The following is a 115343-nucleotide window of genomic DNA, read 5'->3' on the forward strand; positions in this document are numbered from 1 at the left end:
GGGCAAATTACGCATGTTTTTACTCACTTTTCTCTAAAACTCGATGTCTACTATACTGAAGATATTCATGAAATGAATTGTGAAAATGGTTGGTGGTGCAACATTCAACATCTTGCCAAAGAAGCGCTCCCTACTGTTATGAAAAAAGCCATTTCCGTAGCACTTCCCAATTCTTTCAAATTTAAATAACCTTGTTTATTCGTAAACATGTTTGCTAATGGAGACTTTTGTATCCCTAATGACCATTTCTTAATCTTTACAAAGAAAAATTTAAACACGTAGAATGTCTCATTTTTTCTATCAATGAGAATTAAGAAGGAATAGAAATCTTAGATTTAAATTTCAGGATCTGTCCTTTGTTCGCTTATGAAGAAGCAAGTCGGCACCATCGTTATATTTACCCACCCCCTACGACACCCTTGGCACTTGAAACGGTTCATAAGAGGTACTTTTAGTTCTTTCTTTAACAATTTTTATTCACACGCCAACCCCGCTTATGACATACAAGTAAGTAATTTTTATTGATTCAATATGAAACAGGTTTGAAATAAGAAAGTTTGACGACATTAGGGGAAAATTTAATATGAATAACGCTAAATTAACTTGATAAATCAATATATTTTACGCACTTTACAGATGTACGTATTACCTTAAAAAAGCACTTAATTTTTAACTTCTGAATGAGCCTTTTAATTCTGATATTTCATTTTTATAAGATTATATTGAAATTTTACTATTTTGGAACTAAAATCAGAACATAGAGTAGAAATTTCTCGTTTTAATTTTTTCTACAAGAAGCGTAAAAATACTCGCTTGCCGCTTACAAGCGAGGTGAGTGTTTCAATACAAAGCATCTAAGAAAAGCATAAAACGCGCTTACATCCATCCCAATCAAGATCAAGTATACATTGGTGGTTAATAGAATGAAGCGATCAGCTTAGTTCATAAAATACCCGTTTTTAACATTTGTGAACGTATGATCATTCTTAAATGATCTATGGACTTCAACCGTCCATTTTCCTCATAATACCAAAATGTCCAACCATTACAACTCTGCGAATCTTGAGCCTTTCTTCCCATTGCGTGAATTGAGCCCGCTTCACCACCATGCATAATCGTACCATCAGCTCTTACAATAGCTGATACTTGCTTCTTACGATCATAAAGAGCTTCTCCAGGATAGAGTAAACCTGCTTCAAGCAAACTGTTGAATGCTACTCGAGGTTCTGCTTTTTTTCTATCCAAAATCGCTAGTTCTGGTTGCGCTAAAGGTTGAACTGCCGCAATTCTTTCACATGCTGCATCGATGTAATCTTGCTCGCGTTCAATCCCAACAAAATCACGCCCTAAAAGCTTGGCAACAGCACCTGTTGTTCCCGAACCAAAAAACGGATCGAGAATAACATCACCAGGTTTACTAGAAGCCATAATAATACGCGCTAATAACGCTTGCGGTTTTTGTGTTGGATGTAATTTACGCCCTGAATCATCCTTTAAACGTTCAGCTCCAGTGCAGAGAGGGAAAAGCCAATCTGAACGCATTTGTAGATCTTCATTTGCCGCTTTTAAAGCATCATAATTAAATGTATACTTTTTATCTTTTTGATCTCGCACAGCCCAAATAAGTGTCTCATGAGCATTTTGAAAGCGTCGCCCTCGGAAATTAGGCATCGGATTATTTTTGCGCCAAATAATATCATTGAGCATCCAAAAACCTAAATCTTGTAATGCCGTACCAACTCGAAAAATATTATGGTAAGATCCGATAACCCAAAGCGTTCCATTAGGTTTTAACACACGACGACAAGCAAGCAACCACGCACGGGTAAAAGCATCATAAGCAGCAAAACTCTCAAACTGGTCCCATGCATCATCAACCGCATCAACAAGCGAATGATCTGGACGATATAAAGCACCATCCAATTGCAAATTATAGGGTGGATCCGCAAAAATCATATCAACGGAATGTTTTGGAAGTTTTTCTAAAACGGAAACACAATCTCCTTTAAAAATTTTATTGCGCCATGGCGTCTGAGAGGGATTACGAACGAAATCTTTTTGAAGCTGAATAACTGTCATGAAAAACCCAACAAAATGAACTGAATTTGCCCTATAATCAACCAAAATAGTTTATAGGCCCGCTTTACCAATCCATATTTACAAAATAGAGTAAACGTATCGTTAAAGTTCCGAAAAATTGATTATTCTTTTTTGTTTTTTTAAAGTAAAAAAACTTCCATATGAATGAATTTTTCTTTTTTCAATATACTGTTCCTCTATCTTTTATTGCGTAAAATGAATAAGAATCATTTTCAAAATATATTTTTATGAAATAAGGTTCTCTCAATGTCGTTTTCATGAAAATTGTTCATCTCGTAACATGTAAAGGAATATCTTATGCCTCAAATAGATCTTATTATTTTTGATTGTGACGGTGTTCTCGTCGACTCTGAATATCTTGCAGCAAAAATTGGATCTCAATTGCTCAAACAAACAGGATATGAAATCTCACCTGAAGAATTGAGCGAACGTTTTGCAGGGCTTATCTTTCGCGATATTCTTAAACAAGTTGAACAGGAAACAGAAAAACCAATTTCTGCTCATCTCATAGATCAAATGACTGATATTTTTCGTACACAAATAAAAACTGAATTACGTGCTCTTGATGATGTAAGAGAAGCAGTAGAAATTATTCAAACACGCTATCCCTACTGTATCTGCTCTAATGCAAAGAGCATCGATATAAAAGAGATGCTCACCACTGTTGGTCTCTATGAACTTTTTGAAGGTAAAATATTTTCTGCACCTGAAGTTGGAACAAAAAAAACCAAACCTGCCCCTGATGTTTTCCTTTTTGCCGCAAAACAATTACAAGTAGAGCCTCAAAACACTATCGTTATAGAAGATTCAATTCATGGTGTACATGCCGCCAAAGCAGCAGGAATGCGTGCCATCGGCTTTACGGGAGGATCACATAGCTATCTTGGCCACTCTAATGCACTTGCAGAAGCTGGTGCAGAAACGGTTATCGCAAAACATGCTCATTTAGGAGAAGTCTTAGAAGCCATGGCAGTATGGCGAGATTTATTATAAAAAAATCTCTTAAATATATCAGTTTATAAACTCTCGTAAGAGGTATTTTTGCCAAAATATCCTCTCCTTCTCACTCCTCCTCTTTTATAAGACCTTCAATAAATGTGTGATTCACAACCCAAATCAATTGCATCTCAATGCAAAGAAAAAAATATGGCACCTCATTGAACAACCATAAGTCAACTAACCATTGCACATGCTTAAAAAGAAGCAAAAAACAAGAATGTGAACTCTTAGAAATCAAAACCTGCTTATCTATCTCAAATCCGATATCCTACTCCCAATCTCAGCAGCCCATCCTGATAAATTATGAGATTTGTCAAAAAAGGAATATTACAACTCCTTACCGATAAGATGTGAAAATCGCTATGCCTCCTTCATCTGATCAAAGAAATCACATGCCATAGTAAAATTGTATGGTATGGGCGCCTTAATCATGGAGAAACATATTAAAATTCGTATAACCTATGGAACACAAGAGTTTGTTGAAAACAACAAAAGCACCCCTGCTGAGTTATAAGGGCTTATACTTCCTTAATCTAAATTTAGTAAACTTGTTAAACGTTTATTTATATTGCTGTTTAAACAATATTTTAACTGCATCAATAAGTCCTGCCTCTCTGAAATTACAAAAGATAAAGAAAAGACATCCTAACAAAAGGGTGTGATTACATAGGAAAATTCCATACCACGCAATTGATAAGCAATATATTGATTTACAACAATAAACTAGCATTATTTAAATTAAAAAAACAAATATCTTAAGAAGCTCTCATTTCAAATCTGGATATGTTGAATCAATGAAAAATAAGGAATTAAAATGCCTCTTAATGAATTATTTCAAGTGCCAAAGACTGTGTTGCAATACGAGGAACGCGCAAAATGTATGATGATGCCATTTTTCTCCTTTATAAACGTAAAGATGGTGATGCCCTATGACTTTTATATTATAGGGGGTTATCATTATACTGCCCCATACTATAAAAATCATAAGACATCATTATGAAATAGGCTTAAATTCCTTGAGAAAGGTCTCTTTAAAACAAGCGCGTAAATATGAAACATATAATAGTATTGGATGATGTAAAGAGATAACAGCAAGCTTCAAAATTTTTTGAGAGCACTTCATAGACTTTTTTAATAGGCAATGAAACCAAACCTTTTGGAAAACAATCCAACTTTTTAAAAATACTCTTTCTAAAAAACAAAAATATCTCTTCAGGTTGGATAGAAGAAAATGTTGAAAAATATTATCCCTTGCTGATCTTTCGGCACGCATAAATATGTCTGAATTGATATTCTTCTATACACTGTCTTGCACCGTGGTAATGCTGTTCACCTTAGTGAAAAAGATGAAAGATAATATCATTTATCTCTATCCAACTCACACTCTACTTCACACTATAAGAGAACTGTACATCTTTTAGGATCTATAACATAAAAGTAGATATAATTAAGCGAGGAGTAAGCAATAGCATTATGTCATCATGATATAATTAAACATAACTATTGAATAAACCATCTACAGAATACATATTCCATAATAATAACTATTTATAACACTCCTATAGCGAACAAAATTTATAGAACTTCCCTTAAGACATTAATTATTAAGAATATCTTCATCAACACATCACCATTTTCATATATTTTTATTACAAAATAGATAATAAAAATAGACTTTATAGATTTATTTCATAAAAATTTTAATCAATTGTATTGTATCTAAATGTATTAAAATAATATCAATTATATTCATTATATTATCTTATTAAGACTCATTAAAAATAATATTAAGATTTTTTATAATAAGATACGATATTTAGGTATTATTTTATATAATTATATCATAATGAAATATTTAAAATATATCTTACAATATTATAAAATATATTAATACTATATGACAATTATAAAATAACATATAGTAATACATATATAAACGCTAAAAAATATTTTTTGTAATTATTAGTGTTACTTTTTTACAATAATTTTTATAAAAACTATCGTTATATTTTTAATATGTGTTTTTAATATTGACTAAAAATACATAATGACATATGGTTGTTCTCTATAAAGTAAATTATGTACACATATTGTATATTTAATTGTATATCCAAATTAAAAATATTTGAGGTAAAGTTATGGTAAAAATATTTAAAAGTTATGTCTTAAGCATTTTTATAACAAGCGCTTTTTTTCTTTCACAAACCATAAATGTTAATGCAAACTATTTAAAAAAAGAGGCTCCAAAAGAAGAGTGTTCTGTTGTCCTAATGGAACAAGTAAAGAATGTGAAATCTGACGCAGTTTCTATGACTGCTTTCCATGTTCCATCTGTAAGTTATAGAACAGAAAATGGGACAACCTTTGAAGGAAAAGTTGAAAAGGTTGTTGAGCCTATGACTATAGGAATGGGACTATTGTTCGCTGGATATGCAATGAGTTTTATAGGATCGATAATAAGTTGGATAAAGGACATAGTATTGATGTTTAAATAATTCAATCTCGTCTATAACTCTAGAATAATAGCTTCATTATGAATCGATAATTCATTGCAAATGATTACATAATGAAGCTTATTTTTCCATGAAATATAAATGTTGTAGATTATATCCAAATATCCAAAATATAAATTTACGCATATATATTGAATAGTATAAAATATTTGAGGTAAATTATGATTAAATTGTTTAAAAATCATATGTTAAGTATTTTCATTATGTCTGCCTTTTCTCTTTCACAGATTATAAATGCGCATGCAGGCTATTTGCAAAATAATACTCATGGTGAGAATATTTTTGTTTCTGCAATAGAGCAAAAAAAACAAGATGCAGTCCATACCGTTTCTCTCTATAGCCCCTATCTAAATGGTGGAGTGGATAATGAAACTACTATTGAAGGAAAATTTGAAAAAATCGTTGAACCTCTTACACTCGGGACTTTTGGTATTGGGATGGCTCTTGGTTATGCATCAAGTACGGTAGGTATGTTTTTAGGATGGATAATCAGCAAAATAATATACTATTTTAAATCTCGTTAAAATTGAAATTTCATAAGCATAAGATCTTCTCATATAAAAGATAAACTGTAGATACATTCTGTTTTTATCTATTATTAATGATAAAAAAACTAATGAATTATCACATTAAGAATGAAGAAATCTTTAAATACTTCTGTTTCTCTCAATGGGCACTAATTCTGTCAATGTATCAATTTATCCTAAAACAACAGTAAAAGTATTGGAGGTAAATGATGATTAAAGTATTGAAAACTTACGTATTAAATATTTTTATAGCGGTCGCTTTTTTGCTTTCACAAGTTATAAATGTTCATGCCAATCATTTGAAAAATGATGCTCAATGGGAAGCTGTTTCTTTCATAGAGCAAGGGGAAACAAAAACGATCAATATAGCTGCTCTTTATGTACCGAGTTTCACTCATAAAACAAAAAGTGAATCTGCCATTGAGGGAAAATATGAAAAAGTATTTGAACCCATTACTCTAGGAGTTTTTTCTACAATGGGAGCTTTGGGGTTTGGATTTTTGACCGGATCTGTTATGTCCATATTTAGTGCGATAATCGGATGGGCAATAGGAAAAATTAAAGGCAAATAATTCAAAGCTGCTCAGTTATTTGTTCTATTTTTAATAAGGGTATTTTACAGCCTGCTTCACATCATTTGGCAGGCTGTTTTTATGCTTTCTATGGATAAACTTTAGGTTCCCATATGTATAGCACAAATATAATATCTATTAGTATACAAAATGATCAATTAAACTCAATAAAGATTATTTAAAATATCCATTTATGCACGAAATGTCATAAATTTACCTTATAAATCCTCCAGTATGAATCCCAAAATGTATCAGCTCAACATTCATTTTAGAAGATTTATTTTTCATAAAGTATAAAAGCATAAAATAACTATGAACAATTGAATTTTACAAAAAAGTTATTCAATAAATACTATTCTATATATTTGATTTCATTATTGAGGAAGGTACATAAGTGAAAACATGCTGTAAAATTTATAATAGAAAGAAATTTTTCGACTATAACAAATTTTCTGTGAAAATGTGACGTTTATATCTCAAAAATAAAAATGCTTAAAACTATTTCTTTTCATTATTGAGTTAAAAAGAAGAAAATAAACTTCTATCCATTTAATAATTTAAATATTATGAAAAACGTGAAATGAATAACTGCATCAATTTGCCAGAAATAAAAAAGGATAAGACTTATGAAATATATCAGCACGAGAGGTGAATCTCCTGCTTTAAGCTTTACGGAAACTATCATGACAGGGTTGGCGAGTGATGGTGGACTTTATCTTCCAGATAAATTTCCGCAATTATCATTTGATGCGTTACGAACACTTCGTGGACAATCCTATACAACAATTGCTAAAACTATTCTTTGGCCCTTTGTGAATAACGAGATCGAGTATACAGCCTTTGAAAATATGATCGCTGAATCTTATGCAACCTTTCACCATCCAGCAATCTGTCCATTACGACAAACTAAAGCAGATGAATTTATCCTTGAACTCTTTCACGGACCTACTTTAGCTTTTAAAGATGTCGCAATGCAGTTTCTTTCTCGGCTTATGGATTATATTTTGACTAAAAAAAATAGACGTGCAACGATTGTTGCTGCAACATCGGGTGATACAGGGGGTGCTGCAATACAAGCTTTTGCTGGAAAAGAACATTCAGATATTTTTATTTTATTTCCTAAAGGACGAGTCTCACCTGTTCAACAAAGGCAAATGACAACCAATCAAAGTATAAATGTTCATGCTATTGCTATTGAAGGAAATTTTGATGATTGCCAAGCTCTTGTTAAAGCAATGTTTAATGACCACAATTTTCGTAAAAAAACAGCGCTTTCAGGTGTTAATTCTATAAATTGGGCGCGTATCATGGCGCAAATTGTTTACTATTTTTCATCCGCACTTTCCTTAGGTGCGCCTGATAGAGCTGTTTCATTTACTGTTCCTACTGGAAATTTCGGTGATATTTTTGCAGGTTATGTCGCTGCTCGTATGGGATTACCCATTGCTCAACTGGTCATTGCAACGAACGATAATGACATCCTTGCACGTACATTGACCAGCGGTACTTACGAAACACAACCAATCGTCCATACAACATCACCTTCTATGGATATTCAAGTCTCGTCTAATTTTGAACGTTTACTCTTTGAAAGTAGCAATCGTGATCCAATGTGGATTCGCAATGCAATGGAAAATTTGAAAAAAATGGGGGTCTTTTCTCTTGATGAAAAACATCTCAAAAATATTCGTTCCCTATTTTCCGCTGGGACAAGCAACATGGATGAAACAGCACAAACAATTGATAGTGTCTATAAGGAAAGTGGCTATCTTATTGATCCACATACAGCTGTCGCCCTTAAAGTAGCGCGTGAAAACAAAAAACAGCATATTCCAATGATCGTCCTTGCCACGGCTCATCCAGCCAAATTTCCTGATACTCTCAAAAGTGCTTGTGGACTTCATGCCCCATGGCCCCCCCATCTCAATGATGTAATGGAATGCGAAGAACACTTTATAAGTCTTGCTAATGATGAAAAAATAGTAAAAAATTATATTTCTTTAAAATCGCGTGCATCTTATTAAAGTTAGCAGCATTAATTTAAATCAAGAATATTCTAATGCCCTTAACAATGAGGTATTTAGCTTTTTAATGGAGTTGTAAATACATGGATGTAGATATCTGTCGCCTAAATAATGGTTTGACTATCGCCACACATACAATGCAACAAATTGATAGTGTTGCACTCGGAATATGGGTTAAAGTGGGCTCACGCAATGAAACCTCCACACAGCATGGTATTGCCCATCTACTTGAGCATATGGCTTTTAAAGGAACCGAAAATCGTAGCGCTTTTCAAATTGCAACCGATATTGAAGATGTTGGCGGTGAAATTAATGCCACAACCAGTATTGAAACAACAGCTTACTTTGCACGTGTACTTAAAAGCGATATCCCGCTTGCTATCGATATTTTAGCCGATATTTTGATGCATTCAAAATTTGACGAAGATGAACTAGAACGAGAAAAACAAGTCATTTTTCAGGAAATTGGTGCTGCCCATGACACTCCTGATGATATTGTTTTTGATCACTTTACAGAAACAGCCTTTCGTCATCAATCCCTTGGTCGCTCTATTTTAGGAACATCTAAAACTATTCAATCATTTACCTCTGCTGATCTCCATGATTTTATCAATAAACAATATAGTGCAGATCGTATGATTGTCGTTGCAGCTGGAGCTGTAAAACACGAAAGTTTCTTGCGAGAAGTTGAAAGTCGTCTTGGTACTTTTCGCTCTCATTCAACCGCACCTCTTATTAATCTTGCAAATTATGTCGGCGGCGACTTTCGTGAGTATCGTGATTTAATGGATACACAAGTTATTCTAGGGTTTGAAGGGCGTGCTTATCACGCACGTGATTTTTATGCAGCCCAAATTCTTTCAATTATTCTTGGTGGTGGTATGTCCTCACGTCTTTTTCAAGAAGTAAGAGAGAAACGTGGATTATGCTATTCTATTTATGCTTTTCATTGGGGATTTTCAGATACTGGGCTTTTTGGTGTTCATGCAGCTACTGGACAAGAGGGGCTCAAAGAGCTCCTTCCTGTGATTCTTGATGAACTTTCCAAGGTCAGCAAAAATATTCACGCCAATGAACTTCAACGAGCACAAACACAATATCGCGCTAATCTTGTAATGTCACAGGAAAATCCCTCTAGTCAAGCACATCTCATTGCACGCCAAATACTCCTTTACGGTCGCCCCATTCCAATATCGGAAACAATTGAACGCCTCAATCTCATCACTCCTACAAGATTAACTGATTTAGCGCATCGTCTTTTTACAAATTCCACTCCAACACTAACCGCTGTAGGACCTGTAGGACCTCTCATGAATTTTGATGATTTAACGTCAACTCTTTCATACAAGCTAAAATAAAAAACTACTTTTCAAAGCAGCATCACAATAACATAAACATATTTTATCATAAAATTTACCACAAAAGCCCTCTTCATTAAATAAGTTTTGGAAATAGTGGGCAAAGAGGTGTACAAAACTACCCAATTCATACTTCATGTGATAAAGATTCTAATCAGTAAAGGTATATCCGTGAAATCTAGAAATTCATGGTTTAGCTTTGCCCTTTTAAAATATAAAACTCCATTCGCTTCAAGTTCCATTGAAGCAAGTGGGTATGTGGTTTATTTATATATAAAATCATATAACTTAAGAAAAAGTGATAACAATCTATTATGTAGATAAATTGTAAAAGGTGGGCGGTGTTTTTTCTCAAAAATCTAAATGAAAACTAAACATCCTAAAATATTGAGAGTCGGACATTGTGAAGAGTTTGCGTAAAATAATTGACATCATTTTCATTGTAATCGTTAGTTCTTTTGTCCATCTTACATCAGCACAAGCAATTGAACCAGTTAAAATTTCTTCTCAGGATGCTGCTCTTGATCTCTCAAAAGCAATTGAAATTCACCATACAAATAACTCTATTTTTCAAACAAGTACAGCGCCAGGACCAGATGGTATTGTGTGGCGTATTGAAGTGCAGGCAAAAAGTGAAAATTTTTCCGGAAATTGGGCCGTTTTTTCTCTTGCAAATCCAACAGATGAACAAGTTGATCGTCTCATCGTTGCTCCCCATTACCGTATGGCGCGTTCTGGATTTTTTTGGCCAGACCTTGGGTCAGCAAGAATTCAATCCATAACACCAAGCGAAGGTTTTTCTCTCGATCGTCAACCGAGTGCAAACTCTGATATCTTTCGTATTACCCTTAATCCTGGTGCTGTTGTTACATTTGTAGCCGAACTTAACTCTGCAAATCTACCGCAAATCTATTTATGGCAACCTGAAGCTTATAAAGATGCAATTAATTCTTATACGCTTTATCATGGTATTCTTCTTGGTATATCAGGTCTCTTAGCGCTTTTGTTAACTGTTCTCTTCGTCGTCCGTGGGACAGGACTATTTCCTGCAACAGCGGCTGTCGCTTGGGCAGTGCTTTTTTATATTGGTATTGACTTCAACTTTTTAAATAAATTCTTTGCAGTTACACTTACAACACAGCCAATCTGGCGTGCTGGTACAGAAGTAGCACTTGCCGCTACACTCTTCATTTTTCTTTTTACCTACCTCAGCCTTAATCGCTGGCATTATCATTTTAGTTATGGTGCTATCGCTTGGACCATTGCCCTTTGCAGTCTAGGAGCCTTTGCTATTTATGATCCAATCAGAGCCGCTGGAATTGCGCGTTTGTCTTTTGGTCTTACCGCTGTTCTTGGTATCATGTTAATCATCTATTTCTCAATCAGAAGCTATGACCGCGCAATTATGCTTATTCCAACATGGCTGCTCATTAGCTTTTGGTGTGTTGGAGCTTATGCCTGCATAGCAGGACATTTAAACAATGATATTATCCAGCCAGCATTAGCAGGGGGATTAGTGCTTATTGTTCTTCTCATTAGCTTTACTGTCTTGCAACAAACTTTTTCCAATGATGCTTTTCATGAAGGAATATTTTCCGACCTTGAACAACAAGTACTGGCAGCAAAGGGAGCTGGAAATATTATTTGGGATTGGAATATAGAGCGTGACCGCATTGTTGTCCATCCAAACATGGCAACCCTTTTTGGTACTGAAATTCATAATCTCAATGGACCTATGCGCAACTGGATTTCAGCCTTGCACCATGATGATCGTGAACGCTTTCAAGCCATATTGGATATCATTCTTAAAAATAAAAAAGGGCGCATTGATCAAATTTTTCGGCTTTCTTCTGGGGGGGGGTATTATCATTGGTTTTCTCTTCGCGCACGTCCAGCTATGCAAAAAGATGGAAAAATCACCCGTGTCATTGGAACTATTGTCAATATTACAAATCATAAAAAATCTGAAGAACGCTTATTGCATGATGCAATCCACGACAGCTTAACCGGACTTCCTAATCAACAAATTTTCTTTGATAGACTACAAAACTATACCTCTTTGGCTAAAGCAAATATCAAAATTAGACCAACCGTCTTTATGATTGATTTTGATAATTTTCGCCAAATTAATCGCAAATTAGGTATCGCTGTTGGAGATACTGTACTTCTTATAATCGCACGTCGTTTAAATCGTCTCATTAATTTTCAAGATACCTTATCGCGCCTTTCAGCAGACCGCTTTGCAATTATTTTACTCAGTGAAACTGAACCACAAAAAATTGCAGCATTTGCAGATCATTTGCACAAAACAATTTCCGCTCCTATTTCACTTTCAGAAAATAAAATAATCCTTTCAACATCTATCGGATTGGTTACATGGAGTGAAAGTCGATCAACTGCTAAAGATATTTTTAATGATAGTGAATTAGCAATGATTCGCGCAAAACAAATGGGTGGAAATCATATTGAACCTTTTCGTCCTAATTTTCGCACTCTGGGTCTCGAACATAATACTCTGGAAAAAGATATTCATTATGCCATAAGACGTAATGAGATGAAAATCCTTTACCATCCTATTCTGAATTTATCAGATGGACATATTATTGGTTTTGAAACAATTGTAGAATGGCATCATCCAACTTATGGAAATTTAAATGTCTCTGATTTCATAAAAATCGTAGAAAACGAACAAATTGTTATGGATTTGTCACAATTTATCATCGATAATGCCATTATCGATCTTATAAATGTACAAGAAAAATTTTCCCAACAATCTTTCTTTATTTCAATTAATTTACCAAGCGCAGAAATGCTTCATCCTCGTTTTATTAGTCAATTGCGTGCCGCTTTGCTTCGCCATCCGCTTCACAAAGGACGCTTAATGATTGAAATATCTGAATTTGTCTTAAGAAAAAATCCTGAACAATCAGCGCACTTTCTTGAACAAATTAAAATACTTGGAATGAATCTCGCACTCGATAATTTTGGAACAGGTTATTCGTCACTGACCTATCTTGTACGTTATCCATTTGATATGGTTAAACTTGATCGCTCACTTATCTCAATCGACTCTCTCAAGAAGAAACTTGTTCTCAAGTCTATCATTAATATGGCAACAGATCTTAACTTGCAAATTATCGCGGAAGGTGTAGAAAGTGAAAAAGAAGCGATCTTCCTCCGTCAAGAAGGCTGTAAATATGTTCAAAGCACACTTGTCACGAAACCAATTACCATAGAAGAATTAATCACTCTCGTTCAGAGCCATTTCCCTTATAAAATAAAAACATAAGGAATAGAATAACATGTAAAGTTAAAAAACTCAGAAAATAACAAAACTCTATGCATGTCCCATTTCAGAAGCAAGATAGGTTGGATTGATCCCCATGCGCGTTAAACTTTCGTCATACTTGCGACTTAAATCGCTTTCAAAAAGAAAACTAGGTGATGTAGAACTGATTAGCCAACCATTCGTAGAAATTTCAGCCTCAAGTTGTCCTGCTTTCCATCCAGCATAGCCTAATGCTACCAGTGCATGCTGCGGACCTTGTTCACAGCTAATCGCTTTTAATATATCAATTGTCGCAGTAAAACAGACCTTCTCTGCAATAAAAACAGTTTCTTCACAAGCATAATCATCTGAATGAAGGACAAAACCACGTGAAGGATCAACAGGACCACCATAGCGAACTGGAAACTTTTTTATCGGTTCAGAAAGACATTTTTTTTTGCCACTGTCTATTACTCCAAGGTGAAGCAAAAGCTCTGGAAAATCAATATGGTGTAATTGATTGAGAATAATGCCCATCGCACCAGCATCAGAATGCGCGCAAATATAAATAACAGAACGAATAAAGCGTTTGTCATTCATTCCAGGCATTGCTATGAGTAATTGACCACCCAAAAAGCCATTACACTGCTTCATTAATCTGTTATTCTCCATAATTTACATGATAAAAGTTTGTTCATTTAGTACACTAGGAAAATAAAACTCCAATGAAAAAAAGTCACATATTTACAAATTTACAAAATATCGCAACTTTCTTTTATAAAAAGCTTTTAGTTACTTTATGCTTAACATTCCTAGTTTTAAAATTACTTAACATTCCTGTAAATGCTCAAAAAGAACAAAAACTCCAGCTTTTCGCAACATCTTGGTATGAATCAGAGGGTGGTCGTATCCGATTAGCAATCACTGAACCTTCTCTTTCTGGAATAAGAGAAGGCATTATTGAAATTGTGCTTAAATCAGGATGGAAAACTTACTGGCGTAATCCAGGTAATTCTGGCATGGCACCATTTTTTAATTTCAATCAACACGTTTCTTATGAAATCTTTTATCCGACGCCACAGCTTTTTGAAACAGAAAATGATTGGTCATTAGGCTATAAAGATAAAGTGACATTGCCCTTCAATCTTTCTAGTTCAAGCAAAAATTTAAGTGGGGCTTTCACTCTTGGACTATGTAATAAAATCTGTCTTCCATTGACTATTAACTTTGATTTTTCGCCATCTGTTCTTAAAAACAAACATCTTCCCCTTTCCTTCTTAAAAAATGCCCAAAATTCTTTGCCTCGCATGATGCAGAATGCACTCAAAATAAGCGCCGAAAAAAATAACAATACTCTTCTTCTAAAAATAAAAAATAACGACAAAATCACTCCTTCCTCTCTCTTTTTAGATGGAGGAGAAATGCAAATTGGGGCAGCAAAAAAAGTCAGTGATAACGCGGAATATACGCTCTTTAGTGCTCCGCTCTATTTCGTACCAGAAAAAATAAACCAAAAAATTTTTTATACTGTTTCTTTTAAAGATCACGCCTTAAGTGGAACATTCATATTCCATACGCAGCCCCCCTCTCTTGCAACTCCGTGATAAAAGAAAAAGGCTCTCAAACAGCAATTATGCTGGAAAATGTCCATTGTCGCGATATTGAGTAATTGCTTTGCGAGCAAGTGCATCAGCGCGTTCATTTTCAGGATGTCCCGCATGCCCTTTTACCCAGTGCCACCTGACTGTATGACAAGAACAAACATCCTCAAGAGCTTGCCATAGCTCCATATTTTTCACAGGATTTTTTGATGCGGTGCGCCAATTATTCTTTTTCCAATCTTCAATCCACTTAGATATCCCATTACGTACATAAACTGAGTCTGTATAAAGGTCGACCAAACAGGGCTCTTTAAGCGCCTTTAATGCATAAATTGCCGCCATGAGTTCCATTTGATTGTTTGTCGTATGGACCTTACCGCCATAAAGCTCACGTTCATGACCATTCCAGCGTAAAATTGCTCCCCACCCTCCAATTCCAGGGTTCCCTGAGCAAGCACCATCTGTATAAATTTCAACGACTTTTTGTTGAGTTGCCATAAAATTTAAAAACCTAATTCACTTAGAGAATTTACATTACTGAAAAAACAAAGCTTGTGCCAATACTCCCATGGATCTTTCTTAATAACAAAGCTATTAGGCGGTGTATTAAACCAATCATAAAGGCGTGTGAGTAAGAAACGTAAAGACGCACCACGAGCTAATAAAACAATCTTGTCCAGTTCTAAAGGGATCAATGGTCTTATTTTTTGATAATTTTCCAATAACTTACGTGCTTTGGTAAGATTATAGGAATGATCAGGCTCAAAGCACCAAGCATTTAAACAAATCGCTAAATCATAAGCCCAAAAGTCATTACAAGCAAAATAGAAATCTATCATACCAGAAAGACGATGATTCACAAAAAAAACGTTATCATTAAATAAATCCGCATGAATAATGCCTGTTGGTAAATTTAATGGCCAGTTTTTTTGTAAAAAAACCAATTCCCACTCAATTTTTTGTCCAAATTCTTTTAATAATGCATCTTCTTTTGTTTGACAACGTTGCCACAATACCTGCCAATCCATAATAGAAAGAGTATTTTTACGACTGAGTGTAAAATCCTGTCCTGCTAAATGCAATTGTGCTAATCCCGTCCCCACTTCGCCACAATGATCTATATTGGGCTGGCGGATCCACTCTCCTTCCAGAAAAGTAATAATAGCAGCAGGACGTCCTGCTAGTTCACTGATCATCATGCCATCATTTTGAATAACGGGTTGAGGACAAGGAATTTCACGCTGTCCTAAATGCTGCATTAAGCTACAAAAAAAAGGTAAATCATCTTTTGAAATACGCTTTTCATAAAGTGTTAGAATAAATCGTCCTTGTGTTGTCTCCAACATAAAATTAGAATTTTCAATCCCTTCCTCTATACCTTGATAAGACAAAAGCGACCCTATTGCGTAACCTGTTAAAAACGCTTTTAAATCATTTGGATGAATATCTGTATAAACGGCCATTATTCTGCTTTCGTTTTAGACATGTCTGTATCTTGATGTTCATTTTTTGTACTATTTTCTTGACCATTAACAAAAGCCATATCTTGAGAGGTTAAAATAACATCACGTAATTCGCGACTCACTAAAAATTTTTCCGTTTCTACCACTGTTTCAGCCAATTCTATTGTGACATCATAACGCTCACGAAATGCTGAAATAATTTCATCAATAATAATTTCAGGAGCGGAAGCCCCTGCTGAAAGACTGACAACAGAAAGAGCTTTTAGGTTTTCAAAATTAATTTCATCAGCGCGCTGTACTAAAATAGCTTGTTGCGCACCAGACTTTTCAGCAACCTCGACTAAACGTCGCGAATTAGAAGAATTTGGTGCTCCAACAATCAAAAACAAATCACTCCCTTTTGCCGCTGCTTTAACCGCATCTTGTCGATTCGTTGTCGCATAGCAAATTGACTCAGCCGCTGGGGCTGCTAATGTAGGAAAACGTTGTTGTAATATATCGATAATTCCTGCAGTATCTTCAACAGAAAGCGTTGTTTGTGTCACAAATCCTAATTTATCTGGATCCCTTGGTTGATAATGCAAAGCATCTTCTATCGTTTCAATGAGCGTCACAGCCCCTTCTTCAAGCTGTCCCATCGTTCCTATCACCTCAGGATGACCAGCATGACCAATCAATATAACATGACGACCGTGACGTTGATGCCGTATCGCTTGTTTGTGAACTTTCGAGACCAACGGACATGTTGCATCAAGATAAAACAAATTATAGCGTTGTGCTTCTTTTGATACAGATTTTGGTACACCATGGGCAGAAAAAACAACCGGTTGAGTGCGATATTCTTCTGGAATCTCATCAAGTTCTTCAACAAAAACAGCTCCCCGTTGCTGCAATCCCTCAACTACATAGCGGTTATGTACAATTTCATGACGAACATACACTGGAACACCATATTTTTTTAATGCAAGAAGAACAATCTGGATAGCACGATCAACCCCTGCACAAAATCCACGTGGACCACAAAGACGTATCGTTAAAGGGGGAAGTCCAGACATAAATCATCCTTAATCTCTATAGCTTTAGTATCATAGTCAAACAACCTATCCTTATGCACGAATAATCAATGCAAAAAAACTAGCAATACCATCTTTTACATAAGAACATATTTTATAGTATCTTCTTGTAGGAAAGCTCTTTTAAAATTTGTTTTTTATATTTTCACGCTCCTAAAGAGCGATAAAATACCAAACAAGAGATTCAATCAAAAGAAACCCAAAGATAGCTGCCAAATAAAGTAATGAAAAGAAAAACAGTTTTTTTGCCATCAAAATAGTTTCATTATGTGTATCAGCTTTCCACAAACGATAGGCAAAGTAAACAAAGATAATGCTTAAAATTGTTGAAAAAATACCATAAAAAATTCTGCCAAGACCAGTAAAGAAAGGAGCAGCAGCGCATAATGCCATCAAAATAGTATAAAATAAAATCTGTTTTTTTGTTGAATATTCACCTCGTACATTAGGCATCATAGGAATACCTGCAGCCTCATAATCAAGAGATGAAAAGAGAGAAAGAGCCCAAAAATGAGGAGGAGTCCACATAAAAATGATTAAAAATAATAAAAAGCTATCAATACTCACTGTCCCTGTTGTCACAGCCCATCCAATCATTGGTGGAAAAGCTCCAGAAGCACCACCAATAACAATATTTTGGGGTGTGATACGCTTTAACCAAATTGTATAGATAACGACATAAAAGAAAATTGTAAAAGCAAGAAAAAACGCCGCAAACCAATTAATGAAGCTCCCCATAACCAATACCGAAAGCATAGAAAGAACCATACCAAAAATAAATGCCTTTCGGGGGCTTATTTTACCCGTAGGAATGGGGCGCTTTTGGGTCCGTTCCATCACGGCATCAATATCAGCATCATACCACATATTAAGTGCCCCCGCACCACCGCCACCAGCAGCAATACATAAAATTGCTAAAAAACCATACCATGGATTGATAGGAACAGGAGACACCACCAAACCAACCAAAGCCGTAAAGACCACAAGAGACATAACACGTGGCTTTAATAATGTGATATAATCACTAATAATGGATTTTGGTGGCGTTGACTTGCCATTCGCAACTGATAACTCTCCTGAAACTGACATGCCACTTAAAACCCTTTTCCATTTTTGTCATTCACAAATCAATATTATTTGGCAAATATTATCTAACATATGAGAATGACCAATTAAGACCAATCTATTTTTGAGAAAATGTGCGATAGCTCTGTTGTATGTACCCTCTAAAATAGATAGAAATATTTGCAACAAAAATATATTTTTTCAATCAACATTCTATCGTATATTACAAATGTATCATAAAAATGTATCCTACCAAACATCATAAAACCATGCTGAAAATTTATCTCTTACAAAATGCTCCTCGTTCTCATTTTCTTTTATTTCTAGCATATGGATTAATATATTTGGGTGAATACTAGTTTTGTGTTATAGTTTTTATATGGAGAATTCATTTTTTATGCAAATCTATGTATGATTGTGTATGTTGAATCGGATAGGATTTTCTGTGATATTTTATAGATTACTCAAAAAAACTTTTTTTATTAGTGCTGTTCTTTACACACTTTATAGTAGTGTTATCAATCATGCTTTTGCACAAACACCCTATGCGCAAAATGTCCCTGCTCCACAAACCTATGGTGCATGGACAAAAGTTTGTTCTCTACCACCAGGTACACCTAATATGCAGTGTGAAGTTGTACAAAACGTCCATACACAAGGTCGTCACGATATTACCCTCCGCGTTACCTTTTATAAACTTCCTCAAAAGCAAGGCGCTTTGATGCGTGTTTTTGTTCCGATTCGCGTTGAGTTACGTCCTGGTGTTGGCATTAAAATTGACGATAAAGATATGGGAAGAATGGAATATCGTCGTTGTCTTGGTGATAATTGTGTTGCTGAAGCTTTTCTGAAAGAAGACATATTACAACTCTTTTTAAAAGGAAAAATGGCAACCTATTTTATCTTCACAACCCCAGAGCAAGGAATTGGAGGTCTGGTTGACCTTCAGGGTCTTAGCGATGCCTATGCAACCTTACCAACATGAATAAAATCGACACACATTGGACAATTAAAATCTCATCGTATATTTTGAGAGCTCCTTAATTAGATCAATAAAAATCTTATCATCCCCATAACAATAGGATAATTCTTATGAAATCGCTGATTGATCATTTTGATATTGCTTCCTCTAAAGTGCAGTCTCTTGTACAGGAAACGCTTCATCATGCCGATGATGGCGAACTTTACCTTGAGTATACAGAAAGGGAAGCTCTTTTATTTGATAATGGACAGCTTAAAAACGGCTCTTTCCATCAAGATATGGGGTTTGGTCTGCGTGTCGTTGCTGGAGAAGCTACGGGATATGCACATTCTAATGAATTATCAGCTGCTGCACTCAAGCATGCTTGTGAAGCAGCTAAAGCTGTTACCTATAATAATCATGCTGGACCTTATAGCGTAGCACCTCAACAAACAAACAAGAGACTTTATCAACCGCATAATCCTCTTGATACTCCGTCATTTGAAGAAAAAAGTGCTCTTTTGCAAAAAATTGATGCCTATTTGCGTGCGAAAAATGATAAATTACATCAAGTGACTGTTTCTCTTTCCGGCTCGCTACAACATGTTGAAATTTTACGTGCAGATGGATATTTGGTTCGTGATATTCGTCCACTCGTACGACTTTCTATATCTGTGGTCGCCGCTGAAGGCAATCGACGTGAAAATGGTTTCTATGGATGTGGGGGGCGACAAACATTTAACCAATTTATTCGTGAAGAAAATTGGAAAGAAGCTGCGGATGAAGCCTTACGTATGGCTTTAACAAATTTAGAAGCAGAAGCAGCACCTGCAGGATCTTTTGATGTTGTCTTAGCCAATGGATGGCCTGGCGTTATGCTCCATGAAGCCGTAGGTCATGGTTTGGAAGGTGACTTTAACCGCAAAAAAACATCTGCTTTTGCTGGACTTTTAGGACAACAAGTTGCGGCAAAAGGTGTTACAGTTGTTGATGATGGAACAATTCCACAACGCCGTGGCTCTCTCACTGTCGATGATGAGGGAACCCCTTCAGGATATAATGTTCTCATTGAAGATGGAAAACTCGTTGGTTTTATGCAAGACAGGCTTAATGCACGGCTTATGGGGGGTAAATCAACTGGAAATGGACGGCGTGAATCTTATGCTTATGCACCAATGCCGCGAATGACCAATACAATCATGCTAGGAGGAGATAAAACACCTGAAGAAATCCTTTCTTCACTCAAACATGGTATCTATGCTGTTTCATTTGGTGGAGGACAAGTTGATATTACTTCCGGAAAATTCGTCTTTGAGTGTACTGAAGCATACCGAGTAGAAAATGGTAAAATTGGTGCACCAATTAAAGGTGCAACTCTTATTGGAAATGGACCGGATGCTATGAAACGTATCACAATGATTGGAAATGATAGTAAACTGGATAATGGTATTGGTATGTGCGGAAAAGCAGGACAAAACGTTCCTGTTGGTGTTGGACAACCTCATCTGCGGATTAATAATATGACAATCGGTGGAACTGCGTTGAAATAAGCTTGCTCATTCCTTCCCAATATTCAATATTGCCCCTTCTCGTTTATCAAGATGGTCTTGTGAAGGGTGAATTTTTGTTACAAACATTGATTTATAAAGATAATTGAGCGTTATTCATATTTAAATTAAAACCTTGAACACCGTAAGATTTTCTCATTTTGAATTTGTGTCTGTTGAATCAATTAAGATTATTCGTTTGTACGTTACAAGCGGAGGGGGAGATGCATGGAGTAAAACTGTACAAGAAAGAACTAAAAATACCTATAATGAACCATCTCAAGTACCAAGAGCTGTAGCTAATATTAGGAGGTGGCCAATATTACGATGGTGTTGGCTTGCTTAAATACACCTTCTTCATGATACGTTCGTCTTTTGTATGGAGTAGTGGAGCAACTATCTTTTATGTTTTATAATAAAAAAGTTTCAAATAAAAAAACTTCCTGTATTTCAGTGCTTTCATTCAATAAGAAAAGAAAAAGATTATTATTGTAGATAAATTTTAGAGAGATTTTATAATAATACTCAAATGAACTATGTCAAAAAAACTTTCAGGCTAAAGCTTCCAACTTTTCTTCTTTTTATTTTTGCTCAAAACAGCAACAACTTCGACATGTGGCGACCATAAAAATTGATCAATTGGTATGATTTTTTCTACTGTATACCCCCCTGCAACAAGAAAAGATAAATCACGAGCAAATGTAACGGGATTACACGAAATTGCCACAACACGTGATATTGTTGCCTTTGCCAGTTCATGTACTTGTTCCTCTGCTCCAGCGCGAGGAGGATCAAAAACAACGCTCTCAAAACACTCAAGTTCCTTTACAGAAAGTGGATGGCGAAAAAGATCACGTTTTTCACAAGTGACTGTTTTTAAACCAGTTGCAAAACGTGCTGCTGTATTTAGATTTCTTAATGCATCTTCATTATTTTCTACTGCATGAACATTCATCTTTTTTGCCATACGCAAGGCAAATGTTCCTACCCCTGAAAATAAATCAAGAGCATTCTTTGCTTTTTTTAAATGAGTCAAAATAATATCGCCCATTATATTTTCAGCTTCACAAGTTGCTTGAAGAAAACCACCAGAAGGAAATTCAACACGGACATCTCCAAAATAAACCAATGGTTTTTCTTGTTCAACCAAAACTTCTCCGTCAACAGATAAACGTATAATCCCATATGAAAGAGCAGCACTGATCATTTTCTGACGAACACGCTCATCGCGTATAACACAATCGCTTAAAGCGATATCTAAACCGTTTTCAACAGATGTTATCGTTATATGAAACCGTTTGGCATGATTGCTTACAAGAGCACAAAGTGACCTGATATCATCTAGTTTAGACATAATCTCTAAACGCGTCACTGGACATTCTTCAAAAGCTACAATCTCATGAGAGAGATAACGATTAAAACCAACTTTTTGCCCCTGTGGGGTCATGGATGCTGTTAACGTCATCCGACGTCGGCTATAGGGTTTACATTCTATTAAAGGCGCAACAACATTATTAAGTCCATACTTTTTAAGTGCATCAACAACTAATTGTCGTTTCCATACGCAATAAGCATCAGTATGCCAATGCTGAAGAGCACACCCTCCACATTCTCCAAAATGCTGACAAAGAGCATCAACACGTTCTGGTGATTTTTCTTTTAATGCTATACATGTTGCATATTTTCCATGAACAGTAATTTCAGCACACTCTCCCGGTAAAGTAAAAGGAACATAAATAAAACCGTGCGACGTCTTGGAAGTACCATAACCATTTGCTCCAATATAGTCGATTATCACATTATCGTTCACTCTTGTTTTTCTCCGAATAGTAAATATTCCACATTGCCATCACCACCTGTAATGGGTGAAGGAAGTAAACCTTTTGCACGCCACCCCGTTTGAGTATCTAACCAGATAAAAAGTGCCTCAGCGGTTTTTTTAGCACTTGATGGATTTAATATTCCTCCCTTTCCAAGGTGCTTACGACCAACCTCAAACTGAGGCTTTACCAATAAAACAGCTTGAGCACCCTTCTTGGCTAAAGATAAAACGGGAGGCAATGCAAGTTTAAGAGAAATAAAGCTGACGTCGGAAACGATAAGATCAATTTCCCTACCGCCTAAATGTTCCTGTTGAAAATCTCTAACATTTAAGCCTTCTAATAACGTTATAGCCCTGTTGCCCAATAAACGTGTATCAAATTGATGATGCCCAACATCAACCGCAATGACATGGGCCGCTCCACGCTCTAAGAGAACTTGAGTAAAACCACCTGTTGATGCCCCAACATCAATGGCTGTCACTTTATCTGTCATAATTGGAAATGCATCAAGTGCAGCAATCAATTTTAACGCGGCCCGAGAAACATATTTCTGCGCTGGATCACAAACGGTAATCTCTGCATCATCAAAAACGATTTGCCCAGCTTTAAAAACGATTTCTCCATTAACTTTAACAGTTTGGCGCATAATTGCATCACGTGCGCGTGAACGTGTCGTAAAAAAGTTTTTTTCAACTAAAAGAATATCGAGTCTTTTTCTGGAAGCCATCTCATACTCGAATTTTCTATCCTGTTCGAATCTCGCGTCCCAAAGCAGTAAAAACCGTGTTTAAAATACCCATAGCATCAAGTCCGACACGTGAAAGAACTTTTTCTGGTGAACCATGACTCAAATATTCATCAGGAAGTTTTAGTGTACGAACTTTCAAACCATGCTCTAAGAGCCCTTCTTGCGCTAAAAATTGTAATATGTGTGCTCCAAACCCACCAATTGCACCTTCTTCAATTGTCACCAAAACTTCATGCTCATGTGCCAAACGACGCATCAAATCCTTATCTAAAGGTTTTGCAAACCGTGCATCTGCAACTGTTGTAGATAATCCTTCAGCCTCCAACGCATCAGCAGCTTGCAACACTTCTGACATCCGCGTGCCAAAACAAACCAAAGCAATCCTATTTCCTTCACGCAGAACGCGCCCTTTTCCAATTTCTAACAACTCACCACGTTGCGGTAAATCTATACCAAGACCCTCACCACGTGGATAACGAAAAGAAATGGGACCCTGATCATAGGCTGCAGCTGTACGCACCATATGCATCAATTCAAGTTCATCAGAAGGTGCCATAACAACAAACTCAGGAAGAGTGGACAAAAAAACAATATCAAAACTTCCAGCATGTGTTGCACCATCTGCCCCCACAAAACCTGCTCGGTCAATAGCAAAACGTACCGGTAATTTTTGAATTGATACATCATGAATAATTTGATCATAAGCACGCTGTAAAAAAGTAGAATAAATTGCAACAAAAGGCTTATACCCTTCACAAGCAAGTCCTGCCGCAAAAGTTACGGCATGTTGCTCAGCAATACCAACATCAAACATTTTTTCAGGAAATTTTTCCGCAAAAGCATCAAGGCCTGTCCCTGTTGGCATCGCTGCTGTTATGCCCACAATCTTATCATCATGGCGCGCTTCTTCTGATAAAGCTTTAGAAAATACCTTGGTATAGGGTAGAATATTACTTGATACTTTAACCTGTTTTCCTGTCGTAACATCAAAACGATTAACACCATGATATTTATCAGAAGATGCTTCTGCAGGTGGATATCCCTTTCCCTTATGGGTTACGACATGCACCAAAACTGGACCATTAGGACATTCACGAATATTTTTTAAAACGGGTAATAAATGCCCTAAATTGTGCCCATCTATGGGGCCCACGTAATAAAAGCCAAGCTCATCAAATAACGTTCCCCCAACCAAAAAACTACGCGCAAATTCCTCTGAACGGCGTGCCTTATCCAAAAAAAACTTTGGCAATTTTTCGCTCAACATCTTTACACGTTCACGCAAATGACGATAAGCAGGACGAGAAACTAGTCGTGCAAGATGTGCACTCATAGCACCTGTAGGCGGTGCAATAGACATATCGTTATCATTAAGAACAACAATCAAGCGCGCATCCAAAGCACCAGCGTTATTCATTGCTTCATAAGCCATGCCCGCAGACATTGCACCGTCACCAATAACAGCGATAATATTGCGTCTTGTCTCTGCCTTCAAAGCACTCGCTACCGCCATGCCAAGCCCCGCCGAAATAGAAGTAGACGAATGGCCCGCTCCAAATGGATCATACATACTTTCTGAACGTTTTGTGAAACCTGATAATCCTCCCTCTTGACGTAATGTACGTATTTTTTCTCTACGCCCCGTTAAAATCTTATGTGGATAGGTTTGATGACCAACATCCCAAATAATCCTATCCTCTGGTGTATTAAAAACATAATGTAATGCAACAGTGAGCTCAACAACACCAAGTCCTGCCCCAAGATGACCACCTGTTACAGAAACCGCATCAATTGTTTCTGCCCGCAACTCATTAGCCAACTGTACCAAATCAGACTCAGGCAAAGCCCGCAAATCTTGCGGGAAACAAACACGGTCAAGCAATGGTGTTAAGATATGAGACAAAAAAACTCCCTCCTATTACCTTAACTCAAGAGAACGCAACGATAAAAATACATCTTCTCTACTCTTTTATTGACAGTTTTGCATCTTTTTTACTGAAAAATCTCTATTTGAGATGATTTATGATTTTTCTCATTTTTAACTTATTTTATAAAAAAGAAACCAATAAAATTTGCTTTCTATAAATAAGGTTATTGCACTGCTTAATCCCGCAATAAATATCCAAAAATAGTTTAATATTATTGAGCATCAAGTGGTTCTACTCCTTCTGGAGAACCTCCCTCTGAAAGTTGAATTTTTTCAACTTTAGCTTCAGCAACTTTCAAGAGTTTTTCACAATGTTTTTTAAGCGCTTCACCACGTTCATAAATATCTATGGATTGTTCCAAAGGCACATCGCCACGTTCCAAATTTTCAACAATAACTTCAAGTTGCTTCAGCGCTTGTTCAAAACTTAAGGTCGTAATATCCCCCTCTTGTATTTCTTTTTTCATATGAACCTCACAAAATATCTATTCTGGATATACGAATTCCAAAACCTTCTAAATCTACATAACGACGCTCTTTAGAAGCGTAAACAATAACAGAACTGATTCCTAAATGTTTCAAAATTTGTGACCCTAAACCAATTTGGCGCCATTCTTCTTCACGTTCAATTGCCTGTATATGGTTTTCTGAACCGTCTTTTGCCATTTCCTGAATGCTCATAGCTGATTTTTCATCAATACCAACTGATCCTTCACGTAAATAAACAAAAACACCCCGTTTTTCTTTTTCCATCATACGCTGCATGATAGCGGTAACATCTGACGCTTGACCAAAAACATCATTCATAATGTTTTCACGATGCAAACGCACAGGAATATTCTCACCATCACGAATATCACCAAAAACGATTGCAACATGCTGAACTGCTTCCCAAGGAAGTTGATAACTTTGCACAACAGCTGGGCCTATTGATGTTTCGATAGGCATTTCTCCAATATGCCTGATCAAGATTTCTTTACGCTGACGATAAGCGATTAAATCCGCAACCGTTATCATATGCAATCGATGTTCTTGTGCAAATTTTGTAACTCCATCTCCATGTTTAACACTGCCATCATCATTAACCAACTCACCAATAACACCAACTGGCGGTAAACCAGCTAATTTACATAAATCAACAGCCGCTTCCGTGTGACCTGAACGCATAAGAACACCCCCTTCATGCGCAATCAAAGGGAAAATATGTCCTGGACGAACAAAATCATCCGCGCTTGCATCTGAATTCGCAAGATTACGTACAGCTAATGTACGGTCATGCGCTGAAATCCCTGTTGTTATGCCGTGTTTAAAATCAACAGTAACAGTAAACTGAGTCCGATGTGCTGAATTATTATCTGGCACCATAGGAGCAAGATGAAACCGTTTTGCTTCTTCTTTTGGCATAGGTGCACAAACAATCCCTGTTGTGTGGCGAATGATGAATGCCATCTTTTCTTCTGTACAATGAACAGCAGCAACAGTTAAATCACCCTCATTTTCACGGTCATCATCATCTGTCACCACAACAATTTCACCGCGTTCAAAAGCTTTAAGTGCAGAAACAATTTTTTCTTCATCATACACCATTATTCACCTTTTCAATCACCCAACTTGACCGCGATGTCTTAGATAATGGTCAGCAATAGCACAAGCAACCATCGCTTCACCAACAGGAACAGCGCGAATCCCAACACATGGATCATGACGTCCCTTCGTTATAACATCTACATCATGACCATCAACATCAATAGAGCGACGAGGCGTTAAAATTGATGAAGTAGGCTTGACAGCAAAACGTGCAACAATTGGCTGTCCACTCGATATTCCCCCTAAAATACCACCAGCATGATTGGATAAAAAAAGTGGTTTTCCATCATTTCCCATCCGCATTTCATCGGCATTTTCTTCTCCCCTCATGCGGGCTGCCGCAAAACCATCCCCAATTTCAACTCCTTTTACTGCATTAATCGACATAAGGAAGGATGCAATATCTTGATCTAGTTTTGCGTAAATAGGTGCTCCTAAACCTGCCGGAACATTTTCTGCAATGATCTCAACAACAGCACCAACAGATGTCCCCTCTTTACGGAGTTTACTGATATAATCACTAAAAATGTGAACCATCTCTGTGTCAGGTGTAAAAAAAGGATTCTTATCAACCTCTGACCAATCCCAACGATCACGATTAATATTATGAGGACCAATTGCTATCACTGCTCCTCGAACCACCAAACCAGGAACAATTTTACGTGCAAATGCACCCGCTGCAACACGTGCTGCTGTCTCCCGTGCCGAAGAACGCCCTCCTCCTCGAAAATCACGAAGGCCATATTTAATATCATAAGTATAATCCGCGTGTCCTGGACGATATTGATGGGCAATCGAGCTATAATCCTTCGAACGCTGATCTGTATTTCTAATCAACAGAGAAATTGGTGTACCTGTTGTAACCAATGCCGTCCCATCGTCCTGAGCGATAGCTCCTGAAAGGATTTCTACTTGATCCAATTCGCGTCGCTGCGTTGTATATACGGATTGTCCTGGTCTCCGTTTATCAAGATAAGCTTGAACTTCTGCAAGAGTAAAAATAATTCCAGGCGGACAACCATCAATGACACAACCAAGAGCAGCACCATGACTTTCTCCCCATGTGGTTACACGAAACAAATGACCAAATGTATTATGCGACATGAAAAAAGATCCGTTTCTCTGTCAAATATATGCCAACGACAACATATGTTGAGTTATACACAAGACAGCTCTTTGTTCCAAAATACTCTCAGCCGCTTTTAATTTGGTCAAATTACCGCTGTTCAATAAAACCCTATAAACCAAACTTTATTCTTTAACGACAGAAATGTCTGGTGCATCAACTGCTTTCATACCTATGATATTATAACCCGAATCGACATGATGAACTTCACCAGTAACAGAACGAGACAAATCTGAAAGAAAATAAAGAGCAGAATCACCAACCTCTTCAATTGTTACTGTACGGCGTAATGGAGCATTATATTCATTCCATTTTAAAATATAACGGAAATCACCAATACCTGAAGCTGCTAACGTTTTAATCGGTCCAGCAGATATCGCATTAACACGAATATTTTTGGGACCTAAATCTACCGCTAAATACTTCACGCTCGCTTCAAGAGCTGCTTTAGCAACCCCCATTACATTATAATTGGGAACAACTTTTTCCGCACCATAATAGGTCAGTGTCAAGATTGAACCGCCATCCGGCATCAACTTTTCTGCACGCTTTGTTAGAGCTGTTAGGGAATAAACGGAAATATTCATGGTCATCATAAAATTTGATTCGCTGATATCAACATAACGACCACTTAATTCATCTTTATTAGAAAAACCAATAGCATGAACTAAAAAATCGAGTTTGCCCCATTTCTTCTCTATGGCTCTAAAGACTGAATCAATAGAAGCACTGTCAGAAACATCACAATGTCCACAAACAAATCCCTTTAATTCTTCAGCCAAAGGCTCAACACGCTTTTTCATGGCTTCACCCTGATAGGTGAAAGCAAGCTCTGCCCCTGCGCTACTCGCCGCTTTAGCAATCCCCCAAGCGATGGAGCGATTATTGGCCAACCCTAAAATTAAGCCACGCTTACCGTACAACAAACCATTACCCTTAGCCATTAGCACTGCCCCATTGTTACTTAAAATTAATATTATTCATTTGCCTATGACACAGGTCAACTTTTTCTTCAAGTAATTGGTTTAAAATCAAGCAAAAACTATGCCTTATATATAAATTTTTTAAAATTAATCTTTTTGCATTTGCAAAAACTGTTCTAGCGCAGCATTTTCACCTTCCGGCAACATAATACGAACATGCACATAAAGATCATCTCTTGTACCATTTTTTAAACGAAGTCCTTTTCCTTTCAACCGCAAAACGCGATCAGAACTTGACCAAGCAGGAATCGTTAAAACCACACGTCCCTCCAATGTCTCAACTTCTTCTTTTGCTCCCAAAACAGCATGTTTAAGAGAAACTGGTAAATCAAGATGAAGCGCCCTTCCTTCAACCCGAAAACGAGGATGTTTTTGAATCTGAATGGTTATCAATGCATCTCCTGCTTGCCCATGAGGAACCTCTTCTCCCTGACCTTTTAAACGAATAGTTTGCCCGTCTTCAATATAATCTGGAAGTTTAATTTTTAACTTTTTTCCATTAGGAAAAACGGCTTCCACCTTTTCTGCGCCAACCATCTGCTCTAATGTTATGGCAAGATTAGCACGAACATGTGCTCCTTGTTGAGAGCGATTATAGTGTGTGGAATTCGAAAAGCTACCGCCTCCCCCAAACAGATCGCGAAAAATATCACTCGCATCAAAACTTGCACCACCTGAAGAGGCAAAATCAAATCCTCTCGCTCTTCCTGAAAAAGGATTTTGTTTATTGTTAAAATTCTCACCAGCACCATAGGCTTGATAAAGCGGTTTTCCTTCCATATCAATTTCACCGCGGTCAAATTGTGCTTTTTTATCTTTATCACCTATAATTTCATAAGCTTGATTAATTTCAGCAAACTTTTCTTTAGCCTTTGCATCATCTTTATTGTGATCTGGATGATACTTCTTTGCTAATTTTCTAAATGCTGATTTAATCTCTTGCGATTTTGCGGTACGTGCCACACCCAGAATCGTGTAGGGATCACGCATATTGCCCTCTTTTCAATTTTTTCGTTTTCAAAATATCAACGGATATGTTTTCAATATCCCTCATAGCTTTATCAATCTATTCTAGAGAATAATTTCTTCTTTCTTTATATGTCTATCAATAAACTAAAATACCAGATAAAATGAGATATTTATTTAATATAGCTCATTATCGTCTATGCTAAAGACAAAAATAATGAAACCACTATAAAAATACACGATAGCATTGACTTTTTGAAAATAGGAAAAAATGCTACTTTACTTCGAGATGACAAAGTAAATAAGAAAATGCCTTACCCATGCTCGCTGACATTTGGAGACACTATGAGCGATAAAATACCAACAGATGATCATTTTATGCAAATGCAAAAACCTTTTGAACTTTTTGCAAAATGGCTTGAAGAGGCAACAATAAGCGAAATAAATGATCCGAATGCTATGGCGCTCGCAACAGTTGACGAAACAGGACTTCCTAATGTTCGTATGGTTCTCCTCAAAGACTACAGTCCTCAAGGCTTCGTCTTCTATACCAATTATGAAAGCTGTAAAGGACAAGAAATTTTAAAATCAATGAAGGCATCCTTAGGTTTTCATTGGAAATCGCTCCGTCGTCAGGTCAGAATTAGAGGCATTGTTGAAAAAGTAAGTCAACAGGAAGCCGATGCCTATTTCCAATCGCGACCACGTGGGAGTCGAATTGGGGCATGGGCATCTAAACAATCTCAACCATTAGACAATCGTTTTGTGCTCGAAAAAGCAATTGCTCAATATACTGCACGTTATGCAGTAGGCAATATTCCACGACCACCGTATTGGTCTGGTTTTCGTGTTAAACCCCTTTCTATAGAATTCTGGTGTGATCGCCCATTTCGTTTACATGATCGTCTGCTTTTTACGCGTGATTGTGTTGAACACAGCAATTGGAAAAAACAAAAACTTTATCCCTAATCCTTCAAGCTTTATCGTTATGAAGATTTTGTCTTCCTAAGGGTTCAATGACTATTTTCTATTTGCAAATTTCTAAAACAAAATGATTGGTTTCCATTCAATAGAAAAGTTTTATTTTCACTATAAAAGTTGGTTGATAATATCTCCTACTGCATTGCTTGAAGACAATAGATGAGCAACAAGCTTATTTAAGAGAAAACACGGTATTCAGCAAAAATTATGATTTTACTTTTGTAATTTCTGATAAGAGAAAGTGCACTTTCAATTAAAAAAGTTGTTCATTCCTCCTAAAGTCTATTTTTATTTCAATAAAATTTGAAAAAATCGTTATTTCAAACCAGAAAGATCTGGAATAAAACTAATCATAAAATACAAAAAACTTTGAACATGAAAAAATAATACACTTTAAAATTAATGAAAGTATCTTTGTATTTTCATTCCTCTCCTCATCATCAGAATATATGATTTTATCTAATTTGTTGTTAAGCTGTAGGATAAAACATCATCCATATACCACCACATACTAAACCAGCAAAAATCACAAGACCAATAAGCGAATTAGATTTGAAAAGCCTGAGGCATTGTGCACTGTCATCTATATCAATAACTTTAATTTGAATAAACATATGGATACTTGCCACAAAAATCCCCAAAAAACTAAGAACAGGGACTTCAGCTAAATAAAATGCTAAACTCACGAACAGTACAAAACCACCATACAAAAATACTAAAGCACGCTTGGTTTCTTTACCAAAGAGAAGTGCTGTAGAACGCACACCAACCGTAGCGTCATCTTCTTTATCTTGATGGGCGTAGATTGTATCATATCCTATGGTCCATAAAATTGATCCCACATAAAGCAAAATCGGTGACCAGCTTAAACTTCCAAAGACAACAGCCCACCCCATTAATGCCCCCCAATTAAATGCAACGCCTAAAAAAAACTGCGGCCAATATGTTACGCGTTTCATAAAAGGATAAAATGCAACAGCTATCAATGACGAAATACCTAGAAAAAAACTAAACCTATTAAATTGTGATAAAACGCCTAAACCAACCAAACATTGCACAAGTATAAAAACTCTTGCTTGAAACCGACTCACATGACCTGTCGGCAATGGGCGAGAACGTGTTCTTTCTACCTGAGAATCGATTTTATGGTCAATAAGATCATTCCAAGTACATCCTGCCCCTCGCATAGCGATGGATCCTAGAAAAAAAAGAAAAAGATACCAAACCCAATGAAGCAACATTGATGAAAGAGTATCATAATGCATTTCATAAGAGAGAAAAGCCATTGTTGTTGACCAAAAACAAGGCCACATCAACAATTGCCATCCAATAGGCCGATCCCAACGCGCCAATTGCGCATAAAACCATAAAGAACAGGGAAGTAAACTGTAGACCCATTGTTTGGAAGATGCATCCATAACCCGTCCTTGGCTATTATAGGACTGAACAGGTGCGATATTTTTATTTTTTTTCATCAAATGATTTACCTTTAGTCTTGCGATAGAGACATTTCATTCTTATGAGAAGGAGATGAAATTAATCATCTTCTATGAGAGGAGCAAGCAATGAATATTCTTCTTATTGGCTCAGGTGGACGAGAACATGCTTTAGCATGGAAAATAGCAGCATCACCACTGTTAACAAAGTTATATTGTGCTCCTGGAAATCCTGCAACAACAGAATTTGGTGAAAATATTAATTTAGACATTGATGATCACCCCCTTATTATTGATTTTTGTAAAGCACATTCTATTGATCTTGTGATTGTAGGACCAGAAGCACCATTGGTTGCAGGTATAACAGATTCTCTTAATAGCGCTAACATCTGTGTATTTGGTCCTACTCAAAAAGCTGCTCAACTAGAAGGTTCAAAAGCTTTTACAAAAGATTTATGTCATAAGAATAACATTCCTACAGCAAGTTACCAATGCTTTAATGATGCCGCTAGAGCCAAAGCTTACATTCATCAACAAGGTGTTCCCATTGTTATTAAAGCTGATGGCTTAGCTGCCGGCAAAGGTGTCGTGGTTGCAACAACTATAGAAGAAGCATTTAACGCTGTTGATGCCTGCTTCAAAAGTGCATTTGGGGATGCAGGAAACAAAATTGTTGTAGAATCTTTTCTGGAAGGTGAAGAAGCAAGCTTCTTCTGCCTTTGTGATGGTAAAGTTGCTCTTCCCTTTGGATCTGCTCAAGATCATAAGCGTGTAGGAGATGGAGATACTGGAGCAAATACCGGTGGTATGGGTGCTTATTCACCAGCACCCATCATGACCCAAGAAATAGTGTATCGTACCCTTAAAGAAATTGTTGAACCAGCTTTAAAAAGCATGAACGAAATGGGCGCCCCCTTTAGAGGTATTCTCTTCGTCGGCTTGATGATAACGCAAAAAGGACCCGAATTAATTGAATTTAACGTACGATTCGGGGATCCTGAATGTCAAGTTTTAATGATGCGCCTTAAAGATGATATTCTACCAATTTTTCTTGCCGCAGCTCAAGGAAATCTTGAAAATAAACCTCTTCAGTGGTCTGAAAAGACTGCTCTCACCGTTGTTATGGCTGCTAATGGTTATCCAGACTCTCCCCAAAAAGGAACTGTTATTCGTAACGTTGATAAAGTAGATACTCTTCCCGATGTGAAAGTTTTTCAAGCTGGTACAGCATTACGAAATGGACAACTCATTGCAAATGGTGGACGTGTTCTCAATATAACAGCAACAGGAAAAACGATTACGCAAGCACAAAAACGTGCTTATGAAGCCGTTGATTATATTGTTTGGCCAGAGGGTTTTGTTCGTCGCGATATCGGATGGCGAGCTATTGCGCGAGAAAATTAAATCCTTTGACTATTCTTTTTTACGATTTGATGATTTCACGTAAGAGCATGACACACAAATTTTCTCACTGTTTTACGTTGACCATAATTTTGAAAAAATGAGTGTGCTTTCTTTTGAACAATCAAATATTGTAAATAGGATATCTACTCATGATAAAATAGGAAAAATTTCTGAATCTGAGAATGTAATATAAAATGATCATTTTACTGTTGTATTTACTTTAAACGTATTTTCTCATCATTTTTATAAACACTTTCTTTCTTATAAAATCCTGAAGAAAAACATATATACTATCATTTCTTTTATCTATCGCGTTTTTTAATGAAATTCCGCTTTTACGAAAAATAAAATGCCCAAAAAAGATAGTTATGTTATTCACATACAAACTCTTAAACAATATCTCTCATGCTCATCACTCCCATTTTACGACACTACCTGCAAATAGTATAAATCCATTCTGCCATCTTTCTGGAATAAAGATAAAAACCGATACCATCTTTGTATTTTCCAACTCTCAATATTACGATAACCCTTTCTATCTAAATGATTTTGATTATAAAAGAGAGATGAAATAAGAATGTTCTGCAATATTCAAAGCTCTCATTCAAAATGGAGAAATGATTTATTAAAAAAAATTCAAAAACACTTCCAGTAATTTTCTAATGTTTTAATAATGTGGCAAAAACCCAAAATTATACCGCAAAAAACAGTTTCTATTGTTACGAAAGCCGTTTTCACCTCTCCGAAAAAAGCGTTTTACATAATAGATTTCTGCTGCCAATGTATGGTGTCAAAAAACTCTCATTTACAATCATTGACTTCCTCTTTGTTTTCAAGAACCAAAAGTCACACCAAATCCCGTCTGTAAAAGTCTGGATTCTCATTGAGCGGGGTCCTCTTGCTTCCCACTCATATGCTGCACTTACACAAAAACCGACAAGCAAACTTAAGAATATTCGCCATATCTTCTAAAAACACTTCATGTGCGAAGTTTACACCCCTTATGTTACCGCCCCAAACAACGATGTTTTACGGCACAACAAGATAAATGCTGACGGTAGTACAACAATGAATGCATGTTAATATTACTGGAGTGCAATTCGATTCGCAATCACCAAACGCAAGCCTAACGGATTGCCATAACGAAGTAAAAAACGCTTTTGTCTAGAATACGATGTTGTACAAAAAAATCGATGTAAATCAGAACGATCTTTCACAACCACAATGCGATTATTTTCATTAATCATAAGCATGGGAAGGCTATAAGTATCCGCCCATAATCGCCAATCCAAAAGAACATTATTCAAATCTCTGGAAACCAAAAGCGGGATACAAGCTTCCTCATCTGCATGAAGTAACTCTAATGCAACGGCTCTTTCTCCTGAACGCGTTTTTACGGTGCGTGCTGCAATTCCTTTGAAATGATAAGGGGGTATTAAATGCGATAAGCTTGAAGGCATATCCGTTTTAAAAGAAACACCACGCTCATTTAACGAACAAATAACCTGATTGCCCGTTTTGGATGAAAAATATGTCGTCGTTTGTGGCAAATGGCACGGATCTAACCGAAATTCAAGCACCGCTTTTGCCTGATTAAAGCATTGATTAGCCATATACATTATCCCAATTTATTAAATAACATACACCCTTTAGCAGCTTTTTCTCATTGGATTATTAAAAGTTTGAATAAAAAACAACTGGTTTCTTTTTTGGTTATTAAAATCTAAACAAAAATAAATGATAAAATTCACCATTCTTGAATTATAATACTTTTCCGGGATTCATTATTCCTAAAGGATCGAGCGTTTCCTTAATTCCTTGCATAATATCTAATGCGACCGATGATTTAAAAGAACGAAGTTCTTCGCGCTTAAGCTGACCAATTCCATGCTCAGCAGAAAATGCACCTTTATAATCCATCACTAAACTATGAATGCGATGGTTCATTTTTGACCATAACTGCAAGAATACTGTCGTATCAACTCCTACAGGTTGTGTAACATTATAATGCAAATTTCCATCACCCATGTGTCCAAAACAAACCACCCGTGCTCCTGGAGAAATATCTTCAACAATAAGTGCTGCTTCAGCAATAAAATCAGGAATGGAAGCAAGCGGTACTGCAATATCGTGCTTAATAGATCCTCCCGCCAACTTTTGTGCCGATGATATACTTTCTCGCAATTGCCAAAAAAAATCTTGCTGTTTTAAAGATTGCGCAACAACTGCATCTTCTATCACCGCATTCTTTAAAGCTTCTTCTAAAATAGTACTCAATACCGATAACGCCTCATCATTGCCTTGCAACGATGAAATGTTCATTAATACATACCATTCATGTTTCTGCTGGAGAGGAAGCTTCTCACACATCTTATAATCTAAAGCCATTTGCAAACTGAGCTTTGACATAAGCTCAAAACCTGTCAACATCCCTCCTCCATATTCTTGAGCCAGAGATAAAAACTCTAAAGCCTTCGCCGGACTATATAATCCCACCAAAGCAACTGCTTTTCCTTTTATTTTTGGAAAAATCTTCAAAACGGCTGCGGTTATAACGCCCAATGTGCCTTCTGCACCAATAAAAAGATTTTTTAAATCGTAACCGCTATTGTCTTTTTTAACAAAACGCAAATCATCTAAAATCCGCCCATCCGGTAAAACAACTTCTAAACCAAGACAAAGATCACGCATATTGCCATAGGCTAAAACAGCTGTCCCTCCAGCATTCGACGAAAGATTTCCTCCTACTTGGCAAGAACCTTCAGATGCCAAAGAAAGAGGGAAAAAACGACCTGATTCATCCACTTTTTTCTGTAAATCCTGTAAAATAACACCAGCCTCTACAACAACAAAATTTCCTTCAATATTTATAGCTCTAATCTTATTTAATCGCTCCATGGATAAAAGAACGCTCCCTCCTCTTTCATCTGGTTGTTGTCCCCCCACAAGCCCTGTATTTCCACCCTGTGGCACAATCGGTGTGCGCGTTTTGCTCGCTAACTGCATAATCGAAGAGACCTCTGCGCAAGAAGATGGGCGTAAAAGTAAAGGTGTTTTTCCATGAAAAAGCCCACGCTCTTCAAGCAAATACGGCGCAATAAACGCTTGATCTGTTATAGCATGCTTAGCACCAACAATTTTCCTAAACCCCTCAATTAATTCCTGCTCCATGTTCATTTCTCCTTTGGAGCCGCAGCCCGTATAAGACGATCATTGATAGCCTCTCCTAATCCGTATGATGGAATAGGTTCTACTGCGATACATTTCACTTTAAATGAATCTAATTCCTTCATATATTGAAATAAATGAGAGGCTGCCTCTTCCAATTTTCCATCTTCGCTAAGGTTTAAAATAGAAACAGCATTTTCAGCCCCCATAACACGCTTTGAACCAAATGCTAAAAGCGCTTCACCACTTTCCACCTTTTCTACATTCAAACGAACCGTGGCATTGGGAGCATAATGCGACTTTAACATCCCAGGAGCTTCAATCGCTGCCCTTTGATCTATCCGTTTTAAAGACTTCCCCACAACTTCTTCAATTTCATCAGCCGCAAGCCCCCCTGGACGCAAAAGATAAATATTTTCACCACAAATCTTAATAATCGTTGATTCAAGCCCTATTTTAGAAGATCCTCCGTCCAATATCAAAGAAACAGATTCCCCCAAAGATGCAAAAACAGCCTCAGCGGAAGTAGGACTAAGACGTCCTGATTGATTCGCACTAGGAGCAGCAAGTGGGCGTCCAAAATATTGTACAACTTCCGCAAAACGACTGTCTGGAAAACGAATAGCCAATGTATTCAAACCGGCAGTCGTTAAAGGATGGATATTATGCTGTTCCTTTAAAGGCAAAACCAATGTTAAAGGTCCTGGCCAAAATTCCTCCATTAATTGGCGTGAAAGAAAGTCAATTTTAACATAACGTTCCGCCATTTCGATGCCGCTGACATGCGCAATAAGAGGATTAATTTTCGGACGACCCTTTGTAGAATAAATAGAAGAAATTGCCCCCCCATTGGTCGCATCGCCTGCTAATCCATAAACAGTTTCCGTTGGTAACGCTACTAACTTCCCTTGTTCAAGAAGCGCTATTGCCTCTTTTATCGAAGCACTATTGAGTGGTAGAATCGTCATGATACATCATTCCTATAACGTTCTTTTAGTGGTGCAAAACTATAACGATGTAATCCTACGATTGGACCATATTTATTAAGAACCGTACGATGAACTAACGTTGCATATCCTACATGCTTCTCTAAACCATAGCCTTTATAAACTTGTCCTGCACATTCCATCATCCGGTCACGCGTTACCTTCGCAATAATAGATGCGGCTGCAATTGAAACCGAACGCTGATCGCCCTTAATCAACGCAATTGCGGGACAAGACAACCCAGAGGGAATATCACGTCCATCAACAAGTACATAGTGGGCTGAAACAGCTAATCCTTTAATACAGCGACGCATTGCTTCTAAAGTTGCTTGTCTAATATTAGATTGATCAATTGTACGAGCGCAAACACTAGCAATTGAAACCGCCAATGCACTTTGCAAAATTTCATGATAAAGTCTACTCCGTTGAAGAAAAGAGAGTTTTTTTGAATCATTTAATCCATCAGGAATATGATCTTTATCCAAGATAACTGCTGCCGTTACCACCGGTCCAGCGAGAGGACCCCGTCCTACTTCATCAACACCAGCTATATGAAAAAACCCCTGTTTCTGCAAATTCAATTCACACGAGAAATTTGGCTGAAGCGGCACATTAAACATCTTTGATAAATCACAAATACAACAAATATACACTTATTTCTGTAGCCTGCTTATTTTTTGCAAGCATTACAGTTTTAAATGGTTCTTCAAACATTCTGCGAATTCTTACACAAAAGATAAAAACAAACCATGAGATAAAGAGTATCCTATTGTCCATTTTTCTTCTAAAAAATTATTCTAGCATGTATTCATTTTGTTTAAAAAACAAAAAGTAGATTTCTTTAGTTACCCTCTTCATTATGTATAGTAGAATCAGGACAAAACAAAAGTTTTTATTTCTCAAATAGTTCCTAAAGTCATGATCGGTTTTACAAACCAATTTGGGTACATTGATTTGATAAAAAGAGCTGCCTTTTGCGCTGCTTGTTGATTTTTAAAAATGCCAAAACAAGTTGCCCCCGTTCCAGACATACGAGAAAAAAGAGACCCACATTCATCTAATACAGATAACACTTCGGCTAACTGAGGTGCCATTTTTAATGCCGGAGAAAAAAGATCATTACGCGTTTCTTGTAAAACCTCAACCAATGAATCAACAGTCTTTAAAGCGACTGAATCAATTTTTAAAGAAGGATGATGACGCTTCTCTAACGCTTTAAAAACAGCTTGTGTTGAAATTTCTTGTCCATGATTAACCAATACCATTGCCAGTGAACAAGCCTCTTGTAATCGTATGATCTTTTGACCAATCCCTTTAACCAAAAGTGGCTGCTGATATTCTAATGCAAAAAGACACATGGGTACATCAGCACCAAGAACTAAACTCATTTTTGCTAATTTTTCATAAGGGCAATCAAGATTCCACTGTTGATACAACATGCTTACAACCCCAGCAGCATCACCTGAGCCACCACCAATACCTGAGGCAACAGGTAATGTTTTTACAAGTCGAAAAAACGCAGGTTGAGCACTTTCAGGAAAAGTCTTATGCATAAAATCCCGTGCACGAATAACCAAATTATCTGAATGAGAAACAAGCCCTTTTGCAAATGGCCCCGTTAAAACAAACTGGTCACTTTCACAAGACGCATAGTGTAAGCAATCACCGCTAAGACTAAAATAAACCAAACTTTCTATTAAATGATAACCATCAGCACGTTGCCCCACAACATGCAAAGCTAAATTCAATTTAATGGGTGTAAATACATAAGAATGTCTTTGGATCGAAGCTTTTACATGTGATATCATATGACGTAATATTAACCTATACAGAGTTCTTTTATAAATATGCCCCTTTCATTCATACCTGTAGCATAAACCCTATAAACAGCTTGAAATATTCTTAATCGTTTTCTAAATAAGTAATAAATATGGAGAATTCTTATACAAAATAAACTTTCGTATCATTTCAAGCCTTTTTTCTTCTATCATCTGTTTTTAGATAAAACCTCCTCTCGAATGATTTTTGGCCTCACAAACCGTAACGCTGCCAAAGTGCCCGCTCTTCTGCTGCCATCAACGCACTGTCAACTGCTGTATAAACTGTATGAGCAGTCACTCCTGAAGGCGTTTTAGGGCTTAAAAAACTTTTTGGAGGCGTAATAAGTCGAAGTTTTGCATCATTACCAAAGCGCTCCTTAATAACAGAACGTACATCATTCAATCCGTCAATCAAACCAAGTTCAACGCCTTTTTTTCCACTCCAAAACATTCCTGTAAAGAGATTCAAATCATTTGATAATTTTGTAGATCGCCGCTCTTTAACTAAATCGATAAAAGTTTGATGTACTTCCAGTTGGAGAGATTTCAAATGCTCAATATCCGCTTTTTTTTCAGGCTGAAATGGATCTAGTGTAACCTTGTTTTTTCCTGCTGTGTAAACGCGCCGCTCCACACCAATTTTCTTTAAAAGTTCCGGAAAACCAAAGGAAGCTGAAACCACCCCAATGGAACCAACAATCGAAGAAGGATCTGCAAAAATTTCATCTCCTGCACAAGCAATCATATAACCACCGGATGCTGCTATATCTTCAATAAATACAAGAACCTTTTTATTTTTTTCTTCTGCCAAATCACGAATACGCTTGAAGATTAAACGCGATTGTACAGGTGAACCTCCAGGAGAATTGATAATAAGGGCAATAGCCGGTGCTTTTTTGTACGCAAAAGCCTTCTCTAAAAGACTGGCACATCTACTGAGGGAAAGCGTACGAGATATAGATGCTGACGAATCCATAATCGCCCCTTGAAGGCGAACGACAGGAATTTCTAATTTATTGGAAGAAAAACGATGGGGAACAAGTTTCTTGATAACGTCAATCAAAACAAAATCTCCTTATAAGTTAAGAAAAATTAAAGAGGAAAGAACAACAAAAAGGAACAACGCGATACCATCCAAAAGCGCCAATCAATCCCCACATTACAACCAGAAATATAATTTCATCCAAAAGCTAAACCTCCCTAGTAACAAAGTGTAGACTTTAAAGAATAAACTGAAAAACACAAGATACCATTACAAAAGTTCCCACAAGCTTATATATCCATTATTAATTGCATCAATCCGTGGTGAAAAAGTATGACCATTATCTTCATGTATCACCAGTGCCGGTAAAATAGATAAAGCTGCTCTACTTCCTCGTTTTGCGTAAAATAAAAGACGAATTGCTGCTGTTTTTGCACGTGCATGCACAGGAATTATACAAATACCACCAAAACGCCCTTCTAAAGCACGCAAGATATCTGCCAGCGATTGTGGTCGTGCAATTAGCCCTAAATATCCACCTGGCTTGACAATCGCTGCTGCACTCCGCAACCAATTATCAAACATCGCTTCAGGCATAACGTGTGCTTCAGATTTTTGTTGATCAGGTGTCTTGCGATCAGTAGGATTATTAAAAGGTGGATTCATAATCGCAAAATCAAAGCTATTATCTATCAAACCTGCTTTTATACGTTCATTCCCCTTGAAAGTAACATCTGCTTCTAGCAAACAAATGCGGCCAGTAAATTGTTTATTTTGTTTTAGCATAAGCGTTTTTTGAGCGTACGATATCATAAAAGCCGAACGTTCAACTAAGGTAACATGAACTTTCAGACAACGTGAAGCAACAGCCAGCCCTGCAGCTCCAGCACCTGCACCTAAATCAACGACCTTGCCCTTTAAATCACTCGGAACCAAACTAGCTAATAACATAGCGTCCATCCCAGAACGATGGCCATATTTATGAGGTTGAACCAAATAAAATTTCCCGCGATGAAAACTGTCAATTGTTTCACCACTTTGATTCGTTGCTTTATCCATTTAAAAGTCTAATGTTCACCTTGTATAAATTGCACTTTCGCTATTCAGCTACCATTTTAATTTTTTTTATCATTTTATAACAACAACATTACACTTATTAAAGAACATTTCTTGACAAGATCTATCAAAGCTTACACTTCAAAGCCACATCAAAGGCTTGAGTCAAAATAAAACCCCCTTTATGCTAACCAATAAAATAGAATTTATACATGTCCATTGCAATACTCTAGGAGTAAATACATTGAGTGCAGCCATCAAACCAGAACAAATAAGAAATAATCAAATTTCTCTTCAATCTCTTATCAATCTTACTCAACAAGATATGAAGCGCGTAAATCAATTTATTCTCTCTATGGCAAAATCAGAGGTTGAGATGATTCCTGAAATTTCTAATCATCTTATTTCATCAGGGGGAAAGCGGTTACGACCAATGATTACTCTCGCTTCTGCTCATATGTTCAATTATCAAAGTGACGGGCATATAAAACTTGCAACAGCCGTTGAATTTATGCATACAGCAACATTACTGCACGATGACGTGATTGATGAAAGTAATTTACGACGTGGAAAATCTACGGCACGGATGATTTGGGGAAATCAAGCAAGTGTGCTTGTTGGTGATTTCTTATTGGGGCAAGCTTTTAAAATGATGGTTGATGTCGGCTCTATAGAAGCGCTCTCTGTCCTAGCAAACGCTGCTGCAATTATTGCCGAAGGAGAAGTTATGCAACTTTCTGCTGCAAAAAATATCAAAACCAGTCCTTCAGACTATCTCAAAATCATCAATGCAAAAACAGCGGCACTTTTTTCAGCAGCCGCCGAAGTAGGACCCATTGTTGCTGGCTATGGAGATAAAGAGCGTTCTGCATTACGTGAATATGGAACATCTTTAGGTTTAGCTTTCCAATTGATTGATGATGCACTTGACTATAGTGGTAGTGCCCAAAACTTAGGAAAAAATATAGGAGATGATTTTCGAGAAGGAAAAATCACGATGCCTGTTATTCTTGCCTATGAGCGTGGAAATACGGTAGAAAAAGCTTTCTGGAAACAAGCACTTGAAGAGGGTAATGCCAATGATGAATCCTTCGAATACGCGCAACACTTAATGGAAAAGTATGATAGTATCACAGATACAATAAAACAAGCACGTGTCTATGGAAAGTATGCAGTTGATGCTCTTGTTCCCATGAACGAAAACCTTGCTTACAATGCTCTCCTTGAGACTGTTGAGTTTTGTATTGCACGTATAAACTGATTCTTTGAAAGAATCGCAATATTTTTCAACAAAGTAATGAGATATGATTTATAAATTACATTATCGATTGATTATCTTGAAAAGGATTAGCTCCATGTGCTCTGCAACGGTATCCCGACTTTTTACCCTCTTTATCGTGGGTATCATGATGATACCATCCCTCACCTACAGTAAAATAAGCTCTGCAATTCATACAAACTCATTTACAGGTGCTTATTTAGCTGGAAGGGTTGCAAATCATGAAAATAAAACAGATCTCGCCATTCATTATTTTAAACAGGCACTCGTTTATCAACCCGATAACGTTGAAACACAAAAAGAGCTCCTTGAAGCTATGCTCTCGGTTGGAAACTTTAAAGAAGCGGTACAACAGGCAAAAAAACTCAAAAAGCAAAATGTTATAACACCTTTTGTTTCCTTAACGTTATCAGTAGAAAGTCTCATCAAAAAAGACTACAAAAATGCCAAACTTCTTCTGCAATCAAAAGAACTTCCTACATCCAATAATCCAATACCTGAATTAATTAGTGCTTGGATTACATTTGGATCTGGACACAAATCTCAAGCAATCGCTGATCTTAAAAAGCTCAAAGGTCCTATCTGGTATGACCTTTTTATATCTTATCATTTAGCACTTATGAGCGACCTTGCAGAACGACCACAGGATGCAAAAAGATATTTCATTAAAGCACTGAATAACAAACAGGGAACTCTTATCGCTCCTAATACTTATGAGCGTATTATCATAGCCTATGCCTCATTCCAATTGCGCCGTAATATGCGCAACCAAGCTCTGCAAACAGTCCAGCATGGCGAACAAATGTTGTCAGGTCGAGAAGTCCTTAAAAATTTTCGAGAAAAAATTGAAAAAAATGCTTTCTTAGAGAGGGTTGTTAAAACACCCCAACAAGGAGCAGCCGAGGTATTGTATAATTTTGGAACTGCCCTAAACTATAAAAACTCAGGACGAATTGCACGTATTTTCAAACAGTTAGCTTTCGCTTTATACCCTCAAAATGATGCAACATTGTTTCAGCTCGCACATATTTCTGCTAAATTAGGCGACCCTTATCAAGCAATTAAACTTTATCGCGCTTTATCCCCTAAATCTCCCTATTATAAAGATGGGCAACTGCATCTTGCTTTCCTCCTTATCAATAACAATAATTACAAAGAAGCAATAAAATTACTCACATTGTTAAATAAAAAATTTCCCAACGATCGTAACATTTTGATAACACTCGTTGCTTTCTATATGCAGGACAATAAATTTCTTGAAGCCACTAAAACTCTAGACCACGCTATTGCCCAGATAAAAAACTTTCAACAGGACGATTGGAAACTCTTTTATCAGCGTGGTATTGCTTTTGAACGTTTACAACAGTGGCCAAAAGCAGAAATTGACTTGCGAAAATCACTTGAATTTTTCCCAAACCAACCGCAAGTTCTTAATTATTTGGCCTATTCCCTTGTGGAACGTGGTGAGAAACTTGAAGAATCTCTCCATATGCTGCAAAAAGCTTCTGCTTTGCAAGCGCAAAACAGTCATATCCTTGATTCTCTAGGATGGGCTTATTATAAACTAAAAGAATATAACAAAGCAGTCCAAATATTGGAAAATGCTATCAGATTACAACCTGAAGACCCAACATTGAATGATCATTTAGGGGATGCCTATTGGAAAGTTGGACGTAAACGTGAAGCAATCTTTCAATGGAACCACGCAATTGACGGAAAACCAGAAAATTCTAAACAAATTCAAGAAAAATTGAAATTTGGTTTGCAATAAACAATGCTTAACCGTAAACCACATGAAATAATAAATAGAGAAACTAAAATTACTTTGGTTTTTTGTTTAGTCCAATATAAAGAGTATAAAGCGTGAAACTGCCTGAACATCTTAATCCCACACGTTCTTTTCAGGGACTCATATTAACTTTGCAAAATTATTGGGCGCACTATGGATGTGCGATTTTGCAACCTTACGATATGGAAGTTGGAGCTGGGACTTTTCATCCAGCAACAACATTACGCTCTCTAGGTCCACGCCCTTGGAAAGTTGCTTATGTCCAACCCTCTCGACGTCCAACAGATGGCCGATATGGTAAGAATCCAAATCGTTTACAACACTATTATCAATTCCAAGTGCTTCTCAAACCCTCTCCGCTCAATCTACAAGAACTTTATATAAAGTCGCTACAAGCTATTGGACTTGATACAAAATTGCATGATATTCGCTTTGTTGAAGATGATTGGGAAAGTCCCACTCTTGGTGCTTGGGGGCTTGGATGGGAATGCTGGTGCGATGGAATGGAAGTTTCTCAATTTACTTATTTTCAACAAGTGTGCGGCATTGAATGCGCTCCAGTTTCAGGGGAACTTACATACGGTCTTGAGCGTCTAGCGATGTATATCCAAGGGGTTGATAACGTCTATGACCTTAACTTTAATGGTTTGGAGGGAGAAAATAAAATAAGTTATAGAGATATTTTTCTACAGGCAGAACAGGAATACTCATATTACAACTTCGAATTTGCTGATACAAAACTGCTCCATCAGCACTTTATCGATGCAGAACGCGAATGCAGCGCACTTCTTGATGCTGGAAAACAAAATAAAGAAAATGCATTCCATCGCTGTGTTTTTCCTGCATATGATCAATGTATTAAAGCGAGCCATATCTTTAATCTTTTGCAAGCACGTGGCGTTATTTCTGTAACCGAGCGGCAAAATTACATTCTGCGCGTTCGCGATCTTGCACGCCGTTGTGGGGAAGCCTTCTTACTCACAGAAGCTGGACAAATATACACGGGAGAAGCCTAATGTCTGATCTTCTTCTTGAACTTTTCAGTGAAGAAATCCCCGCACGCATGCAACGAAAAGCTGCTGCTGATCTTAAAAAAGCTGTTACGGATCAACTTGTGAATGCTGGATTAACCTATAAAGCCGCTCGTGAATATTGGACACCTCGTCGACTAACATTGGACGTACGCGGACTTTCTATACGCTCAAAAGATATCCATGAGGAACGCAGAGGTCCCAGTACAAAATCACCACAGCATGCCATTGATGGTTTTCTGCGTGCAACGGGGCTCAACGATATTTCTGAAGCATATCTTGGACATGATGATAAAAAAGGCGATTTTTATATTGCTAAAATTGTTAAAAAAGGTCAGCCTGCAGAAAAAATTATTGCCGATATTTTACCAGATATTATCCGCAACTTTCCGTGGCCGAAATCTATGCGTTGGGGAAAAGATTCCGCAAAAAGTGGTGTTCTGAAGTGGATTCGACCTTTACAAAATATTCTTTGCATCTTCGGACCAGAAATTGGCGAAACACGTGTTGTTCCGTTTACAATTGGTTCTCTTAAGAGCAATAATCTAACTTATGGTCATCGTTTCTTAAGTGACGGAAAACCATTCCAGGTGCGTCGCTTTGATGACTATGTTACTCAACTTGAAACACATAAAGTCATTCTGGATGCAGAAAGACGAAAGAATATTATTTTAGCTGATGCTCAAAATCTTTGCTTTGCAAACGGTTTAGAACTGGTTCAAGATAATGCCCTCCTAGAAGAAGTTTCTGGCCTTGTTGAATGGCCTGTTATCCTTATGGGTGATTTTGACAAATCATTCCTTGATATTCCTCCAGAAATTATTCGCTTGACCATTCGAGCTAATCAAAAATGTTTTGTCACCCGTAAACAAGGGGAAAAGATAAAACTTTCTCATCATTTTATTCTCGTTTCTAATATTCTCGCCAATGATGAAGGCAAAGAAATTTCTAAAGGAAATAGTAAAGTTGTCCATGCTCGTCTTTCTGATGCACTCTATTTTTGGAAAACAGATCAGCGTGATTTGCCCGATATTAAACAATTGGAATCTTCTATAAAAAAATTTGATCTTGATATAAAAAAACCTCTTGATCAAAGAATGGCGCGACTTGATCATTTGAATGTAACTTTTCACGCCAAATTAGGTACACAAGGCGCAAGAGTAGAACGCATCGCTACACTCGCACAAAAAATTGCACCTTTGATACAAGCAGATCCTCTCTTAGCGAAACGTGCAGCAGTTCTTGCAAAAGCTGATTTACAAACAGAAATTGTCGGAGAATTTCCTGAACTGCAAGGAACAATGGGGCAAAAATATGCCCTTCTTCAAGGAGAAGATCCTCACGTCGCTGTCGCAATCGAAGACCATTATAAACCTCAAGGACCAACAGATCGTCTTCCGCAAGAACCACTTGCTATAACAATTATGTTAGCCGACAAAATTGATATGCTCGTTGGCTTTTGGCTCATTAATGAAAAGCCAACGGGTTCAAAAGATCCCTATGCGTTAAGACGAGCAGCACTGGGAATTATTAGGCTTGTACTTTCGCGGGATTGGAAAATCAATCTTATGCCACTGTTTCAGTTGGCAACGAATCTTTTTTTACAACAAAGAAATAAAGATGAAAATTCTCAAAGGGAAAATCCACAATTGCAGAATCTGCTTCCAGAAAAGACAGAATATATTTTATCAGATCTGTTATTCTTTTTTCATGATCGTTTGAAGATCTATCTAAAAGAGGAAGGTGCTCGTTATGATGCCCTTGAAGCAGTTTTAAACAAAAAGTCTGATGATTTTTTATTGGTTGCACGTCATGTCGAGTCGCTTATTGCTTTTATCAATACAAATGACGGAATGCGCTTTGCAACCTCTGTAAAACGTACTGCCAATATTCTTGAAAATGAATTTCAAAAAAGCACAACAATAACGAATGAAATTAATCCTGAACTCCTTATTGAGGAAGAAGAAAAGCAGCTCTACCGTGCAATCTATGAGGTAGAAAGAAAGATTCTTGCCACCATCAATACAACAAATTTATCGCTCTCTCTTAGTGTGTTAGCGCCACTCGGAAAATTGATTGATATATTTTTTGAAAAAGTATTGGTGAATGATAAAAATCCAGATGTTCGTGCTAACCGTCTTGCTCTTCTCAAACGTGCTCACACTATTACACAATCGGTTGCAGATTTCTCAAAACTTGTCATTTAAAACTAAAATATCCTATCAATTAATAAAATCATGAAATTGATCTCCTCTCACACCTCAAAAGATGGAATTTCCTACCAGCCTCTAGCCTATCAACAGTCCAGCTTCTCTCGTCGTGTTCCACCTGCTGACCACTCATGCAATCCACTTTATAGGCACGACAGACACGCCCTACCCTGAATACTGATCACGATATTTAAAAATAACTTAATACATAAAGCTTATTGCCTTATATCACCCCTCTACACAACGGTATTTTACAGCACAACAAGATATTGATTTATAATGATCAATTTATCATTTTTCACATTCAATAAGAATATAGAATAAAATAAGAATCTCCCCCTTTAAACTCTCCGCTTACAAGAAATAACCGTATTCATAAAAGAGATCAATATGCAGATAAAAACTCTTGAGAAATGAATCAATGTGTTTCTCATAAACCACGCTAAATGTAAAAGCAGTTGCTAAATACAAAAGTAGCCACAAAATTTTAGAGAATAAGACAATAATGCTGCAGACTTATCACTTAATAATCACAAAGATGATGATACTTTCTATAGGTATTATAAATCATCACGAATAGAATCAAAAACAGAATCTAAGCGCGATAGCACACCTCTCTAAACTCAATGCAAAACCAATACAAAATTAGCCTCGCACCACAATTTAAGAGATAAAGCATTCAATCTTGAAAAATTACCCATCTAAAGAAGCAATTCTTTATCTTCAAGAAACCATTAATTAAGATATGTTTTCATTTTGATCAGTGATTCTTTCGCAAGAGACTCTGTAATGAGTTTATCTGCCTTGTTAGAATCTAATTCTCTTGCAATAAGGGTACGCGCTGTAGAAATTGCCAAATCGATAGCAGATGAAGAGACCATGCGTATTGCATCCGCTTCTGCCTGAGCGATTTTTTGCTCTGCCAATTTATTGCGGTTTTTTACATATTCTTCTGCTTTTGTACGAGCCTCAGCAATAACAGATTCAACTTCATGCTTTGCTGCAGCAATAATTTCTTGTGCATCTTTTTCTGCTTCTGCATGTTTGCGTTGATATTCAGCCAATATTCCCTGTGCCTCTTCACGAAGACGCAGAGCCTCATCCAGTTCATCTTTGATACGTTTCGCGCGCGCATCAAGATGGTGTATAATCCTCTGTGGAATTTGGAAATAGACTAAAAGAGCCAAAAAAAGAACTAACCCAACAAATGCCCAAAAAGTATCAGTCATCTTTGTCTTCCTCAATAATCCGCAGTTTTAATAACTAAACGAACAGCCTCTTTGCTGATATCAACGTCAATCAATTTTTTCACAATTTCAAGAGCTACTTCTTCAGCGATAGAACCAACATTTTGCATCGCTTTATCCCGAATTTTTGCTATCTGTTTTTCAGCATCTGCGAGTTTTTTCTCTAAACTCTCTTCAATTTCTTTCCGTTCAAGCTCCACCTTTTCTTTTAATTCTTCACTAGCTACCTGCGCTATAGCCTGCGCGTTCAAACGCGCTTCTGCTAATTTCCGCTCATAAGTTTCAACGACAATGTCTGCTTCTTGCTTCATGCGCATTGCCTGATCTAAATCAGATGCAATTCGATCTCGACGTGTTTCAATAACACCACCAATACGCGGCGCAATAACACGAGAAATAAAAAGATAAAAAAGCCCGAAAGAAATTGCCAACCAGAAAAAATGCGAACTAAAATGTACAAAATCAAAAGGTGGAAACACACGATCTGCTTTCTCTGCCACTTTTTTAATATGCTCTATCGACGTTTCAGTATTCTGTGCATAAGCGCTGGGAAAAAACATCTTCTTTCATCCTTTAAATAACTTATAAAGCCCTCTATAACTGATGATAACCGACTAACATCTCTCTGGTTAAGAGTAAAAAGGGTAAATCTTTCCTCACGTAGAGAACAGATATACCCTTTTGATGATGATCAAACCCCAAAAAGAAGTAATAAAGCAATGAGCAATGAAAAAATTCCCAAAGCTTCTGTTACAGCAAAACCAAAGACGAGACGCCCAAACTGACTATCTGCTGCTGATGGATTTCGTAATGCACCAGAAAGATAGCTACCAAAAATATTACCAAGCCCTAAAGCTGTTCCAGCCATACCAAAACAAGCAAGACCAGCGCCAATATATTTTGCTGCAAGCACTAATTCCATATTATTCTCCTTTAAAGTGAAATTGTATTATTCGACGGAAAACCGCCAGTTCTATTAATGTCCTGGATGAATTGCATCATTAAGATACATACAAGTTAAAACCGTAAAGACGTAAGCTTGAAGAAATGCGACCAAAAATTCAAGAGCGGTAATCGCTACAGTCATAATAAGCGGTAAAATCGAACCACCAACACCTACAAGCCCTACCCCAACCATTGATACAACAAACCCAGAAAACACTTTGAGCGTAATATGACCAGCAAGCATATTCGCAAAAAGACGCAGAGAAAGACTAATTGGACGGGAGAGAAAAGAAATAATCTCAATCATTGTCACCAGAGGCAAAACCACAACAGGAACCCCACTGGGAACGAACAGTTTCAAAAAACTGATCCCATGCTTATAAAAGCCATACCCAATCACCGTCAAAATCACCACCATTGCTAACGAAAACGTAATCATGATCTGAGATGTAACCGTATAAAAATAGGGAAAAAGACCAATAAAGTTAGCAACCAAAATAAAAGTAAACAAAGAAAAAACTAAAGGAAAAAACTGCATTCCCTGCACGCCAGATGATTCCCGCAGAGTTGATGCTACAAACTCATAGGCCATTTCTGAAAGAGACTGCATCCGCGTTGGAACCAATCCACGACTTGAGGATGAAATGAAGAGAAAAATAGACGTCACAACAACCGTTATAACTGTAAACAATGACACATTCGTAAACGATAAATCCATATTTCCTATGGAAATCTTAATCAGCCGAGAAACCTCAAACTGATGAATAGGATCTGGAGCGTGCGCTGTCACTTCAACCTCATTTATCGGACCTTTCATTGGTCCCTTTATTTTGTTCATCTTGGCGCAATACGCCTTTTTTCCCTAATTGGCTGGAGGAAACATACCCCACAGACCGAAGAATACTCAATACACCAGCAGCAAATCCAAGGAAGAGAAAAAACATCAATCCCCATGGCCATGAACCTACTAACTTGTCAAACCCTACCCCTAAAACAACACCAACTATAATACTTGCTAAGAACTCACTGGAAAGCCTAATTGCATCTGCTATCCTTCCTTGTGATTTTTCCCGCTTATTCTTACCTTCCCGCTTCTTTAATGCGAGCCTACGCACTAAAGCCATGCTTAAGTTCTTACTACGACATTCCAAATCTTCTGAATGAAAACACTCCTCTTGCTTCTTCTCTTCAGCTTCCTTGAAGCTTATAACGGGTCTTTCGCCCATCGCCATCATTGGCTCCTTAATCAAAAAGCAAAGAAAAATGCATCTCATAAAACCGTGCGTATCATATTGTTCCTGAATTTATTCGTCAAGATCCTAAAAGGAATCTATCACAATTTATCGTATAAATTTTATCGCATAAATTAACGTATTTTTCAATTTTTAACAAAGATATTTTTAGGCACCTAAATCGATTCCACAATAGCACCTGTGAATGTATAATAAAAAGTTCCCATGAATAATATAAAACTCATAAAGCCATCATCTTTATGCTTAACAAAATGTGTAACCCGATACCATCATACTATGTTTCTCATCTTTCAATGTTGTACTAATCCTCGTTTTTAAAGAAAGCATAAAAGGCATATTTTCAATCATTTTTAATCACATCCCCCCTTCTTGTGATGTAAAAACAAATAGTTTTGATTAATTCAATATGAATGCGTAAAAATATCTTAATACTCAGAGTTCTTATTCAAATCGAAAAATTATAAACTATCATTATAAATCAATACCTTGCACTTAAAAAGTGTAAGAATTTCATTAATAGCCATTTTCATTAACCCATGATGAGTAAAGCCTACGCAATTGATGCACATTCAGTGAATATATGTTTAGTATATTATGTTACCAAGAATAATGTTTCAATGATGTTTATAATTATCTTATTAAAGTATTATACGGTATATTTTATCTGTTTTGTGGAGATGAATTCATATACATTCAAAATATTATAAGTGATATCAATAATTATGATTTTGAGGGAAAGCAAAACAGCATCACATTTGTTTGCAAGCTAGAATGATTATGTGCAAATGTGTTCATGTTTAGTATTCTAAATTTAACAATGATTTGATTTATCAAGATAAATTATCATTTTTTATATTAAATTAAGAATGCCGAATGTCGTAAGATTCTTTACATTTCAAGCTTGTTCATATTACATCAATCAAAACTATTTGTTTTTACATCACAAGCAGGGGAGTGTGTGATTAAAAATGATTGAAAATATGCCTTTTATGCTCTCTTTAAAAACGAGGATGGGTACAACATTGAAAGCTGGAAAACAGTATGGTGGCGTTGGCTTACGTCTTTTATTTAAATAAACTCATACTTTTTATTTTAATGAAAATGAGAATACTCTGCGGATTTTATATGAACCTACTCGCAAGGTATTTTACATATACCATTACGGACATCATCATGAAATGAACCTGAAGGCATTAAGAGAGCTTTCTTTAAATACGAGATCTTAATAAATCTATGATTCTAAATAGCTCAGACCAATAGAACACATAATATTTGAATACGATCACCATATCGCTTTATACAATTTAATCCACTTGTTGAATCTTACCCTTTATAATTGAATATTGATAGATTCAGCAGGTATTTTTGCTTTTTATTTAGATAAACTATCGCAAGCAAAAGCGCTTATTCACACCCTTTATTTTTATGAAAAGATAATTTAATGTTTCTTTTCAAACAAGCACATAGTTATATTTCCCCACCCTCATATTGCATCTATTCTTTCATTTAAATAACCCATTAAGAGAATCGTGTGCTCTTTCTTAAATACTCCCCCTATTAAACTATTCTTATAACATGCGAATAAATAATTTTATCAAGAGATAATTAAAATGAGAGAACTTTATTTAATAGCAATATACTGATTTATAAAGATAATTCATTTTAAATAAGAATTCCGAATATCTTAAGATTCTCTCATTCCAAATCTCTCTATGTTGAATCAATCAAAACCATTCGTTTGTATGTTACAAGCAGGATTAGCGTGTGGATAAAAACATAGAAGAAAGGAGAAAAAATGCCTTTTATGAATCGTCTTAATTCAAGAGCTGTAACAATATTGGGAGCTTGCAAAGTGTGTGATGATACCGGCTTGTTACTCCATAAGCGTAAAAATGGGGCGGATCAATAGCGTTTATGATCAATGATTATTGATCAATCAAGATTTTAGCAAATAAAGAATTTTTTTCTTTTATGAAAAGCAAGATATTGTCTGTTGAGATTATTAATTCATTCTTATATTTAGAACGCAATAGATCATCAAAAAGCTTATTTCTAAGATTCTGAAGTAGAGATTTCTTTCACTTAAAAAATTAAAGCGCTATCTTTTCTTCTTGGAACTTGCCGCAAAAGGATTATCAGAGGCTCGTAAGGATATGCGAACTGGTATACCAGACATATCAAATGTTTCACGTAACCCATTGATAAGGTAACGTAAATACGACTGAGGCATAACTTTGGGACGCGAGCAAGAAATCATAAATCCAGGAGGACGCGTCTTAATCTGTGTGATATATTTAACCTTAAGTCGACGCCCCGAAACCGCAGGCGGTGGATGATGTGCCACAACAGTTTCAAGCCATTGGTTCAATTTAGCTGTCGAAATGCGACGATTCCATACACGGTGCATCATCATCACATTTTCCATAAGTTTATCAATTCCTTGACCATATTGTCCCGATAAAGGAACAGCCCTCAAACCTCGAACTTGAGGAAGAAATCGTGCACATTTTTCATGCAAATCAATCAATGTAGCCTGACTATTTTCAATAAGGTCCCACTTATTAAAAGCAATAACTGGCACACGCCCTTCACGAATCACAAGATCAGCAATTTGTAAATCCTGCTTTTCAAAAGGCATTGTTGCATCAAAAACAATGACCACCACTTCTGCAAAACAAATAGCACGCAAAGTGTCCGCAACGGATAATTTTTCTAATTTTTCTTGAATTTTCGATCTTCGACGCAAACCTGCAGTATCAAAAAGTTTAACATGACGACCACGCCATTCCCAATCTACAGAAATAGAATCACGCGTGAGCCCTGCTTCTGGTCCTGTTAACAACCGCTCTTGTTTCAGCATACTATTGATAAGAGTGGATTTTCCTGTATTGGGGCGCCCCGCAATTGCAATCCGAATAGGCTTATCTTCATCGTAAATAAGCCCCTCTTCTTCCAAATTGTTTATATCATCACCAACAGATGCAGACTGTATCGTGATATCTTCTTCTTTGTTTTTGTCAAAAGCGCGTTCTGACCCAACAGCATCTATAATTGCATCACGAAGATCACTAAGTCCCAAACCATGTTCAGCCGATATTGGACACGGCTCCCCCAAACCCAATGACCACGCCTCATACTCTCCTCCTGTTGCCGCTCTTGACTCAGACTTATTGGCAACAAGGACAATGGGCTTTCCTGATTTGCGAACCAATGAGGCAAAGTTTAAATCACTTGGTGTTATTCCACTCTTTGCATCAAATACGAATAAAATAAGATCCGCTTCATCGATCGCAGCTTTTGTATGAGCACGCATACGCCCTTCAAGTGTATAGTCACCTGCTTCTTCCAGCCCAGCCGTATCAATCACATCAAAACGTAGATCTTGAAGTTTTGCCGCATGAATACGCCGATCACGTGTTACACCTGGCTTATCATCAACCAAAGCCAACCTTTGCCCAACCAAACGATTAAAAAGTGTTGATTTCCCAACATTGGGACGACCAACGATAGCAATGGTAAGGCTCATCTATTTATTCCTTATTTGCCTTGCCCTCAGCCTGCATAAGCTCAAGCATCATTCGAGCCCGATCTGTTATTTTTGAACCCAAAGCACCTTCTTTAGAAATTTTCTTAAAATAATAAACCGCTTCATCCATTTTATCTGCTTTGTAAGCAGCTAAACCCAAAGCTTCTCTTGCCGACATACGCATAGGATCGACATCACTTGCCATCTCTTTGATGCGCTTTTTGACATCATCCAAAGTTCCTGTATCAACTAAAATATAGGCTGCTCGAATTTTTGCAACTTTCCGCAAAATCTGCGGTGCTTTCTCATCCGCTGCAACAGAATCAAAGATCTCCACTGATTTAATCATATCACCTTGCTCCATGAGTAAAGAAGCCTCCCGCAAACGAGCAAGAAAAGGATATCCTCCAAAGTTAGAGTCTTTAACACTCTCCAATTGCTTTATCGCTTTATCAAAATGACGTGTATCCGCAAAATTAAGGCTTTTTATAAATGCGTCACCAATATGGCTGGCTTTCTTTATTTGTGCATGATGATAAATTTGATAAATAATTATCATGATGATGAAAAGAAGGACTGCTCCAATAATTGAAAAACCATAACGTCTCCAAAAAGCAAGCGCCTTTTCCTGACGAAATTCAGCATTAACTTCAGCAATAAAACTATCATACGACATATATCATACCTTGTAAAAATTTACTCTCTGCGCTTTTACGCATAAATGGACAAAGATGGTAGCCTAAATCAACTAAAATCTTTAAATTACTGATTTATTTATTTCAAATCGACATGTAACCAAATCAATTGGATTTTTGCAACTGTCTTAGTCAAAAACGATGTAAACGTTCTTTGAGCTTACATCACAACTTTTGAATCTTATAAAAAAATCACTGCTTTAATATTATCCATGATTGCCTACCATCTTCAGCACCCTCCCCTCTATTATATGAGAGATATCTTTTAAAGTCTTTAACACAATCATTGTATTGTATTCGATTATAGGATTTTAATACTATTCTTTATTCATCTAGCTTACTGTATTTATATATCTTTTTTAATATGAGGGATGCGTAAATAAAAGTTGGGGAATAGAATTTCGCAATAGCCTCTACAAAAAGCATACTTCATGGAGTGTTTCTAACATTTTTTTTAAATCTGCTCACGCCCCTTAAAATAAGACATCTAAAAGTAGCATAAATGCAACAACAGTTTCATGTTGCAACGGATTAGACGGTTTGATTGTAAAATTCTTTCGACAAAGATAGACTTCTTTTTTAACAGAGAAGCTTTTTCTTGATCTAAAGCATAGAATTCTATGATTTTCTCTTCCATGCCTACTGGAACAGATTTTCTACCAATTTCTACAGAAGATAAAAATGACACAGATAAACCTAATTTATCAACTATATTTGAAAGACTTTCTGAATGATCAATGCGAAGTTTTCATAAAATTTTGCCAAAGAAAGTGTATCCCTTCAATTTATCTTTATACAATTAATAACCTTTTGTAATGGATATTCAAAGCTTCTGAAAATATCTTATTGTAATGGCCAAACCCACATAAGCATTGGAACAGCAATAATAACGATCAACACCGCCAATGGAGCCCCCAAACGTGGATAATCACTAAAACGGTATCCTCCTGGTGCCATCACGAGCATATTGCTTTGATGTCCGATAGGTGTAAGGAACTCACAGCCTGCACCGATTGCAACAGCCATTAAAAAAGCTTCAGGCTTATAATGGAGAGAATGAGCAAAACTTGACGCGATTGGTGCTACCATCATCACCGTTGCTGCATTATTCAAAAATGGCGTGACCAACATGGCTGTCACCAACATAAGTGCTAAGGCACCAGATGGCGGGAAAAATATTGCCAATTGGCTCAACCATTGACCAATAAGATCAGTACATCCTGTTTTCTCTAACGCTTCACTCACTGGAATAAGAGCCGCTAATAGCACTAGTATTGGACCATCTAATGCCTGATAAAGATCACGCGCTGGCAAAACGCGAAAGATAACCATTGCAGCAGCAGCAGAAAAGAAAGAAAAAGCAACTGGAACAATATGAAAAGCTGTAAAAATAATTGCTATAAATAAAATAGCCAAAGATATAAAACCATGTCGTAAATTTCCAAATACAATATTTCGTTTTGCTAGGGGCAAGCATTTCAGTTCCCTTAACAAATTTGGAATAACTGCATCCTGTCCTTGCAAAACAATCACATCTCCAAGATGAAAGATAATATCATCAAGTCTTCCCCGCACTCTTTCATGTTGACGACTTAACGCAAGAAAATTTACGTTATAGCGATCAAATAGGGAAAACTCTTTCGCACTAATACCAATAAGAGGTGAATTATGGGTGATAACTGCTTCAATAATATCAATGTCACTGTCCTTATCACCTGTAGAAATAGTTCGCCCCTTAGAAAACTCTAAACGAGCAGAGTTTATCACACTATCTAACCCTGTATGTGACCCTTCCAGCAAAACAATATCGTTTTCAGACAAAACAAAATCTGGTAATGGTGAAATAGATACTTTGTTTCTGATGATTTGAATCACCATAACATCACCACTTGATGGCTTAACCAAATCAACAATATTTTTCCCCACAATCGGTGAATTTATTGGAACATGCACCTCTGCAACATAATTACGAATATCAATGGCATCATCAAATGATACACCTGAACGTACACGCACAGGCAAAAGCCAATAAAACAAGACCAAATATAAAACACCAGCCGTCGCAATAACCGCACCAACTGGTGTAAAATCAAACATCGTAAAAGGTGTTCCTGCTAAACGTTCCTGCATCGCTGAAATAACAACATTGGGGGATGTTCCTATCTGTGTCATAAGCCCCCCCAATAAAGAACCAAAGGCCATGGGCATCAAAAAAACAGAAGGAGAAACCTGAGAACGACGAGCAAACTGAAAAGCTATCGGAAGCATAATAGCCAAAGCACCAATGTTTTTAACGAACATTGATAACACGACAACAGAAATAACCAAAAAAGCTAATTGAAGACGCACCGATTTCACCTCTGGCCATATTCGTTGAATAATAAATTCCATTATACCAGAGCGAGATACAGCAGTACTGACAACAAACACACTCCCCACAATAATAACGATATCATTACTAAAACCGCTAAAAGCCTCCTTCGGACTAACAAGACCAAGAGCACAAGCTATTAACAATGTACAAATAGCGACGAGATCATAACGAAATCGATCCCAAATAAAAACAACCATCATAAGACCAATGATCAAAAAGGTCATTATTTGATTTTCTGTCATAACACTCACCTCTCCCCATTAAATTATAATGAATAAAAACATATCTTTGATGTTTTAAATATTCCTATAAACAGCAGCAAGATAAAAGCAGACATAGGAATATTTTAAGATAATTTAAAGTGATAAAAATTATGATGTGCATAAACTTACCTCTCCTTATTATGTGTGATTTTCTATAAAGTGCTGAATCCAAAGAAATTTGATAAAATTTGATAAAGCTATATTGCTAAAAAGATAAGAATACCTCTAATATAGAGCATAGATGACTGTTGAAACTGGTACACGCTATATTTTAACCTTTGTCGTTGCTTAAAAAGAGTTTATCTTCACTCTCAATTTAACGAGTGATAAAAATGAAAGAAGAAAAAATGGTCAATCTTAATAGTGGGTATCAAAGTCACCTAAGATATTGGCTTACTTGCATTATTGGATTTATTGCTATCTTGGCAATTATAATGGTTGGTGGATTTTATATCGCAAAACCCTATCTTGACAATTTTGTAAGGCAAAAGATAACCCGTCACGCCATAAAAGCAGAAACATCTGAAGTGAGCATCTTAGGTAAAGTCAATTTGAAAAATGTTACATTACCCGTTCCAGCCGGTACATCACTTAACATTGGTGCCATTTCTGCCCGTCCTCCTCTTTCCTTTATTCCTGGAACTTTCACACTCTATAATGTTGATTTAAAGCATAATAATATTCATGTGCAAATTCCTAAAATCTCTCTTAGGAGTGTATTCTTAAAAGAAAAAGATAGAACACTCTCATCACATCTTTTACAAACAATGATGCGTATTGAGCTTTCCTCAATTATTGCTCCCAATATACAACTTTCTATAGAAAATAAAAATAAGCAAACAGAAACGGTTGAAGTCAATAATTTCCAGCTTTCTGATTTTAGAAATGGCCATATCCGTTCAGTTAGTATCAAAAATATGGATCTTAAAACAGTTGCAGTCAATGGTGCCAAACAGATGCAGCTTATGGCTAAAAGTGATACAATAAAAGCCCATGATATCGACATCAACTACGCCTATTCTATCATCTTTGGAAAAAATAATACTCTCAATCAAGGTAAAACCGTTACTGGTCCCATTTCTCTGAATAATATAAGCATTGATATTTTTGAAGAAGCAGAAAAAAACAGCTCTTTCTTTCTCCAACAGTTTAAAACATCTGGTTTAAAGATGAAGCCACTTGAACAAACTCCTGAAAAATTGATCAAAGCTTATCTTAATGCAAGAAAAGAGAATAATAAAACCGCTGAAAAAATAGCACAAAATGGTCTACTTCTAAACATATTGCTCGCCATTACCTCAGCCGATGCCAAAGTTGATAACGTCACCGTTGATATACCACAGTTGAAAGCAACACTCGAATCATTCCAATTCAAACCAAGCTTGTGGAAACAACCTATCCCTAAAAAACTTTTTCTTTCCCTCAATAACCTTTCCGTTTTACCTAAAAAAATGAATGAAAAAGACTTAGAACTCTTCAAAAATTTGAACTTTGAGCGCTTTAACATTTCAGGAAAAATTGATATTTCTTATGATGAAAAAAAACGTATGCTCTTTCTTAATGCAATGTCTTTCGATATGAAAGACGTCGGATCTGGGTACATATCAGCCAAGGTTATTGATGTTGATGAAAAGCTTTTTTCTGGTCAGAAAAATGTAATGATTGCTGCTTCTCAAGACCTTGGCATCAATGAAATTGATATACAATATAAGGATGCAGGTTTCATTGATAAGCTTTTTTCTTATCTTGCGCAAACTCTTAATGACAGCAAACATGATCTTAAAAAGGAACTCTATGACGATTTCTATCTAATGATGACGCAGACCCCTAACATTCTATTAAAAAATCATGACGAAGCAGAAAAAATTTCAAAATCCTTAGGTGAATTTGCTAAAAATCCGCAAACATTGAGTGTTAAAATTAAAGCAAAAGATAATAAAGGGCTCACAATAATTGATCTCGAATCTGCTTTACAAAATGATCTATCCAAGGCTTTAAGCAAAGTAGATCTCACTATTAAAAATGAAGCATCGCCTTGAACATTTTGTGCTTTAAACATGATGATCTTGTCTATAAATTAAGAACTTTATTCCTCTTTTTGCTTTTATATGATACAGAAGGCTTCACACAGAGTCATTTACATAAGAGAATATAGAATCATAAAATTGTCGATACTTGGAGTTGTTCATGTCTGATTTATCTTCAAATCGCTTGCCTAATCGCGCTTCTCGTGTCACCAATCAAGCGCTTTCTGCTATCGAGCGTTTTCTCCATATTGAAGCTCTTAGTGGTATTGTTCTTTTATTAGCTGCTGCTTCTGCACTCATTTTTGCCAATTCTAAATATGCTGATCTCTATGAATCTTTTTGGCATACACCTCTTGGTTTTAATTTGGGGCATTTCACTCTTTCATGGGATTTGCATTTTTGGGTTAATGATGCCCTTATGACTATTTTCTTTCTCGTTGCAGGAATGGAAATCCGACGCGAGATTCATGAAGGTGCTCTTGCCGATTTTAAACAAGCAATCTTACCAATTGTTGCTGCAATAGGGGGCGTTTGTTTCCCTGCAATTATTTATTTTATCTTCAACTTTAATGATGGGCATATACATGGTTGGGCCGTACCAACAGCAACAGACATTGCCTTTGCTCTCGGTATTCTTGCTCTTCTTGGAAAAAAAATTCCTTCTAATCTTCATATCATTCTTCTATCACTCGCAATTATTGATGATATTATCGCTGTTCTTATTATTGCTTTTTTCTACTCAACAAACATTGATCTTAGTGGTTTAATGATTGCAGGAGCAGGTATTGCTCTAGTGCTATTCTTTCAATGGATTGGACTTGCATCAGCATGGCTTTACATTTTACCTGGTGCAATCATCTGGTGGGGTTTAATGGTAACAGGCGTTCATCCATCACTTGCTGGTGTAATTTTAGGGATGATGACTCCCGTTTTTCCTACTCGGACTCTTGTAGCGCCACTCACCACGCTCAGCAATGCTATGCAAATTCTTCAAGAAAAAAATATTAAAACAGATCTCCATCATATTTCAACCGCATTGAAAAAAATGCGCAAAGGACAGCGTGCCATAATTGCTCCAGTAACCCGTGTTCAGAAAGCATTGCATCCATGGGTTGCATACGGTGTAATGCCGATTTTTGCCTTCGCAAATGCAGGAGTAAGTTTTGCAAACTTTGACCTTTCTTCCGATAAATCATTCTTGATTGTTCTTGGTGTTGTTATTGGGCTTTTCATCGGTAAGCCGCTTGGCATTATCACCGCCAGTTATCTAGCTGTAAAATCAGGTCTATGCCGCCTCCCTCCTCATATGACATGGACAGGTATTTTACTCATTGGTTTTTTAGCAGGAATTGGCTTTACAATGTCTATCTTTGTTTCAATGCTTGCTTTTAAAAATATTATCCTTCTTGATGCTGCAAAAATTGGAGTACTTTGTGGCTCTGGTTTATCTGCTCTTATCGGTCTAGGATATGGATTTATTTATATTAAGCGCAATAAAGACGTTGCTCATAGTTCCCAATAAACTAACTAAAAATAGACTTTTATACGAGCTTTTTAAAAAGTGATTCTATTCATTTGTTGGATTTGGACAATATTGAACGTAAAAGCCGTTGTTTTACCTCATTTTTACATCTATGAAGATGTAAACTGACATCATCATACTATTCCAACCTCTCATATTGCAAAAACTCTTGACACTTGAGAGAATTCATAAGAGACGTTTTTATTCCTTTCTTCAATAAAGTTTACTCACATACCAGTCCCACTTGTAGCGTACACAGAAATAATTTTAATTGATTTAATATAAAGGAATCTGTGATAAGAGAAGCGATCTTTCGTCAAAGCTATTATCCACTATGAAGAAACAATGAATTCCTATTATAAATCAATATGTTATATTTAATTATAACGAAAAAATAAGAAAAAGAAATTTTAACACATTTTTCTTCCTCATTGATAAATGAGCAGAAGATTTATTCTCTTTGTAACTATCCCCTCCACTGATAAATTTTAATGAAGAAAATAAGAAACAATAATTAATAGCAATGTAAATAATATATCTTCATTTGAAGCTATCATTAAGATCTTGGCTACTCAATGCACATGAATAAGGTATATTGAGTTAATCAACACAAAATACCTTTCTCACCATAACTGTGTGTATAAAAATCATAAAGAGTTGTTTCAAACACCTTAACTCCATCATCACAATTCTTACAAGCTGCTGTTTTTATAATAAAGTATATAGACGTTAATTTATTGAAATAATATAAGTTTTTTTACTGCCCTTTATAGCCCCAACAGTTCTCCCATCCTCACCTATCACTTATAACGTCAACATAGCAAGCAGACCCAATAATTAGTTAAGTAATCCCGTAGCTCATTTTTCCAAAAAATCCATCTTTTCGTTACTGACTTTATTGTCGGTATTATCAACAGCTTTAATCCTAGCCTTCTTTAAAAAACATATTATTTTTTGGGCAAATATATTTTTAAGGATCATTTGTCGTCTTATCGCTCGGGTAAGAAAGCAAAATACCGGAAGGTTTCCTTATTTCAAAGCAAAAGTTGCACAATATTGGAAACTGAAAATAGCCTTAGTGCGGCTCGCTTTCTCCTTTATAAGCGTAAAGATGAGTATTAATTTTTACCTTTACGACTTCATAGTCTCCCAGAGTTAAACTGTCTTCCCGTTTTCAAGATTACGAATAAGTTTAAAATGAGAGCATTTTGCTGTATTGAATAGTTCTCATTTAAGTTCAAAATATAAGTTATTCTTAATAAAAATTATTAATATATATTGATGTCACTGAAACTTTATTGGAGCTAAAAAATGCTCACCCCTTATCAAGAGCATAAACAGCATGTAATGTTCTAACCGCAAGTTCAGTGTAAGCACTATCAATCAAAATAGAAATTTTAATTTCTGAGGTCGTGATTGCTTGAATATTAATACCCTTTTCAGCCAAAGCCTTAAAAGCTGTAGCAGCAACCCCTGCATGGCTGCGCATTCCAATACCAATCACAGAAACCTTGGCAAGATCGCTTTCAAATTGGAGAACATCAAATCCAATTTCTTTACGATTTTTCTCAAGAAGTGCAACGGCTTTTTCTACATCTGCTGATGGTACAGTAAAAGTCATATCAGTTTTTGAGCCATCTTCAGAAATATTTTGCACAATCATATCAACATTAATGCGCTCTTCAGCCAAGGGGCCAAAAATTGCTGCCGAAATCCCTGGACGATCGGCAAGCCGACGAAGGGAAATTTGTGCTTCATCCTTAGCAAAAGCAATACCAGTAACATTTTGTTGTTCCACAATTTCATCCTCATCGCAAATAAGTGTTCCAGAAGAACTCATTGGATCCTCCATGCCTAAAGCATCAGGATCCTCAAAACTTGAACGCACAAAGGTACGAACCTTATGAACCATTGCCAATTCAACAGAACGAACCTGTAAAACTTTTGCACCAAGAGAAGCCATTTCCAGCATCTCTTCAAAAGCTACCTTTGGTAAACGACGCGCTTTCGGTTCTATACGTGGATCCGTTGTATAAACACCATCCACATCCGTATAAATATCACAGCGATCAGCTTGTACAGCCGCTGCTATAGCAACAGCACTTGTATCTGATCCCCCACGTCCTAAGGTAGAAATTCGATTATCCGGAGTTACTCCCTGAAAACCAGCAATAACAGCAACCTGACCTTCCTGAAAACGCTCTATTAAAAAAGATCCATCAATATCAGTAATACGTGCACGGCCATGCGCATTGTCTGTATGAATAGGAATTTGCCAACCAAGCCATGAACGTGCATTCACGCCCATTGTTTGAAGTGTCAAAGCCAACAAACCAGAAGTAACCTGTTCACCAGCAGCAACCACAACATCATATTCACGAACATCTCTATGTATAGGCGAAGCATCACACGTCCACTGAACAAGTTCATTGGTTTTACCAGCCATTGCAGATACGACAACGGCAACCTCATTACCTGCATCAACCTCTCTTTTGACATGCCGTGCAACATTATGAATACATTCAATGTTTGCTACAGATGTTCCACCAAATTTCATGACAATGCGCGCCATTAATAATACTCTATCTTTACATCTCTTATCTCAAACGGTAATGAGAATAAGATGCTCTATCAACTAATCATTTACTCGACATAGCGAATATCTATCATTTGTGCAAGTTTCATTATGATTATATTAATTTCTCTTGACTTTTTATAAAATCTACTTGACGTGATCATTAAAAAATAAAAGGAAAGCAAAATGATAGATAAAACGCGGACAACTATTGATCAAAGTGAAATTGATCACTTTTCACGTATTGCTACAGAATGGTGGAATCCACAAGGAAAATTTCGACCTCTTCACCAATTTAACCCAACACGCCTTGCTTACATCAGAGAAAAAATCTGTTTAGAGTTTAATCGTGATCCTGTTTCACTTACACCCTTTGAGAATTTGAAAATTCTTGATATTGGCTGTGGAGGAGGCTTGTTATGTGAACCAATGGCACGTCTTGGCGCTATGGTCGTAGGCGTTGATGCTTCACAAACGAATATTGAAGTCGCAAAAATTCATGCAACCCAAAATGATCTTTTAATTGATTACCGTACCACTACGGCAGAAGCACTCGCCAACGAAGGAGAGAAATTTGATATCATCCTTAATATGGAAGTTGTTGAACATGTCGCTGACGTTAATCTCTTCATAGAAGCTACAGCAAAAATGCTGAAACCACAAGGGTTGATGTTTGTCTCGACACTCAACCGCACATGGAAAGCATGGGGGCTTGCTATTGTAGGCGCTGAATATATCCTACGTTGGCTTCCTAAAGGAACACATGATTATAAAAAATTCCTAAAACCTCTAGAACTTAAAAATTTCTTATCACAAAACGCTCTAGCTGTCATTGATGAGATAGGTATTACTTATAACCCATTAAACGACAGCTGGAATCGCTCAAAAGACATGGACGTTAACTACCTCCTTCTTGCAAAACGGTCTTAAGGATATCTCATTTACAACTATTGTATGCCTTGTAATAAAGAATTGAGCTTTCCCTCAGCCTCTAAAGCATAAAGATCATCACAACCGCCAACGTGATAATCACCTATAAAAATTTGCGGAAATGTATTACGTCCATTTGCGCGCTGTACCATTTCTTGGCGACGGGATGTAGAAGCATCAATATCTGTATATTTTACGCCTTTTTTATCAAGTAAATCACGAGCTTTTATGCAATAAGGACAACCGGGGCGTGTATAAATTATTATCTCTTTCATAATAGTTTCCTCCAATATTTTTTATAATATTCACTTCAAGTTTCTCTTAAGAAGAGGGATAAATAGAATCTTCTTTGAGGACACGCGAAAATGTTAGCACATCAACCTGTCGTGCACCTGCATCTTTTAATGCAGAGGCTGCTGCCGTAACTGTTGCACCCGTTGTAAAAACATCATCAATCAGTAAAACAGAACATCCTTTAAGGTATTTTTTAACCTTATGCGAAACCTTAAAAGCATTTTTTACGTTAAGTTTTCTCTCTCTTGAAGAAAGACTAACCTGCGGACGGGTATGCCGACAACGAACAAGCCACCCCGGTTTTAAAAGCTTTTTTTGTGATTCTGCAATATAACGTGCAAGCTCAGCAGATTGATTATAACGCCTCTCCCAAAAACGACGAAAATGCAATGGAATGGGGATAATAACATCACAATCATCAATAACTTCGCGTCCAGCAAACATCATCCACTTGGCCATAAATGATGCCAATTCTATATGATCACCATATTTTAAACGCGTTACTAAAGTTCGTGCAAGCCCCTTATGAACAATGACCGAGCGAACACGTGAAAAAGGATAAGAATTACGAAGTGCTTCACCACTGAGAAACCCCTCCCCCATATCACAAACAAAAGGAGTCCCCATAACAGGACAATAAGGTTTTGTGATAAATTGAAGTTCTTTCCAACATTCAGAGCAAATCGTACCATAAGTAGAAACATTTTGCTTACATCCAGGACAAATTGGGGGATAAAGCATTGTTTTCAAGCGTTCAATGCACTTACTTAGTATGTCTGCGCTATTTAACGCCGCTTCTCGAAAGTACAACATTATAAATCTAGGTTTTTACAAGTTTTCTCGCAGAACAAAAGTTCCTTTGTATTTCCTCAATTTATAATTGTAATTCCTTTAAAAACCCTTACCTTTTACAAATTTATTTTTCCTTCACATTATAAACTTGACAGAGCTTGGATAAAAATAAACCTTTTCAAAATATATTCTTTCATAGAGAGAAAGTGTTCTACAATATGTCGCATCCTTTAATTTTTGATCATAACCGCATTGAACAATTCCGCAAACGCGCTTTCCAAAAAGCAAAAAAAGGATATGACTTTTTACTCTCTCACATAGCAGAAGATCTCTATAAACGTCTTAGTACTGTTGATCGCCTCTTTACATTAGCTCTCGATTTACACAGCCATACAGACCTTGCTGCGCAAGCTTTAATGAAGTCTGGAAAAGTTTGTTCCATAGAGCGTATTGAGACCGATACGCTTTATCAAAGCCATGATAAAAAATTTCATTTACGTCATCGAGAATTTCTTGATTTACCTCAAAGTTACTGTGATCTTATTGTTTCACTTCTTTCATTACAATTGACGAATGACACCCCTGGTATTCTAAGCCAGATCAAAAATACCCTTAAACCAGATGGCTTATTTTTGGCTGTTATGACAGGAGCCGGTACACTCAAAGAATTACGTGAAAGCCTCCTACAAGCTGAAATTGAAATTTATGGTGGAGCAAGCCCTAGAATCTATCCTTTTGCTGACATTCGTGATGCAGGCGCTCTTTTACAGCGTGTGGGCTTTGCTCTGCCTGTTGCAGATGTTGAAGATATCACAATACGTTATAATACAATGTTTGACCTTATGCACGATCTTAAAGGGATGGGAATGCAAAATGCGCTTATCAATCGCTCACGGCGCCCTGTATCTAAGCGCTTTTTTCTCCGTGCTGCTGAAATCTATGCACAAAAATTTAGCGATCCTGATGGACGTATTCGTGCACATTTTTCTTTCATCTGGCTCTCTGGTTGGGCCCCTCACCCCAATCAACAAAAACCCCTACAACCTGGTTCAGCGCAAATATCTCTTACGGATGTCTTACAATCTAAAAAAACATAACCTAAAATTATTTTTTTAAAATACTTTTATCCGTTGTTCGTAACATTTGACTGGTAATTGTTCCAGCTACCATTGAATCGCTCACGTTTAGAGCAGTACGTCCCATATCAATTAGCGGTTCAATAGAGATGAGTACAGCAACCAAAGTAACAGGAAATCCCATAATTGGTAAAACAATCAATGCAGCAAAAATAGCCCCTCCCCCCACACCAGCAACACCAATAGAACTCAACGTTACAATCCCAACAAGCGTAGCAATCCAAGTAGGATCAAGAGGATTAATACCCATAGAGGGTGCAATCATGGTCGCAAGCATCGCTGGATAAAGACCAGCACAACCGTTTTGTCCAATTGTTGCCCCAAAAGAAGCTGCAAAACTCGCAATGGATTGCGGGACTCCTATCCACTGCGTTTGCGCTTCAATATTCAAAGGAATACTTGCAGCACTTGAACGACTGCTAAAAGCAAATGTTAAAACCGGTAAAACCTTTTTGAAAAAACGAAAGGGATTAATCCCAGAAATGCCAAGCAGTACACCATGAATACCAAAAATTAAAATAATCCCGACATAAGAGGCAATAATAAAAACCAGTAAATTTAAAATATCTGAAATACGTGATATCGCTCCTACTTTCGTCATAAGAGCAAAAATACCATAAGGCGTCAAAGCAATCACTATACGGACCAACCGCATAATCCAAGCTTGTGCCACTTGAATAAATAAAAGCGCGTTTTCTCCTTTTTCTGGCTCATCTTTCTTTAAAAGAAGAACCGCTGCACCTAAAAATGACGCAAAAATCACAACACTGATAATTGATGTACGTTTAGCTCCACTCAATTCAGCAAATGGATTTTTAGGAATCATAGACAAAATCATCTTTGGTATATTCATATCTCCAAGTTGAGAAATATGACCTTCAAGAATAGCAGAAACATTTGGCCCTTCATGCACCAAACCATTTGCTGTTAATCCAAAGAAATTAACCACAAGCACGCCAACCAATGCTGAAAGAGCCGTTGTAAAAAGCAATATTGAAATTGTTATTATACTCATTTTTCCAACAGCATAAACAGAATGTAAATGAGCAACCGCTGAAACGATAGAGACAAAAACCAGTGGCATAACAATCATTTGTAACAATAAAATATAGCCTTCACCAACAATGTTAAACCATTCAACGGATTTCAATAAAGTGCCTTCACCCTCTCCATAAACAAACTGTAAAATACTTCCAAAAATCAAGCCAAGGATAAGCCCTAGCATAACACGGAGTGAAAGACTCCATTGCATTCTCTTACTTTGAGCAATCCACAATAAAAAAATAACAAATAGAAATAAATTGATAAAAAAATTAAATGTCATTGTCTATGCCCAGTCTATATCCACTATTGTTTATGATTGATGTAAATAACATACATACCTCAAAATCAATGCATGATATTTGAAAGTTAAAGTATAAAACTTACAAGGTTTTTACAAAACCATTATTTTTCAATTTATAGATTAAAAGAGAATTTTTTATCTACTAATAACTGTTTAAAGAAAATAAATAAAATTATTTTCCTATTATTTAAATTTATACTCTCATTAAATAATTTAAAAAGAGAAATATAAACAGCATTCATGGCATCTTAATACTGAATAACTCCAACATATCTTATCACTCTAAATGCCCTTATCACTCTCTTTTGCTATTTGAATTGAAAAGAGCTTTCCAAACAATGGTTAATTAATAATCGAACATTCATGACTTTTCTGAAAAAAACAAGATCAAGCCACTCTTGCCAATTTTATGGACGGCACTTTCAACAATTTTGATCAGCACTTCAAATATAATTATTTTATGGATAACACCTTTTACACATTCTTTCTCTGCTCTCAATGGAAGCTTTTTTGTTTTTCGAAATTCTCTTTATAAACATAAAAATATGCCCTCTCAATAACAAAAAAATCTCAAATGTGAAGACTTCGAAAACCACAATACCTATAAAATGCAATACAACTAATAATATAAAATATTACTCAACACACCCTAAAACACAATGCCAACAAAAATACCATATATCCTGTCGATATAACAAAACTAAGTGATATCAATCGTCATCATAGACGTATTTAATATCGGTCTATTTATTGAAGATAAGGAGTTAAATTACTCATGAAGCGTACCATAACATTTATTGTTGTATCTTCTCTATTGATACTTCTGTTTGCTGTATTAATATCATTTGGATATACTAAAGTGAACGATTTGAATCCGTACAATGAGCGTTATCAGTCAAAACCATAAAGACTTAGAATATCGCGAAAAAAAAGAAATAGCAAAAGAAGTTATAAAAGTCTTTCAAAGTAAGACAGAATCCGTTACATCTGTAGAATATGATAAGGTATGGTTTTAAAAATATTTAATAGAACTACAAATTGAACCTCCACAATTGGATATTTTAAAGCATTACCACACAATACTTGCCTTTTGTGGATGTTTTGCTGTTGTTTGGCAAATAATCCAAAGATGAAGATTTGCTCACTAATCAAATACAATACTCATTTGATTCATTGAGAAAAGATGTTTTCTCGCAAAACTTGCAGCAGACTTTCATGATCTGATGGCTGAATATGGAAAAAAATTTCTAGATTCTCCAACTCTCATTAACCGAAAAGAACAAATTATGCGTCCAGAGAAAATAATAACATGTAATTTCCTTACCCGTTTTAAAAATACAGCTATTGTCTGCATGATGACAGCGTAATTATATCGTATAATGATAAAAAAAGGGTTAAGAATCCTTATAAGATCTGGCTAATAAAAAATGGAAGCAACAAAAAGTTAAGCAGCCCACTCTATAGTTTAGCGAACAAAATAAGTATTTGCAGCTTACCTGTACAACAACTAAATTTTTGTATTTTGTTCCACATAAAAAATACTTCATATTCATATAAACATCGTATATTGAATGATAATAATTTAATATTGGATAAGATTATTAAACACAAATAATATTTTTATTCCTTTATTAAAAAGTGAAAAATATTGTTTTCAGACCTATTCATAAGCGTGATGAGCCAAGCGGATAAAAATATTTGATAACAAGCTAAATATATCTCTTATGATCCATCTCTAGGATAAAGATACAACATTGAGGTTACGGAAATATCGTGACAGTATTAATCTGGATATAAAAATAACAGAGACTAAGAGATCTTTGTATTATATCATTTACGATACAATGTTGAAAGCAAGGGGGAATATTCTTTCTAAGATAAGTGAGTGAATGAGCCACCACAGTGATATGCATTTAAAAAAAAGTACAAAATGTCTTTACCTCAAATTTAATAGGCACATTCTAAAAATAAAGGTTCTACAGACTTATTCCAAATAGAATAATAATAGGACAAAAATTTTTCAGCATCTGTTTGCCCCATTGCAACAACCTCTTCTAAAGGATTAAGAAAATTTGTTTCATCAAAACCATTTGCATCATACTGTTTGCGATTTTTTAGGCCCTTACGTGCAATAGCAAGGGCTTGACGTGCTAATTCTAACAGAATGGTTTGACGAAAAGGAGTTTTTAACCCTTCTTTTGGAACGCGTTGGCGCAACTCTAAAACTTCTTCAAAACACCAATCTTTTGTCAAAGCCTCCGCCTCATTAAGTGCTTCTCTATCATAAAGAAGCCCAACCCAAAAAGCCGACAACGCACAAATGCGCTTCCAAGAACCACAATCCGCTCCTCTCATTTCTAAAAATCTTTTTAAGCGGACTTCAGGAAATAACGTTGATAGGTGATTAATCCAATCTCCCATGTTTGGAATTGAATTTGCAACTTGTCCTTTTAATGCTCCATTCATAAACTGACGAAACGTTATATGTGTACAATCATAATAACGACCATCACGAACAACAAAATACATTGGAACATCAAGGGCCCATTCAACATAATCAGCAAAACCAAAACGCTCAGAAAATATAAAAGGGAGAACGCCTGTCCTCTGATTATCCGTATTACGCCAAATTTCAGAACGCCAAGATAAAAAGCCATTTGGACGTCCTTCTGTAAAAGGTGAACTTGCAAATAATGCGGTCGCAATGGACTGTAACTTCATAGATACTTGCATTTTTTGCCGCATATCACTTTCAGATGAAAAATCAAGGTTAACCTGAACTGTTGATGTGCGATACATCATATTAAGACCATTATACCCCACTTTCGGCATATAATCAGTCATTATCTGATAACGTGACTTAGGCATTTTAGGCGTTTCAGCCAAAGTCCACTTTGGACTAGCTCCAAGACCTAAAAAACCAATTCCTAATGGTTCTGCAATTTTTTTGAGAAGAGTTAAATGCTCCATCAACTCGTGATAAGTATGACCTATTGTTTTTAATGGTGCACCAGATAATTCAAATTGTCCCCCAGGTTCCAAAGAAATAGCCCCCTGATCACCTGATCCTACGAGCCCAATAATATTCCCTTCATCTAAAATAGGTTCCCATCCTAAAGCGCTTTGCATCCCCTTTAAAAGCGCTCGGATTCCTCTCTCACCTTCATAAGGAACAGGAAGAAAACCATCTCTATAAAACGGAAATTTTTCATGTTCTGTACCAATACGCCAATCATCTTCTGGTTTATACCCCCCTTGGAAATAGCTAACCAAGGAATCTAAGTTATAAATTTCACTTTCATCGGTTATATCAAGCGCCATAACTTATCATATCCTATCATCGGTATCATCGTCTTAAATGAATTGTTTAGAATGATTTTAAAGACTTCTCAATCCATTGCCCAATCCCCCACGGTAGCATTAAGAAGAGCCAAAGCAGCAACAGCGGCAGTGTCAGCGCGTAAAATACGCGGACCTAATGATATTGAAACCACAAAAGGATGTTTTTTTAAAAAGCTCCGCTCTTCTTCACTAAACCCACCTTCTGGTCCAATGAGAACACCAGGTGTTGTAACGTCACGCTTTTTAAAAGAAGGTAATGGATTATGCGATTTATGCTCTTCATCACAAAAGAATAAAGGCTGTGTCTCATCCCACTGTGCTAAAAGTTCTGCTAATGATAGAGCAGATACGCATTCAGGAAGAGATAAAATTCCACACTGTTCAGAAGCTTCAATAACGTTGGCTTCCATACGCGCCATATTGATACGCGTAACCTGCGTATGATGCGTTATAACAGGCTGCAAAATCGATACCCCCATTTCAACAGCTTTCTGCACCATATAATCCAACCGCGCGTTTTTGAGTGGAGCAAAGCAATAAATAAGATTGGAATGCGTCGTTTGTAATCTTTCCTGATGGATAAGCTGAACCACAACAAATTTTTTCTTAACAATGATAAGTTTAGCAAGCCACTCACCATCCTGTCCATTAAAAAGTAAAATTTCTGCTCCTTCTTTCATACGCAAAACATGCACAAGATAAAAAGCTTGTGCCCCCTCTATCTTTATTTCTTCATTCAAAGCCAATGTCTGTCGAATGAATAATCTTTTAAGTTTATAATTTATGCGCATAAAAATTTTGCCAATGCTCACTATCGTCATCGAGAAAATGAAGAAAAATATATAGCAAAAAGAAAAAATTATATCTATAGAACTATAATATATTAAAGAATTATAGAGTTTTTTTAGCTTTATGAGATAATAATGGGAACTTATAGATCCTTAAGTGATTCTGCTTTCATAAAAGTTTAAATAATGCACCATTCATCTTTGCATTCAGTCATTGATGCATCCGTGGAGGAAAAATATGTCTGCTAAAAAAGCTACAATTATTACGATTACAACCCTCTTAGCCTTTATTTTGATTACAGTGGGAATTGGTTCTGTTGGAGCAGATGGGAAGCATACAGTTACCAAAGATGGCTATGGTATTTCTTCTGAGATTCAATAAGCACTGACCGACATCCCTTAAAAATTTAGTGTAACAAAATATTGTTAGCAACCTTCTAAGACTTGCATCAATATTATGAATCTCTTGTATTTAAAAGATTTTATAAGAAGCGTTGTTCTTCCTCTCTTCACTCGTTTATCGACATACCAACCACGCTTATAACGTAGAGGACGATTTTTATGACTTTATCACGAATAGATTTAAAATGAGAGAATCTTACGATAGTGGAATTTCTTATTTAAGTTTAAAAACAACTTTAAATTGTAAACGGATGAGTTATAATTATAAAATAAAATGTTGTATAGACGAAAAACAATACTCAATCTGTATCAGTGGCTTTTGTAATTAAAAAATTACCATGATCTTGTCCTTTAGAGCTCAGAGAAAATGTAAAAGGCCATGCAAGGCTGTTAGCAAGGCATTGAACATCTTTACATAAAGTGTCTGATCTATAATTTTTTCGTAATTGTGCCTGTAGTATCAATTCATTCTGCTTCCCTTGAGAAATAGCAGTTGCAATAGCTCCCTGAATGGATAAACTCAAGTCTGCTGTATGCATCAATGACTCTGTCACTTTCATCACACCTTCTGAAAAGCTTGTCTGGATATCCCAGTGATCAAAAGTTGTAGAAAGAGAATCATCATTTGTTAAAAGAAATTGTTGTTTGTTTGAAAGTCTTGTTTGTAATTCATTCAAATCATACCCTAATAGCCGACCAGAAGACATCTTTAATGTTAATTCACTCTGCATTTTTGTAAAAACTTCCATCCAAGAATCAGCCAGTGTCTGTATCGTTGCAGTAAAATTCGTTTTGCTTTGTATAAATGGAATAAATCCTAAAGCTTCTAGAGCTTCCTGCATATCAATAGAAGCACCTGAAATATTTCCTCCAATACGCACTTTCTGTCCAACTGGCGTAACTTCAATATTACTTTGAATGGATCCACCCCAAATATTCGCATGCCCAAGATCAAAAATACCATGCCCATTTTTTATTTGTATTGCAGCAGCTAAATTTGTGAGTGAAATATTCCCTATTTTAGTTTGTGGTGCAGAAAGTCGTACATCCACCCCAATACAATCAAAATTTGTCATATCAAAAAATGAATTTTTCTTTTTGCTTGAAAAAAACATTGAGCCCAAAGTGCTAGAATCTAAGTTATCAAATGCTAAAGAGCCCATAATATTTGGTACAGAATCTTGAAAATCAAGTTCTAAAGCCCCACGTGCATTAGTTTGCCCCATCGTAAAGGTAACATTGTTCATTTGGATATGCATTGGTTGCGCTAAAAAATGAGATTCCCATACAATGGGTATTTTTAATTTATGTCCCCAAAACTGATTCCCACCAATCCAAGACAATGTCTGATTCCATCCCGGAGAACGCATCGATACCTTTCCATCAAAAATATAATATTCAGATAACCGAGCCTGTCCTGTAAACGTTATTCCCCCACGCACAGAATTGAGACTTGCCTTAATCTGGCTTTTTCCTCCTGCAAGAAGCAGCAATGCTTGAGAAGCATCAATTGATAACTTTGTAAATTCTCCACGCCAACGAGCATCTGCACGCAACCGTACTTCCTGAGTCGATTCAGCCCAATCTAAAGTTGCATTTAATCCTGTTATTTTTTCTGCGACTCCCGAAAAACTATCGTGATACACAAGAACTCCATTTTCAATAACAATCCTCCCAAAAGGTTGTTTCAAAAGATGCTCTAGCTCTGGATGTTCAGGATTATTTTTTAATATTTCACGCGCATTGCGTATTGCCAATCCTAATGCACCTTGTGAGCGAGAAAATCTATCAAAAAAATCTGCCATTGTTTCAACGGGCTTTTCCATAACAAATTGAGGACGCACAATCCGCGTCTCGGAAAAAGAAACATGTCCCCAAAGAAGATCTATTAAAGAAAGATCAACTTCTATTGATTCAGCTTCCAATAATAGCGCAACATCATCCATTTTTGATGTTAAAGTAACGCCGGAAAGAAATGCTTTAGGATAAGGAAAAAGATGTAACCGCGGTGGATTACGCAGTTGTACATTATAACCCGTCCATGCACTCAAATCCCGTGCTAAATGAATACGAATCGCATCTGTAGAGACAAGATAAGGTAAAACGAGAATCCCCACTCCAAATAAAAAGATAATTGTAATAAAAATTCCGCTCAAAAATTTTATTATTCTGATGCGCACAATATCCCTCTGCAGTTATCCCCCTATAACAGATTAAATACAAAATTAAATGATCGTTAAAAGGTTTTTTATATCCTTATAATTCGCCTTATATATTTATATCTTCATTATTTTTATTCTTTATCCAAAGTTTATTCAAACAGCAATGTTGCTGCTTCTTTATAAAGCAATTATTTAAAAGTCTTCTAAAACTATAAATCCACAACCTTATCAAACCATTCTTACCGTTATTGCTATAAAACTCTATCGTATCATTAGAAAATGCTTTACAAAAAAACAAACAGCCTTACCGAAAGGATCTCTGAATGAATAACATTATCGACGGAAAAAAACTTGCTGAAGAGATTATCATAAAAGTTAAGGCCGAAACAACAAAGCTCCGCCGTCACTATAATATACAACCTAGCATCGCTGTTATTATCGTTGGAGATGATCCCGCAAGTCAAGTATATGTCGCCTCAAAAAATAAAAAAGCCGAAGAATGTGGGTTTCTTTCAATCAAACATGTCGTTTCCAAAGAAACCCAAGAAAAAGAACTGCTACAACTTATTGCAACATTAAATTCTGATCCTAAAATTCATGGTATTTTGGTACAGCTGCCTCTCCCTACCCATATGAATACAAATCGCATAACACAAGCCGTTGCTTTCCAAAAAGATGTTGATGGTTTTCATTATATTAATGTAGGAAAACTCGCGGCAAATGCACTTGAAGATGCGATTATTCCCTGCACACCAGCTGGTGCCATGATGATGATTGAACAACAATGTGGACGAGATTTATCTGGACTTGATGCTGTCGTTGTTGGACGCTCTAATATTGTTGGAAAACCTATGGCTGCTCTTTTAACAGCAGCCAATGCCACTGTGACAATTGCCCATAGTCGCACCCGAGATCTTGATGATGTGTGTCGAAGCGCTGATATTCTAGTAGCAGCTGTAGGCCGCCCACAAATGATTAAAAAAGACTGGGTGAAAAATGGTGCAATTGTTATTGATGTCGGTATTAACCGCGTTGCTGCACCAGAAAAAGGTATAGGGAAAACACGTCTTGTTGGTGATGTCGATTTTGAAAACGTAAAAGAAAAAGCTGCTGCGATCACCCCTGTTCCAGGAGGCGTTGGACCAATGACAATTGCCATGCTTATGGTTAATACACTCAAAGCCGCTGCGCGATCACACAATCTTCCTATACCAAAATTCTAAGAATTGTAACAATTCATTTTGCATGGTTTCATTGCATATGATTTACCATTTTTACATTCGTCATGTCATAAAAACAGATGCCCCTTGATCTGCACGATTAACGGATTGACGAAACACATGAAAAAGTTCGCGTCCAACACCATATTCGTTTTTTGAAAGATCAGGAGGCGTGGTTGTTCGCGCGTTAAATTTTGCTAAATCTTCCAAAAGAGTTAATTTACCCCCATGAACATCAAGGAAAACAATGTCACCATCCTGCAAACGTGCAATGGGGCCATTATCCACTGCTTCTGGTGTCACATGGAGAGCAGCAGGAATTTTTCCTGATGCCCCTGACATACGACCATCGGTTATCAATGCTACCTTTTGACCGCGATCTTGTAAAACGCCTAACATGGTCGTTAACTTATGAAGCTCTGGCATACCATTGGCTTTTGGTCCTTGATAGCGAATAACAGCGATAAAATCTTTATCATGCAACGCTCCAGATTTAAAAGATTTTTGTAGTTCTTCTTGATCATTAAAAACAAAGACTGGTGCTTTAATCTGCCAATACTCTGGTTTAACAGAGGAAACTTTTATAATAGCTGTTCCCAAATCTCCCGATAAAACGCGAATACCCCCTTCAGGCTGAAATGGCTTTCTCCACCCCGCTAACACCTTATAATCACCACTTTCCTTGAGAGCCGCTTCACGTACCACATGACCATCAGCAGAAAGCTTTGCTTCAATTGCATAAGCATTGAGATCTTTACCAAAAACCGTAGAAACATCTTCATGTACCAAACCTGCCTCAATAAGCTCGCGAATAATAAATCCCATCCCCCCCGCAGCATAAAAATGATTGATATCTGCTAAACCGTTAGGATAAATGCGCGCTAAAAGAGGCACAACGGATGAAATTTCTGCAATATCATGCCATGTCAATTTAATACCGCAAACAGCAGCCATAGCAATCAAATGAATCGTATGATTGGTAGAACCTCCTGTTGCATTTAATCCTACAATAGCATTCACAAAAGAACGCTCATCAATGATCATTCCAAGTGGACTATAATGATCACCAAGATCTGTCATTTCAAGTACACGTTTCGTGGCTTCTTTTGTTAAAGCATCACGCAACGGTGTATTCGCATTAATAAAAGAAGCTCCCGGCATATGAAGCCCCATCATCTCCAGTATCACCTGATTAGAGTTAGCTGTTCCATAAAATGTACATGTTCCTGGTCCATGATAAGAACGTGCTTCTGATGCTAGAAGTGTTTGACGATCTATTTTATTTTCTGCGTAAAGTTGACGTATCTTCGCTTTTTCATCATTACCTTGACCACTTGTCATAGGACCAGCAGCTATAAAAATTCCTGGTAAATGACCAAATGTTAGGGCACCAATCAATAAACCTGGCACAATTTTATCACACACCCCAAGATACAATGCTGCATCAAAGACATCGTGTGATAAGCTTATAGCTGTTGCCATTGCAATTACTTCACGCGAAAAAAGGGAAAGCTCCATCCCCGCATTTCCCTGCGTAACACCATCGCACATCGCGGGAACACCACCTGCAACCTGTGCAACACCACCAACCATACGGGCCGACTCTTTAATTAAGTGAGGAAATTTTTCAAAAGGTTGATGTGCTGAAAGTATATCATTATATGCCGTGATAATGCCAATATTCCCAACGATATTTCCCTTCAAACGCTCTTTATCTATTGCACCACAAGCAGCAAAGCCATGAGCCTGATTGGCGCATCCTAAAAAACTCCGTTTGGGGCGATGAACTTGTGCTTTCGCAATACGATCTAAGTAAATTTCTCGTGTTGATCGAGAACGTTCATAAATCCTTCGTGTAACTGTAGAAATTGTCTTGGAAAGTGCCATATTTCTCTCCCCCTTTCATTGTTTCTTCCCCTCATTCATTGAGAGAGATTACGTTTTATTCACCTTGTGTCGCATATTTTGATTCACTTATTTCATTTTCTGCAGGCGACCAATAAACCTGAACGAGATGAGGGGAATTACGCAAAATCGCCCGAATAGGCATTTCTGTTTCAGCCCCATCTTGACAAGCTTCCTCAAAACAATCGCGTTTCTGAAAACCCTCGAAATGGAGAATAATGCAACGAGATTGCATAATAACTGGCAAAGTTAGTGAGAGTCTTGGCTCAACAGCACTCTTAGCATGAAGGGGTAAAACAAGTGCTTGTGTTCGTAAATCAAGCGCTTGCTTTAAACGATCAGCATCAGGAAAAAAAGAAGCCGTATGTCCATCCTCCCCCATTCCTAAAACAACAACATCAAAGGGTTTAGGCAAAGTATTAACACGACTCGCCGCTGAAAAAGCAGCAAGTTCAGCAGTAATTGCTTTATGATAAAGCCCTACAAAACGTGCTTTTGCGGCAAAATTTTGTAACAAATGACACCGTACCATATGTTCATTTGAACGTTCATCGTGTGTAGGGACAAAACGTTCATCGACCAAAGTGATAATGATCTTTTGCCAATCAATATCCGCTTTTGACAAATAATGAAAAAACAATTCTGGTGTTTTACCACCAGACACCGCTAAAACTGCTCTCTTGCGCTCAAGAACAGATACACTAAGCTCGGCGGCTACTCGATCTGCTAATGCCAAAGCTAAAGTCTGAGGGGTTTCAAAGTCTAAACGATCAATATTCATTCTATACATACTTATTGCTCTAAACTAAATTGTTCCATATACGTCCATCACGTTCCATGAGGCTCATCGAAGCAGACGGACCCCACGAACCAGCGTTATAACTGTGAACAGGCTGTTTTATTGCTTCCCATCCCTCAATGATTGGATCAATCCAACGCCAAGCAGCCTCAACTTCATCACGACGCATAAACAGTGTTTGATCTCCACGAATAACATCCATTAATAAACGTTCATAAGCATCAGGATTACGTTCAGAAAATGCGGAAGCAAAACTCATGTCTAATGGAATGTGACGAAACCGCATACCGCCATAACTTGGATCCTTAATCATCAACCATTGTTTTACACCTTCATCAGGTTGGAGACGAATTACAAGCCGATTAGAAAAAATTTCATCTAAATCCACATTAAAAATATTATGAGGAATAGGTTTAAAAACCACAACAATTTCAGACATTCGCGTGAACATGCGCTTACCTGTTCGTAAATAAAAAGGCGTATTAGCCCAACGCCAGTTATCAATCTTAACCTTAAGTGCTACAAATGTTTCACTCTTACTCACTCTTCCTAGATCATCAAAATAAGACTCTACCGATATACCATTTGATAGACCAGAAAGATACTGCCCACGTACAGTATGCTGCCCTACATTATGGACATCAAGCGGTGTTAAAGAATGTAAAACTTTAAGTTTTTCATCGCGCACAGCATTAGCACTGTTGGTAAATGGTATTTCCATCGCAACCAAACAAAGTAACTGTAGCATATGGTTTTGAACCATATCGCGTAGAGCACCAGTGCTTTCATAGTATTCTGTACGCCCCTCTAACCCTAAAGATTCAGCAACGGTTATTTGAACATGATCAATATAATTGGAGTTCCATAGCGGTTCATAAAGTGTATTAACAAACCGCAATGCCATTAAATTTTGAACAGTTTCCTTCCCAAGATAATGATCAATGCGAAAGATCTGCTCTTCATTAAAGGCGCTTGCAAATACATCATTAAGTGAAATAGCTGTTTTTACATCGCAACCAATTGGTTTTTCAATGATAATCCGTGTTTGTGCTGTCACCAAATTATTTTTTCCCAACTTCATCGCAATATCAGCAAAAAGTGACGAACCAACAGCCAAATAAAAAGCTCGAATATCTGCTGAATCTTGTGACAGAAGGAGGGCTAAATCCTTCCACCCTCGATTTGAGGTAACATCAACAGAAACATAGCTTAAACGTGCAAGAAAACGATTGAGTTCTGTTGAATTGAGATCTTTTGGATGGATATGTTTTTCTAAAGAAATGCGAACAAAATTTTGATATTCTTCACAACTTAAGGAAGTGCGCGAAACCCCAATAACACGTGTTGGCTCACTGAATTGCCCAGCACACTGACAATGATACAAAGCCGGCAAAAGCTTGCGCAACGCCAGATCACCATTGCCACCAAAAACAATACAATCAAAGGAAGAAACTGGAATAATTTTACGCACCATGAACTTGTTTATTTTTCTAATCGATTATGAAATTCCATATCACTTATAAAAGCTTTCATCATTAAAGCAGACAGATACTAAATAAGCCATTAATTTTCTTCATTTCAAGCAATGTTTCCATTAAAGGCGATCCATTAAAGAAAACCAACGCATTGCTAAAAATATAAGCGGATAACGCAAAACGCGTCCCCCCGGAAAAGATGAAATCTTTAAGTCTTGGAAATAGGAAAAACGTTCATATTTTCCAGTTAACCATTCTGCGTATAATTTTCCCACGAAAGGAGCCAGCATAACGCCATGCCCTGAATAACCACCACAATAAGTTATCCTTGAGAAAAGTTGTCGAACATAGGGCATGCGCTCAACTGTGATGGCAACCGTTGCTCCCCACCGATGGCTTAAATTGATAGAATGTAATTGAGGATAAATTTCAACAATTTGCCGTTTTATACGTTCATCTAAATTTAGAGGATGCTTATTATCATAACTTTCTACACCACCAAATAAGAGACGATTATCAATGCTTTTGCGAAAATAGCGAACCATAAAACGGGAATCATCAACCGATTCCCCCCCTATAAGAATTGAACTATGCTTTGGTAATGGGTCCGTTGCTCCAATATAAGAGCGAATAGAAACAATATTTTTTTCAATAAAACGCTCCAGACCAAGTTTATACCCATTTGTTGCAAGTAAAACATGCTCTGCTGTTACACTGCCTTTTTCTGTTATTACTTTCCAATGGTCTCCCTTGCGCCTTACGGTCGTTACTTGTGACTTCTCATAAAGCTTAGCACCAGCATCTTGGGCTCTTTTTGCTAACCCAACAATCAATTTTAAGGGGTTTATATGGCCGGTATCCGCATCATAAATACCACCACAATAAAAAGTTGATCCAAGTCGCTCAGATGTTTCAGCCTTATCCATAAAAGTAAGCGCGTGATAGCCATAACGCTGCATCGCCTCAATATGCCGTTGATAAGAGAAAAGCTCACGCCTTTTATGGGTTACAGAAAGCTGTCCTCCTATCAAATCACAAGGACAATTAGGCATCGCGCATAACGATAAAATATCTTTTTTAGCTTCTTCTGCTAAATCAAACAGAACCTTACTGCGCTCAAAACCATATTTTTTCTCTAATGTTTCTACCCACTGCCGTTGCCCCGTTCCTAATTGACCACCATTGCGCCCTGAAGCGCCATCACCAAAACGTGATGCTTCAAACAAAACAACACCCACTCCAGCTTTGGCTAAATGATAAGCAGCTGAAAGTCCCGTAAAACCGCCTCCAATAATGACCACATCACACTGTCTGTGTTCATCAAAACATGGATAAGAGAAACGTTCTTTTAAAGTGTCTTCATACCAAGAAATTCCTGGAGAAATTAGATTATCATCAATCGTTGTCATAAAATTTAAACATTCAGCAGGAGATATTCACGCTCCCACGGACTAATTACTTCCATAAAAGTTTCAAACTCTTGTCGTTTGATTGCAGCATAAGTACTGACAAACACATCCCCTAAAATAGCACGTATTGCTGTATCTTGTTCAAATAAATTAACGGCCTCAATGAGTCCACGCGGTAACTCAATATTATCAGCGTTTACATTATTTGTCGTTGGCTCATCTGGCTCAATTTTTTGCTGTAAACCAATAAGACCACACGCTAAAGAAGCTGCAAGGGCTAAATAAGGATTCGCATCTGATGAAGGAAGCCTATTCTCGACACGCCGCGCTTGAGGAGCAGAACGAGGGACACGAAAAGCTGTCGTCCGATTATCATATCCCCATCGCAAATTAACAGGAGCCGAATTATCAGGTACAAGACGTCGATAAGAATTCACGTAAGGCGCAAGCATCACAAGAACCCCTGGCATATGTTTTTGCAATCCACCAATAAAATGCCGAAAACTGACACTTTCTTCACCATTCTCCTGTGTAAAAATGTTCATACCGGTTTTCTTATCAACGACCGATTGGTGAATATGCATCGCAGAACCCGGTTGCCCCTGAATGGGTTTTGCCATAAATGTCGCATACATATTATGTTTCAGTGCTGCTTCACGAATTGTTCGTTTAAACATAAAAACTTGATCTGCTAATTCAATAGGATCACCATGACGTAAATTGATTTCAAACTGTCCTGCTCCTTCTTCATGAATGAGGGTATCAATTTCCAATCCTTGTGCCTCTGAAAAATGATAAATATCATCAATCAAATCATCAAATTCATTAACCCCAGCAATTGAATAGCCTTGCCCCCCACCAATTGAACGCCCAGAGCGACCAACCGGTGAAACTAAAGGGTAATCAGGATCGGGATTTTTTTGTACTAAATAAAACTCAATTTCTGGTGAAACAACTGGTTTTAAACCCATTTTTGTGTAAAAATGAACCACCGTTCGTAAAACATTGCGAGGTGTATAATCCACAACCTGACCATTTTGATACACAAGATCACAAATCACCTGTGCCGTAGGAGCATCTTCCCATGGCACAATGCTTAATGTAGAAAGATCAGGCTCAAGGCGTAAATCACCATCTGCTTTAGGATATTCAAAACCATGACCATCTTCCGGATAATCCCCTGAAATTGTTGCCATAAAAACTGCTGAAGGCAATGCCAATGATGTTTCCGATGTAAATTTTTTAGAAAGCATCATCTTGCCCCGTGGTACCCCTGCTTGATCAGGCGTAATACATTCAATATCCTCTACCTTACGAAAAGAAAGCCATTGTGAAACCTGTTCCCAATTATTCACACCACGTAACCTTTTGAGAAAGCGAGAGACAGATTTAAAATTCTTACTTTTCATTTGTTTAACATTTTTTACAGCCATAACATACCAACTTTAAAAACAATTAAGTCCTATTCTTATTGTATCAGCCCCTGCATGAACGACACGAAAAAAATTTATCAACTGATATTTTTGAAGAATACTATAAGATCCATCAAGGTAAAAGAACTTTACGCTCAACAAGCTATCCTATCACCATAGTGAAAAATTGATATTGCACGCGATACATCGGTGCAAACCTTCTCCTTATATAAAACAGTGAGAAATACCAGAACGTAACCTAATTCCGATTCAAATAATCATATATAAGCAAACATTGGTAAGAATAATAAAAGCGAGATATTTAATTTCCTTTTGGTCGTAGCAATGCTTAATTAAAAGAAAGGAAACTTTTCTTTTAATATGAAGCAAATTTTGTAACTCTATTGTTATCCACATAGAAGTAAACACCCTAGGATGGTGGTGAGTAGCCTTTACAGCTGTGCTTACAAACACTCACCCCGCCATAATATGCGTAAATGTATTTTCAGGATAAGACATACGCTCAGCATTTCCGACATGAAACTTAACCATCGCCTGCATAACAGAGCTATCAACCTTGTTCTGAGCGAATGGTACAAACTCTGCGCTTATATCAATTTCCACCGCTTGACATTGCACTTCGCACACAATATTTAGAGCTGAGAATCCAGTAGAGCATACCAAATCCAATAGATAGGAATTTTTGCTAATTGCGCCATGCGTGATCCAACATTTGATAGTCTCCAACCCACTAGGAGGTGTGTTATTTATATCTAAAAAGCCAAAAAATCGGATATGATAACACAATAAGACCAATTTCCTTTGAACTAACGTCCTTCATCGTCGATCTTCCACCATCGTAAAATCTTTTTTGTATCAGTTGCTTTCACATACTTTGACTTATGATCTAGTGATTCTGCTAACGGAATATTATAGTAAATCCCAGATTCCGCATAAGCTTGACGTATCCGCTTCCGAGCTGTAGGAGCTATCAAATTTGTTTGCCTATTTGCAAACTTACGAAAAGTAAAGTTTGGCTGAATTAGAAATGCGATCGCATCTTGTAGAGGCAAATGCCTAGCATGATTTTCTGGATAATGCGATGAAAACACAATTAGATATAATATCGTATCCATAACTTTAAATCTCCACTCACTAGCATCCACGCCCTCAAGAAGGTTAGGAGCCAAAGCAAGACGTATGAAGTCAAAAAATTTATAGACATGCTGCACAAGTTCATTATCAGTTGTAACGTTTACACCTTCAAAAAGCAGATATAATCCATCAAGCTGGTGCACGGAATAGGTCCTAAGGTAGTCATAAATGAGTACTAAAAACTTTTTGTCCAGACCGTAAAACAAACCAAATCAATGGTTATTCTTCTGCGAAAAAATACATTTTACGCTAGAAAAAATACGATTTATCCGATCACCCAATGCATCTTCATGATTGATACATATTGTTTCAATATTGTCTTCAATTCCATAAAAATCACCTAAAGCATTCAAAGAATGCAATAATACGTTTTTATTAAATGTAAGGGATTCAAAAATATTTTTTTGTAACAAAGATGCCGGCTGCAAGTGATATATCTTAGTATCTCGTGCCCTCAGATATAATCTGTCATTAAAAATGTCTCCTATAATTAATAACATAGATACCCTTTAAAGTTTAAAAAAGAAAAGCAGCACTCTATATTCTTAAAACCAGCATTTCTAAACAGGTCTATATTTTCATTATCAAAATTTGGTATTAATTTATTTTCCAAAGCTATTCTTTTATTGTCAATTTCAATCTTGGAATATCCATTGTTTTCTTTCCACTGCAAATAAGCGTCAATATATATATCATTTATAAGTGTATTAGGAAAAACAATTTTTTCGAAAACAACCAGTGTTGTCTTAGGCTCACATGAGCTTTTAATATTTCTGAGAAATTTTTCTCTGTCTACAGGTCTAATAAACTGCAAAACTAAATTCAGTATTATGAAATCCGGCCTTAAATTTTCTATACAGCGCCATTTACCATCTGATAAAAAATTATGACTCCTAAAAGTTATTTTGCTTAAATTAGAAGCGCATTTATTTTTCGCTTTCTCAAGCATATCAAGCGATAAATCAACTCCATAACAATGCTCCACAAGTCCCTCATTCAATATTTTATGTATCGTAGTTCCAGTAGAGCATCCGATATCTATAAATATATTATTTTTTGAAAATTTCGTATAAAGCAGCAATATAATTTCTTGAATATTTTCATAGCCAGGAACACTCCGCACCACCATATCATCAAATACTTCACAAACATCTTTATTAAATGAAAATGATTTTCGCTTGTCTTCCTGTAAAAAAAGCAAATCCCTAACCATACCGAAACTCCAAAACTGTGAAATAAGGAACATGATGACTAGCTTGCAACGGATCTGGGTGTTGTGGCTCTACAATTTTCTTTAGAACAAAACCATATTCTAAAAAAGCATTAATATAACTTGATAATGTTCGCTTATAAGACGTAAGATGAGATATCATACTGCCATTTTTATTAAGACGTGTTTTAATTTGCTTACCCTCGTAAAAATATTTTTTTAAGATAATTTCTTTATCAACACCAGAAACACAAGAATCTTTAACTGGATTAGGGAGGATACACAAAATCTTTGCACCTAGTTGCGCCAGCGTTGCTACCTTCTCTATACATTTTTGATATTCACAAATATGATCTAGTACAAGCGACAAAACGATACAATCAAATAACATATCGGTCTTATATTTATTAATATCAATTTCTAAATACTCAATGGCTTCCCCTAATTCTCGTGCCCTATCTAACATCTTTTGATTGGTATCTATCCCAACGACCATATCCGAACAACGTTCTAAAATTCTTGAATATGTTCCGATTCCACATCCAATATCTAGGGATGCTCTATAGCATCCTTCTATCAAAAGGTTATTAACTATATCATCGAGTAAAATTTTATTTAAGCTATCAACTTCTCGTGAAGTCACATAATGCTCTGCAACAACATCAAAATCATGTAACTTATCTTGAGATGGAGAAACATTACTATGTTCTAGTAAAATTTCATCACTTATGTAATCGTATACCGATACTTCATAATTATCAGGATTAATAAACAATCTTTTATTATGAAGAAAACGGGAGTCAGCACATACGTATTTAATTACTTCATGAGCACAAATAGAGGAAACAAGATAATTTAGCGGTCCGTAAGAAGGAGCCTGATAGTTTTTATTTATATTATATCTTAACTCGCTACATTCTATATCCGTATTTTTAGCGAGCACATCAAAACCAAAATCGGAATCTGGAAAAAACATTGGGCCTATGGCTCCCAAACGCCCTAAATATCCTGCATTAATAACCGGAGTCGAAATCTTTTTTTGAATCTCAGCCATTAACTCAAATGCATTCGGTGGATCAGCAGACAATAAAACAAGGTCGACTCCCATTAAAAAAGAACAGAATTCATCTAATGCCTCGACCTCAAGTAAACGTGGCAAAGTTACAACTTGACAAGTACTGTTGTGTTCAAAAATGCGCGCTTTTAAAGCATCTGCTTTTCGCAGACCTATCTGTGCTTCAACAAAAGCGGTGGTCCTTGTTAAATTTGATAATTCAATTCGATCGCCATCGGTTATCCTTAAATAACCAATACCCGCAGCAGCCAAAAGGGTTGCTACGTTAGAACCAATACCACCTGCACCAATTATCCCAATTTTAGCCTGCTGTAAAGACCGCACAGCAAGATCATGATCCATTCCTGCCATATCCAAAAACAATCGATGTCTATCGTATCTATCCTGTTCCCAAACAGTAGATATAATTTTATACTCCATCAGATCTTGTAACAACACATCAATATCATAAGCCTCTTGATATGCTCGTTCCCGATATTTTTGGCTAATAGCAGCACAATCATTTGGTGTATTCAAATCGATAAGCATCTCTACTAAAAACGATGGACAACTATTAATTTCGACTAAATCCATATAAGATGACCCACACACTATTTTTTCCTGTGTCTTTATGTAAGTCACAGGCAAGGCCCTGTTCAACTGTATCTTCACTTTCAAACCTCCTCGTCTTTTATTAACTTTTTATCAGTATAAAGCCAGACCAAATTAAGCGGGATAATTAAACATATACAAAGCAAGGTGAAACAAAAAGCAGCTTCTATACAAACATTGTTTGCCAACAAACCAATCAGCACAAGCGCTAAAATACCAAAAATACGTGCAAGAAAACTAACAATGGATAAAACCGTATTTGCATTCTTTTGTTGAATATGTTTAAAAAATTCTGCTTCAAACTGCGTCATAGGGACAGAAAAAAAACTGTGAAATACAGTGAATAAAATAATGGGGGCCCAACTGTTTGCAACAAGGAGCAGAGCAAGCATAATAACAGCACTCAGAACGAGTGAGCACAAAGTTATCGCCATAGGAGCGTATTTTTGCATAAGATATTTAATTACAAAGCGATTAAATAAGTATTTTACGAGAGTATAAGACACAAAGCACAGGCCAAGAATAAGAATTTTAGTCTTTCCTGTTGCATTGTCTAATACTCCTGTTTGTCCCAAAATAAAAGGTTGCCAAAAATGAAATATTGGCTGCAATGCAGCAACAATAAAACCACATATCAATATATAATATAACCCGATTTTTGAGGTAACTAAATAAGTAAAAGCTTCTGTTGCATGCAACAAAGAACCCGATTTTATTGGCTGACTACCCGAAACGGATGCAATAGCTATCCCCGTCACCCGACTAAACAAGAATACAAGCACGAGAAACCCGAAAGAACAAAAATAATATGCCGACTGATAATTATCCATACACAAAACAATAAGAACACCTAGAGCACCAGCAACCGTATTCATGAATGCCGTTAGTTCCCGCTTATAGGCGTTTACTTGGTGGTAGACCAAACTACCTTTGTAACCACCGCTATCGATTAAGCCTTTAATCCATGTGCTATCAGCGCCAGAACATAAAGAAAAGCCTAAAGCATAAATAATTTCTGCCGGAATTAAGACAGAAAGATTAGGCGCGTAGATACATAAAAAGAAAAAGAGCGAAAAAAAGAAACATGATAGGATAACATTTTGTTTAACGCCAATTTTATCTCCTAAAATCCCACAAGGCACTTCAAAAATACAAATAGCGACGCTAAATACAATTTGCAATAAAGCTAACTGTGTTATACTAACGCCCATAGACAAGAAAAAAAAAGCATGGAACGAACCTGTAATCAGCCGAACCCCACTCATTGCCGCACAGCCATAGAGCAACTTTTTAACTTCATAATCTATCGTCATTAATATATCCAAAAGCTATAAAGCTGGCAGCTTTTTTTGCTGCCAGCTTTATATATTTTAAACCTCAATTCAGAAGGGCGCGTCGAGCAGTCATTTTCTGCTCACTTGTTTGTGCTTTAAGCGAAGTAACATCAACCCGCTTAATTTGAATTTTTTTCAGTGGTTTATACACATCTTTAGTTTTCATAATTTTACCTCCTGTATTAAATGAAAACAATTAAATTTCACATGAAGTACACATTATAGCTACTTTTTAGCTCGCTTTTGTCAATTTATTATTTTGATATAAAAAGCTTTGCTCTCCTCCCCGCGCCAAGGTTAAGTATTTCATACTCCAATCATTCTGTAACAACCACCGCAGCACTTGGAAACTCATGCACCCCTTCGGGCAAAGTACGCTTATATTCACGCCAATTTGTCACCGGCTATGCACCACACTCAAAACCCATCTCAAATTTTCTGAAAACGCTGCTTTCAGAAATTGCCTACGCAGGCGTAATCAAACTTCTAACGATAAAGCAACGTCATCTTGAAATTCTCTAACACTTTTCTTAGCCAATTACCGCCGTGGTATTTCAAAGATTCTGTAGAGTGTATCATCCATACGAAGTCAAACTGAGCCATGACGAGCCTGTTCTTCTAAAGTTACAGTTGAACAAGTAAACATTATATTGGTGATGTTTTCCATAAATTCATGACTACTATAAAATCTATTTGCAAACTCAAAAGTGGTAATTTTCTATCCCATTGAAAAATAAATAATAAAACAAGCATAGATCTTTTTAGATAAGCCCCCCTGCTCATTGAAATAATTTAACCATTTTAAGTAAAAAAGGGAAATCACGAGAGAATAGTCTTTGCTCTATTATCACTCATACGCAAAAATCTAAGAAATGCTGATTTCTTAAGGGAAAAAACAAGAAATAAAATAGTTTTATAAAGGAAAACGGTACTGCACGCGATACATCGCGTGCTAACTTTTGACTAGTATAAAAGATCGACGCATCAAATTAAATATATTTTACAAATAAGCACGAACATTTTGCACCGCACTAGGTTTTATACAACTGCAGAATATCTCCTTTATTCGACAGCAACTATCGCAACACCCCTAAAACGACCACACTTTGGAATAACCTCCTACCAAACTACCCACTCGCAACTAAAGATTCACCATAAACCAGAAAGCACTTTATGACTAGATGCACTCCAACAAAGTACAATACCTAATAAGCAAAGCGATAAACTCCATACGAATAGTCATTTTCTTCAAAAAATAATAATTTGAGTCCGCATTCGAATCCAATCTGGCGCATTTATGATATCATAGCTCCTACATGCCGACAGCATAAATTTGTCATCTAAGGATAAATCCAATGGGATAGATATATCTCTTAATAGATACATCTCTTACAAGAATATCATACTCATAACAATTTGAACCAACGACATCCGCTAAACTAAATTCACCGCTCATATCTCGAAAAGACAAAATTTGTGGCACTCTATTCTCGTGATACTGTGCAGACCAAGCACACGCCCCCCAGAGCCCAGATTGTAATTAAGTTCGTACCATTCCGCTCTTTTATAGAGCTAATATTTGAAAATAAATAACCATAATCTTCAGATATAATACGCCTAGATTCAATAATTACCGTAAGCTTATGTAAATCACAACCCAATTGTGACAATGCCTCTTAAATTTTACGAGAATATTCGTCATTGACCGTCACGGCATCGCAGAACGCTGTGGAAGTCGGATATCCCCTACCTAGACTGATAAAAACTTATCTGATCCTTCAATGCGTAAATATCCTTTCCAGCCTTAGTTAAGGTAGATACTATTAACTCAGTCGAATTCACATTAGAGCCCACATGCAAATGCACCCCATTAAGCCTAATCCTATTGGATTCTAGCAAAGATAATGCAGCATGTAACTTCGTCGCAGTCATACCAAAACGCGATCTATCCCCGTTTGCCAGTACATGGCACAATCTCAATGAGATTTTAGATAATATGTCAAAATAGCGGGCAAGAGCGATGATGTTATGTAATTCGATAATATTATCACACTGAACATTTATATGTTTTCTAATAGATAATTCTATCTCTTCTCGAAGTTTTACAGGGATATAAAAAATGTATCTCTACCTTTAAAACCATCTTTTTGCGCTAATGATATTTCATAACCAGACGCAAATTCCAAGTTCCAGCAACATAACAATGATGCCCCGCACATCCATTAAAATACCTTGCTTTTTCTCGCTCTAAGCATTCATAGCCCGACCAAGTAAAACAGGATACCAATTACAATCTCAGACCATAAGACAGCAAGAGAAAGTTCTTTTATATTTTTATCTTTAACATCGCCTCTTAAACAAGTTAGCCTGTTCATATAACAAGTTATATGTATAATACATATAACTTCTACAAAAGGAGGATTCATTATGTTCCGTGAAAATCTTTGGTAATACACTCGGGTGATTGGGTCACCAGTCGCCCGTCAATAATATATTGCGAGTTAAGAAATTGGGGGAGATAAGCTATGCAACTCGTGGATCATCCTTTTGTGAAGTTCGATCAACTCAAGCCGATTTACAACTTCACATATCCGCTATTTCGCACTATTTCAAATGAATTTTACGATTACCTAGACTTTAATAAGCTAGCGCAAAGTAAGCAGATTCCACAAGCGCGTACCATTTCTCTTTATTTGCATATTCCCTTTTGTAAAACTATCTGTTCCTTCTGTCTCTTTCAGAAAGGGGACTACAAGTACGTTAAACAAATCGAATCTTATATTTCAGCACTTACCACAGAGATCAGAAACAAAGGAAATTTCATTCGCTCGCTTAAGCAGCATCTATATAGGGGGCGGCACACCGTCGCTTTTGTCTGCAGATAATATCCGCCACATCGGAAAAGTATTGCATGCTGAATTTGAGCTCTCTTCCTTAGCCGAGTTTACACTGGAAAGCGAACCGAAGAGCGTCACACGTGATAAACTTTATGCTGCCCGTGAGATCGGCGTTAACCGGATCAGCTTCGGTATACAGAGTTTCATCGAGCGTTTCCGATCATTGTTTAACCTCACCTCAACACGTGAACAAATCAACAATACCGTAGCTTGGTCACAAGAGATAATTGGACATGTCGGTTTAAACCTACTATATGGCATGCACAGCCAGCAAGCCGAAGAACTATTATACGATTTGAAGCAAGCCAGCGAGCTTCACCCTGAAACCATCAACCTCTATGCAATCAACAATCTGGCTATCACGTCGCAACTGCATAAGTCTTACGCACAAAAAGGGACTAAACCGTCCAGCCTACAGCATCGACAGATGCTTCGATTATTTAGCGATATCGTTATGCGCAGCTGCGGCTATGCGCCGTGTAATGGGCATTCCTATATCAAAATTGCCAATAACACTCCCCTAACGCTCGCTAAAACGAGTTCAGCTAATTATTTCCGCTATCACAAATATTTGCATGGTTATCATGACGATTATGTGGTTGGCTTCGGGGCGTCAGCACTGTCGATTCTCGGCTCACTCGTCACACGAGCCAATCCCAGTCGAAGCGGATACATTACCGACATACAACTTAAAGACAAATCCAAAGTATACTACAATTGGGTATCAGCGGAGCAACAAGCCTCCAAAGCTTTGTGTATGCGGCTACCTTATAACGGCTATGCCAAAAAAGAAAGAATTGACTGGACCGCACTTCCCTCTTTCGTATACAATAACCTACAACAGCTCATAGGTGCAGGTCTCATCGCAGAAAGTGATAACAATCTCCAGCTAACTCAGCGTGGTTGGCAATGGTATTCCAACCTCATGTATTTTCTTCTACCTCAGGAAGACAGGAATATCTTGGACGACTATGTCGCAAACATGCTGAATACAACCGCCGTACTTGATGGAACAGCGGAAACCTGTGTGGCATCTTAAGGAGAACAAAATGTTCACGCTTTTTGCCAACAAGAACATACGCTATTTTTGCCTAACCGTTAGTCTGCTCGCCTTACTCAGCGGTGCTTTGCGCACTGCCATCCCGCTATTAGCAAGACAATCTGGATATGGCGTAGTCGGAGTAAGTTGGGCGCAAAGTCTCTTCTCATTAGCGTGGCCAATTTTCGGCATCCTTGCAGGCGCTTTACTTGATCGCTGCGACAAAATAAAACTTGCCACCTCGGCTCTCCTCATCTTCATGCTACTGCATATTGTACTGTTCGTACTGCTCACGATACAGATTACTCCAGCCGAACAAATTTTCTTCTATGCAACCATTGCTGGATTCATCGTCGTTTCTGCCGAAGCTTATATAATGACGATTCCACCACTTATCATGGAGGGAGAGCGATTGATTACCTTCTACTCTATTGTCTTGTTTTTAGATTTCGGGGTCTCCTATTTTCTTGCCCCTGTCATAACAAGCAGCATTTTAGCGCATAGCACACTGCTATTTCTCGGCCTTTTAATCGTGCTTTTTATCGCATTGATTTTTACCGCTCGCCATGCTGTTCCGACATCGCCAACACCTGATAAAGAAAACATCACTTTCCGTTATATCATTGCCGGCTTTCGTTTCATTTTTTCAAATCGGCATCTTACCTCCCTTACATTACTCACATTCTTTCTATCGGTGGTATTTGGAGCATTCCTAACCTCATTCATCTTCTTCGTTACCGACAGTCGGTATCTGGGCCTACATAGCAGCCAATATGGCGTGATGTTTGCAGCCTACGCGCTTGGAACAATGGCAGGAGCCCTATTTGCGCCGCGTATACGCTATGCACCGGTGCGCCTAGCTGTTCTCACTGACGGTTTAGGAACGGTTGTCTTGCTGCTGATTCCAGCCTTTTCAAAAAGTGCTGTCGTCGTATGGGGCGTCACCTTTATTGCTGGCGTTGGAGCAAGCTTATGGTTTATTGGTGTTACCGCCTTCAGGCAGCGCCTCACACCAAAGCAACTTCTCGGGCGAGCTAATTCTGCTTTTCGGGTGATAGGCTATGCTGGAACGCCGGTCGGAAGCTTTTTGGTCGGCGTCCTTGGTTCTTTTATATCATTGCAGTTTGCTGCCACCTTTATCGCTGGACTACTATTGGTGGCTATCGCGATAACGCTTCCTTTTCTTTGGCAGGCTGATCATATAGACACACCCAACCCTGCCACGAGGTAACAGCTGCTTTTTAAAAAAGACACGGTCAAAAAAGGCACACATACCCTATTACGCAATCAATTGATCTATTCTTTGGACGAGAAAATTATCACCATAATGGCTGATAGAGCCAGCGGCACTATAGAAGCAGACAAACAAGCGCTAAAGACAAAACAGCCCCCTTTACGTTGATTGGGCGATGATCTCAACGCCATATGAAGGATGCAGAGAGCTTATAGCATACGAAGTGCAATTCTTAACCAAAAACTCCGCCCTAGCAATACCCCCTTATACTCCAGTTAATCCGTCACCCGCTGGACATCAAATGCCTCACTCCTTTACTGCTCCTCAAAATACATTTTGCTGCACTTACGCGCTGTATTCTGCCTTTGTAATTAAAAGAGCAGCACTCCTTTCCTCATTTAGGATCTCTGCCTACACAATGCAGCAACAGATGCGACCATATATGCAATCACGCCTTAGGATCTGCATAGTAGAAAGATTAGTTCGAGAGATTCATAAAGCCTATATCCCAATAAATTTGCCACCCAATCCACCTTTTAAAAGGGCGGCTTTATATAAACCGTTAGAGCAAGCTATGAAATCCTTAGGTGTATTAGAAATAATTGGCGGTTTTTACCTCAAACCAATGTTGATTGACTTTTACTCGTGCATATACGCAAGCGATGCTACTCTTTTCTCAGATAGAAAGGACATAATCGTTACCATCTGACCTATTATTGTTTGAAAATAAAAAAAAGTATCAGTGCGACTGATGATATTGAAGAGCTATCTCATTATGTGGCTGTACTTAATTACGGCATTGGGAAGCTAAACACGCAATCACCCATTTCTGCGTGCCTTCTGCATGATATTCATAAGATTTTATTACGCGGTAAACGCGGTACGTCCAAAAGCCTTGGCGAATTTCGCAAAGCACAAAATTAGCTTGGTGGTACGCAACTAAAGACAGCGTCATTCGTGCCGCCCACTCCTACCACAGCCCTCCTACTCTCTCTACCACCATCCCCCGCTTAGAATCGCGACAACTCATCACCCGGCGCCTCGTTAAACACCACACCAGTCTCAAGGGCGGTAAAATGCGCCTTGCCGCATTTAATCTTCAGCATTTCTTTAAGGCGCAAATCAAACTCGCTATTCGTTCCTTTTGTTTCCAGCACAAAGTAAAGCTTTTGTTCGCCATCCCTCTCTAAAAAAACCGCCCAATCAGGCGTATAAGAACCAATGGGAATGGTTATTTTAAAACTTCTTGGCAGTTTAAAAAACAATCTTACATCAGAGTCATTATCGAAATTTTGCGCAAACTCTTTCTCAATACGGCTCTCACAAATCACATGATCATAAACACTTTTCTCATTGACCACCGCCGGCCATATGATAGCCTTTTCCGACCTAATTTTACAGATGTGGGATCAATCTTATTATGATGCGCACATCCAGAGATTATTTTATCCTCTGCATTAGAACCAAAAACATGAACAATACGCTGAAGCTTCGGTAAGAAGGACAACCGCTCAATCTCAACCTACACGAAAATGCATGTGCAGGCGAATGCCCCCCATAATATGCAATATTTCAAGCCCGTCCATAGTGGTACCCCTTTTAAAAATTGTGCCTATGGCTTATAATAATCTCCAAAATATACATTTAGCCCTTGTCTGAAATAACTCAATTTTGGATTGATGAGAACGAAAACGCGCTGCGATAATCACGTTGTTCAGCCCTAATAACCGGCGCAAGGAAGCCAACCTGCACCACCAACGACTAAATAACGGTATTTCCTATCATTTTTGATCATATCCTCCACCCTTATTGTACATTTTATCAGCAAGATGTGCGCAGCAAGCCCATACATTTACGCTGCTAAGTCTCCATGTACGGTTTTCATTCTCAAACGCAAAATCATCTTTAGCTGAAGCAACTTGATATTGCAGTGCCTGTCCATAAAGCATATGCACAATTAATACCAAATATACATAGGGCAGTGCACATTTTTGGTTGTATTGTCATGAGAGAGAAGACCAAAAGCTTTATCCAAAAAGCATCATAATCTAAATTATCAAGAGCATTCTTCAATTCCCCTGAATTAAGACCCGTGATAAACAGGACTTGCAAAAATAACACCATCCAGCAGCTGCGATTGTTTTGACAAATGCATACACTTTAGCATCGCAATGGTAATAACTTATAAAAACAACAACTTTTTTAAATGACTCCTCAACGGCGTATGAATATAAGCACGTTTTTTCTCGTCATTTTTTAAGGTATTAAACTCTTCCAATCTACCTGAACTTACTCTTAAATTATAGCCGAATGATTTTAATAAACCCATATTATTTAAAAACTCAACAAATAATATTGAGTCTACAATCAAAGACACTTCTTTTCAATATTAAGCAAGTTTTGTAACCTATATTGTTATCTCCATAATTGTTATCTCCATAGAAGTAAAACAGCCTCTATGGACGGTGAGTAGCTATGCCTTCACAGCTAGTGCTTTACAAGCGCTTTTATAACACTCACTCTGCCCCAAACATAGGGTTGCATTTTATTAAATAACCCACGCGCATATAATTAAAGAGAGAAACGATTAAGCTTGCACCAATCATGCCAAGCCAATAGCCAATAAAGCCATATTCAAAAAAATGCGCCATTAGCGCTCCCCCCAATAGGCCTACCCCCCAATAACTTATTGCTACAACAATTGTTGACCAAAACGTATCAAGCAAACCCACAAGTATGCCATTGAGCATAGCTCCTAAAGTGCCAAAAGCAAAAGACAATAAGATGAACGGAAGCAACTTCCAAGAGAAAACAACAACGCGTTCTGAAGAAATATTAAAGATGGTTGTAAGGATAAATTCATAAGAGAGATAAACAACCACTGATAAAAATAAGACATAAGCTACAGCAAAAACTGTGACACTCATACGCAACTGTTTTAGAGCCATATTATTCCTATCTACTCTATACCACGCTGCTATTGTCGCGGCTGCGCTGGAAATCCCCAAAGCCACCACAGAAATAAGCATATCGAGACGCATCCCTATTGTATGCACAGCCAAAGCTTGGACCCCATAAGTCGTAATCATAAATGCAATGACCGAAGGAAAGCCTTCCGCAATAAGAATACGTATACCAATGGGTAGCCCTACTCGCAGCAATTGTATTATTCGTGAAATCTCTAACTTTGGTCTCAAATAATTAAAGCGAAAAGAATGAAAAGCAGAATTGCGGGACAAAATTATTGCTGCTGCAATAACAATCAAAATACGGATCAAACTACTCGCAATTCCAGCACCAAAGACACCGAAGCCGCTTGCAGGACCTATACCAAAAATAAGCAGCCAAGAGATAAGAAAATTCACGAGGATAGCCGCAAGCATAACCCAGGTTAAGGGCTTTGGATTATCAATTGCTGACAGTAATCCGCGGCTATTCACATAAAGATAAAAAAACACCACCCCTATAGCAGCGCCACTATTATATTCCTGCGCTATATTGGCAATTGTCCCATCTTGTCCGAGAAAACACAAAATATTCCTCGTGTTGAGTAAAATGATCGCACTCATCATTCCAATCAAAAGGGAAAGCCCTATTCCTTGATCAAACCATGCCTTTAATGCATATCTATCTTGTCTCCGAAAACTTTCCGCAAGTTTTGGTGCAACCGCGGTAATAATACCTAGCCCAAACAACATAACAAAACTAAATATACTCAGAGCTAACATTGTACCACTCAAGGCTTGCACGCCTAAATGCGCTACAAGCGCTGCTTCTGTGAAGGAAATCATCATCTGAGAGATAAACCCAACAGCCAGTGGCATGCCAAGAGATAGCAATTGCTTCATCACAACAAACATTGTGAATACCCTTCCATATTGAAAAGTGTATGAAGCTCGAATCTTTTAAACAAAACAATTGATTTGTTCCGTAAAATCTTTCCATCGCAAGTCTTGTGTAAAAGATGCATAATGAGAACGCATTAAAGTAAGAGGAGAAGCGCAATGCGCCTTATTGTTTTTTTGGAATGCCATGCGTTTTTTGTACAACATTATACCCCCAAGCAGTTACAGTCGGAGATACAATACTCTTAGCAAGCGTTTGTTCGTCTTGCACATCCATTTTCAGTATTTCCAATAAAATTTTTTGGTACGGTTGGTGGGATTTGAACCTACGACCTCTGGTGCCACAAACCAGCGCTCTAACCAACTGAGCTACAACCGCACAAAAAGCAAACGCATTATAACTGTTCACGATTTCGTAAACATTTATCCTTTGTTTATGTGACATAAGGAAGATCAACAAAGTTTGCAAGCCCCTTTAAACAAAACTCGCAATTTTTTGTGAAGAAAAAAGCGTTTTTTACAAAGGAAATTTTGCCCAATGCTCAAGACTATGATCACGATAGTTTTTTATGTTATCAACACCATCTTGTTGCATCATCTGCAAAATCTCTTTCAGAATAGTTATGACAAGATTTGGACCTTCATAAACCATTCCACTGTATAATTGAATCAAATCTGCACCAGCTTTTACTTTTTCCAAAGCGGTTTCAGCATCCTTTACACCGCCAACACCGATAATTGCAATCTCCTTCCCTAACTTTTGACGCATTTTTGCAAGCACAATAGTAGAACGTTCAAAAAGTGGATGTCCAGAAAGCCCTCCCTCTTCATTACTGAAGTGACTATTGCTAAGCCCCTGGCGTGAAAGAGTTGTGTTAGAAACAATCAGCCCATTAAAATCAGAAAGTTTTATTTCTTCAGCAACATCATCTAATTCTTTCTCTGATAAATCAGGAGCAATTTTTAAAAAAATGGGAATGGAGAATCCATGCTTTTTCTCTTGCTCATTTCGCACTTGCGAAATTGCACTCAACAAAAGATGCAAACTTTCACGGGCCTGTAAATCACGTAAACCTGGTGTATTAGGAGAAGAAATATTAACCGTAAAATAATCAGCAACATCATAAAAATGAGCAATACCAACAGTATAATCATCAATCTTATTAACTGTATCCTTATTAGCTCCAATGTTAACTCCTACAACACCAGTTTTTTTACACACACGCAATCTGTTGTAAACAACTTGATGTCCGTCATTATTAAAGCCCATTCTATTAATAATCGCTTCATCTTCTTTTAAACGAAAAAGCCGTGGTTTAGGATTTCCAATCTGAGGCTTTGGTGTCACTGTCCCAATTTCAGTAAAACCAAATCCTAAACGAAAAATACCATCCACAACCTCTGCATTTTTATCAAACCCCGCTGCAAGACCAATAAAATTTTTAAACTCAAGCCCAGCAACAGTTACACACAAACGTTTATCGACAACCTTTTGACAGCCATTTAATCCACTTTTTAGCCCGAGAATCGCTAAACAGTGCGCTTGCTCTGGATCCAACATAAATAAGGCAGAACGGCCAATACAACGAAAAAAACTCATCAATCCTTCTCCACAACATAAAAATGATCCATCGCACCTCACCTATATCTTTTAACACAAAAGATTATCAATCAAAGAGAGCATATTATCCAAATAATACTGCTCTCTTCTATAAGAAACTTCATCATAAAAATCCATTAATAACCATACACGTTTATATTGATGCATACCGTGTAAAAACTTTTTATTCTTTAAAAAACGTTTCTCTTTTTTGCTACTGTTCAGAGATAAACTTTCAAACCTAAATCTTATAAAATGCGGCATAAATTGAGACATCAATGGCTCTTCACCAAAGCCATTCTCTTCTTTCTTATAGGTAAGCTTATCCCCCCCTTTAAAAGGCAAGAAAGTTATCTCTATTCTCAAAGTTTCTTTGTGTAATATCATATAATATATTGATTTTAATGATAATTAATCGTTATTCATATCGAATGAGAATCCCGAATATCGTAGGATTCTCTCACTTCAAATCTGTTTATCTTGAATCAATCAAAACCATTCGCTTGCACGTCACAAGCGGGGCTGGCGTGTGAGTAAAAACTGTATAAAAAAGAACTAAAATGGCTCTTATGAACCCTCTCTAGTGCCAAGGGCTGTCGCAACACCCACGAGATGGCAAAGTGTGTGATGGTGCCGGCTTGCTTCTTCATAAACGTAAAGATGGAGGTGCTCAATGGCTTTATCATTATACCATTCATGATCGCCGTCGCGAAATGGGCTTGGATGCTCTTTGAGAGATGTTTCTTAAAAAAAAGAGCGTGAATTGGCAATCCAATGGCATTCTGTTTTACGTGAAGGTCGTGACCCCATTAAAGAACGCAATAAACAAAAGCGTGAGGCAATGCGCAATCTCCATTATTAAAAAGATATCGCTTTGGATACTTTTGAAAGTCGTAAAGCTGAATTAAAAGGTGATGGTAAGAATGGGAACTGGTTTTCTCCCTTGCGGCTTTACATTCTCCCTAAATTAGGCTGTCTGTCCGTTTCAGAAATTACCCAAACAGAGATACGCAATACGCTTGTTCCTATTTGGCATACAAAAGCTACAACAGCAGAGAAAGCACTAAACCGTCTTAATATTTGTCTCAAACATGCGGCGGCTTTGGGTTTGGATGTTGATTTACAAGCAACAACAAAAGCACGCGCTCTTTTAGGAAAACAACGTCATAAGATCACTAATAGACCAGCAATGGATTGGAAAGATGTGCCAGCTTTTTATAAAACACTTTGTAAAAAAACTATGACACAACTGGCTTTGCGTTTGCTTATCCTTACAGGCGCTCGCTCTAGCTCTTTACGTCATATTCATAAAGACCAAATTGATAATGATATATGGATTATCCCTGCTGAAAATATGAAAGAAAAGCGCGATGCTACAACAGAATTTCGCGTACCTTTATCATCAGAAGCACTAAAAGTAATTGTCGAACACATGGTCGAAATGATGACAGTTGATCATTGAACCCACATCCTATCATACCAACAACTTCCAAATCAAAATGATCTTGCTAACCCTATAGTTCTCCTATCTATAAACTAATACAATCTTCCAGTTAATGAAATGTGCTTCCTTCCATCGGTGATCGCCATTTTCAGTTCATGTAACACAATACAAATAGCTTTTAGATAAGCTCTAATATGCCCCTAATTGCTATTATCGCTTGCTAAATTAAGAGAAATTAAGTTGTAAATCTTACTCTCACCTTCTCTATCCACTTCTTCCATCAGTGCTGAAATATATTTTTTATTCCTAAATTCTCTTTTTATAATAAAATGTTATGCCAATATATATGCTTCATTTATATGTACTTCATTTGAAAAGCTTTCTGATAGCTCAGCTTTCAACACTACCCATTTTGTGGTATTGTGTAAAAATCTCTTTTTTTAATGTTAACATAAAAATCTTGAGGAAATTATATAAATTAAGCTACAGTTTTCTACTTTCTGTTGAAAAAAGCAGATATAATTTTTATCAAAAAAACTTTTTTCTAGGAAATGTTCTATATACATTCAAATAGAATCCTAAAGCTCTTTATTAAACCTTATAAAGTTCTTTGAAAATAATATTAATATCGTAATATATTCTTAAAAATAAAATCTGCCCTTTCCTTTTTCATCAAAAGCGGTAAGTAAATTACCGTATATCACTTACATAAAGGGGAAAACGCAATGCTTAAAGAATTCAAAGAATTTGCCTTAAAAGGTAATATGATTGATCTTGCTATCGGTGTGATTATAGGGGGTGCTTTTGGTAGCTTGGTCAACTCAATTGTCAATGATATTTTTATGCCAATCATTGGGCTGATTACAGGTGGAATTGATTTTTCTAATATGTTTATTCAACTTGCTGGCGAAAAACAAGCAACATTGAGTGCCGCCAAAGCAGCTGGAGCAACCATTAGCTATGGACACTTTATTACTTTACTTATCAATTTTCTCATTATTGCTTGGGTTCTTTTTTTATTCGTTAAAGCCATGAATAAAATCCGTAGAAAAGAAGAAGAAAGCCCCAAAAAAACGTCTTCAGAAGAACAACTTTTAACAGAAATTAGAGATCTTTTGGCTAAGAAAAAATAAATTTATGCATGATTAACCTCATGGAACACGAGGAAAAAACATTTCCACAGTTGTTCCATGATTGGGTTTTGAGAACAGTAAAAATTGTCCTCCTCTTTCTTCCACCATTGCTTTACACATTGGAAGGCCTAAACCTGTTCCCATAAAAGCGCTATCACCAGATCGTCCATCTTTGCGCTCTACTTGACCATAAGGTTGCAGTGCCTGTATAATCTCTTCTTCGTTCATCCCTATACCATTATCACTCACTGAAATTTTTACACGTTCTTTTCTATAAGAAACGTGAACAATAATCTGTCCACCCAAAGGTGTAAAACGAATAGCATTGGAAAGAAGATTCCATATAATCTGGCGAAACACTTGTTGTGATACAGGAATAAATGGAACGTGAGGTGGAGCAACAATACGCATGATAATGCCGTTCTGATTGGCTTGAGTTTCAAGAAAAGCTATCGTCGCACGTAAACAAGATATAACATCAAATGTTTCAGAAATAAGGGAAGAATCAATCTGGTTATCGGAACCAGAATAATTTATCTTCGAGCACTCTAGTAATTGATTAATCAGCGATAATATATGCTTTCCAGAGGAAATAATATCGCGTAAATATCCATGATAGCGCTCATTTTCTATCGAACCAAAACGGCCTTCTCTCATAATTTCTGCAAAACCAATAAGAGCATTCAAAGGTGTTCGTATTTCATGAACAACTCCAACGATTTTATCCTCTTCTGCTTTTTTTTCTCCTGATCGAACTGTTTGTGTCCTATCACGTAACATAACAGCATAATTGCCTTGCTTTGCCAAAAATACAATCGTTATCAAAACGGTTATATTTTTATGATTTTTTGTCATTAAATCAGCGCTTTCACTGCTATTTAAAACCTGATTTTTCCCCTCTATACGGATTGATTTAAAATATTTTTCAACCAAAGGTCGGCTTTGCAAAGTAAATAATGAAGAGAATGGCTGTCCTCGTAGTTCATTTATTTCATAACTCATTAATGCTAAGGCTGCCCTACTCGCTGATTGAATAAAGCCCTCTTCATCCAACCATAAAACACCATCAGTTGCTGTATCCAACAATGATAAAACTGCAGCGGGCTCTTTTACGAGAGCTTGTTCTATAGCATTTACCGGCAATGTTTGTGTATATGGTAACTGAATAGCTGTTTCTTCAACTAAATTTTCTTCTTTTGCCGATGAATTCAATTCATCACGCAATTGCTCGGCAATCTCACGAAAAGCTGATCGTTCTATCTCAGAGAGACACGGCATTTTCGTCTTCAGCTTTTCATCTCTTTTTTCTTGGACTTTTTTTCGTACTTTTAAAACACCAAAGCCACAAAATCCCTTAAGCTTCTTTTTAACATCAAAAATTGGTAAAGCAGATAACTCAACATCAAGCCATTGTGAACAGCCATCAACAGGCCATTGAACAATCTCTTCATTCCAAGGTACAGCCGCTTCAATAAAACGACTAAGAATCCGATACCGCTCATCATTAAATTGATAAGCAAGATCATGAAAACTACATCCTAAAATAGAGGAAGAGAGAGGCCCAACAACTTCAGCTAACTCTTTTGAAACTTCACAAAATAAACCATTGCTATCAATTTTCCACGTAAAAGGTCGCGGTAAAAGCTCTGGTGTAAAACGAAAAGCTTCTTGCTTACATTTTAATTCATTTGTATTTAACTTCAACTCATCTTCTTTTAATGGCATAACTAAAACTAAAAAAGTATTGGATTTACTCTCAAACGAATAATGCTAATCTTTTACAAGTACCTTCTCTGGTTACAATACTCTGACATCTTGTATCAATTGTCTGTAGCAAAATTTTGACTGCTTCACCAACAAAACAAAAATAAAAAGAATTCCCCAACACTGTTGCTTATTCACCTATTAAGGTAACAAGATTTGTTACCTTAATAGGAACAGGATCCTCACATAAAATAGTCACCCAAAAAAGAATACACTTAATTTTGCGCATTCATGCGCCTGTTTTAAAGAGATATATCCCACGATCCCCAAACTTATTTACGACGTCCCCCATAAATGGTGCGCTATAAAGATCACCATAGAAGATATCAAAGCATTGTGTATTACCATTTTATTCTTACGCAAAAATTAGCCAGCACCATCATTATACTTTCCAGCTCCTCATGTTGCCAATAGTTTTTGGCATTTGAATGCCCTCATCAGAGGCATTTAAATTTCTTTTTTAAATGTTTTTTACCCATACGCTAACTTAACTTATGATATACAAAAAAATGGTTTTGACTATTCAACATGGAATAGATTTGAAATGAAAAAATCTTACGATATTGGAGACTTTTATTCACAAAAATAATGATAAACTATCATTATAAATCAGTATATTACATGATAAAAGTCCGAAATTAAAAATTTCTTTTTCAAATAAAGTCTCGTAAGAATATCTTTCTTGCACTGATAGTATCAAATGATAATAAATTCAGCGTAGCGCTTTAAAGCACCCAACGCAACAGACCTTGTATATTGGACACTCTTCTTATGATACTCTCCATAATCGCCCAAAGACCTTTTTTTCATTAAAATCGAGACAGAAAAAAACAAAAAATACATCACCACACTATTTTACTCAAGAATCTCTCTGTAAATAGAATAGAAAACAAACATCATCGGTCTTCATATAAAGATTTGTTTAATTTCTTTACATTCCAGATCATTGAGAAATATTAAAAATATCTTACAATCTCCTTTGATATCAGCCTGTTTACCTCATTAGCAATTTTAATACAAAAAATCACTTTTGCTTTATGACTCTCTACTCAATTTTTTAATATTATGATAAAAAATAAATACGTGTAGCCCATTTTCTCTGAAAAAATAAAACAAGCACATTTAAATAATGACTGTCAGACATTTTAAAAATTGCCCATTTTAAAATGTGCTTGTTTATTTCCCTTCATTGAGTAGAATTTCACGTTTTCCAACATGATTAGCGGCTCCAACAATGCCTTTTTCTTCCATCTGTTCGACAAGAGAAGCTGCTTTATTATAGCCGATTGAAAGTCGACGCTGAATATAAGACGTTGAACATTTTCTATCACGCATAACAATCTTTACAGCTTGATTATAAAGTCCCTCACTCTCTTCATCAAAATCTTCGTCCTCAGAAAGTCCAACCGTTGAATCAGCAGAAGCATCCTCTTTGTTATCGTCTTCATTATCCGTTACCGTTGCTAAATAATCAGGTTTTCCTTGCATTTTAAGATGTGCAACGATGGATTCAACTTCTTCATCAGAGACAAAAGGGCTATGAACGCGCACGATGCGCCCACCACCTACCATATGAAGCATATCCCCCTGACCTAAAAGCGTTTCAGCACCTTGTTCACCCAAGATCGTACGACTATCAATTTTTGAGGTTACTTGAAAAGAAATGCGGGTAGGAAAGTTCGCTTTAATTGTCCCTGTGATAACATCAACAGAAGGACGCTGCGTTGCCATAATAAGATGAATACCTGCCGCACGCGCCATTTGCGCTAAGCGCTGAATGGCATTCTCTATTTCTTTCCCTGCCACCATCATAAGATCAGCCATCTCATCAACAATCACAACAATATAAGGAAGCTGCGTGAGATCCATGGCTTCTTCATGATAAAGCATTTCCCCTGTTTCCTTATCAAAGCCCGATTGTACAGTACACATGATCGTCTCGCCTTTTTGAGCTGCAAGTGCAACGCGTGCATTAAAACCATCAATATTACGCACACCTAACTTAGCCATTTTGCGATAACGTTCTTCCATTTCACGAACCGCCCATTTTAAAGCTGTTACTGCTTTTTTAGGATCTGTTACAACAGGTGTTAAAAGATGTGGTATGCCATCATAAACAGAGAGCTCTAACATTTTAGGATCAACCATGATCAAACGACACTGCTTTGGTGTCATACGATAAAGAATCGACAAAATCATTGTATTAATTGCAACAGACTTTCCTGATCCTGTTGTTCCCGCAACCAATAAATGAGGCATTTTTGCTAATTCTGCAATGACCGGTTCACCATTAATCCCTTTCCCCAAAGCAAGAGCAAGTTTAAATTCACTTTCACGAAAAGAACGTGTTTGGATTAATTCCCGTAAATAAACGGTTTCACGAACCGCATTGGGTAACTCAATCCCGATAACATTACGTCCAGGAATGACAGCAACGCGTGTAGAAATAGCAGACATAGAACGTGCAATATCATCAGAAAGATTAATAACGCGCGATGACTTTACACCCGCAGCAGGCTCAAATTCATACATTGTAACCACTGGCCCTGGATGTACATGGATAACTTCACCCTTAATACCAAAATCTTCCAAAACACTTTCCAAAAGTCCAGCACCGCGTTCTAATGTTTCCTGAGGAATCATCGTACCTTCATGAAAAACAGGTTTCTGTAATAAACTGACCGGAGGAAACTCATAAACATCACAGTCAACAGAGTGCATATTTTGCACAAAAGCAGAATCATAATTGCCTAATGGCGCGCGGCTAGATTGGAATATTTTAGTTTTAACGTTTGCTTGCATCACAGACAAATCTTTTGAATTCTTTGTGACATCTTTTGTTACACAATCAACGGTATTATTAGCGATAGTATTATTGCTATTTTCAGTCTCTATACGAGCCCCAGCACCGCTTAACGCCTCAGTATTGTTTAACGCTTCTGCATCACTTTGCGTATGGATACAATCTTCAACAGAAAGCTTAGAATGATACTTTTTAGCCGTATCATTATTTGTATGCATTAAATCAGAAATTTGCTCAACACCTCGCATCCTTTCTGCTGGAGATTCTGATGTAATTGAATCATAGAGTTGTGGAAAGCGGTATTCAAGAACACGATAAAGAGCAGTTATTGACTCATCAAAGGCAGAAGGAATATGAGGTGTAATTTCATTTTTTGTGTCAATCGATGCATCCTCTTTTGAAGTTTGAGTATCCACATATTCAAATATCAAAGATTCACACTCAAAAAATGCATCATTGGAAAGGTGCAAAGCAGGATTCATTTTTTGTAGCACATTTTCTCCTGGTAATTTATGTTCTTGTTTATCCTCCTTAAGCGGAATATTTGCTGGTGACATACCAATAGTTTGTCGTGACAACTGCTGTAAAACTGTTGAATGACAAACTGACGTTTTATTCTCTATTGATTGAGGATTAATGACTTTTTTTGTCGATAGAACATTTTTCGTTTTCTTGTTACAGCGTACAATATCTGTAATTTGTTTTTGATCTTGCTTCGTAAAAATTTTAAACTGTTTTGCAAAAATTGGATCTGTTTCTATACGACGACGCAAAATTTCAACTTCTGGGGTACGCGTAAAACGGACGTTTTTTCCGAGGGTAAATGCCTTTTTCCACACTTCCGGATAAGGAAATATCTCGGTAATCTTAATAGATAAATCTTCTCTTGATGCACCTTTTGTACCATCATCAGAAAAAGAAGATGTAGAAATAGATTTTGTTTTCGAATTATGCATGGCACCCAACAAATTTATAGCAATGAGAAAAATAATCTTTTCAAAAAGAATTCATAGAGACTATCGTATGAAGGTTAATAACCTTTTGCTGATAGCTACTTTTCAATAAAAAAAATAATGCCATAATGCATATTCATAATGTTTTTTCTTCCTATTTACGACGTAAATTGCCCAGTTTATGGTGTCATAGAGCTCGTATTTCATTTGTTTTGAAGACAACTTCATGATAAAAAAAGCTTCAAGGAAATTGTCTATACTTCTCTTTCTCTCCCTTTTCATAAAAGAAATTAGTCTCAATAACACAAATGGTTATATAAGCATTGCTCTATTAAATTCTCCATGCTCAATTACCATAATATAATCTAGTTTCTCGCGTTTTTATAAGATTACCCTTGTTATCCTCGTTTAAAAAGGCTTAGACTAAGATAATCATAATGACATAAACACAAATAGAAAAAAGGGAGCGAATTATGTTTAACAAACGGAAATTTTATATCAATGGTCTATGGGATGATCCAAGCACTCCTCACGACTTTGACGTCATTAATCCATCAACAGAAGAGGCTTGTGCTGTCATTAGCCTTGGAAGTACAAAAGATGCCGATAAGGCAATTAACGCGGCTAAAGAAGCGTTTCAAAAATGGAAAACAACATCACCAAGCGAGCGTCTTGGATTCGTTGAAAAAATTCTAGAGATCTATGAAAAACGTTCCAAAGACATGGCAAAAACCATTTCAATGGAAATGGGAGCACCAATTGATATGGCGCTTAATGCCCAAACTGCAACCGGAAGTTCCCATATTCGCAATTTTATCGAAGCTTATAAAGAGTTTTCATTCCAAGAAACTTTAATAAAGGGAAATAAGCAAGCAATCCTTCACTACGATCCTATCGGCGTTGTAGGATTAATTACGCCATGGAATTGGCCCATGAATCAAGTAACGCTTAAAGTTATTCCTGCTCTCTTAGCAGGCTGTACCATGGTGTTAAAGCCCTCTGAAATTGCGCCTCTTTCTGCTATGCTTTTTGCTGAAATTTTAGATGAAGCAGCACTTCCAGCCGGTGTTTTTAATTTAATCAATGGTGATGGTGCGACTGTCGGCTCTTACCTCTCTGCACATCCAGATTTAGAAATGATCAGCTTTACTGGTTCAACCAGAGCAGGAAAAGATATTTCGAAAAATGCCAGCGCAACTTTAAAAAGAGTCTGTCTGGAACTTGGGGGAAAAGGAGCGAATATTATTTTTGCTGATGCCGACTCAGATGCTATTCAACGTGGTGCACGACATTGCTTTTATAATAGTGGACAAAGTTGTAATGCACCGACTCGTATGCTTGTGGAACAGAGCATCTATGACAAAGCCGTAAAAATAGCTAAAGATATTGCAGAAACAACAAAAGTAGGACCAAACTACCAAGAAGGAAATCATATTGGTCCTGTCGTTTCAAAAAAACAATACGATAAAATTCAAGAACTTATCCAATCGGGAATTGATGAAGGTGCAACTCTTGTTGCAGGCGGAATTGGTTTACCAAAAGGAATGGAACGCGGTTATTATGTTCGTCCAACAGTCTTTGCTGATGTAAAACCTCATATGCGTATTTTTAAAGAAGAAATCTTTGGTCCAGTTCTCTCGATTCTTGCTTTTAGTACAGAAGAAGAAGCCGTCGCTTTAGCCAATAACACTGAGTATGGTCTTACAAATTATATTCAATCACAAGATCGCAACAAATGTCGTCGTATTGCAGCACAAGTACGCTCTGGTATGGTAGAAGTTAATGGACATGGGTTACCCAGTGGAAGCTACTTTGGAGGTGTAAAATTTTCTGGGCGCGCCCGTGAAGGGGGACATTGGGGAATTAAAGAATTTCTTGATAGTAAAGCAATTTCATACTGGTAAGAGAATCTTATTAAAAACTTAATAGGAATCGTATGGTAATACAGAAAATAACGGATGAAGGTGCTCTTGGGCAACGTCTTGACCAGTGGCTCGCAAAACAATACCATAATGTGCTCTCACGTTCACGTTTGCAAGCCCTCATCCATGAAGGCTGTCTTAAGATTGATGGTCTTCTCATAAAGGAACCAAAAACAAAATTAAAAATTAACCAAATAATTGAATTGGCAATGCCTGATCTTCGTGATGCAGAACCTAGCGCTGAAGCTATCGCATTGGACATCCTTTTTGAAGATGATCATATCATCGTTATTAATAAACCAGCTGGTCTTGTTGTTCATCCTGGGAATGGCAATTGGACTGGTACGTTGGTTAATGCTCTTATTTACCACTGTGGTAATAGTTTATCTGGTATAGGTGGTGTTAAACGCCCTGGCATTGTCCATCGTCTCGATAAAAATACAAGCGGTGTTATGGTTGTTGCAAAAAATGATCTTGCCCATAAAAGTCTTAGCGCTCAATTTTCTGATCATGGACGTACCTGCGCATTAGATCGACGTTATCATGCCTTGATTTGGGGGGCACCTCAGCGCAATGTCTGGACAATTGATGCATCACTTGGTCGTTCGCCCCATAACCGAACAAAGCAAGCTGTTATTCATAGCCAAAATCCTTATGCTCGTCATGCTGTTACACATGTTTCTCTGCTTGAAAAATACGGTACTCATCCAGACTCAACGTCTTTTGCTAGCCTTCTGGAATGTCGCTTGGAAACCGGACGTACCCATCAAATCCGTGTTCATATGGCTCATATCGGACATCCTCTCGTAGGTGATACGGTTTATGGAAATGCTTTTAAAACAAAGTCAAATACCCTTAATCCCATTATTAAAAATGTAATAGATCAATTCAACCGACATGCACTCCATGCTGCAAGTCTTACTTTTGAACATCCTTCTACCGGTAAAGTTATGTCGTTTTCCACACCGCTGCCTCAAGATATGGCTAAACTTATTAAGCATTTTAAAAAAATGAATTGAAACTTTTCTCCTTCTCAAGATTTGACAATAAAATATCTTTTTTTGAACAAAATTCAAAAATATGCTAAAGTGAGGTTACAAGGGTAGTTCGCTATCTGAAACAGAGAATTTGCCTTATCAGGGAATTCAGACAAAAGGAGGGTGCTATATGGCCCATATGAATTTGTTATCAGTAATAACAGGCGATGGCGGTTTAAATCGTTACTTAGAGGAAGTCCGTCGTTTTCCAATGCTTGAACCAAAAGAAGAATATATGTTAGCTCAGCGTTACCGTGAGCATAATGACTTAAAAGCTGCGCATAGGCTGGTAACCAGTCATTTGCGTCTCGTAGCTAAAATAGCGATGGGATATCGCGGCTATGGACTCCCCATTGGAGAAGTCATTTCAGAAGGTAATGTTGGACTCATGCAAGCTGTTAAACGTTTCGAACCAGAACGGGGTTTTCGTCTTGCAACCTATGCAATATGGTGGATTAAAGCATCAATCCAAGAGTATGTATTGCGATCTTGGAGTTTGGTGAAAATGGGGACAACAGCCAATCAAAAGCGCTTGTTTTTCAACCTTCGTAAGATAAAAAGTAAACTTCAAGCCCTTGATAGCGGTGATCTCAACGCAGAACAAGTAAAAGAAATTGCAACCCAGTTGAATGTTACGGAAGATGAAGTTGTTTCAATGAATCGTAGGCTTGGTGGTGACGCGTCACTCAATGCACCGATTCGGACAAAAGAAGGGGAAAACAGTGAGTTGCAAGATTGGTTGGTGGATGAATCTAACGATCAAGAACAAATTTTAATTGAAAAAAGTGAATTGGAAAATCGTCGTTCTATGCTCATAAATGCCATGGACAATCTGAATGAACGCGAAAAACGTATATTCAAAGCGCGTCGTTTAAACGATATTCCACTAACCCTAGAAGAACTCTCTGGTGAATTCAACATCAGTCGAGAGCGAGTAAGACAAATTGAAATGCGTGCATTTGAAAAAGTGCAAAATTTCATCAAAGATTCTGCTTTATCTCAAGCTCAAGTATAAAATTCTAGAATTCAAGTATAAAGCCAATTGTTTGCACATTCTTAAAGTAAAAATGAAAAAAGGCATATATTGGCTTTATACGGGTAAATTAGCCTATCTAATTTTTTGAGTTATTGATGTATAGGCTTTGCTGAGCGCATTTGGTATAATTGATAGAAACAGATATAGAGAATTCTCCACAACCTTTTATTTTTCCGCATCTATGTTTTATTTTTTTGACCAAGGACTGTTAATTTATCTTGTTGTGTAAGCCATTGTCCAATAACTTCATCAAAAATAGACTCACCGTTTGGTCCTTTTGCAAAGGTTAATTCATTTATACGTCCGTTTTTATCTGTTAACACCAAACGCATCCAATCTAATTCTCGCATCAATTGTAAATTTTGATCAAGAAAAGGATGATGACCACTCAATGCAACAAGAAAAAAGTCATCGTTAATCTTTGCAGCAATGGTTCTTTTTAAAGGCTGCCCAATGGATTGTTCACTTGCTTTAAAGGTTAATGCTTGAACATTGCTTATAGCTTTACCTGAAAACTTATCAGAAAGAATAAAAATAAGGTCCATAATATACGCAGCAGGAAATGACCGATCGGTATTACGACGTAAAATTAACCGTAATGATACCCCTTCATCGGGAATTGTTATATCACCTTGTATAGCGGTTTCTTCTGGCCCCCCGTCCTTCACATGAGGCTCCTTTATAAGCGTCCAGCGAGCGCTCCCTGTTGCTATCTTTTCTGCATCATAATTTGTACGCGCTTGATAAAAAACAGCTTCCCCCGATTTTTCAAGCGATTGCAAATTTCTGGCAACAACTGTTGAGATTCCTTCTTCATCCGAAGAATCTGTCGCTTGTTTTAAACCAACATCAATTTCACTCCCATCCTCTAATAAGCGTTGTGTTAACTTTCTCTTAATCGAAAGTGCCTTTGGGACTCTGTGAGAAGCTTGAAGATTTTCTCCCAACAACTGATGATCATTTGATATAAATACACGCTCACCAACAAAAAAAATACCAACCGTTAAAACAACAATACTAATAACAGAAACAGCACTTATCACAATACGCCTTTGCACCAGTGATTTATTAGCGCGGCGTAAAGCCTGGGAAAAAATATGCGAAACAATATGCGGATTATCTTCCTGCGAGGGAGAACCCTTTAACGTACAGCTATTAACATGCTGAGAAGAGAAATAAGCCCCCATATTAACAGGCTCTGCATCTGGTATATCTGATACATAAGGCTTATCAAATACTTTATTATCTTTTGAACGTGCAACAAAATCCTGCTTTCTTTTTATGTTTACCACTGAAAATTCATTATTCTTTGGTAATATAGCTTTTTTTGTAACTTTCTTATCTTCATTTATATTTTTGGGATTCCACCCAATAACTGAAGAAAGCAATTTCTTTTCAACTACTAAATATTCTTCTTCAACGGTTGCGATAGAACTTCGAAGAATCTTTCTTTGTTCATCCGCTATTGCTTGTGGGATTTTTGCTATTACAAATTGATGTTCTAGTGTTTCGATAGCCCGCTTATAAATCCGCTTGCGCACTTGTGGTGTAATATTATTTTGTGCATTAATTGTCTTTTTTAAGATTCCAACGAAATCTACCATTTCCTCTATAATCTCTCTTAAACTGAGAAAAAATCAATAGTAAAGCCAAAAAACTTTATTTTAGCCTTCTAAATTGGTTGTCATTTAATATTGGTACAACTATCGCAATAATGTAAAATGAATATGAAAAATAAACAATGCTATTTTGCACCTTTCTCTTACGTGCTCTTAAAAACTTTTTTGTAAAAAGATACAAAAACGAACAGAGAACATATATAGAAATCTAAAAACAATCATCAATTTGCAAAGGGATCTGTAATCAGAATAGTATCTTCACGCTCTGGACTCGTGGATAATAAAGCTACTTTTGTATTAATCCGTTCTTCAATATAGCGTATGTATTTAACAGCCTGCGCAGGTAAATCTTCCCACGTCAGCGCATGTGCTGTTTTTTCCTTCCAACCTTCTAATGTTTCATAAACAGGCTTCACCCGAGCTTGAGCTCCCATGGAAGAAGGTAAATAATCAATCCTTCTACCATCAAGCTCATAACCAATACAAATTTTTATTTCATCTAAACCATCCAAAACATCAAGTTTTGTCAATGCTATCCCTTGCACACCGCAAATTGTTACCATCTGACGTACTAAGACAGCATCAAACCAACCACATCGACGCTTTCGACCCGTTACAACACCAAATTCATGTCCACGCACTCCCAGAAATTCACCAATATCATTTATTTGCTCTGTCGGAAACGGCCCTTCTCCAACGCGTGTAGTATAAGCTTTTGCAATACCCAAAACATAATGAATTGCACCAGGTCCCATCCCTGAACCTGTACATGCCTGCCCAGCAACTGTATTCGATGACGTTACATAAGGATAAGTTCCAAAATCATTATCAAGTAAAGCACCTTGCGCACCTTCAAAAAGAATGTGTTTCCCTCCTCGATACCCTTCATCTAAAAGACGCCACGTACAATCCATAAAGGGTAAAATTTTATCCGCGACTTGCATCAATTCATCATAAAGTGCTTGAGAATCAATTTCCACAACACCCATTCCACGACGCAAAGCATTATGATGCCTCAAAAGCCGCTCAATCTTAGCCATAAGCGTATCTTTTTCTGCTAAATCCATCACTCGGATAGCACGACGTCCTACCTTATCTTCATAAGCCGGTCCAATACCACGCTTTGTTGTACCAATCTTTAAACCAGATAAACCGCTTTCTCGAATTGCATCAAGGTCACGATGCAAAGAAAGAATCAAGGGAGCATTTTCAGCAATCCGTAAAATTTCTGGTGTAATTTGTACACCCTGATCACATAGTTTTTTTAATTCTGCAACAAAATGATGAGGATCAACAACAACACCATTTCCAATGATTGATAGCTTTCCACGCACTAAACCAGACGGTAAAAGTGATAATTTATAACTCACTCCATCAATAACCAATGTGTGGCCAGCATTATGCCCCCCCTGATATCTTACCACAATATCTGCTCGCTCAG

Annotated in this window: 88 protein-coding genes, 1 tRNA gene and 2 pseudogenes (2 of these 91 running past the window's edge); 31 read left to right on the plus strand and 60 right to left on the minus strand. The window is 37.0% G+C overall.

Going from position 1 to position 115343, the window contains the following annotated elements; genetic code table 11:
• Positions 1-189 carry the final stretch of an A/G-specific adenine glycosylase gene (gene mutY / locus ACFIMQ_RS02740; protein WP_375703337.1) on the plus strand. 870 nt of this gene lie to the left of the window's left edge, so the window shows 189 of its 1059 coding nt (coding positions 871-1059); its start codon lies beyond the left edge, outside the window; the stop codon is at positions 187-189.
• A gap of 753 nt (positions 190-942) precedes the next feature.
• Here mutY and ACFIMQ_RS02745 read toward each other — a convergent pair.
• Positions 943-2079 carry a site-specific DNA-methyltransferase gene (locus ACFIMQ_RS02745; protein WP_375703338.1) on the minus strand — a complete coding sequence of 379 codons (1137 nt, stop codon included), beginning with the start codon at positions 2077-2079 and terminating at the stop codon, positions 943-945.
• Positions 2080-2397: 318 nt separating this feature from the next.
• Here ACFIMQ_RS02745 and ACFIMQ_RS02750 point away from each other — a divergent pair, with 318 nt between their 5' ends.
• From ACFIMQ_RS02750 to ACFIMQ_RS02780, 7 genes are all read left to right on the plus strand, one after another.
• Positions 2398-3093, plus strand: a complete 696-nt coding sequence (locus tag ACFIMQ_RS02750; protein WP_375703339.1) for an HAD family hydrolase — start codon at positions 2398-2400, stop codon at positions 3091-3093.
• A 2144-nt stretch (positions 3094-5237) separates the two neighbouring features.
• Complete coding sequence (locus ACFIMQ_RS02755) at positions 5238-5594, plus strand: hypothetical protein (protein ID WP_375703340.1); 357 nt, start codon at positions 5238-5240, stop codon at positions 5592-5594.
• 221 nt (positions 5595-5815) lie between these two features.
• The gene (locus tag ACFIMQ_RS02760; RefSeq protein ID WP_375703341.1) at positions 5816-6136 is read left to right on the plus strand and encodes a hypothetical protein; all 321 of its coding nucleotides are present in this window, start codon (positions 5816-5818) and stop codon (positions 6134-6136) included.
• 212 nt (positions 6137-6348) lie between these two features.
• On the plus strand, positions 6349-6711 hold the full coding sequence (locus tag ACFIMQ_RS02765; protein ID WP_375616163.1) for a hypothetical protein: 363 nt from the start codon (positions 6349-6351) through the stop codon (positions 6709-6711).
• Positions 6712-7337: 626 nt separating this feature from the next.
• Positions 7338-8735, plus strand: a complete 1398-nt coding sequence (gene thrC, locus ACFIMQ_RS02770; protein WP_375616028.1) for a threonine synthase — start codon at positions 7338-7340, stop codon at positions 8733-8735.
• An 83-nt stretch (positions 8736-8818) separates the two neighbouring features.
• Positions 8819-10093, plus strand: a complete 1275-nt coding sequence (locus ACFIMQ_RS02775; protein WP_375703342.1) for a M16 family metallopeptidase — start codon at positions 8819-8821, stop codon at positions 10091-10093.
• A 403-nt stretch (positions 10094-10496) separates the two neighbouring features.
• A complete protein-coding gene (locus ACFIMQ_RS02780) occupies positions 10497-13382 on the plus strand; it encodes an EAL domain-containing protein (RefSeq protein ID WP_375703343.1) in 2886 nt (961 codons plus the stop codon).
• 48 nt (positions 13383-13430) lie between these two features.
• Here ACFIMQ_RS02780 and ACFIMQ_RS02785 read toward each other — a convergent pair whose 3' ends face one another.
• Positions 13431-14015, minus strand: coding sequence for a YqgE/AlgH family protein (locus tag ACFIMQ_RS02785; protein WP_375616025.1), 585 nt, complete (start codon positions 14013-14015; stop codon positions 13431-13433).
• A gap of 71 nt (positions 14016-14086) precedes the next feature.
• Here ACFIMQ_RS02785 and ACFIMQ_RS02790 point away from each other — a divergent pair, with 71 nt between their 5' ends.
• Positions 14087-14965: a protein-disulfide reductase DsbD domain-containing protein gene (locus ACFIMQ_RS02790; protein WP_375703344.1), complete on the plus strand. Its 879-nt coding sequence runs from the start codon at positions 14087-14089 to the stop codon at positions 14963-14965.
• 27 nt (positions 14966-14992) lie between these two features.
• Here ACFIMQ_RS02790 and rnhA read toward each other — a convergent pair whose 3' ends face one another.
• From rnhA to cyoE, 4 genes are all read right to left on the minus strand, one after another.
• Positions 14993-15460: a ribonuclease HI gene (gene rnhA, locus ACFIMQ_RS02795; RefSeq protein WP_375703345.1), complete on the minus strand. Its 468-nt coding sequence runs from the start codon at positions 15458-15460 to the stop codon at positions 14993-14995.
• A 5-nt stretch (positions 15461-15465) separates the two neighbouring features.
• Positions 15466-16425 carry a homoserine kinase gene (locus ACFIMQ_RS02800; protein WP_375703346.1) on the minus strand — a complete coding sequence of 320 codons (960 nt, stop codon included), beginning with the start codon at positions 16423-16425 and terminating at the stop codon, positions 15466-15468.
• Positions 16425-17480, minus strand: a complete 1056-nt coding sequence (ispH, locus tag ACFIMQ_RS02805) for a 4-hydroxy-3-methylbut-2-enyl diphosphate reductase (RefSeq protein ID WP_375703347.1) — start codon at positions 17478-17480, stop codon at positions 16425-16427. The genes ACFIMQ_RS02800 and ispH overlap by 1 nt, the downstream gene beginning before the upstream one ends.
• A 171-nt stretch (positions 17481-17651) precedes the next feature.
• The gene (gene cyoE, locus ACFIMQ_RS02810; RefSeq protein WP_375616020.1) at positions 17652-18587 is read right to left on the minus strand and encodes a heme o synthase; all 936 of its coding nucleotides are present in this window, start codon (positions 18585-18587) and stop codon (positions 17652-17654) included.
• 397 nt (positions 18588-18984) lie between these two features.
• Between cyoE and ACFIMQ_RS02815 the strand changes: the two genes are divergently transcribed.
• Together ACFIMQ_RS02815 and tldD are read left to right on the plus strand one after the other, a co-directional pair.
• On the plus strand, positions 18985-19548 hold the full coding sequence (locus tag ACFIMQ_RS02815; protein WP_375703348.1) for an invasion associated locus B family protein: 564 nt from the start codon (positions 18985-18987) through the stop codon (positions 19546-19548).
• Between the two features lie 107 nt (positions 19549-19655).
• Entirely contained in the window at positions 19656-21074 is a 1419-nt protein-coding gene (gene tldD / locus ACFIMQ_RS02820; RefSeq protein ID WP_375703349.1) for a metalloprotease TldD, read from the plus strand.
• A gap of 553 nt (positions 21075-21627) precedes the next feature.
• Here tldD and ACFIMQ_RS02825 read toward each other — a convergent pair.
• From ACFIMQ_RS02825 to ACFIMQ_RS02860, 8 genes are all read right to left on the minus strand, one after another.
• Positions 21628-22881, minus strand: a complete 1254-nt coding sequence (locus tag ACFIMQ_RS02825; protein ID WP_375703350.1) for a class I SAM-dependent RNA methyltransferase — start codon at positions 22879-22881, stop codon at positions 21628-21630.
• Positions 22878-23621 carry a TlyA family RNA methyltransferase gene (locus ACFIMQ_RS02830; protein ID WP_375616016.1) on the minus strand — a complete coding sequence of 248 codons (744 nt, stop codon included), beginning with the start codon at positions 23619-23621 and terminating at the stop codon, positions 22878-22880. Before ACFIMQ_RS02830 ends, ACFIMQ_RS02825 begins: the two co-directional genes overlap by 4 nt.
• Before the next feature lie 16 nt (positions 23622-23637).
• Positions 23638-25545, minus strand: coding sequence for a 1-deoxy-D-xylulose-5-phosphate synthase (dxs, locus tag ACFIMQ_RS02835; RefSeq protein WP_375616015.1), 1908 nt, complete (start codon positions 25543-25545; stop codon positions 23638-23640).
• Positions 25546-25781: 236 nt separating this feature from the next.
• The gene (locus ACFIMQ_RS02840; RefSeq protein ID WP_375606413.1) at positions 25782-26036 is read right to left on the minus strand and encodes an exodeoxyribonuclease VII small subunit; all 255 of its coding nucleotides are present in this window, start codon (positions 26034-26036) and stop codon (positions 25782-25784) included.
• Positions 26037-26043: 7 nt separating this feature from the next.
• Positions 26044-27156, minus strand: a complete 1113-nt coding sequence (gene ribB, locus ACFIMQ_RS02845) for a 3,4-dihydroxy-2-butanone-4-phosphate synthase (RefSeq protein WP_375703351.1) — start codon at positions 27154-27156, stop codon at positions 26044-26046.
• A gap of 15 nt (positions 27157-27171) precedes the next feature.
• Entirely contained in the window at positions 27172-28260 is a 1089-nt protein-coding gene (aroC, locus tag ACFIMQ_RS02850) for a chorismate synthase (RefSeq protein ID WP_375616013.1), read from the minus strand.
• A gap of 147 nt (positions 28261-28407) precedes the next feature.
• The gene (gene fabI / locus ACFIMQ_RS02855) at positions 28408-29226 is read right to left on the minus strand and encodes an enoyl-ACP reductase FabI (protein WP_375606416.1); all 819 of its coding nucleotides are present in this window, start codon (positions 29224-29226) and stop codon (positions 28408-28410) included.
• A gap of 126 nt (positions 29227-29352) precedes the next feature.
• Entirely contained in the window at positions 29353-30255 is a 903-nt protein-coding gene (locus ACFIMQ_RS02860) for a DnaJ C-terminal domain-containing protein (RefSeq protein WP_375703352.1), read from the minus strand.
• A 321-nt stretch (positions 30256-30576) separates the two neighbouring features.
• Between ACFIMQ_RS02860 and pdxH the strand changes: the two genes are divergently transcribed.
• Positions 30577-31200 carry a pyridoxamine 5'-phosphate oxidase gene (pdxH, locus tag ACFIMQ_RS02865; protein ID WP_375609083.1) on the plus strand — a complete coding sequence of 208 codons (624 nt, stop codon included), beginning with the start codon at positions 30577-30579 and terminating at the stop codon, positions 31198-31200.
• A 482-nt stretch (positions 31201-31682) separates the two neighbouring features.
• Here pdxH and ubiA read toward each other — a convergent pair whose 3' ends face one another.
• Positions 31683-32687 carry a 4-hydroxybenzoate octaprenyltransferase gene (gene ubiA / locus ACFIMQ_RS02870; RefSeq protein ID WP_375703353.1) on the minus strand — a complete coding sequence of 335 codons (1005 nt, stop codon included), beginning with the start codon at positions 32685-32687 and terminating at the stop codon, positions 31683-31685.
• A 90-nt stretch (positions 32688-32777) separates the two neighbouring features.
• Between ubiA and purD the strand changes: the two genes are divergently transcribed.
• Positions 32778-34052, plus strand: coding sequence for a phosphoribosylamine--glycine ligase (gene purD / locus ACFIMQ_RS02875; protein WP_375616010.1), 1275 nt, complete (start codon positions 32778-32780; stop codon positions 34050-34052).
• 1085 nt (positions 34053-35137) lie between these two features.
• On the opposite strand, the gene ACFIMQ_RS02880 is transcribed toward purD, so the two are convergent.
• The 7 genes from ACFIMQ_RS02880 to ACFIMQ_RS02910 form a co-directional block, all read right to left on the minus strand.
• Positions 35138-35665 (minus strand): DUF6101 family protein, encoded by a 528-nt coding sequence (locus tag ACFIMQ_RS02880; RefSeq protein WP_375616009.1) that lies wholly within the window; start codon positions 35663-35665, stop codon positions 35138-35140.
• Between the two features lie 148 nt (positions 35666-35813).
• A complete protein-coding gene (locus ACFIMQ_RS02885; protein ID WP_375616008.1) occupies positions 35814-37223 on the minus strand; it encodes an FAD-binding oxidoreductase in 1410 nt (469 codons plus the stop codon).
• A gap of 2 nt (positions 37224-37225) precedes the next feature.
• Complete coding sequence (locus ACFIMQ_RS02890; RefSeq protein WP_375616007.1) at positions 37226-38188, minus strand: L-threonylcarbamoyladenylate synthase; 963 nt, start codon at positions 38186-38188, stop codon at positions 37226-37228.
• Positions 38185-38826, minus strand: coding sequence for a ribonuclease HII (locus ACFIMQ_RS02895; protein WP_375703354.1), 642 nt, complete (start codon positions 38824-38826; stop codon positions 38185-38187). Before ACFIMQ_RS02895 ends, ACFIMQ_RS02890 begins: the two co-directional genes overlap by 4 nt.
• Before the next feature lie 279 nt (positions 38827-39105).
• Positions 39106-40014 carry a 4-(cytidine 5'-diphospho)-2-C-methyl-D-erythritol kinase gene (locus tag ACFIMQ_RS02900; protein WP_375606425.1) on the minus strand — a complete coding sequence of 303 codons (909 nt, stop codon included), beginning with the start codon at positions 40012-40014 and terminating at the stop codon, positions 39106-39108.
• Positions 40015-40237: 223 nt separating this feature from the next.
• On the minus strand, positions 40238-41089 hold the full coding sequence (locus tag ACFIMQ_RS02905; RefSeq protein WP_375616005.1) for a S49 family peptidase: 852 nt from the start codon (positions 41087-41089) through the stop codon (positions 40238-40240).
• Between the two features lie 189 nt (positions 41090-41278).
• Entirely contained in the window at positions 41279-42067 is a 789-nt protein-coding gene (locus ACFIMQ_RS02910) for a tRNA1(Val) (adenine(37)-N6)-methyltransferase (RefSeq protein WP_375616004.1), read from the minus strand.
• A gap of 181 nt (positions 42068-42248) precedes the next feature.
• Here ACFIMQ_RS02910 and ACFIMQ_RS02915 point away from each other — a divergent pair, with 181 nt between their 5' ends.
• From ACFIMQ_RS02915 to glyS, 4 genes are all read left to right on the plus strand, one after another.
• Complete coding sequence (locus tag ACFIMQ_RS02915) at positions 42249-43325, plus strand: polyprenyl synthetase family protein (RefSeq protein WP_375616162.1); 1077 nt, start codon at positions 42249-42251, stop codon at positions 43323-43325.
• Between the two features lie 94 nt (positions 43326-43419).
• Entirely contained in the window at positions 43420-45114 is a 1695-nt protein-coding gene (locus ACFIMQ_RS02920) for a tetratricopeptide repeat protein (RefSeq protein WP_375703355.1), read from the plus strand.
• A gap of 92 nt (positions 45115-45206) precedes the next feature.
• Positions 45207-46148: a glycine--tRNA ligase subunit alpha gene (locus tag ACFIMQ_RS02925; protein ID WP_375607820.1), complete on the plus strand. Its 942-nt coding sequence runs from the start codon at positions 45207-45209 to the stop codon at positions 46146-46148.
• Entirely contained in the window at positions 46148-48370 is a 2223-nt protein-coding gene (gene glyS / locus ACFIMQ_RS02930) for a glycine--tRNA ligase subunit beta (RefSeq protein WP_375703356.1), read from the plus strand. The genes ACFIMQ_RS02925 and glyS overlap by 1 nt, the downstream gene beginning before the upstream one ends.
• Positions 48371-49107: 737 nt before the next feature.
• Here glyS and ACFIMQ_RS02935 read toward each other — a convergent pair.
• The 9 genes and pseudogenes from ACFIMQ_RS02935 to ACFIMQ_RS02975 form a co-directional block, all read right to left on the minus strand.
• On the minus strand, positions 49108-49602 hold the full coding sequence (locus ACFIMQ_RS02935; RefSeq protein WP_375703357.1) for a F0F1 ATP synthase subunit B: 495 nt from the start codon (positions 49600-49602) through the stop codon (positions 49108-49110).
• An 11-nt stretch (positions 49603-49613) separates the two neighbouring features.
• Positions 49614-50180: a F0F1 ATP synthase subunit B gene (locus ACFIMQ_RS02940; RefSeq protein WP_375703358.1), complete on the minus strand. Its 567-nt coding sequence runs from the start codon at positions 50178-50180 to the stop codon at positions 49614-49616.
• 131 nt (positions 50181-50311) lie between these two features.
• Positions 50312-50542: a F0F1 ATP synthase subunit C gene (locus tag ACFIMQ_RS02945; protein WP_004860748.1), complete on the minus strand. Its 231-nt coding sequence runs from the start codon at positions 50540-50542 to the stop codon at positions 50312-50314.
• 54 nt (positions 50543-50596) lie between these two features.
• Positions 50597-51355: a F0F1 ATP synthase subunit A gene (locus ACFIMQ_RS02950; RefSeq protein WP_375608581.1), complete on the minus strand. Its 759-nt coding sequence runs from the start codon at positions 51353-51355 to the stop codon at positions 50597-50599.
• Positions 51356-51362: 7 nt separating this feature from the next.
• On the minus strand, positions 51363-51797 hold the full coding sequence (locus tag ACFIMQ_RS02955) for an AtpZ/AtpI family protein (protein WP_375703359.1): 435 nt from the start codon (positions 51795-51797) through the stop codon (positions 51363-51365).
• 2119 nt (positions 51798-53916) lie between these two features.
• Positions 53917-55344 (minus strand): ribosome biogenesis GTPase Der, encoded by a 1428-nt coding sequence (der, locus tag ACFIMQ_RS02960; protein WP_375703360.1) that lies wholly within the window; start codon positions 55342-55344, stop codon positions 53917-53919.
• 4 nt (positions 55345-55348) lie between these two features.
• On the minus strand, positions 55349-56020 hold the full coding sequence (locus ACFIMQ_RS02965) for a tetratricopeptide repeat protein (RefSeq protein ID WP_375703361.1): 672 nt from the start codon (positions 56018-56020) through the stop codon (positions 55349-55351).
• A gap of 492 nt (positions 56021-56512) precedes the next feature.
• A pseudogene (locus ACFIMQ_RS02970) lies at positions 56513-56778 on the minus strand (XRE family transcriptional regulator).
• 104 nt (positions 56779-56882) lie between these two features.
• Positions 56883-58655, minus strand: a complete 1773-nt coding sequence (locus tag ACFIMQ_RS02975) for an SLC13 family permease (protein ID WP_375616348.1) — start codon at positions 58653-58655, stop codon at positions 56883-56885.
• 353 nt (positions 58656-59008) lie between these two features.
• On the opposite strand from ACFIMQ_RS02975, the gene ACFIMQ_RS02980 reads away from it, so the two are divergent.
• On the plus strand, positions 59009-60715 hold the full coding sequence (locus ACFIMQ_RS02980) for a hypothetical protein (RefSeq protein ID WP_375703362.1): 1707 nt from the start codon (positions 59009-59011) through the stop codon (positions 60713-60715).
• 148 nt (positions 60716-60863) lie between these two features.
• Positions 60864-62225 (plus strand): Na+/H+ antiporter NhaA, encoded by a 1362-nt coding sequence (nhaA, locus tag ACFIMQ_RS02985; RefSeq protein ID WP_375606439.1) that lies wholly within the window; start codon positions 60864-60866, stop codon positions 62223-62225.
• A 1315-nt stretch (positions 62226-63540) separates the two neighbouring features.
• Here nhaA and ACFIMQ_RS02990 read toward each other — a convergent pair.
• Entirely contained in the window at positions 63541-64797 is a 1257-nt protein-coding gene (locus ACFIMQ_RS02990) for an aspartate kinase (RefSeq protein ID WP_375606440.1), read from the minus strand.
• Positions 64798-64986: 189 nt separating this feature from the next.
• Between ACFIMQ_RS02990 and ubiG the strand changes: the two genes are divergently transcribed.
• Positions 64987-65730 (plus strand): bifunctional 2-polyprenyl-6-hydroxyphenol methylase/3-demethylubiquinol 3-O-methyltransferase UbiG, encoded by a 744-nt coding sequence (gene ubiG, locus ACFIMQ_RS02995; protein ID WP_375609070.1) that lies wholly within the window; start codon positions 64987-64989, stop codon positions 65728-65730.
• Between the two features lie 17 nt (positions 65731-65747).
• On the opposite strand, the gene grxC is transcribed toward ubiG, so the two are convergent.
• Both grxC and ACFIMQ_RS03005 read right to left on the minus strand, forming a co-directional pair.
• Complete coding sequence (gene grxC / locus ACFIMQ_RS03000) at positions 65748-66005, minus strand: glutaredoxin 3 (protein ID WP_375606442.1); 258 nt, start codon at positions 66003-66005, stop codon at positions 65748-65750.
• 46 nt (positions 66006-66051) lie between these two features.
• Positions 66052-66837 (minus strand): ComF family protein, encoded by a 786-nt coding sequence (locus ACFIMQ_RS03005; protein WP_375616350.1) that lies wholly within the window; start codon positions 66835-66837, stop codon positions 66052-66054.
• Between the two features lie 197 nt (positions 66838-67034).
• On the opposite strand from ACFIMQ_RS03005, the gene ACFIMQ_RS03010 reads away from it, so the two are divergent.
• Positions 67035-67913, plus strand: coding sequence for a methyltransferase (locus tag ACFIMQ_RS03010; protein ID WP_375616351.1), 879 nt, complete (start codon positions 67035-67037; stop codon positions 67911-67913).
• A gap of 7 nt (positions 67914-67920) precedes the next feature.
• On the opposite strand, the gene ACFIMQ_RS03015 is transcribed toward ACFIMQ_RS03010, so the two are convergent.
• The 3 genes from ACFIMQ_RS03015 to ACFIMQ_RS03025 all read right to left on the minus strand — a co-directional run bounded on the left by ACFIMQ_RS03015 (position 67921) and on the right by ACFIMQ_RS03025 (position 73430).
• A complete protein-coding gene (locus tag ACFIMQ_RS03015) occupies positions 67921-69276 on the minus strand; it encodes an L-cystine transporter (RefSeq protein WP_375616352.1) in 1356 nt (451 codons plus the stop codon).
• A 1968-nt stretch (positions 69277-71244) separates the two neighbouring features.
• Positions 71245-72618, minus strand: coding sequence for a glutamate--cysteine ligase (locus ACFIMQ_RS03020; protein WP_375703363.1), 1374 nt, complete (start codon positions 72616-72618; stop codon positions 71245-71247).
• Positions 72619-72686: 68 nt separating this feature from the next.
• Positions 72687-73430: a 16S rRNA (uracil(1498)-N(3))-methyltransferase gene (locus tag ACFIMQ_RS03025; RefSeq protein WP_375610067.1), complete on the minus strand. Its 744-nt coding sequence runs from the start codon at positions 73428-73430 to the stop codon at positions 72687-72689.
• 235 nt (positions 73431-73665) lie between these two features.
• On the opposite strand from ACFIMQ_RS03025, the gene ACFIMQ_RS03030 reads away from it, so the two are divergent.
• A complete protein-coding gene (locus ACFIMQ_RS03030; protein ID WP_375606448.1) occupies positions 73666-73809 on the plus strand; it encodes a hypothetical protein in 144 nt (47 codons plus the stop codon).
• 319 nt (positions 73810-74128) lie between these two features.
• Here ACFIMQ_RS03030 and ACFIMQ_RS03035 read toward each other — a convergent pair whose 3' ends face one another.
• Positions 74129-76009 (minus strand): AsmA family protein, encoded by a 1881-nt coding sequence (locus tag ACFIMQ_RS03035; RefSeq protein ID WP_375703364.1) that lies wholly within the window; start codon positions 76007-76009, stop codon positions 74129-74131.
• 305 nt (positions 76010-76314) lie between these two features.
• On the opposite strand from ACFIMQ_RS03035, the gene folD reads away from it, so the two are divergent.
• Positions 76315-77214 carry a bifunctional methylenetetrahydrofolate dehydrogenase/methenyltetrahydrofolate cyclohydrolase FolD gene (gene folD, locus ACFIMQ_RS03040; protein WP_375616355.1) on the plus strand — a complete coding sequence of 300 codons (900 nt, stop codon included), beginning with the start codon at positions 76315-76317 and terminating at the stop codon, positions 77212-77214.
• Between the two features lie 60 nt (positions 77215-77274).
• Here folD and edd read toward each other — a convergent pair whose 3' ends face one another.
• The 12 genes from edd to ACFIMQ_RS03100 all read right to left on the minus strand — a co-directional run bounded on the left by edd (position 77275) and on the right by ACFIMQ_RS03100 (position 91697).
• Positions 77275-79098 (minus strand): phosphogluconate dehydratase, encoded by a 1824-nt coding sequence (gene edd, locus ACFIMQ_RS03045; RefSeq protein ID WP_375703365.1) that lies wholly within the window; start codon positions 79096-79098, stop codon positions 77275-77277.
• A 55-nt stretch (positions 79099-79153) separates the two neighbouring features.
• Positions 79154-79906, minus strand: a complete 753-nt coding sequence (pgl, locus tag ACFIMQ_RS03050; RefSeq protein ID WP_375616357.1) for a 6-phosphogluconolactonase — start codon at positions 79904-79906, stop codon at positions 79154-79156.
• 10 nt (positions 79907-79916) lie between these two features.
• Entirely contained in the window at positions 79917-81389 is a 1473-nt protein-coding gene (gene zwf, locus ACFIMQ_RS03055) for a glucose-6-phosphate dehydrogenase (RefSeq protein ID WP_375703366.1), read from the minus strand.
• Between the two features lie 120 nt (positions 81390-81509).
• A complete protein-coding gene (locus ACFIMQ_RS03060) occupies positions 81510-82799 on the minus strand; it encodes an NAD(P)/FAD-dependent oxidoreductase (RefSeq protein WP_375703367.1) in 1290 nt (429 codons plus the stop codon).
• A 5-nt stretch (positions 82800-82804) separates the two neighbouring features.
• Positions 82805-84232 (minus strand): glutamine synthetase family protein, encoded by a 1428-nt coding sequence (locus ACFIMQ_RS03065; protein WP_375703368.1) that lies wholly within the window; start codon positions 84230-84232, stop codon positions 82805-82807.
• A 453-nt stretch (positions 84233-84685) separates the two neighbouring features.
• Entirely contained in the window at positions 84686-85027 is a 342-nt protein-coding gene (locus ACFIMQ_RS03070) for a class I SAM-dependent methyltransferase (protein WP_375703369.1), read from the minus strand.
• 11 nt (positions 85028-85038) lie between these two features.
• Positions 85039-85509, minus strand: a complete 471-nt coding sequence (locus ACFIMQ_RS03075; protein WP_375616362.1) for a hypothetical protein — start codon at positions 85507-85509, stop codon at positions 85039-85041.
• A gap of 347 nt (positions 85510-85856) precedes the next feature.
• Positions 85857-86579 (minus strand): methyltransferase domain-containing protein, encoded by a 723-nt coding sequence (locus tag ACFIMQ_RS03080; RefSeq protein ID WP_375616363.1) that lies wholly within the window; start codon positions 86577-86579, stop codon positions 85857-85859.
• Positions 86572-88302: a ThiF family adenylyltransferase gene (locus tag ACFIMQ_RS03085; RefSeq protein ID WP_375646367.1), complete on the minus strand. Its 1731-nt coding sequence runs from the start codon at positions 88300-88302 to the stop codon at positions 86572-86574. The genes ACFIMQ_RS03080 and ACFIMQ_RS03085 overlap by 8 nt, the downstream gene beginning before the upstream one ends.
• A 2-nt stretch (positions 88303-88304) precedes the next feature.
• Positions 88305-89555 carry an MFS transporter gene (locus ACFIMQ_RS03090; RefSeq protein ID WP_375616366.1) on the minus strand — a complete coding sequence of 417 codons (1251 nt, stop codon included), beginning with the start codon at positions 89553-89555 and terminating at the stop codon, positions 88305-88307.
• Positions 89556-89619: 64 nt separating this feature from the next.
• A complete protein-coding gene (locus ACFIMQ_RS03095; RefSeq protein ID WP_375616367.1) occupies positions 89620-89742 on the minus strand; it encodes a hypothetical protein in 123 nt (40 codons plus the stop codon).
• Between the two features lie 1580 nt (positions 89743-91322).
• Positions 91323-91697: a hypothetical protein gene (locus ACFIMQ_RS03100; protein ID WP_375703387.1), complete on the minus strand. Its 375-nt coding sequence runs from the start codon at positions 91695-91697 to the stop codon at positions 91323-91325.
• A gap of 750 nt (positions 91698-92447) precedes the next feature.
• On the opposite strand from ACFIMQ_RS03100, the gene ACFIMQ_RS03105 reads away from it, so the two are divergent.
• From ACFIMQ_RS03105 to ACFIMQ_RS03115, 3 genes are all read left to right on the plus strand, one after another.
• Positions 92448-93512, plus strand: coding sequence for a coproporphyrinogen III oxidase (locus ACFIMQ_RS03105; protein ID WP_375703370.1), 1065 nt, complete (start codon positions 92448-92450; stop codon positions 93510-93512).
• Between the two features lie 10 nt (positions 93513-93522).
• The gene (locus ACFIMQ_RS03110) at positions 93523-94743 is read left to right on the plus strand and encodes an MFS transporter (RefSeq protein WP_375703371.1); all 1221 of its coding nucleotides are present in this window, start codon (positions 93523-93525) and stop codon (positions 94741-94743) included.
• A gap of 780 nt (positions 94744-95523) precedes the next feature.
• Entirely contained in the window at positions 95524-95670 is a 147-nt protein-coding gene (locus tag ACFIMQ_RS03115) for a hypothetical protein (protein WP_375703372.1), read from the plus strand.
• 86 nt (positions 95671-95756) lie between these two features.
• Here ACFIMQ_RS03115 and ACFIMQ_RS03120 read toward each other — a convergent pair whose 3' ends face one another.
• The 6 genes from ACFIMQ_RS03120 to ACFIMQ_RS03145 all read right to left on the minus strand — a co-directional run bounded on the left by ACFIMQ_RS03120 (position 95757) and on the right by ACFIMQ_RS03145 (position 100578).
• Positions 95757-96107, minus strand: a complete 351-nt coding sequence (locus ACFIMQ_RS03120; protein WP_375703373.1) for a hypothetical protein — start codon at positions 96105-96107, stop codon at positions 95757-95759.
• A 359-nt stretch (positions 96108-96466) separates the two neighbouring features.
• The gene (locus tag ACFIMQ_RS03125) at positions 96467-96598 is read right to left on the minus strand and encodes a hypothetical protein (protein ID WP_375703374.1); all 132 of its coding nucleotides are present in this window, start codon (positions 96596-96598) and stop codon (positions 96467-96469) included.
• 664 nt (positions 96599-97262) lie between these two features.
• Entirely contained in the window at positions 97263-98606 is a 1344-nt protein-coding gene (locus ACFIMQ_RS03130) for an MATE family efflux transporter (RefSeq protein WP_375703375.1), read from the minus strand.
• Between the two features lie 287 nt (positions 98607-98893).
• A tRNA-His gene (locus tag ACFIMQ_RS03135) sits at positions 98894-98970 on the minus strand.
• 138 nt (positions 98971-99108) lie between these two features.
• Positions 99109-100191, minus strand: a complete 1083-nt coding sequence (locus ACFIMQ_RS03140; protein WP_375703376.1) for a quinone-dependent dihydroorotate dehydrogenase — start codon at positions 100189-100191, stop codon at positions 99109-99111.
• Positions 100192-100242: 51 nt separating this feature from the next.
• On the minus strand, positions 100243-100578 hold the full coding sequence (locus ACFIMQ_RS03145; RefSeq protein WP_375703377.1) for a hypothetical protein: 336 nt from the start codon (positions 100576-100578) through the stop codon (positions 100243-100245).
• A gap of 326 nt (positions 100579-100904) precedes the next feature.
• Between ACFIMQ_RS03145 and ACFIMQ_RS03150 the strand changes: the two are divergent.
• Positions 100905-101614, plus strand: a pseudogene (locus ACFIMQ_RS03150) (tyrosine-type recombinase/integrase); the annotation flags it as partial.
• Positions 101615-102360: 746 nt separating this feature from the next.
• Positions 102361-102768 carry a large conductance mechanosensitive channel protein MscL gene (gene mscL, locus ACFIMQ_RS03155; RefSeq protein WP_026500234.1) on the plus strand — a complete coding sequence of 136 codons (408 nt, stop codon included), beginning with the start codon at positions 102361-102363 and terminating at the stop codon, positions 102766-102768.
• Between the two features lie 18 nt (positions 102769-102786).
• Here mscL and ACFIMQ_RS03160 read toward each other — a convergent pair whose 3' ends face one another.
• Both ACFIMQ_RS03160 and ACFIMQ_RS03165 read right to left on the minus strand, forming a co-directional pair.
• Complete coding sequence (locus ACFIMQ_RS03160) at positions 102787-104472, minus strand: ATP-binding protein (protein WP_375616375.1); 1686 nt, start codon at positions 104470-104472, stop codon at positions 102787-102789.
• Between the two features lie 1236 nt (positions 104473-105708).
• The gene (locus ACFIMQ_RS03165; RefSeq protein ID WP_375616376.1) at positions 105709-108291 is read right to left on the minus strand and encodes a DNA translocase FtsK; all 2583 of its coding nucleotides are present in this window, start codon (positions 108289-108291) and stop codon (positions 105709-105711) included.
• A 470-nt stretch (positions 108292-108761) separates the two neighbouring features.
• Between ACFIMQ_RS03165 and ACFIMQ_RS03170 the strand changes: the two genes are divergently transcribed.
• The 3 genes from ACFIMQ_RS03170 to rpoH all read left to right on the plus strand — a co-directional run bounded on the left by ACFIMQ_RS03170 (position 108762) and on the right by rpoH (position 112262).
• A complete protein-coding gene (locus ACFIMQ_RS03170) occupies positions 108762-110192 on the plus strand; it encodes an aldehyde dehydrogenase family protein (RefSeq protein ID WP_375616377.1) in 1431 nt (476 codons plus the stop codon).
• Positions 110193-110224: 32 nt separating this feature from the next.
• Positions 110225-111229: an RluA family pseudouridine synthase gene (locus ACFIMQ_RS03175; protein ID WP_375616378.1), complete on the plus strand. Its 1005-nt coding sequence runs from the start codon at positions 110225-110227 to the stop codon at positions 111227-111229.
• Between the two features lie 148 nt (positions 111230-111377).
• Complete coding sequence (gene rpoH / locus ACFIMQ_RS03180; protein ID WP_375616379.1) at positions 111378-112262, plus strand: RNA polymerase sigma factor RpoH; 885 nt, start codon at positions 111378-111380, stop codon at positions 112260-112262.
• Positions 112263-112462: 200 nt separating this feature from the next.
• Here rpoH and ACFIMQ_RS03185 read toward each other — a convergent pair whose 3' ends face one another.
• Both ACFIMQ_RS03185 and ACFIMQ_RS03190 read right to left on the minus strand, forming a co-directional pair.
• The gene (locus ACFIMQ_RS03185) at positions 112463-113887 is read right to left on the minus strand and encodes a hypothetical protein (RefSeq protein WP_375616380.1); all 1425 of its coding nucleotides are present in this window, start codon (positions 113885-113887) and stop codon (positions 112463-112465) included.
• 236 nt (positions 113888-114123) lie between these two features.
• Positions 114124-115343, minus strand: partial view of an adenylosuccinate synthase gene (locus ACFIMQ_RS03190; RefSeq protein ID WP_375607453.1) — the 3' portion only. Its footprint extends 70 nt past the window's final position; 1220 of the gene's 1290 nt are visible here — the last part of the coding sequence; the start codon falls outside the window, past its right edge — the gene reads right to left on this strand; it ends in the stop codon at positions 114124-114126.

This window comes from Bartonella sp. AD13SXNS, assembly GCF_042196465.1.
In the GTDB taxonomy this organism is placed as follows: domain Bacteria; phylum Pseudomonadota; class Alphaproteobacteria; order Rhizobiales; family Rhizobiaceae; genus Bartonella.

What these genes read in the sequence shown, in the direction of transcription:
- folD (WP_375616355.1), top strand. Translation starts at nt 76,315, where the DNA reads ATGAATAACATTATCGACGGAAAAAAACTTGCTGAAGAGATTATCATA.
- ACFIMQ_RS03060 (WP_375703367.1), bottom strand. Translation starts at nt 82,799, where the DNA reads ATGACAACGATTGATGATAATCTAATTTCTCCAGGAATTTCTTGGTAT.
- ACFIMQ_RS02990 (WP_375606440.1), bottom strand. Translation starts at nt 64,797, where the DNA reads ATGGCGCGCATTGTCATGAAATTTGGTGGAACATCTGTAGCAAACATT.
- ACFIMQ_RS02895 (WP_375703354.1), bottom strand. Translation starts at nt 38,826, where the DNA reads ATGTTTAATGTGCCGCTTCAGCCAAATTTCTCGTGTGAATTGAATTTG.
- ACFIMQ_RS02840 (WP_375606413.1), bottom strand. Translation starts at nt 26,036, where the DNA reads ATGAAAAAAGAAATACAAGAGGGGGATATTACGACCTTAAGTTTTGAA.
- rnhA (WP_375703345.1), bottom strand. Translation starts at nt 15,460, where the DNA reads ATGGCAACTCAACAAAAAGTCGTTGAAATTTATACAGATGGTGCTTGC.
- fabI (WP_375606416.1), bottom strand. Translation starts at nt 29,226, where the DNA reads ATGGCTAAGGGTAATGGTTTGTTGTACGGTAAGCGTGGCTTAATTTTA.
- ACFIMQ_RS02775 (WP_375703342.1), top strand. Translation starts at nt 8,819, where the DNA reads ATGGATGTAGATATCTGTCGCCTAAATAATGGTTTGACTATCGCCACA.
- ACFIMQ_RS02815 (WP_375703348.1), top strand. Translation starts at nt 18,985, where the DNA reads ATGTTGAATCGGATAGGATTTTCTGTGATATTTTATAGATTACTCAAA.
- ACFIMQ_RS02900 (WP_375606425.1), bottom strand. Translation starts at nt 40,014, where the DNA reads ATGATATCACATGTAAAAGCTTCGATCCAAAGACATTCTTATGTATTT.
- ACFIMQ_RS02800 (WP_375703346.1), bottom strand. Translation starts at nt 16,425, where the DNA reads ATGGCCGTTTATACAGATATTCATCCAAATGATTTAAAAGCGTTTTTA.
- ACFIMQ_RS02965 (WP_375703361.1), bottom strand. Translation starts at nt 56,020, where the DNA reads ATGTCGTATGATAGTTTTATTGCTGAAGTTAATGCTGAATTTCGTCAG.
- ubiG (WP_375609070.1), top strand. Translation starts at nt 64,987, where the DNA reads ATGATAGATAAAACGCGGACAACTATTGATCAAAGTGAAATTGATCAC.
- ACFIMQ_RS02830 (WP_375616016.1), bottom strand. Translation starts at nt 23,621, where the DNA reads ATGGCTTCCAGAAAAAGACTCGATATTCTTTTAGTTGAAAAAAACTTT.
- ACFIMQ_RS03030 (WP_375606448.1), top strand. Translation starts at nt 73,666, where the DNA reads ATGTCTGCTAAAAAAGCTACAATTATTACGATTACAACCCTCTTAGCC.
- ACFIMQ_RS02880 (WP_375616009.1), bottom strand. Translation starts at nt 35,665, where the DNA reads ATGGCTAATCAATGCTTTAATCAGGCAAAAGCGGTGCTTGAATTTCGG.
- ACFIMQ_RS03065 (WP_375703368.1), bottom strand. Translation starts at nt 84,232, where the DNA reads ATGGCTGTAAAAAATGTTAAACAAATGAAAAGTAAGAATTTTAAATCT.
- ACFIMQ_RS03140 (WP_375703376.1), bottom strand. Translation starts at nt 100,191, where the DNA reads ATGAGTTTTTTTCGTTGTATTGGCCGTTCTGCCTTATTTATGTTGGAT.
- ACFIMQ_RS03090 (WP_375616366.1), bottom strand. Translation starts at nt 89,555, where the DNA reads ATGACGATAGATTATGAAGTTAAAAAGTTGCTCTATGGCTGTGCGGCA.
- ACFIMQ_RS02940 (WP_375703358.1), bottom strand. Translation starts at nt 50,180, where the DNA reads ATGTTTTTTCCCAGCGCTTATGCACAGAATACTGAAACGTCGATAGAG.
- tldD (WP_375703349.1), top strand. Translation starts at nt 19,656, where the DNA reads ATGAAATCGCTGATTGATCATTTTGATATTGCTTCCTCTAAAGTGCAG.
- der (WP_375703360.1), bottom strand. Translation starts at nt 55,344, where the DNA reads ATGAGCCTTACCATTGCTATCGTTGGTCGTCCCAATGTTGGGAAATCA.
- aroC (WP_375616013.1), bottom strand. Translation starts at nt 28,260, where the DNA reads ATGTCGCATAATACATTTGGTCATTTGTTTCGTGTAACCACATGGGGA.
- ACFIMQ_RS03010 (WP_375616351.1), top strand. Translation starts at nt 67,035, where the DNA reads ATGTCGCATCCTTTAATTTTTGATCATAACCGCATTGAACAATTCCGC.
- ACFIMQ_RS02890 (WP_375616007.1), bottom strand. Translation starts at nt 38,188, where the DNA reads ATGACGATTCTACCACTCAATAGTGCTTCGATAAAAGAGGCAATAGCG.
- ACFIMQ_RS03020 (WP_375703363.1), bottom strand. Translation starts at nt 72,618, where the DNA reads ATGGCGCTTGATATAACCGATGAAAGTGAAATTTATAACTTAGATTCC.
- ACFIMQ_RS02920 (WP_375703355.1), top strand. Translation starts at nt 43,420, where the DNA reads ATGTGCTCTGCAACGGTATCCCGACTTTTTACCCTCTTTATCGTGGGT.
- ACFIMQ_RS02915 (WP_375616162.1), top strand. Translation starts at nt 42,249, where the DNA reads ATGCTAACCAATAAAATAGAATTTATACATGTCCATTGCAATACTCTA.
- mscL (WP_026500234.1), top strand. Translation starts at nt 102,361, where the DNA reads ATGCTTAAAGAATTCAAAGAATTTGCCTTAAAAGGTAATATGATTGAT.
- cyoE (WP_375616020.1), bottom strand. Translation starts at nt 18,587, where the DNA reads ATGTCAGTTTCAGGAGAGTTATCAGTTGCGAATGGCAAGTCAACGCCA.
- ACFIMQ_RS02750 (WP_375703339.1), top strand. Translation starts at nt 2,398, where the DNA reads ATGCCTCAAATAGATCTTATTATTTTTGATTGTGACGGTGTTCTCGTC.
- ACFIMQ_RS03005 (WP_375616350.1), bottom strand. Translation starts at nt 66,837, where the DNA reads ATGTTGTACTTTCGAGAAGCGGCGTTAAATAGCGCAGACATACTAAGT.
- ACFIMQ_RS03165 (WP_375616376.1), bottom strand. Translation starts at nt 108,291, where the DNA reads ATGCATAATTCGAAAACAAAATCTATTTCTACATCTTCTTTTTCTGAT.
- zwf (WP_375703366.1), bottom strand. Translation starts at nt 81,389, where the DNA reads ATGGTGCGTAAAATTATTCCAGTTTCTTCCTTTGATTGTATTGTTTTT.
- ACFIMQ_RS02760 (WP_375703341.1), top strand. Translation starts at nt 5,816, where the DNA reads ATGTCTGCCTTTTCTCTTTCACAGATTATAAATGCGCATGCAGGCTAT.
- ACFIMQ_RS03080 (WP_375616363.1), bottom strand. Translation starts at nt 86,579, where the DNA reads ATGGTTAGGGATTTGCTTTTTTTACAGGAAGACAAGCGAAAATCATTT.
- edd (WP_375703365.1), bottom strand. Translation starts at nt 79,098, where the DNA reads ATGGCACTTTCCAAGACAATTTCTACAGTTACACGAAGGATTTATGAA.
- ACFIMQ_RS02975 (WP_375616348.1), bottom strand. Translation starts at nt 58,655, where the DNA reads ATGACAGAAAATCAAATAATGACCTTTTTGATCATTGGTCTTATGATG.
- ubiA (WP_375703353.1), bottom strand. Translation starts at nt 32,687, where the DNA reads ATGAAAAAAAATAAAAATATCGCACCTGTTCAGTCCTATAATAGCCAA.
- ACFIMQ_RS03095 (WP_375616367.1), bottom strand. Translation starts at nt 89,742, where the DNA reads ATGAAAACTAAAGATGTGTATAAACCACTGAAAAAAATTCAAATTAAG.
- ACFIMQ_RS03125 (WP_375703374.1), bottom strand. Translation starts at nt 96,598, where the DNA reads ATGTATGGGCTTGCTGCGCACATCTTGCTGATAAAATGTACAATAAGG.
- ACFIMQ_RS02785 (WP_375616025.1), bottom strand. Translation starts at nt 14,015, where the DNA reads ATGAAGCAGTGTAATGGCTTTTTGGGTGGTCAATTACTCATAGCAATG.
- purD (WP_375616010.1), top strand. Translation starts at nt 32,778, where the DNA reads ATGAATATTCTTCTTATTGGCTCAGGTGGACGAGAACATGCTTTAGCA.
- pdxH (WP_375609083.1), top strand. Translation starts at nt 30,577, where the DNA reads ATGAGCGATAAAATACCAACAGATGATCATTTTATGCAAATGCAAAAA.
- ACFIMQ_RS02935 (WP_375703357.1), bottom strand. Translation starts at nt 49,602, where the DNA reads ATGACTGATACTTTTTGGGCATTTGTTGGGTTAGTTCTTTTTTTGGCT.
- ACFIMQ_RS02910 (WP_375616004.1), bottom strand. Translation starts at nt 42,067, where the DNA reads ATGGATAAAGCAACGAATCAAAGTGGTGAAACAATTGACAGTTTTCAT.
- ACFIMQ_RS03130 (WP_375703375.1), bottom strand. Translation starts at nt 98,606, where the DNA reads ATGTTTGTTGTGATGAAGCAATTGCTATCTCTTGGCATGCCACTGGCT.
- ACFIMQ_RS03170 (WP_375616377.1), top strand. Translation starts at nt 108,762, where the DNA reads ATGTTTAACAAACGGAAATTTTATATCAATGGTCTATGGGATGATCCA.
- ACFIMQ_RS02755 (WP_375703340.1), top strand. Translation starts at nt 5,238, where the DNA reads ATGGTAAAAATATTTAAAAGTTATGTCTTAAGCATTTTTATAACAAGC.
- ACFIMQ_RS02955 (WP_375703359.1), bottom strand. Translation starts at nt 51,797, where the DNA reads ATGGCGATGGGCGAAAGACCCGTTATAAGCTTCAAGGAAGCTGAAGAG.
- ispH (WP_375703347.1), bottom strand. Translation starts at nt 17,480, where the DNA reads ATGTCTGGACTTCCCCCTTTAACGATACGTCTTTGTGGTCCACGTGGA.
- pgl (WP_375616357.1), bottom strand. Translation starts at nt 79,906, where the DNA reads ATGTATAGAATGAATATTGATCGTTTAGACTTTGAAACCCCTCAGACT.
- rpoH (WP_375616379.1), top strand. Translation starts at nt 111,378, where the DNA reads ATGGCCCATATGAATTTGTTATCAGTAATAACAGGCGATGGCGGTTTA.
- grxC (WP_375606442.1), bottom strand. Translation starts at nt 66,005, where the DNA reads ATGAAAGAGATAATAATTTATACACGCCCCGGTTGTCCTTATTGCATA.
- ACFIMQ_RS02980 (WP_375703362.1), top strand. Translation starts at nt 59,009, where the DNA reads ATGAAAGAAGAAAAAATGGTCAATCTTAATAGTGGGTATCAAAGTCAC.
- ACFIMQ_RS03175 (WP_375616378.1), top strand. Translation starts at nt 110,225, where the DNA reads ATGGTAATACAGAAAATAACGGATGAAGGTGCTCTTGGGCAACGTCTT.
- ACFIMQ_RS03185 (WP_375616380.1), bottom strand. Translation starts at nt 113,887, where the DNA reads ATGGTAGATTTCGTTGGAATCTTAAAAAAGACAATTAATGCACAAAAT.
- ACFIMQ_RS02745 (WP_375703338.1), bottom strand. Translation starts at nt 2,079, where the DNA reads ATGACAGTTATTCAGCTTCAAAAAGATTTCGTTCGTAATCCCTCTCAG.
- glyS (WP_375703356.1), top strand. Translation starts at nt 46,148, where the DNA reads ATGTCTGATCTTCTTCTTGAACTTTTCAGTGAAGAAATCCCCGCACGC.
- ACFIMQ_RS02765 (WP_375616163.1), top strand. Translation starts at nt 6,349, where the DNA reads ATGATTAAAGTATTGAAAACTTACGTATTAAATATTTTTATAGCGGTC.
- ACFIMQ_RS02945 (WP_004860748.1), bottom strand. Translation starts at nt 50,542, where the DNA reads ATGGAATTAGTGCTTGCAGCAAAATATATTGGCGCTGGTCTTGCTTGT.
- ACFIMQ_RS02790 (WP_375703344.1), top strand. Translation starts at nt 14,087, where the DNA reads ATGAAAAAAAGTCACATATTTACAAATTTACAAAATATCGCAACTTTC.
- ACFIMQ_RS02885 (WP_375616008.1), bottom strand. Translation starts at nt 37,223, where the DNA reads ATGGAGCAGGAATTAATTGAGGGGTTTAGGAAAATTGTTGGTGCTAAG.
- ACFIMQ_RS03110 (WP_375703371.1), top strand. Translation starts at nt 93,523, where the DNA reads ATGTTCACGCTTTTTGCCAACAAGAACATACGCTATTTTTGCCTAACC.
- ribB (WP_375703351.1), bottom strand. Translation starts at nt 27,156, where the DNA reads ATGGTGTATGATGAAGAAAAAATTGTTTCTGCACTTAAAGCTTTTGAA.
- ACFIMQ_RS03015 (WP_375616352.1), bottom strand. Translation starts at nt 69,276, where the DNA reads ATGACATTTAATTTTTTTATCAATTTATTTCTATTTGTTATTTTTTTA.
- ACFIMQ_RS02860 (WP_375703352.1), bottom strand. Translation starts at nt 30,255, where the DNA reads ATGCGTGATCCCTACACGATTCTGGGTGTGGCACGTACCGCAAAATCG.
- thrC (WP_375616028.1), top strand. Translation starts at nt 7,338, where the DNA reads ATGAAATATATCAGCACGAGAGGTGAATCTCCTGCTTTAAGCTTTACG.
- ACFIMQ_RS03025 (WP_375610067.1), bottom strand. Translation starts at nt 73,430, where the DNA reads ATGCGCATAAATTATAAACTTAAAAGATTATTCATTCGACAGACATTG.
- ACFIMQ_RS03145 (WP_375703377.1), bottom strand. Translation starts at nt 100,578, where the DNA reads ATGATATTACACAAAGAAACTTTGAGAATAGAGATAACTTTCTTGCCT.
- nhaA (WP_375606439.1), top strand. Translation starts at nt 60,864, where the DNA reads ATGTCTGATTTATCTTCAAATCGCTTGCCTAATCGCGCTTCTCGTGTC.